Here is a 114,845-nt window from a genome sequence, read left to right as displayed (position 1 = left end):
TGAAGGCGGCTTCCGCCTTCTGGAACGGCACGATCTCGGAATAAACGCCCTCCTCGCGCACGCGGCGGGCGATCAGTTGCGTCACCTGACTGCCGAAATCGACGATCAGAATCTTGTCGTGCGCCGAGGCCACCGAGGGCGTCGACTCTGCTGCGGGCTGTGCTGCTGTCATGGACAGGAATTACGCGACAGGGGCCGTACTCGCAACCGCACAAACGGGGGACTCACATTCTTATGTGGGCGGTGGACGGGAGGTATTTGGGTAGGTATTATTGAACTGATTTGCGCCGCGGGCTCGGTGCACCTCTCCCGCTTGCGGGGGAGGTCGGATCGCATCGCAAGATGCGATCCGGGTGGGGGAACTCTCTCCACTCGGGCAGTACGACTCGCGGAGGCACCCCCACCCCGCCCTCCCCCGCAAGCGGGAGAGGGAGCGCACCGCCAACTTGGACACATCCGATTCTCACCAAGGCTCCCCCCATGAAAATCCCCACCCTGCCCTTCACCGTCACCGACTGGAGCAAGATCGCGCCGACGACGCACAAGGGCGAGACCGGTCAGGCGATTTGGCGGACGCTTGATATCGGCGACCTGCGGGTGCGGATGGTCGAGTACACGCCGGGCTACCTCGCGGACCACTGGTGCGATCGCGGGCATGTGCTCTATGTGCTGGAGGGCGAGCTCGACAGCGAGTTGCGGGATGGGCGGAAGTTCAAGCTGACGGCGGGGATGAGTTATCAGGTGTCGGATTTCGGCGATGCGGCGCACCGGTCGTCGACCAAGACCGGGGTGAAGCTGTTTATTGTGGATTGAGGAATCGTAGGTTTCGTAGCGTGGGTTAGGCGAAGCCGTAACCCACCGCCGACACGAAGAACGAAGATGGTGGGTTACGCTGCGCTAACCCACCCTACGCAGCACCGACACAAAAAACCCGTCCGTCCCCGTCCGCCGCGGCGTCATCAGCCAGCCTTCCGGCGTTTCCAGCGCCGCCTTGGCAAAATCTTCCGCCTTGTCCCACAGCACGCCCGCCGTCTGTTCCGGCGGCACCATTGCAAACTCTGGATGGCGCCCGACAAAGCTCCTCACCTGTGCGCCGTTCTCCGGCGGCAGCACCGAGCACGTGATGTAGGCGATCCGGCCGCCCGGCTTCACCAGAGCGGCCGCGCGATCAAGCACTTCGGCCTGGTCCTTCAGGCGAACTTCGAGCGCGCCGGGGCGCATCCGCCATTTGGCGTCGGGGTTGCGGCGCCAGGTGCCGGTGCCGGTGCAGGGCGCGTCGATCACGACGAGGTCGGCCGAGGCGTGGATGTCGGCCAGCGGGTCGGCGTCGCCCTTCGGCGTGCGGACGTCGGCGTTATGAATGCCGGCGCGCGACAGCCGCTCGTGGATCGGCGCGAGCTGGCGCTTGTCGTGGTCGGTGGCGATCAGGCGGCCCTTGCCCTGCATCATCGCCGCCAGCGCCAGCGTCTTGCCGCCGGCGCCGGCGCAGAGGTCGATCACCTGCTCGCCGGGTTTTGCCGCCGAGAGCAACGCCGCCAGCTGCGAGCCTTCATCCTGCACTTCAACGGCGCCCTTGATAAAGTCCTCCTCGGCATGGATGCCGGGGTTGCGGGCGTCGGCGCCGAGTTCGATGCGCAGGCCGATCGCGGACCATGGCGTCGGCTGCGCGCCGAGATGAGAAAGCCGTGGCAACATCTTCTCGCGGTTGGCTTTTAGGGTGTTAATGCGAAGGTCGAGCGGCGCCCGGCTGGCCATCGCGGTGGCCTCGGCGACGCGGTCGTCGCCGAAAACCTCCATCAGATGCGCATCCAGCCATTCCGGGTAATCGCCGGCGATGTGCGGCGGCGCGCCGTCGAGGGAGCGCGAGGTGAGCGCCGAGCGTTCGCCGTCGCTGAGCGGTTCCGGGGCGAAGCGGCTGCCGTCGCAAAGGGCCGAAATCGCGTCGGCATCGAGCTTGCGCTCCAGCTTCAACATCCCGAGCACACGGGCCCGCGACGTGTCGGCATCCATCAGCCAGGCGCTGGAGGCGCGGCGGCGCAGCACGTCCCAGATCAGGCCCGAGATCGCCGCGCGATCGCCGGAACCGGCATAGCGGTGCGCGGTGCCCCACTCCTTCAGCGCCTTGGCGGCGGGAACGCGCTGGGCGTCGATGGTGTCGATCAGTTCGATGGCTGCGGACAGCCGGGCGGCGGGGGTCATTCAAAGCTTTCGGTTCGAGAAGGGCGCGTAAGGCTCAGATCAGCAAGAGCATCTTCAGCGCGAAGTAGATCCACATCGCCAGCAGCACAAGGACGCCGGCGAACCAGGCCAGCGAGCGGGTCCGGACGTCGTTCGACGTGACAAAGATCCCGGCATGGGCAAAGCGCGTCACGACGAACACCCAGGACATCAGCAGGATGAAGAAATCGGCCTTGCGCAGCGGCAGCGCCAGCGCGATCAGGATGTAGAACAGGACCGGGATTTCGAACTGGTTGCTGTAGCAATTGCCGATCTTGGTGGCCTTTTCGGGCCAGTTCGGCTGGCGCAGCGCGATGTCCTTCAGGCTGGTTTCCCTCGCTTTCAGGGCACCGGTCCGCGCCGTGGCCATCCACAGCAGCAGCGCAAAGGTGAGCCCGACCTGGGCAAAGACAGGCAGCAGGACCAGTTGAATCGACATCAGGACGCCCATGGGAATCTCCCCGCAGGGCGTTAGCCGCCCGCATCAACCAATAGCGGGGGTGTCGCCCTGTGACAAATCGGCAGCCGCGTCCGCTTGAACCGCAATCGGCGCCGCCGTGACCTACTGCTGGAGCGCTCAGGTCATTCCGATCGGAACGGCTCCGCCGCTTCGAGATGGCCCGATGAACATCACCTCACCGCTTCTAACCGGCGCGGCCCGTGTGGCCGAAGTACCCGGCGATTCCGTGACCTCCCTGCTCAGAATGGTTGGCGCCGGAACCGGATGGTTCGACGACAGCGTCGATGGCGGGCTTGGCATCGTGATGTCGACGCTGGCCGGTGTCGCCGCCGCGCTGGCGGTGGCGATCGTGCTGTCGGTCTATTTCCGCAGCGGCACCCGCAGCCCGCGCGACCTTTTCAAGCACGGCCTCGCCGCCGTCGTCGTGATCGCCCTCGTCGCCTTCGTGGTCTACGACGTCAGGCATGCCGCGCTGGCCTATCTCGGCATCAATCCGGCAAAACCCGCGGTGGAGTTCGAAATCCGGCTGCCGAAGGCGGCGCTGACCGCAATTGCCGATACCCAGGTGGAACTACTGACCGACCGGAACCAGAAGCTGGCCAAAGTGCAGGATGCGCTGGCCGCGACATCGGACGGCCGCAGCGTGCTGAAGGGAACCGTCACGCTCGACTACCGCACCACCGAACGCATGGTGGTGCTCAATCTGCCCGGGCGAGCGCAAACCCAGTTCAGGCTGCGGCTGCCGGCCAGCCCGACGCATTCCGACAAGTTCGGGCCGTGGCATCTGGCCGACGGCATCACGCTTGCGAAGGGCGACACCGTGACACCGGAGACGCATAACGCTTTTGCGATCCGCTACCGCGTGCTGTGAGCCGATCTCTTTTCCCTTCTCCCCTTGTGAGAGGGAAGGAAGACGCGGCGTTCTCAATTCGAACATCTTTTCAAACAATCCTTCAAACAACCTTCGGTTGCCTGTCGTCGGACGGGTCGGCTACCATTGGAATTTCATCATTCCGTCGCCGACAAATCTATAATCGGCGACGAAAGGATTTTCGCATGAGCTCATTCCGCCTGACCCAGATTTCCGACACCCACCTCGCCCGCCGCCTGCAAAAGCTCACCGACAATTTTCATCGTGTCGCTGCGCATATCGACGCGACGCGGCCTGATCTCGTCGTCAATAGCGGCGACGTCGCCTTCGACGGGCCGACCAGCCGCGCCGATCTCGAATTCGCAAAAGGCCTGCACGCCGAGCTTCCGGTCGCCTGTCGCTACCTGCCCGGCAATCACGACATCGGCGACAATCCGACCGCGGTCGGACCGGCGCCGTCGCATCCGGCGAACGAACAACACCTGCAAACCTTTCGCGCCGTGATCGGCGAAGACCGCTGGCGGTTCGACGAAGCCGGCTGGTGTTTTGTCGGATTGAACTCGCTGATCATGAACACCGGCCTTGCCAGCGAGGCCGAGCAGTTCGACTGGCTCGCGTCAGAACTGTCACGCACCGGCGGCAAGCCGGTCGCGCTGTTCCTGCACAAGCCGCTCTATCTCGACACGCCAGACGATCCCGAGCTTGAGGCTTCCGCGATCCGCTACGTGCCGCAGCCGGCGCGCAGGCGACTGATCGAGATGTTCGGCGCGGTCGACCTGCGTTTAGTGGCCTCCGGCCATGTCCACCAGCGCCGCGACTTCACCTATGGCCGCGTCCGCCATGTCTGGGCGCCCTCTGTGGGCTTCATCATTCCCGGTCGCATGCAGCCGTTGATCTCGATCAAGGAAACCGGGCTGGTGGAATACCGCTTCACGCCGGACAGTTTTGAAGTCCGCCACATCAGAGCGCCGGGCCAGGTCGATGTCGACCTGGACGAGTTGCTTTATCCGGATCGAAAGGCGGAGGGCGCTTAAGCCCTGTCCGGCCCGACGCGCACCAGCTGCTTGCCGAAATTGGCGCCCTTGAGTAGGCCCATGAACGCAGCGGGCGCGCTGTCGAGGCCTTCGGTGACGAATTCCTTGTGCTTGATCTTGCCTTCGCGGAACCACCCCGACATGTCGCGCAGGAAGTCGCCATGGCGCGCGGCAAAATCGCTGACGATGAAGCCGCGGATGGTGAGGCGCTTGGTCAGCACCGCGCGCATCATCTTGCCGGCCCATTTCGGCGAGGTCTCGCCGAAATTATTGTATTCGGCGATCAAGCCGCAGACCGGCATCCGCGCGAACGCGTTGAGCTGCGGAAACACCGCATCGAACACCGCGCCGCCGACGTTTTCAAAATAGACGTCGATGCCCTTCGGGCAGGCGTCCTTCAGTTTGACGGCGAGATCCGGATCGCGGTGATCGAGGCAATCGTCGAAGCCGAGTTCCTTTTTAACGTAATCGCATTTGTCCTTGCCGCCGGCGATGCCAATCGCCCGTGCGCCCTTGATCTTCGCAATCTGGCCGACGGCCGAACCGACGGCGCCGGATGCCGCGGCCACGACCACGGTCTCGCCCGGCTGCGGCTTGCCGATATCGAGCAGGCCGGTATAGGCGGTCATGCCGGGCATGCCGAGCACACCGACGGCGGTCGAGATCGGCGCGAGCTTCGGATCGATCTTGGCGAGGCCCTTGCCGTCCGAGATCGCATGCGTCTGCCAGCCGGCGCGCGACAGCACGATGTCGCCTTTCGCAAAACCGGGATTGTTCGAGGCGATCACCTCGCTGACCGTGCCGCCTTCCATCACGCCGTCGATCGGCACCGGCGCCGCATAGGACGGGCCGTCGCTCATCCGCCCGCGCATGTAGGGATCGAGCGACAGCCAGATGGTGCGCAGCAGGACCTGGCCTTCGCCCGGCGTCGGCGCGGCATATTCCTCAAGGCGGAAGTCGGATGGCTTCGGTTCGCCCACCGGGCGAGAAGCGAGAACGATACGTTTTGCGGATTGGGACATGGCTGGTTCCTCCGGTTGTTGTTCATTCGTCATCGCGAGCGAAGCGAAGCAATCCATTCCCGTCAAGAGAATGGATTGTTTCGTCGCTAACACTCCTCGCAAAGACGTTCCAAAATGCCGATTATCGCCGGCAGTATACAGGTCAGGCCGCGATTTTCGCCAGCGCCGCCTCAAACGCCGCCGCGGCGCTTGGCAAATCCTTGAACGCAAGTCCGCTATCCGCGGTCTGCTTCTGGTCCGCAGTCGCAGTGGGACGAACCTCCGCGATCGGCTTGCCGCCATCAAGCAGCGCCAGCGGCGCGATCACGTGAAACTCGTGGGTTTCGACCGGCGCATCCTTCAGCAGGAAGACGCTGAGCGAGACGATGTCGGTACCCCGCCGATAGGAAATGTAGCGGTCGACCGCCACCGAACCGTCGCGCTGCATGCCGCCGAGTTTTGCGAAGCCCTTGGAGTCGAGCAGCTTGTGGGCCTTGAAGCCCTTGACGCCCACCGACTTCGCTTTCGCGGTCTCTTCCGACAGATCGAATTTGGCGGCCATCGCCTTGCCGATTTCGGCGAGCTGCTCCGACATCGCGTGCTCGAACTCTTTTGCCTCGGTGCGCGGCTTCGATGCCTTGCCTGGCCTGGCCGCGTTGCGCTTCTGCAGCTCGGCGTTGCACCGCGCGATGATGTCAGCCGCGGCTTTCCGCTCGGCGTTGACGAGCAGATTCTTCAAATCCTGATTAGAAAGCGCGGCAATCCTGTCGTCCGACCAATCGACCATGTTGTTCAATTTCTTTCAATGATAGCCCGCCATCATTCCGGGGCGCGTCGAAGGCGCGAACCCGGAATCTCGAGATTCCGGGTCTGGTCCTTCGGACCATCCCGGAATGACGGGCCTAGAATTACACTCCGCCCGGATAGTTCGGGCTTTCGCGGGTGATGGTGACGTCGTGGACGTGGCTTTCGCGCAGGCCCGCGCCGGTGATGCGCACGAACTGCGCCTTCTCGTGGAATTCGGCGAGGTTGCGCGCGCCGACATAACCCATCGCCGCGCGAAGACCGCCGGCCAGCTGGTGCATGACGTTGCCGACCGGGCCCTTATACGGCACCTGGCCCTCGATGCCCTCGGGCACCAGCTTGAGCGTGTCCTTGATGTCCTGCTGGAAGTAGCGGTCGGCCGAGCCGCGCGCCATCGCGCCGACCGAGCCCATGCCGCGATAGGCCTTGTAGGAACGGCCCTGCCACAGGAACACTTCGCCCGGCGTCTCGTCGGTGCCGGCGAGCAAGGAACCGACCATGGCGATGTCGGCGCCGGCGGCGAGCGCCTTGGCCAGATCGCCGGAATATTTGATGCCGCCGTCGGCGATCACAGGGATGCTGGATTTCTTGGCGGCCTCGACCGCATCCATGATCGCGGTGAGCTGGGGAACGCCGACACCAGCGACGATGCGCGTGGTGCAGATCGAGCCCGGCCCGATGCCGACCTTGATCGCATCCGCACCGGCATCGATCAGCGCCTGCGCGCCTTCCTTGGTGGCGATGTTGCCGGCGATGACTTGTACCGCGTTGGAAAGCCGCTTGATGCGGTTGACGGCTTCCAGCACCCGCGAGGAGTGGCCGTGTGCGGTGTCCACAACGACGAGATCGACGCCGGCGTCGATCAATAGCTCGGTGCGTTCAAAGCCGCCCTCGCCGACCGTGGTCGCCGCCGCGACACGAAGCCGTCCCTGCGCGTCCTTGCAGGCGAGCGGGTGCGCGACCGCCTTTTCCATGTCTTTGACGGTGATCAGGCCGACGCAGCGATATTGCTCGTCGACCACCAGCAGCTTTTCGATGCGATGCTTGTGCAGCATCCGCTTCGCCTCGTCCTGGCTGACGCCCTCGCGCACCGTGACGAGGCCTTCATGCGTCATCAGCTCGGAGATCTTTTGCCTGGGGTCGGTGGCAAACCGCACGTCGCGGTTGGTGAGGATGCCGACCAGCTTGCCCGGAACGCCCTTGGAAGCACCGGTGACAACGGGAATGCCGGAGAAGCCGTGATCGTTCATCAACGTCAGCGCGTCCGACAGCATGGCGTCTGGGCCGATGGTCAGCGGATTGACCACCATGCCGGACTCGTACTTCTTGACCTGCCGCACCTGGGCGGCCTGGCCTTCGGGATCGAAATTGCGGTGAATGACGCCGACGCCGCCGGCCTGCGCCATCGCGATCGCCATGCGCGCTTCGGTCACCGTATCCATTGCGGACGCAATGATCGGGATGTTGAGCGGGATCGCGCGGGTCACGCGGGAGCGGATATCCGCCTCCGAGGGCAGGATGTCGGAAAGACCGGGTTTGAGCAGCACGTCGTCGAACGTATAGGCTTCGCGGATAGCCTGAAGTTCCTGCGCCATTTGCCAACTCCTTTCGGCGGCCTTCCGCCGCGATATTATTTGGGATGAACGTCGCCTTCGGCTGCGCGAGCGGCGCTGCCGTCGAATCGAAGCCCATCGGTGGGGTTGACGGTGGTCGATAGCATGGCAGACGGCCGAATCAAAGCGTTTGGCCGCTATGCACAGGCTTTTCCCGAAAAGCCCTTAGTTAAAGGGCCTTAACGCTGATATCCCGGCGGCGGGCCGTGCTGGCGGATCGCCTCAACCACCTCCCGGTGCCGGCGGTCCTCCCGCTTCATGTGAACCATTACAAGCGCATGCGCCGACGGCACCAGCAGCAGGACGTGGAAAAACAGGCCGAAAACCAGGCAAAACACCAGCAGAACGAGGTTGAAGATCGCCGAAAACGGCTGTCCGTTCAGGAGCAGCCCGAGCGGCGGCAACAGCGCGGCAAGCAGGTAGATCATCGTCAGGTCTCCGGTGGCGCCAGTTGGCGGCGTCACGCAGGATTTAGGTGGTATGCGCGGTTCCGCAATGGCTTGTCCGACAGCCGGGTGATACAGCCCAAAGCGCCCCACCCGCTTCCCCCGCACCCTGATTCCCGATGAACAAACAGCGCATCATCCCGCTCATCGTGGCCACCGCCTTGTTCATGGAAAACATGGACGCGACGGTCATTGCGACGTCGCTGCCGGCGATCGCGGCTGACATCGGCACCAGCCCGCTGACGCTGAAACTGGCGATCACGTCTTACCTGCTCTCGCTCGCGGTGTTCATTCCCGCCAGCGGCTGGACTGCCGACCGCTTCGGCGCGCGGATGGTGTTCGCGATCGCGATCGGGGTGTTCATGCTGGGATCGATCGGCTGCGCATTGTCGCAGAACGTGACCCATTTCGTGATCGCGCGCATCCTGCAGGGCCTCGGCGGCGCGATGATGACGCCGGTGGGCCGACTGGTGCTGCTGCGTTCGATCGACAAGAGCGGGCTGGTGCAGGCGATGACCTGGGTGACGGTGCCGGCGCTGATCGGCCCGGTGATCGGACCGCCGCTTGGCGGCTTCATCACCACCTATTTCTCCTGGCACTGGATCTTCCTGATCAACATCCCGATTGGGCTGCTCGGGATCTTCCTCGCGATGAAATACATCGATCCGATCCGCAGCGAAGATCCGGAGCGCTTCGATCTCTACGGGCTGGTGCTGGCGGGCATTGGCCTTGCCGGCATCGCCTTCGGCCTTTCGGTCGCCGGGCTCAACCTGCTGCCCTGGACGGTCGTCGGCGGCCTCATTGCCGTCGGATCGATCTCGATGACACTTTACGTGGTGCATGCGCGGAAGACGAAATCACCGGTGCTGGATTTCTCGATGCTGCGGCTGCAAACGCTGCGCGCCAGCATCTATGGCGGCTTCCTGTTCCGGCTCGGGATCGGCGCGCTGCCGTTCCTGCTACCGCTATTGATGCAGGAAGGTTTTGGACTGACGCCGTTCCAGTCCGGCCTCGTGACGTTTTCCTCCGCGGTCGGCGCGATGGGCATGAAGACGCTGGCCGGGCGCATCATCCGCACCTTCGGCTTTCGCAACATGATGGCGGTCAACGCCATCATCAGCTCGGTGTTTCTCGCCGCCTGCGCCCTGTTCACGGTGTCGACGCCGCTGACGCTGATCTTCCTCATCCTGGTGGTCGGCGGCTTCTTCCGCTCGCTGCAATTCACCGCGATCAACACGGTCGCTTATGCCGAAGTCGAACCGGCGCAGATGAGCCGCGCCACCACGCTTGTGAGCGTCAACCAGCAGCTGGCGACCTCGGCCGGCGTCGCGGTCGGCGCGTTCTCGGTGGAATCGACCATGCTGTGGCACCACGCCACCGAACTGGATGCAACCATGTTCGGCCCGGCCTTTATCGTGGTCGCGGTCATCTCGGCGATATCAGGCTGGTTCTTCTGGCAGATGCCCGATGACGCCGGCCACGAAATCTCGGGCCGCAAGGCGGTCGAGATTTCCAGCCGCAAGGGCGCGGAAAAGGCCGCGACCAAAGCCGCCAGCGAAGGCCCCGAGGACGCGCGCGATCAGCGGCTGGGATAGATCCGTCACACCCAGTTGATCCCGGCACCGGAAACATATCGGGTCGCAACCGTTTTCCTTTGGTACCTGGAAAGGAAAGACACCATGAAACTCGGAACTATTGGATTGGCCGCAGCACTGACATTCGCGAGCACACTGGCTATCGCACAGACCGGAACCGGCTCCACCGGCGGCAGCACCGCGACCGGCGGATCGACCACGAGCGGCACCACCACGGGACCCTCAGTCAACAGCACGACGACAGGCAGTTCCACCACCGGCTTGAGCAACGATGCCGGCAGCGCCGCCGCCGGCGCGAACAGCACGCGGAATCCGTCAGGAAATCCCGCTATCAATACCTACCCCAGCGGATCGCCGGTGAATCCTCAGGGCGGACGGTAGTTACCTCGCCGCAATGCCGGAATACGGGAAAGCCGCCTCATGGCGGCTTTCTTTTTGCCCGGTCGGTGCCGTTGGCGGCTCCCATTTCGAATTCGCGACGGCCCTGACTTGCTGTGTGACGTCGGTCACGGCAAGGGGCCGGCCCATGCCGTATCCCTGTGATCACGGATGGCGGGAATGGTCTCGCTCAAGGACACACGGGAGACGACAATGGTGAACATTAAGAATTCGGATCAGTCGGTTCGTCTGCTCGACGACGCCGCGCTCGAAGTGGTGGCAGGCGGGGTCAAGGATGGCTGCATTCCGGGGCGCCCGCTGCCCAAGCCCCCGATCAATCCCGACGGCGACTGGACGTTCAATAGCGCCTTCGTGCGCTGGACCATCGGCTAACGATCAACCCCAAACCAACAGGAGACTGACATGATCAAGAATGAATTGAACCTCGATGAACTGAACAAGGTTGCCGGCGGCATGATCAAGACGACTTGCCCGCGGCTTCCGACCGGGACCGGCCCGACCTTCCCGACCGACCCGTTTCCGTTCCCGATTCCGTTTATTCCGCTTGGTCCGTTCCGTTTCTGATCCTTCGCGGCATCAGACCGGCAAGAGGCCGCCCAACTGGCGGCCTCTTTTGCTTTCAGGCCATTCGCTTGAGAGTTTTCCGTCATTGCCTGCGACAAACGCGAAGCGTTTGCGCACGGGAGCGAAGCGACGAAGCAATCCATTCTTGCTTTGCCGCACGATGGATTGCTTCGCTTCGCTCGCAATGACGGCGGAACGTATCGGCTAAACCTTCGCCCCACCGCGAAACCCCATCGCCAGCACGTAGCGCTCGGACGAGTCCTGTCGGCTCGAGGCCGGTTTGACGTGTTTGACGGTGGCAAAATCGCGCTTCAGCTGCGCCAGCAACTCGCCTTCGGCGCCGCTCTGAAACACCTTTGCGACGAAGGTGCCGCCGGGATTGAGCACCTCGGTGGCGAACGCCGCCGCGGTTTCGACCAGCCCGATGATGCGCAGCTGATCGGTCTTGCGATGACCCGTGGTGTTGGCGGCCATGTCTGACAGCACCACGTCGGCGCGGCCGCCCATCATCGCCAGCAGTTTTTCCGGCGCGTCATCGGCGAGAAAGTCGAGCTGCGCGAAGGTGACGCCCGGCACTTCCGGCATTTCCAGCAGATCGATCGCGACCACCTTGCCCTTGCCGTTGGCCGCCCCGATGCGTTTGGCCGCGACCTGGCTCCAGCCGCCGGGGGCAGCGCCGAGATCGACCACGGAGATGCCGTGCTTGAGGAAGCGGTGCTTGTCGTCGATCTCGATCAGCTTGTAGGCCGCGCGGGAGCGCCATCCGTCCTTTTTGGCCTGCGCCACATAGGGATCGTTGAGCTGCCGTTCCAGCCAGAGCTTTGATGACAGCTTGCGCTTGCCACCAGACTTGACCGTGACGTGCAACCGGCCGGTGGTGTCTTTCGCCATATCGATATTCGCCTTGAGGAGTCGGATGTGATCTAGCACACGCTGGCGCGCCTTAGCACGACCTCGGTTTCTTGAGCATGATCTTTTCGGAAAACCGGTGCCCACTTTTCCGGATCATGCTCGCAGCGCGCCGTCCTCCCGCATCATTTCGACCAGCATGCCCTCGCGCAGGCCGCGGTCGGCGACGCGCAGCCGCGGCAGCGGGAACGCGTCGCGGATCGCGTCGAGAATGGCGCAACCGGCCAGCACCAGATCGGCGCGCTCGACGCTGATGCAATTGTTGTTGGCGCGCTCCTGATAGCTCATGCCGAGCAGCCGCTGGATCACCGAGGTGACGTCGGAATTGTTCATCCAGATGCCGTCGATGCGGCGCCGGTCGTAGCGCGGCAGATTGAGAAACACGCCGGCCAGCGTCGTCACGGTGCCCGACGTGCCGAGCAGATGCATGTCACGCAGGTCGCCGCCGTGCTCGGCCGCAAACGGCGCCACATATTGCGCGACCTCGGCGACCATCCGCGCATAAGATTCGGGCGTGACGTCCTTGCCGCCGAAATGCTCGGCGATGGTGACGACGCCGAGCGGGATCGACATCCAGGCCTTGATCCGCGGTACGGCGTTCTCTTCCGCTGGATTGCGCTCGATCCGGACCAGTTCCGTCGATCCGCCGCCGATATCGAACAGGATGGCACCCCGCCCCTTGGGATCGAGCAGCGGCGAGCAGCCGATCACCGCGAGCGTCGCCTCGGTCTCGCGATCGATCACCTCGAGCCGGATGCCGGTGTCTTTTGCCACCCTCTCGCGAAAGCTCTCGGCATTGGCCGCGGCGCGGCAGGCTTCGGTTGCGATCAACCGCAGGCGCCGGGCCTTGCGGTAGCGGATCTTGTCGCTGCAGATACTCAAGGCCGCAATCGCACGATCAATCGCCGCCTCGCTGATGGAACCGGTCGAGGAGATGCCCTCGCCCAGCCGGATGATCCGCGAGAACGAATCGACCACGCGGAAGCCGTCGCCGGCCGGACAGGCGATCAGGAGCCGGCAGTTATTGGTGCCAAGGTCGAGCGCGGCGTAGACGCCGCTTTCCGCCCCTGCCACAGCAGACCCTGACGGGCTTGCGCGGGCCGCAAGGCCATCGGCAAGCCGCGTATCCTCGTTCATCAAAACTGTCTTTCCGCGGCATATGCTGCCGCCGAAGAATGAGCGTTCACGGAAACTTTAGCAGCGCCAAGGGCCTACGCAACATCCCATCACATAGGACCATGCCCAAACAGGCGTTGTCGCTGGAGGATCGGTGCGTTATTTGGTTCCGAGCCCGCGAAAGTCGCGGAAATCCAAGCATTTCAGGTATTTTTCGATGCAAGATCACACGTCGCCGTCGTCGCTGGAAAACGCTATCGCAGTGCAAAAATACGGCGTCGGACAGCCTGTGCGCCGCAAGGAAGACGACACGCTGGTTCGCGGCAAGGGCAAATACACCGATGATTTCAGCCTGCCGGGCCAGGCCTATGCCTGGATTGTGCGCTCCAGCCACGCCCACGGAATCATCCGCGGCATCGATATCAAAGCGGCGCGGACCATGCCGGGCGTGCTCGGCGTCTGGACCGGCCAGGACCTCGTGGCCGCCGGCTACAACCCCTTCACCTGCGGCCTGCCGCTGAAAAGCCGCGACGGCTCGCCGCTGCTGCAGACCAACCGCATGGCGTTGGCGACCGACAAGGTGCGCTTCGTCGGCGATCCCGTGGCCTATGTCGTCGCCGAAACGCTGGCGCAGGCGCGCGACGCGGCGGAAGCCGTCGAGCTCGATATCGAGCCGCTGCCTGCGGTGACCAGTGCCGAGGAAGCCGCAAAGCCCGGCGCGCCGCAACTCTACGATCACATTCCCAACAACACAGCGCTCGACTATCACTATGGCGATGCCGCGAAGATCGATGCGGCGTTCGCCGGCGCCGCGCATGTGACAAAGCTCGATATCGTCAACACCCGCGTCGCCGTGGTGTCGATGGAGCCGCGCGTGGCGCTGGCTTCCTACGACAAGGCCAGCGAGCGCTTCACGATCCAGGTGCCGACCCAGGGCGTTTCCGGCAACAAGGTCACGTTCGCAAAGATCCTGAACGTGCCGAACGACAAGGTTCGCATCCTGACCGCCAATGTCGGCGGCTCGTTCGGCATGAAGAACATGAACTATCCGGAATACACCTGCATCGCGCATGCCTCGAAGGTGCTGGGCCGTCCGGTGAAGTGGACCGACGAGCGCTCGACCAGCTTCCTTTCCGACAGCCACGGCCGCGCGCAGACCATGCATTGCGAACTGGCGCTGGATGCCGAGGGTAAATTCCTCGCCGTGCGCCTGAAAGGCTACGGCAATCTCGGCGCCTACATCACCGGCGTGGCGCCCGGCCCGCTGTCGCTCAACACCGCCAAGAACCTTGCGAGCGTCTATCGCACGCCGCTGCTCGGCGTCGACATCAAGACGGTGCTGACCAACACCACCTTGATGGGCGCCTATCGCGGCGCTGGCCGGCCCGAGGCCAATTACTACATGGAGCGGCTGATCGACCGCGCCGCCGATGAAATGGGCATCAACCGGCTCACCCTGCGCAAGCGCAATTTCATCAAGCCGGCGCAGTTGCCGTTCCCGGCGGCATCCGGCGTCACCTATGACAGCGGCGATTTCCAGGGCGTGTTTGCGAAAGCGCTGGAGCTGTCCGACCACGCCAATTTTGCCAAGCGCAAGAAGGAAAGCAAAAAGCAGGGCAAACTGCGCGGCATTGCGGTCGGCTCCTACCTCGAAGTCACCGCACCGCCAAGCGGCGAACTCGGCAAGATCAATTTCGAGCCTGATGGTTCGGTGAAGCTGACCACAGGCACGCTCGATTACGGCCAAGGGCATGCCACGCCGTTCGCGCAGGTGCTGTCCGCACAGCTCGGCGTCCCCTTCGAGAAGATCACACTCGAACAGGGCGACAGCGATCTCGTGCGCTTCGGCAACGGCACCGGCGGCTCGCGCTCGATCACCGCGACCGGCCAGGCGATCGTCGAAGCCGCGGCCCTCGTGGTCGCCAAGGGCAAGCAGGCGGCGGCGCATCTGCTGGAAGCCAGCGAGGGCGACATCGAATTCGGCAATGGCCGCTTCACCATCGCCGGCACCGACCGCTCGATCGGCATCATGGAGCTGGCGCAGCGCCTGCGCGACGGCAAGGTGCCGGAGGGCGTGCCCGATACGCTCGACGTCGACCACGCCAGCAAGGACACGCCGTCGACCTTCCCCAATGGTTGCCACGTCGCCGAAGTCGAGATCGATCCCGACACCGGCGTGACCCAAATCGTGCGCTACACCGGGATCTCTGACTTCGGCACCATCGTCAATCCGATGATCGTCGACGGCCAGCTGCATGGCGGCGTCGCGCAAGGCATCGGCCAGGCGCTGATGGAGGAAGTGAGCTACGATTCCAGCGGCCAACCGATCACCGGCTCGTTCATGGATTACGCGATGCCGCGCGCCGGCGACATCCCGCTGATGGCAACCGCCGATCATCCCTCGCCCGCCAAAACCAATCCGCTCGGTACCAAGGGCTGCGGCGAAGCCGGCTGCGCCGGCAGCCTCGCCTGCATCGTCAATGCGGTCATCGATGCGCTGTCGGAGTACGGCATTTCGCAGATCGATATGCCATTGACATCGGAACGCGTCTGGCGTGCGATCCAGGAGGCCAAGGCGAGGAAGGCGGCATAGGATGCAACCAGCCATCATCGGTGAACTCCGCGCAGCGTTCGACGCCACAACGGTCCTGACCGGCGCCGATATCGATGCGCGCTATTACACCGACATGGCCGGCATTGCGGTTGCACCGCCGCTCGCAGTGATGCGGCCGCGCTCAACCGAGGACGTCTCGCGATTTCTGGCGATCTGCCACCGCGCGCGCGTTGCGGTCACGACCCAGGGCGGCATGACCGGACTCGTCGGCGCCACCATGCCGATGGCCGGCGAAATCGTGCTGTCGATGGAGCGCATGAACGCGATCGAGGAGGTCGATACCGGCGGCGGGGTCGTCATTGCCCAGGCCGCCGTGCCGCTGCAGCGCGTGCACGAGCGCGTCGCGCAGGACGGCTTCATGTACCCGCTCGATCTCGGCGCCCGCGGCAGTTGCACGATCGGCGGCAACATCTCGACCAATGCCGGCGGCAATCGGGTGATCCGCTATGGCATGACGCGCGATCTCGTGCTCGGGCTCGAAGCGGTGCTCGCTGACGGCACCGTGCTCAAGGGCGTGCGCAAATACATCAAGAACAACACCGGTACCGACCTCAAGCAATTGTTCATCGGCACCGAAGGCACGCTCGGCGTGGTGACGCGCGCGGCATTGCGGATTTTCCCGGCGCCGGCCGAACAGCAGGTGGTGCTGTGCGCGCTGCCGAGCTTCGACAAGGTGCGGGCGATGCTCGACCTGGCGCGCAAGCGGCTTGGCGGCGAACTGACCGCGTTCGAGGTGATGTGGAACAGCTATTACCGCCTTGTGACCCAGCTGGTGCGAGGCGTCGCCGCGCCGCTGCCGACCACCCATCCCTTCTATTTGCTGATGGAATCCTCGGGCAGCAATGCCGAGCGCCTGCGCTCCGACGTTGAAAGTCTGCTCGAAGAGGCGCTGGGTGAAGGCATCATCCTCGATGCGATCATTGCCAATTCAGGTGCTTCTACAGCCGCGATCTGGCGGGTGCGCGATTCCAGCGTCGAACTGAGCCGCGCGACCGCGCCCACCGTCGGCTTCGACATCAGCCTCGCCATCGACCAGATGGAGCCGTTCACGGAAGCCGTCGCAAAGGCGATCAAGGCGGTCGACAAGGACGCCTACACCATCGTGCTCGGGCATGTCGGCGACGGCAATCTGCACGTCAACACAAAATACTCGCCTCCGGCTGACAAGCATGAGGAGATGAAGAAGCTGGTCTTCGGCCTCACCAGCGACTTCGGCGGCTCGATCTCGGCCGAGCACGGTATCGGCATCTCCAGGCGGCCCTATCTCAAGCTCAGCCGCACTGCAGAGGAGATTGAGACCATGCGCACGCTGAAGCGCGCGCTTGATCCGCATCACATCCTCAATCCCGGTCGCGTCTTCGAGATGTGAAGCGCGCCGGTTAGGCGGCGAGCTTCAAAGCGCGCTCCAGGAGCTCCAGCCGGTCCTGGCCCCAGAAGATCTCGCCCGAGGGCAAGACGTAACTGGGCGCGCCGAACACGCCCGCCTTCAGCGCATCCTGCGTATATTTCTCATACAGCGCATCGAGTTCTGCGTCCGATGGACCGCCGGCCCGCAGCGCGGCGGCATCGAGGCCGGCGCGTTGCGCTGATGATGCCATCACCGCGGGGTCCGCAAACGATTCCTCGCGCTCCCAGATGGCGCGCGCCAGCTCCAGCGACAATTTATGAGCATCCTTGCCCTGCAGCTTGGCTGCGATCACCAGGCGCGTCGCCGCCGCGTCATCGCTGGGAAAGAATTTAGGCTCGACATTGAGCGGAAGCCCCCGCACCTCGCGCCAGCGCCTGAGCTCCATCAGCCGGTAAGCCTGCCGCTGCGGCGAGCGCTTTGGCAGCGGCAGTCCGCCGGTCTGCTCGAAAATCGGGCCGAACTTGGCGGGCTTGACGTTGACTTGCGCGCCATAGCGCCGCGCGATCTCGGCGAACGGGCCGCTGCCCATGTAGGTCCAGGGTGAGTTCAGTGACAGGTAATAGTCGATGGTGATGGCCATGATTACGCCGCCACCTGTTCGCGCGGCTGGTAGATCGCGGTGTGGTGGCAATGCGCCAGCGGCGTTTTGCCGTTGGCGACCACCAGCGCGTCGAGTTCGACGAAACGGTGCCCCTTCTTGTCGTAATTGCCGATCACTTTGGCGCGGGCGGTCAATTCATCGCCGATGCGGGCCGCGGACAGGAGCTGCATCCTTGTGCCGACATGAATCCATGGGCCCATGATGGCGTTGTCGACCAGCACCATGTTCATCACCCGCGGCAACAGGCCGGGGTGGCCGAGTCCTTCCTGCGCGTAAATCGCTTCGGTTTCGCGAATATCCGCCAGATATTGTTTTGCCGCGTCCGTCGCCCAGGTGCGCGGCGCCGCGCCGAGCCATTTCCCCAGAGCATAGGACGCCGCATCCACCGGCTTGCGCTCGCCTGCGGCTGCGACCTCGACAAAGTCGGAAAGCGAGAATGATGGCGCTGCCGGTGACAGCGAAGCTGTGCCGGTCGCACAAAGATCCCCCCGGCTCTCGACCTGAAGCTCAAGCACGCCGTTGGTTTCCTCGCCCACGACATCGGCCTGCTCGCCATCATAGACCGGCTTGACGAAGCGCGCCTCGATCAGTCCACGCTCAAGAAAGGCCCGGCCCCATTTTGCGACCGGCAGGTGCATCATGTAGGCCATGACATCGACACCGGGCACCAGACCGCCGCTAAAACCATAGCGCTTCGCCACGGTGTCATCGTGCATCTTGTTCTCGGAATGCTTGGAAGTGTTGTAGGCCGAGACGCGATACGGCCCGATCCGGCTTGTCATGCCCGTTTCCTCTATTTTCTTGTTGTTTCCGGGCGTTATCGTACGCAAAGAAAGTGCCGTGGCAAGCGTGTTCCCCGGCCTGTTTTCCTCGCATTTTTCCGCCCCATGGAGTACCACGCGCGGACGAGACGACGAGACCGAATCCACCCCCAATAAACCGACTGAAGTGCCTGACTTGAATCCTACCCGCATCTATGTCGACGCCGACGCCTGCCCGGTCAAGGACGAGATCTATAAGGTCGCGAGCCGGCACGGCCTGCCCGTCAGCGTGGTCGCGGGCAATTTCATCCGCGTGCCTCAGGATCCGCTGATCGAGCGCATCGCCGCCGGCGCCGGGATGGACGCCGCCGACGACTGGATCGCGGAACGCGCCGGCAGAGGCGATATCGTCATCACCTCGGATATTCCGCTGGCGAGCCGCTGCGTGAAGGCAGGCGCCGAGGTGCTGGCGCCAAATGGCAAACCGTTCACCGAACAATCGATCGGCATGACCCTGGCGGTACGCAACCTGATGACCGACCTGCGCTCATCAGGTGAAGTGACGGGCGGCCCGAGATCCTTTGCGCCGCGGGACCGCTCGGCGTTCCTCTCCGCGCTCGACCAGACTATCCGGCGCATCCAGCGTCAGCGGGCGCAAGCGCCTGCGCCGAACCAGAATTGAGCTGAACGATGCCACCGCCGCTGATCCAGTTGAAAGATATCGCGCTGACCTTTGGCGGCACGCCGCTGTTATCAGGCGTCGAGCTGTCGGTATCGACGGCCGAGCGCGTGTGCCTGATCGGCCGCAACGGCTCCGGCAAATCGACGCTGCTGAAGATCGCCGCAGGGCTGGTCGAGCCCGACAGCGGCAGCCGCTTCGTGCAGCCCGGTGCCACCATCCGCTATCTGCCGCAGGAGCCTGATTTCGGCGCACACAAGACGACGCTGGCCTATGTTGAAGCCGGGCTCAATCCGGGCGACGACCATTATCAGGCGCGCTATCTCATCGAGCAGCTGGGCTTGAGCGGCGATGAAGATCCCGCCCATGTCTCGGGCGGTGAAGCCCGCCGCGCGGCGCTGGCGCGGGTGCTGGCGCCCGCCCCCGACATTTTGCTGCTGGACGAGCCGACCAACCATCTCGATCTCACCACCATTGAATGGCTGGAGGGTGAATTGGAGAGCCGGCGCTGTGCGCTGGTCATCATCAGCCATGACCGCCGCTTCCTCTCGAACCTGTCGCGCTCGACCGCCTGGCTCGACCGCGGCCAGATCAAGCAGATCGACCGCGGCTTTTCCGCATTCGAAGCCTGGCGCGACGAAGTGCTGGCCGAGGAAGAGCGCGACCAGCACAAGCTCGACCGCAAGATCGTCAATGAAGAGCATTGGCTGCGCTATGGCGTCTCCGGCCGTCGCAAGCGCAACGTCAAGCGGCTCGGCAATCTGCATGCCCTGCGCGATCAGCGGCGGACCTATCGCGGCGCGACCGGCAACGCCAGCCTCGCCGCCGCCGAAGCGGACAAGTCGGGCAAGCTCGTGATCGAGGCCAAGAACATCGGCAAATCCTTTGGCGACCGCAAGATCGTCGAGGGCTTCTCGATCCGGGTGCAGCGCGGCGACCGCATCGGCATCGTCGGGCCGAACGGCGCCGGCAAGACCACGCTCATCGATATGCTGACCGGCGGCAGCCCGCCCGACAGCGGCACGATCCGGCTCGGCGCCAATATCGAGATGGCAACGCTGGACCAGCACCGCGAGAGCCTCGACCCCAAATCGACGCTGGCCGACGCCTTGACCGGGGGCGGCAGCGACCACGTCATGATCGGCGGCAAGCCGAAGCATGTCGTCAGCTACATGAAGGACTTTTTGTTCGCGCAGGAGCAGATGCGCACGCCGCTGGAAGTATTGTCCGGTGGCGAACGCGGCCGGCTGATGCTGGCGCGTTCGCTGGCAAAAGCTTCCAACCTCTTGGTGCTGGACGAACCAACCAACGATCTCGACCTCGAAACCCTCGACGTGCTCGAGGAAATGCTCGGCGATTACGAAGGCACCGTGATCCTGATCAGCCATGACCGCGACTTCCTTGATCGCGTCGTGACCTCGGTGATCGCGCCCGAAGGTGATGGAAGCTGGATTGAATATGCCGGCGGCTACACCGACATGCTGGCGCAGCGCGGCGCGGATCTGAAGCGCGAGGCGGTCAAGGTCGCCGAAGAGAAACGGGAAGCGAGGGTTGCCGCTGGATCGCCTTCGACCGGCCCGAAACGGCGCCTGAACTTCAACGAGAAACACGCGTTGGAAACGCTGCCCAAGACCATGGCGAAGCTGCAAGCCGAGATCGCCAAGCAACAGCGCATCCTTGACGATACCGATCTATACAAGAAGAACCGCAAGAAGTTTGATTCCGCCTCCGATGCGCTTACAAAGGCGCAGAAGGAATTGCAGGAAGCCGAGGACAAGTGGCTGGAGCTTGAAGTGCTTCGGGAAGAGATTGAACAGGCTTGAATCGTAGGATGGGTGGAGCGAAGCGATACCCATCCTGCCCAATGGATAGTGTTTGATGGGTTTCGCTTCGCTCTACCCATCCTACGAAAGAGGACTCCCATGACCACACCTCTCGCCGCCAAGATCGCCCGCGAATACGGAACACCCGCCGCCGTGATCGACATGGACCGGGTCGAGCGCAACATCGCGCGGATCCAGGCGGCTTGCGATGCCGCCGGCGTCGCCAACCGGCCGCATATCAAGACCCACAAGAGCCCCTTGCTGGCGACAATGCAGATCAAGGCCGGCGCCAAGGGCATCACCTGCCAGAAGCTCGGAGAAGCCGAAGTGATGGCGGATGCCGGAATCGACGACATCCTGATCAGCTACAATCTGATCGGCGAAGAGAAGATGGCGAGGCTCGGCGCGCTGCAGGGCAAGGCCAACATGACGGTCGCTTGCGATAATTCCGTTGTGGTCGCGGGTCTGCCACAAGCGGCGGCCGCATCGGGACGTCCGCTTTCCGTGGTGGTCGAATGCGATACCGGACGCAAGCGCGCCGGCGTCGAGACGCCTGCCGAAGCCATTGCGCTGGCGCGTGAGATCGCAGCGTCAAAAGGGCTGAAATTCGCCGGCTTCATGCTGTACCCGACCGAGACCGACTGGGCAGAGGCACAGAAGTTTTTCGATGAAGCGCTGGCCGGCGTGCGCGCGCTTGGCCTCGACGCCACGATGGTCTCGACCGGGGGTTCGCCGAACATGAAGAACGTCGGCAAGCTCAAGGGCGCCACCGAGCATCGGCCCGGCACCTACATCTACAACGACCGCATGCAGGTCGCCGCCGGCGTCGCCGGCTGGGACGATTGCGCACTCAACATCTATTCGACGGTCGTCAGCCGCGCCGGCCCGGACCGCGGCATTCTCGACGCCGGCTCCAAGACGCTGACGTCCGACACCGGCGGGCTCGAAGGCCACGGCCTGATCATCGAACATCCCGAGGCCAAGATCGCGCGCTTTGCAGAGGAACATGGTTTTCTCGACCTCACGCGCAGCAATACACGCCCGAACGTCGGCGACGTCGTGCGCATCGTGCCCAACCATGTCTGCGTCGTCGTCAACATGATGGACGAAGTGGTGATGGTCCGCGGCGAGGAGATTTTGGGGACGCTGCCGGTCGCAGCGCGGGGGAAGCTGCGGTGATGCTCGCGTAGGGTGGGCAAAGGCGCCGCCGTGCCCACCATCAGATGGATGTCCAAAGATGGTGGGCACGCTTCGCTTTGCCCACCCTACGAAGCCAGACTGAGCCACTTCAACACACCCCTCCCCGCCGCTGCCCCCGTCGCAAAGGACGCCTGCAGAAGATAACCGCCGGTTGGCGCTTCCCAGTCGAGCATTTCACCGGCCGCGAATACGCCGGGCAAGCGGCGGATCATGAAGTCGCCATCGAGTTCGTCGAAGGCGATGCCGCCTGCGGTCGAGATCGCGCGCCCGATCGGTGCTGTGCCGTTGAGATTAATCGGCACGGCGTTGATCAGACGCGCGAGATCCGCCGGTGGCAACGACGCCAACGAGACGCCGGTTGTCTTCGCCGCCTCCTGCAGCAATCCGATCGCAACCGGCGAGAGATGCGCGGCCTTGCGCAGGAAGTTCGACTGGGATTGCTTGCCCCTTGGCGCCGAGAGCCGCGCGGTCAATTCCTCGATCATCAGATCGGGCCGCAGCGCGACGTGCAGCGTCGCCTGCCCTGCGCTGAGGATGGCCTCGCGCAAATTCGCCGAGAACGCATAGATCGCGCCACCCTCGATGCCCGTGCGGGTGATAATGGCCTCACCGCGAACGCTGTGTCCGCCAAACGTCAGCGCCACGCCTTTTAGCGGTTGGCCTTCGAACCGATCGCGGAAAATGTCGGACCAGGCGACGGTGAAGCCGGAATTGGCCGGGCGCAGCGGGGATAGCTTGACGCCCTTGGCAGCAAGCGTTTCCGCCCATGCGCCGTCGGAGCCGAGCCGTGGCCAGCTGGCGCCGCCGAGCGCCAGCACGGTTGCCGTCGCCTCGATCTCGCGTTGGCCATCGGGTGTTTGAAACGTGAGGCGGCCGTTGTCATCCCACCCGGTCCAGCGATGGCGCAGCGCGAGTTTCACACCCTGCGAGTCCAGCCGCCGCAGCCACGCCCGCAGCAGCGGTGAGGCCTTGAACGCTTTTGGGAACACGCGTCCGCTGGAGCCGACGAAGGTCGGCTGCCCCAGCGCCTCGCTCCAGTCGCGCAACGCCTGTGGCGGAAAGGCATCGATGGCTGCCGTCAGGTTCGGCATTGCTTCGGCATATCGCGCGAGAAACGCGGGTAACGGTTCGCTGTGCGTGAGATTGAGCCCGCCCCGCCCGGCCATCAGCAGCTTGCGGCCGGCGGACGGCATCGCGTCATGGACGGTGACGGCAGTGCCGCCTTGCGCGAGCACTTCGGCGGCCATCAGGCCGGCGGGGCCGGCGCCGATGATGGCGACAAATTGTGCGGTTGTAGGCATCTCAGCAGTGTACGCCGTCGCTACCAATACAACAGCCGTCATGCCCGGGCTTGACCCGGGTATCCACGTCTTACTTTTCGTGCGGGTCCAAAGACGTGGATGGCCGGGTCAAGCCCGGCCATGACGAGGGAATTCAATGTGGCATTCGAGTACTACAACTTGATCCCCGCCCGAGCGGCGGCCTGGGCGACATATTTCTGCGTCTGTTCGAACGCGCCCTGCAGCGCCTTCGCCGTGGACATGTCGTCGATCGCGGCAAAGTTCGCCGCGATCGCATCAGGCGTCCATTCGGACTGCGGCAGGTTGATGCCTTCGGTTTCGACGACCTTGATCACCGCAAACGAGCCGGCGCCGGCGCCCATGATGGTGCGGGTCGGGGCGTCCTCGCTGAGCAAAAATTCCACCGCGGGCGTGATTGCCTCGGGGCGCATCAGCGCCAGCGCCTGCGGCGGCAGCAGTTCCTCAGTCATGCGCGTCGCCGCGGTCGGCGAGATCGTGTTGACGCGGATATTGTTCTTGCGACCCTCCTCGGCCAGCACGTTCATCAGGCCGACCATACCGGCTTTGGCCGCGCCATAATTGGCCTGGCCGAAATTGCCGAACAGGCCCGATGACGAGGTCGTCAGTACGATGCGCCCATAGTTGCGCTCGCGCATGCCATCCCACACTGCCTTGCAGCAGTAGAATGTACCGACGAGATGGACATCGAGGACTTTGGCAAAGTCGGCGACGTCCATTTTTCCAAACGACTTGTCGCGCAGGATGCCGGCGTTGGCGCACAAGAGATCGACGCTGCCCCACTCCTTCGTGGCCCGCTCGACCATCGCCGTGACTTGTCCGAACTTGGAAACGTCGGCGCCGTCGGCCATCGCGGTGCCGCCGGCTTTGCGGATTTCCTCGACCACGGTTTCGGCCGGGGTCAGCGAGCCGCCGGTGCCGTCGCGCGCGCCGCCGAAATCATTGACCACCACCTTGGCGCCGCGGCTGGCCAGCCCCAGCGCATGCGCCCGTCCCAGACCATTGCCCGCCCCGGTGACGATTGCGACGCGTCCGTCAAACCTGATTGTCATGATTAGGATTCCTGTTTCTCTTCCCTTCTCCCCTTGTGGGAGAAGGTGGCGCGAAGCGCCGGATGAGGGGTTGTCTCCAAGAGACGAACTCGCGGAGAGAGACCCCTCACCCGGCTTCATCTCGCTTCGCTCGATTTCGCCACCCTCTCCCACAAGGGGAGAGGGTAAGCAAGCCCGGCAATGACGGCCGAAACCTTAAGCGAAATAGATCAAGCCGAGCCAGTTGGCGACCAAAGCAGGCTTTGCTTCCCCCTCGATCTCGACGGTGACATTGGTGCGCGACTGCAGTTCCTTCGGTTTGCGTAACGTTGCCTCCAACAGCGTGAAACGGCCGCGGACGCGGGAACCCGCGCGCACCGGCGACATGAAGCGCAGCCGATCGAACCCGTAGTTGACTCCCATCGTGGTGCCTTCGATGACCGGCATCACCTCATAGGACATGATCGACAGCAGCGACATCGTCAGAAAACCGTGCGCCACGGTGGTGCCGTAAGCGGTTTCCTTCTTGGCGCGCTCGGGATCGACATGGATGAACTGGTGGTCCTCGATCACGTCGGCATAGACGTTGATCCGGGCCTGATCGACCAGGTGCCATGACGAGATGCCGATCTCCTTGCCCACCATGGCCTGGTAGGCCTCAAACGACACCGGCGGCTTCTTCCAGACTTCATTCATTACTCAGGTCTCCAATCCGGCGGTCCGCACCTTCTGCAGTTCCGGAAACTGTTCTTCGCGGAATTCCGTTCCGCGCAGCGCATCGCTGCGGTTGTCGTCGTGCTCCAGCCGCCGCAATTGCACGCGGCGGATTTTTCCCGAAATCGTCTTCGGCAGTTCGGTCACCAGCTCAATGCGCCGGATGCGCTTGAACGGCGCCAGGCGCGTGTGCAGGTGGTTGAAGATCGACAGCGCGGTCTCCGGCGAGCGTTCCACGCCAGCCACCAGCAGCACATAGGCCTTCGGGATTGCGAGCCGGATCGGATCGGGGCTGGGAACGACGGCGGCTTCCGCCACCGATTCATGCTCCAGCAGCACGCTCTCCAGCTCGAACGGACTGATGCGGTAGTCGGAGGATTTGAACACGTCGTCGGAGCGGCCGACGAAGGTCAGATACCCCTCGTCATCGGCGAACACGACGTCGCCGCTGCGATAGAGATCGCCATCGACGCCGCTCAGTTTGCCGTCCTCGCCCTGATAGCCCTGCATCAGGCCGGCCGGCCGGTCCGCGCCGAGCACGAGCGTGACCTCACCCTCCTTGGTCGCGTGGCCATCATTGTCGGTGATCTGCACGCGGTAGCCGGGCAACGGGCGGCCCATCGATCCGACCTTGACGGTCTGGCCCGGTGAATTACCGGCGAGCGCCGTGGTTTCGGTCTGGCCATAGCCGTCGCGGATGGTCAGGTCCCAGGCGGCGCGGACCTGATCGATCACTTCGGGATTGAGCGGCTCGCCCGCGCCACAGACCTCGCGCAAGGAGACCTTGAAGTCGGCGAGCTTCTCCTGGATGAACAGCCGCCACACCGTCGGAGGCGCGCACAGGGTCGTCACGCCGCAACGGCCGATGGTGGCAAGCAACGCCTTGGCGTCGAAGCGCGGCTGGTTGACCACGAACACGGTGGCCCCGGCATTCCAGGGCGCGAACAAGCAGCTCCAAGCATGCTTGGCCCAGCCCGGTGAGGAAATGTTGAGATGCACATCGCCCGGCTGCAGCCCGAGCCAAAACATCGTCGATAACGCGCCGACGGGATAACTGCGCTGGCTGTGCCGAACCAGCTTTGGCTTTGCCGTGGTGCCCGAGGTGAAATAGAGCAGCATCGGGTCGTCAGCGTGGGTCGGACCATCGGCGGCGAATGTTTCCGAAGCGCCGGCCGCCTCTTCGAACGGCAACCAACCTTCGTGCTTCGATGTCGCGCCGACCACGATGCGCACCAGGCCCTCGGCACCAAGGCTCGCGAACTTCGCGACCTGATCCTGCGAGGCCACCACGACCTTGGCGCGGCCGCGGTCGAGCCGGTCGCGCAATTCGTCTGATGTCAGAAGCGTGGTCGCGGGGATCACGACGACGCCGAGCTTCATCGCCGCCAGCATGGTCTCCCACAGCGGGACCACATTGCCGAGCAGCAGCAGCAAATGGTCACCGCGCTTCAGGCCCTGCGCGCGCAGGAAATTGGCGACCTGGTTGGAGCGGCGCGACAGCGCGGCAAAGGAAAGCTTTGTTTCCTTGTCGCTGCCGGCATCGACGATCCACAGCGCCGCACGGTCTTTGCTGTCGGCATTGCGCGCCAGTTCGGCGTCGAACCAGTCCAGCGCCCAGTTGAACGGAACAGGGTCCGGCCAGCGGAACCCCTCTACCGCGGTGTCGTAGTCGGTGCGGTGCTTGAGCAGAAAGGCGCGCGCTTCCTGGAAACTCGTCATCGGCTCTCCGTTATTTCCCGGCGAGACTCCGAACGTGCTGGATAATCCCGGAAAAATCCACCCCGCCATGGCCGGCGACGTCGAACGCCTTGTAGATCTCCTGCGCGTGCTTGCCCAGAGGGGTCGCGGCGCCCGCGGCGTTGGCGGCGTCCTGCGCCAGCGTCAAATCCTTCACCATCAGATTGGAGGCGAAACCGGGCTTGTAGCCGTTGTTGGCCGGCGAGGTCGGAACCGGGCCCGGCACCGGGCAATAGGTCGTCAGCGACCAGCATTGTCCCGACGAGGTCGAGGCGACGTCGAACAACGCCTGATGCGACAGGCCGAGCTTTTCGGCCAGCGCGAAAGCCTCGCCGACCGCGATCATGGAAATGCCCAAAATCATGTTGTTGCAGATCTTGGCCGCCTGCCCTGCGCCGGCGCCGCCGCAATGCACGATCTTCTTGCCCATGTTCTCCAGCACCGGCTTGGCGGCCCCGAACGCCTTCTCCTCGCCGCCGCACATGAAGGTCAGCGTCGCGCCCTTGGCGCCGCCGGTGCCGCCGGAGACGGGCGCATCGACGGAAGCCATGCCGTGCCTGGCGGCCAGCGCATGCGCCTGTTTTGCACTCTCGACGTCGATGGTCGAGCAATCGATGATCAGCGCACCCTTGGCCATCGCCGGAATCACGTCGGTCCAGACCGAGACCACGTGCTTGCCCGCGGGCAGCATGGTGATGACGGTATCCGCGCCCTTCACCGCCGCGGCGGCGCTGTCCGCGATGGTGGCGCCGTCGCTCTTGGCCTGGTTCTTCGACGCTTCGACCAGATCGAAGGCGATGACCTTGTGGCCGGCCTTGACCAGGTTGGCCGCCATCGGCCCGCCCATATTGCCGAGGCCAATGAATGCGATATTTGCCATTTCGAATCCTCCGCGTGAGCTGTTCTTGTTGTTTCAGTTGAACCTGAGTTCGTCGGCGCCGATCTCGGCGAAATAAGGCGCCTGCATCGCAGGGGTCACGTCCTCGATCCGCAGCGGCGACCATTTTGGACTGCGGTCCTTGTCGATCACGGCGGCACGCACGCCCTCGCGGAAATCGTCGCTGGCAAAGACTTCCAGCGCCGCGCGATATTCCCGCACCAGGCATTCCTCCAGCGAGGACGACGCCCGCGCCAGTCGCAGCAGTTTCAGCGTCACCACCATGCCGCGCGGCGATTTTTCACCGAGCGTCTTCAGGGTTGAAAGCGCCAATTCCGACCCCTCGCGCTGCAGCGCGGCGACGATATCTTCCATCCGGTCATGGGCGAACCAGCCGTCGATTTTTGCCTGCATCGCGGCGACGGGACCGGCAGTCTCGCCGGTCGCAAAGCCATCAATAAGGGTCTTGATTTCGGATGATGTTGCTCCGGGCCGGACCTTGGTGAGCGCCTCGCGCAGCGCGGCCAATTTGGCCGACGGCACCACCGCATCGGCAAAGCGGGCGTTGACAGCGTCGGGGCCGTTCATGGTCTGGCCGGTCAGGCCAAAATAGGTTCCGATCTCGCCCGGCGAATGCGAGAGCAGCCAGGTGCCGCCGACATCCGGGAAAAAGCCGAGGCCGACTTCAGGCATGGCGAGCTTTGTCCGCTCGGTCACCACGCGATGGCTGCCATGGGCGGATAGCCCGACGCCGCCGCCCATCACGATGCCGTCCATGAAGGCGACATAGGGCTTTGGGAATTTCTTGATGCGGGCGTTGAGGATGTATTCCTCGCGCCACAGGATCTTGCCGAGATCGCCGGCAACCTTCGAGCTTTCCCAGAGCGCGCGGATATCGCCGCCGGCGCAGAGACCGCGTTCGCCCGCGCCTTCCAGCAGGATCACGGCGACATCAGGATCGGCCTCGAACTGATCGAGCGCCTTGTCGACGTCGCGAAACATCTCCAGAGTCACGGCATTGATCGCCTTCGGCCGGTTGAGCCGGATCACGCCGCAAGAACCCTCGCGCCGGGCGATCAGGTCGCCCTCCGGCGCCTCGGTAACCGACGTCATCGCGCCCCCTCGATCAGTTTTCGCGACACGATCAGCCGCATGATCTCGTTGGTCCCTTCCAGTATCTGATGCACGCGCAGATCGCGCACGATCTTCTCGATGCCGTATTCGCTGAGGTAACCGTAGCCGCCGTGCAGTTGCAGCGCCTGGTTGGCGACCTCGAAACCGACGTCAGTGCCAAAGCGCTTCGCCATCGCGCACAGCATGGTCGCATCGGCATCCTTGCGGTCGAGCGCGGCGGCCGCGCGCCAGACAAAGGTCCGCGCCGCCTCCAGTTCGGTCGCCATGTCGGCCAGGCGGAACTGCAGCGCCTGGAATTCGTCGAGGCGCTTGCCGAAGGCTTTGCGTTCCTTCATGTAGCCAAGCGATTTGTCGAGCGCATTTTGCGCGCCGCCGAGCGAGCACGCCGCGATGTTGATGCGGCCGCCGTCGAGCCCGGCCATTGCGATCTTGAAGCCGATCCCTTCGTCGCCGAGCCGATTTTCAACGGGAACGCGGGCATTCTCAAAGATCACCGCGCGGGTCGGCTGCGCGTTCCAGCCCATCTTGCGCTCATTGGCGCCGAAAGAGAGCCCGGGCGTATCGCCCTCGATCACCAGCGTCGAGATGCCGCCGGGGCCATCGGCGCCGGTGCGCACCATCACCACATAGAGATCGCCCTTGCCGGCGCCTGAAATGAACTGCTTCTGGCCGTTCAGCACATAATGGTCGCCGTCGCGCACCGCGCGGGTGCGCAGCGCCGCTGCGTCCGATCCGGAGCCCGGCTCGGTCAGGCAATAGCTCGCCAAGAGCTCCATGGTGCAGAGCTTTGGCAGCCATTTCTGGCGCTGGGTGTCGTTGCCATAGGCATCGATCATCCAGGACGCCATGTTGTGGATCGAGATGAACGCCGACACCGTCGGGCAGCCCTGCGCCAGCGCCTCGAAGATCAACGCAGCGTCGAAGCGTGTGAGCGCCGAGCCGCCGACATCGTCGCGGATATAGACCCCGCCGATGCCGAGCGTTGCCGCCTCGCGCATCACGTCGACGGGGAAATGCTTTTCCTCGTCCCAGCGGATCGCATGCGGCGCGATTTTTTCCGCGGCGAATTCCCGCGCCATATCGCGAACCGCAATCTGGTCCTCGTTGAGAGCGAAATGCATCTCGTTGCCCGCGCTTGTCCTCGGAGTATCACCGTCATGGCCGGGCTTGTCCCGGCCATCCACGTCTTCCCTGCTGCAACCTTCAAGTCGTGGACGCCCGGGACACCTGCGCGAAGACGCGCTTCGCGCTTTTGCCCGGGCATGACAAGTTAGGGAGCCACGCCGCGCTAGTTCATCGTCGGAATCGAAAACTCCGCGCCTTCCTTCACACCCGACGGCCAGCGCGAGGTGATGGTTTTGGTCTTGGTGTAGAAGCGGATCGAATCCGGGCCGTGCTGGTTGAGATCGCCGAAGCCGGACTTCTTCCAGCCACCGAACGTGTAATAGGCGATCGGCACCGGGATCGGCACGTTGATGCCGACCATGCCGACTTCGACCTTGGCGGCGAAATCGCGCGCGGCGTCGCCGTCGCGGGTGAAGATCGCAACACCATTGCCATAGTCATGGTCCGACGGCAGCGCCAGCGCTTCCTTGTAGTCGTGCGCCCGGACCACCGACAGCACGGGGCCAAAGATTTCTTCCTTGTAGATCCGCATGTCCTTGGTGACGTTGTCGAACAGCGAACCGCCGAGATAGAACCCGTTCTCGTAGCCCTGCATCTTGAAGCCACGGCCGTCGACAGCGAGCGTCGCGCCTTCCTTGACACCGATATCGATGTAGCCCTTCACCTTCTCGACCGCTTCGCGCGTCACCAGCGGGCCGTAGTCGGCCGAGGGATCGATCGAGGTGCCGATCTTGAGCGACTCCACGCGCGGGATCAGCTTTTCCATCAGGCGATCGGCGGCGGTCTTGCCGACGGGCACCACGACCGAAATCGCCATGCAGCGCTCGCCGGCCGAACCGTAGCCGGCGCCGATCAGGGCATCGACAGCTTGGTCCATATCGGCGTCGGGCATGACGATGGCGTGGTTCTTGGCGCCGCCGAAACACTGGCACCGCTTGCCGGTCTGTGCGGCGCGCTCGTAGATGTACTGCGCAATCGGCGTCGATCCGACAAAGCCGATCGCCTTGATATCGGGATCGTCGAGGATGGCGTCGACGGCCTCCTTGTCGCCGTTGACGACGTTGAGCACGCCGGGCGGCAGGCCGGCCTCGATCATCAGGGCGGCCAGCATCATCGGCACGCCGGGATCGCGCTCCGACGGCTTCAGGATGAAGGCATTGCCGCAGGCGATCGCCGGCGCGAATTTCCACATCGGGATCATCGCCGGGAAATTGAACGGCGTGATGCCGGCGACGACGCCGAGCGGTTGCCGCATCGAATAGATGTCGATGCCGGGGCCGGCGCCTTCGGTGTATTCGCCCTTCATCAGGTGCGGAATGCCGCAGGCGAATTCGGCGACTTCGAGTCCGCGCTGGATATCGCCCTTGGCGTCGGGAACGGTTTTGCCATGCTCACGCGCAAGGCAATCAGCGAGTTTGTCGTAATCACGCTGTACCAGTTCGACGAATTTCATCATCACGCGCGCGCGGCGCTGCGGGTTGGTCGCGGCCCATTCCGGCTGGGCTGCCCTGGCGTTCTCGACGGCGGCGCGAACCTCGGCCTTGGACGCCAGCGCCACCTTGGCCTGGACGTCGCCGGTCATCGGCTCGAATACGTCGGCTGTGCGGCCCGAATTGCCCTTGACCTCTTTGCCGCCGATGAAATGTCCGATTGAACGCATGAATCTTCTCCCTAGACCCGGTTAGATCGCTTTACCGCCCTTTTTGACCTGCATTTCCTAGGATACAAGTGCGATAAATTGCACCATAGATGTGCGGAAATGCTGGATCAAGGCGGCGGTACGATCGATTGGGATGACTTCCGTTTTCTGCTGGCGATTGCGCGCGGCGGAACGGTATCCGCTGCCGCAAAACAGCTTGGGGTCGATCATGCCACAGTGATCCGGCGTGTCGACCGGCTGGAACGGCATCTGTCCGCAAAACTGTTTGATCGGCGCAAGACCGGCTATTTGCTGACCGAGGCCGGCCACCGCGTCGCCGACAGCGCGGAAGCGATGGAATCGACCATCGTCGCCAACCAGGAGGCGGTCGGCGGCTCCCGCGCCCATCTGACCGGCACGGTGCGGATCGGCGCCCCCGACGGTTTCGGCAGCCACTTCCTGGCCTCGCGCCTCGTAAAATTCGTCGAGCGCTACCCGGACCTCGACCTGCAGCTGGTCGCCACCGCGCGGCTGTTCAGCCTGTCCAAGCGCGAGGCCGATATTGCGATCAGCCTGACCATGCCGAAGGAAGGCCGGATCGTCGGGCGCAACCTGCTCGACTACAGCCTCGGGCTTTATGCCGCCCCCGCCTATCTCGACCGCGCGCCCGGGATTACCGGGCGCGGCGACCTCGCCGCACATCGCTTCGTCGGCTACATCGAGGAACTGCTGTTCACGCCGGAACTGGATTATCTGCCGCAGGTTAGCCCAAAGATCTCCGCAAAATTCCGCAGCGCCAATCTGATCGCGCAGCTCAACGCCACCATCGCCGGCTTCGGCATCGCCGTGCTGCCGCATTTCATGGCGACGGCGCATCCCGAGCTGCGCCCGGTGCTGCCGGACGAGATCACGATCTCGCGGACGTTCTGGCTGCTGATGCATGCCGACAGCAAGGATTTGGCGCGGATCCGTGCGGTGGCGGATTACATCTACGAGAGCGGTGGAAGGCGAGCGCGCGCTGTTTAGCGGGCGGTAATTTGTAGGGTGGGCAAAGGCGCACTTGCGCCATGCCCACTATCTATCCGCTCCGTTGATCCTGATGGTGGGCACGCTGCGCTTTGCCCACCCTACGAAGCTAATTCGCCTTCGACTTCGCCACGGGCTTCTTCGCCGCCGCCGCGCGACCGAGCACGGCCTCGCGCCCGGCGGAAAGAATTTCGTCGGAAAACTCGCCATTGCCGGCGATCCGCGACAGCACCAGCGTGCCCATCATGGTCGCGAGCGCCGCGACCGCCTGCTTGCGCGCAACCTTGCGGGGGACGTCGAGGATCTGATCGGCCATCATGTCGATCATCGCTTCCAGCTTGGACGCAAATGCCTTCCGCGTCTTCGCGCTCTCGCGCGCGATCTCGGCGCCGAGCGTCGGCACCGCGCAGCCATGGCCGGGATCGTCGCGATGAACGGGCGTCAGATAATTCTCGACGATGGTTGCGAGACGCTTGTCCGGCGTTGTCTCGTCGGCGACCTTGCGCCAGCGCTCGGTCGAGCGGTCCATCGCATAGGCGAAGGCTTCGATGACAAGCGCCTCGCGGGAATCGAAATGGGCGTAGAAGCCGCCATGGGTCAGGCCGGCCTCCTTCATCAGGTCGGCGACGCCGATGCCATGCGCGCCCTTTTCGCGAAGCCGCACGGACGCCTTCTTCACGATCCGCGCGTGGGTTTCCTGCTTGTGCTCCTTGGAATAACGCATCGTAATCCCGTAACCATTAGATGTTTGCAGTCATATAATAGCAGTTGCGCGTAAAATAGCTGCAACTATTTCGTCTTGGCCTCGCCGCCGATCATCGAGAAGGTGGCGGTCGCGTGCACTGCAAGATTGCCGGCGCCGTCGCGGACAAAGCCCTCGGTATAGCTGGTCTGGCGGCCGAGTTTTATGATCTTGCCTTCGGCCGAGATCTTGCCCGACCTGACCGAGAGCGGCCGCAGGTAGGTCAGCTTGAGATCGAGCGTCACCGCGCCCTGCCCGGCCGGCAGCATGGTCGAGATCGCACAGCCCATGGCGGTATCGAGCAGAGCCGCCGCAGTCGCGCCGTGCAACAGACCGATGGTATTTTCCAGGCTTTCATGCGGCTCGAGTTCCATCACGATCCGGCCCTCCTCGACAACGCGCATCTGGAACCCAATCAGGCGAGCCATCGGCGGCGGCGGCAGGATGCCATCGCGGATCGCGCGCATCGCCTCGATCCCGGACATCCCAAACGCCGCCTTCGCGGCCGGGATCGGCGCTTGCCAGTCCACCACCCTCTCCCGGCGCATCGCAGGCGAAAACAGGTCGGCGGTGTCGAGTACGGTCATGGCGGCTCCCCTTAAATGACAATCATCATATTATACTGGCAGGGTTCGTAGCGCAACGGCTCTTCCCCTGCCCTTGACAAGCCGGCGCATTGTCCGGGAAGTGGGACTAACCGCCTCAACTGAACGAGAGAAATCAGATGGAAATGCTCAATCCCCATTGCGGCATCGACCGCGATTCCCGCGGCGTGGTGCGGCTGTCGATCTGCAATGCCGGTTCGCTCAACATCCTGAGTTCCGCCGTCACATCAGGCGTGCGCGAAGGCTTTGAGAAACTCGCCACCGATCGGACCATTCGCGTGGTGATCCTGGCCGGCCAGAGCGAGAAGAGCATGATCGGCGGCGCCGATATCAAGGAAATGGCCAAACTCGACCAGAAATCTGCCGAAGCTTTCATCACTCGGCTGCGCGACCTCTGCGAAGCCGTGCGCCAATTCCCGGCGCCCGTGATCGCGCGGCTACCCGGCTGGTGCCTCGGCGGCGGGCTTGAGGTTGCGGCCGCCTGCGATTTCCGGATTGCCGCGCACGACGCCCATTTCGGCATGCCGGAGGTCAAGGTCGGCATTCCCTCGGTGATCCACGCCGCGCTCTTGCCGCGGCTGATCGGCTGGGGCCGCGCCCGCTGGCTGGTGATGACCGCGGAGAATATCGATGCCCCGACGGCGCTGGCGTGGGGACTGGTCGATAAGGTCGCGCCGGCCGGCGGCCTCGATGAGGCGGTCGAGCATACGGTCAAGGCGCTGCTCGAATGCGGACCGGAAGCGCTGCGCTCGCAGAAGGCGCTGCTGCGGCAGTGGGAGGAACTGCCGCTCAAGGAGTCCGTCAATCTCAGCGTCGGCGTGTTCGGGCAGTCCTTCCTGACCGGAGAGCCGCAACGGATGATGCAGGGTTTTCTCGACCGCAAGCGGTAAGCGCAGGAGAACAAATGGAAAGGTCGTTCGACGCAATCGTACTGGGTTTGGGAGCAATGGGCTCCGCCGCGACTTACCAACTGGCCAGTCGAGGCGCCGCCGTTCTCGGGATCGATCAGTTCAAGCCGCCTCATGAGCTGGGTTCGACGCACGGCGATACCCGAATTACGCGCATCGCCTGCGGCGAGGGTCCCGAGTACTCGCCTTTTGCCAAGCGCTCGCACGAGATATGGCGCGACATCGAAAGCCGCACCGGTCGGGATCTCTTCACCCAGAATGGACTGCTGGTGATCTCCGGCAAGGGCCAGCGTGCCGCCGGACATGAAAATCCGGAATTCCTCAAGACCACGGTGACGGCAGCCGACGAGGCCAGGATCCACCACGAAATTCTGGATGGCAGAACGATCAGGCAGCGTTTTCCCGCCTTCAATGTCAACGACGACGACGAAGCCTATTTCGACGAGGTCAGCGGCTTTGTTCGACCTGAGTCATGCGTGGAGGCACAGCTTCAACTCGCGGCCACCTCGGGCGCCATGCTGCGCTTTTACGAGAAGGTGCTGAAATTCGAACCCGATGGCGACGGCGTGCAGGTGACGACAGGCGTCAGCACCTATCGCGCCAAGAAACTCATCATAACCGCCGGCCCATGGATCAACCAGGTATTGGGCCTGGATCGGCAATTCAGCATAACGCGGCAGGTGCTTTACTGGTTTGGCCTGAAAAACCAGAACCAATACGCCGAATTTCTTCCAGAGCGATTTCCGGTGTACATCTGGCAACTTCCGGCACCCCAGAGCATCTACGGCTTTCCCTTGATTGGCCACCCCGAGCAAGGGGTGAAGATCGCCACCGAGCAGTATGAAGATACGACGACGCCCGACTCGGCTCGCCGGAGCGTTGATCCAGACGAAATCACTGGGATGTTCAGAACCTATGTCGGGCCGTTCTTCCCTGGCCTCGACGAAAACTGCGTGAAGACCAAGGTGTGTCTCTACACCTGTGTGAAGAACGCCCGGTTTATCATTGATCACCACCCCGACATGAAGAACGTCATCATCGCCTCGCCGTGCTCGGGGCACGGCTTCAAGCATTCCGCCGCTGTCGGAGAAACCCTTGCGCAGATGGCGCTTGGCCAATCACATCTGGACGTCAGCAAGTTCTCGTTTTCAGGTGCGATCTGAAATCCCGGCGCGCTTCGCCGCGAAAAGGCGGCCGCGTGGTAACAATTTATCGCCCGCCTCAGCGGCCTTCGAATTTCGGCTCGCGCTTCTCCATGAAGGCCTTGATGCCTTCCTGCATGTCCTGCGTCTTGAACAGCGGCAGGAGCTGCAGATAGACGTGGTGCACATGGTCCGGGAACGTCTCGTTCAGTCCCATCCGCATCATCCGCTTGGCGGCCTGCACCGCCAAAGGCGCATTGGCGGCAATCTCCCGCGCCACCGCACGCGCCCTCCCCACCAGATCCGCATCCGGCACCACCTCGTTGGCGAGCCCCCATTCGAGGCATTCGCGCGCGCTGAGCGTGCGCCCGGTAAAGATCAGTTCGGAGGCCTTGGCCCAACCAATCATGCGCGGCAGGAACCAGGTGCCGCCGGACTCCGGTACCACCCCGCGCTTGACGAAGGCGGCGGCCAGTTTGGCGGATTCCGCCATGATGCGGATGTCGCAGCCAAGCGCGGTATCCATGCCGTAGCCCGCCGCGCCGCCATTCACCGCACAGATCGTCGGCTTGTCCATCGCCTGCATCACCGTCGGCGGGGTGTTGCGCAGGTCGAGCGAGGTGCTCGAGGATGCCGAGCTGAGCCCATCCCCGCTGCGCTCCTTGCGCAAATCCAGCCCCGCGCAAAAGGCCCGCCCCTTGCCGGTCAGGATCACGCAGCGCACGGCCTTGTCCTCATTGGCCCTGATCAAAAGCCGCGTCAGGTCGTTCAGCATCGGCCCGGAGATGGTGTTCATGCGCTCAGGCGCATTGAGCGTGATGACCGCAATGCCCTCGTCGACCTCGTAGAGAACTTCGTTGGATTCCGTCTGCTCGCTGCGGGTTGGCTGATTCATCGTACGGCCTTCTTTCAATCGTGAAGGTTGTTCGCGTTCGACACATGCTGCCTTGCCATCCCGCTTCTTTCAAGCTGTAGTCGGCGTGAACAAGGAACCGGATGAACAAAGCGGGAAACGCATGAGACCTGCCGGCAAGGGGCCGCTGGATTCGCTCTACTTCAACTATCCGATCTTTCCGGCGCGGCGCGTGCCCGAACTGGACGGCGTGGCCGTTCGCCATCCCGTCGCGATCGTCGGCGCCGGCCCGATCGGGATGACGGCAGCGCTGGTGCTGGCGCGGTACGGCGTTCGCAGTGTGCTGATCGATCGCAAGGACACTTTCAACGACGGCAGCCGCGCGCTCTGCATCGCGCGGCCGAGCATGCATATCCTGGAGCGGATCGGCGCGGTCGCGCCCTTCCTACAGAAATCATTGGGATGGCGCTACGGCCGCAGCTACTACCGCGGCGAGCAGATCTTCCGGCTCGAAATGCCGCATCCGCCGAATGAAAAATACCTGCCGATGTATAATCTGCAGCAGCAGTATATCGAGCAATATCTGCATGACGCGGTCGCGGCGTGCGACCTCATCGACATGCGCTGGCAGAGCGAGCTTTCCGACATCAAGCCGGACGCGGATGGCGTTTCGATCGGCGTCACCTCGCCCGCCGGCAACTACCGCCTCGATGCCGGGTATGTGCTGGCCGCCGACGGCGCGCGTTCGCCGATCCGCTCCCAGCTCGGGTTGCGGATGAAGGGCGACAATTATGAAGGTCGCTACGTGATCGCGGATATCCGCATGGACCACGACTTCCCGACCGAACGCCGCGCCTTCTTCGAGCCGAGCGGCAATCCCGGCGGCACCGTGCTGATCCACAAGCAGCCGGAAAGGATCTGGCGCGTCGATTACCAGCTCCGCGAAGGCGAAAGCGAACAGGAGGCGATGCGCGAGGAAAACATCCGCGCGCGCGTCGGCGCCATCCTTGGTGACATCGGCCACGGCAGACCGTGGGAACTGGAATGGTGGAGCGTCTATTCCGCCAACACGCTCTGCCTCGACGACTACCGGCACGGCCGGGTGTTCTTCATCGGCGACGCCGCGCACATCGTCCCGATTTTTGGCGTGCGCGGGCTGAACAACGGCCTCGCGGATTCCGAAAATCTCGGCTGGAAGCTGGCGCTCGTCCTCAACGGCGAGGCGGATGAAGCCCTGCTCGACAGCTATTCGCCGGAGCGCCGCGGCGCCACGCTCGATGTGTTCGCCAACGCCACCAAGAGCACGCGTTTCATGACGCCGCCGACCCGTGGCTGGCGACTGGCGCGTGAGGCGGCGCTCTCGCTGAGCCTGAAGCACGAATTTCCGCGCGGCCTCGCCAATCCCAGGCAGATGCAGCCCTACACCTATTCTGAAAGCCCGCTGACGCCCTATGCAAGTCGCGATGCCGAGTTTACGGGCGGCCCCGTCTGCGGCAGCGTTGCGCCGAACGCGAAGCTTCCCGACGGGAGTCATTTGCTGGATCAGGCCGGCATTGGCCTGACTGCTATCCTGTTCTGCCGGGGCGGGCCGTCCACCGACGACATCATGCTCCTCGACCGGCTTCGCAACACCGACAAGCGCCTTGCCGCACTCTTGATCGGAACCAGTCACGTCAGCGACGCCGACGGCGAGATTGCTCGCCTGTACGCGGCCGCTCCCGGCACGCTCTATCTGCTGCGTCCCGACCTGCATGTAGCCGGGCGATGGAAAACGATCGCCGCAAATGAGGTGCTGCGGACCGCCGCCTTGTGCCTCGGGAGGGCCAGAGGATGAGCACGATGCCATCAGCGGATTTCGAAACCGCCTATGAGACGCTCGCAACAGCCATCGATTCGGCAGGTCCCGAGCGCGAGGCGCTGTTCCTGACCCGGCTGGCGCTGGTGCTCGGCCATGAACTCGGTGACATCGCCGTGTTCCAGAACGCCATCCGGACGGCGCTCGACGGGCTGGAATAGCGCGACGCGGCTCCACATCAATTCAGTTCATCCGAACGCGAGATTTTCTCATGGAATGATCCACTCATTTTCATGAGATCATCCGTTGCAATTTTTGCAGCGCATCATATGATGTTCATAATCTTATTGTCCGAACATCCCTGGGAGTTCCGCCATGGTCGCCTCCGATTCCGTCGTCATCCTGTCCGCCGCCCGCACGCCGCTCGGCCGCTTCATGGGCGAGTTGTCACCCTTCAGCGCCCACAAGCTCGGCTCGCATGTGATCGGCGCGGCGCTGGAACGCGCAAAACTGGCGCCGGAGCGGATCGACGAAGTGTTCATGGGCAATGTGCTGCCGGCCGGCCAGGGCCAGGCCCCGGCGCGCCAGGCCGCACGCGGCGCCAAGCTGCCGGATGCCACCGGCGCCACCACCGTCAACAAAGTGTGCGGCTCCGGCATGAAGGCCACCATGCTGGCCCACGACATCATCAAGGCCGGCTCGGCCGAGATCGTGCTGTCGGGCGGCATGGAGAGCATGTCGAACGCGCCCTATCTGCTCAGCAAGGCGCGCGCGGGTTATCGCGCCGGCCATGATCGGATCATCGACCACATGATGATGGACGGGCTTGAGGACGCCTACGAGACCGGCCGCTCGATGGGTGATTTCGGCGAGGCCACCGCGGAAGCCTATCAGTTCACCCGCGCCGATCAGGACGCCTACGCGATCGAGACGCTGACGCGCGCCCGCAAGGCGGTGGAAGGCGGCGCGTTCAAGGCCGAGATTGTGCCGATTACGGTCAGCGAGAAGACCGGTCCGCGCGTGATCGCCAATGACGAGCACCCGCTCAAGGTCGATCCCGCCAAAATTCCCGGGCTGAAAGCGGCGTTCCGCGCCAACGGCACGATTACGCCGGCCGCCTCCTCCGCCAACGCCGACGGCGCAGCGGCGCTGATCCTGGCGCGGCGCTCGCTGGCTGATCGCGAAGGCCTGCGGGCGTTCGCCGAGATCAAGGGCCACACCACCCACAGCCAGGAACCGCAATGGTTCACGACGGCACCGATCCCGGCGATCCGCAAGCTGCTCGACAAGGTCGGCTGGAGCGTCGGCGATGTCGACCTGTTCGAGATCAACGAAGCGTTTGCGGTGGTGGCGATGGCGGCGCAGCGCGACCTCGGAATTCCCCGCGAGAAGCTGAACGTGAATGGCGGCGCCTGCGCGCTTGGCCACCCGATCGGCGCCACCGGCGCGCGCCTGATCGTCACGTTGCTGCATGCGCTGGAAGCGCAGAACCTGAAGCGCGGCGTCGCGACGCTCTGTATCGGCGGCGGCGAAGCCACCGCGATCGCGGTCGAGCGCATCGTGCATTAGCAGGATGTCCGAAAACGAGGGAAGTTCAGCATTTATGTCACGAGGCGATTGTGGCAGGATGTGCCCGCTCCGACACATCCTGCCAATCTTCCAATCGAATTTCTCAGAGGCTCAATGATTTCGAACTGGCTGTCCGCCTCCCTCGCCCGCCGCAACATCCATTACGGCTGGGCGATGGTCGGTGTGACCTTCTTCACCGCCCTGATCTCGGCCGGTACCGTCGGCGCGCCCGGCGTCTTCATCGTGCCGCTGCAGAAGGAGTTCGGCTGGAGCGCCGCCGAGATTTCCTCGGCGCTGTCGATCCGCTTCATCCTGTTCGGGCTGATGGCGCCGTTCGCGGCCGCGCTGCTGAACCGTTACGGCCTGCGCAACATGTCCTTGCTATCGCTGACGATCGTGGCCTCCGCGCTGATCGCTTCGCTGTTCATGACGCAGGTCTGGCACCTGATGCTGCTGTGGGGCGTCGTGATCGGCCTCGGCACCGGCATGACCGCGCTGGTGCTGGGCGCCACGATTTCGGCACGCTGGTTCGTGGCGCGGCGTGGCCTCGTCGTCGGCATCCTCACCGCCAGCGTGGCGACGGGCCAACTCGTCTTCCTGCCGCTATTGGCAACGCTGACGGAGCATTATGGCTGGCGCAACGCGCTGGCGCTGATCTGCGTGATGCTGGGCGTCGCGGCCTTTGCCGTGGCGATGATCATGCGCGACCGCCCGAGCGACCTTGGTCTGCGGCCGTACGGCGATGAGGGCACCGAGCCGATCGTATCGCCGCCGCCGAGCAATGCGCCGATCATGGCCGCCGCGCTCGGCACCTTGCGCGACGCCTCGAAGACGAAAGTGTTCTGGATCCTGTTCGGCACCTTCTTCATCTGCGGCGCCAGCACCAACGGCCTGATCCAGGTGCATCTGATTCCGATGTGCTTCGATTACGGTATTCCGCAGGTCCAGGCCGCGAGCCTGCTCGCCGCGATGGGCATCTTCGACTTCGTCGGCACCATCGTCTCCGGCTGGCTGTCGGACCGCTACGACAATCGCTGGCTGCTGTTCTGGTATTACGGCCTGCGCGGGCTGTCCCTGCTGTTCTTGCCGTTTACGGATTTCTCGTTCTACGGCCTGTCGGTATTTGCGATGTTCTATGGGCTGGACTGGATCGCCACGGTGCCGCCGACGGTACGGCTGACCGCGCAACGGTTCGGGCCCGAGCGCGCCAATTTGGTGTTCGGATGGATTTTCGCCGGCCACCAGCTGGGCGCCGGCATCGCCGCCTTCGGCGCGGGGCTATCGCGGACGATCTATGCGACCTATGTGCCCGCCTTCTTCGTCGCCGGCGCGCTCTGCATCGTCGCGGCGCTGATCACGCTGGCGATCGCGAGGCCGGCACCGAAGCCGGCTACCGCAGTAGCAGCAGCGTAGCCTAGTAAGTGATGGTGGTGCGAACGCCCACCATCACCCCGTCCCTGATGCGCGTTGTCTGGGTCGGCGCGCCGCCGCCGGGATGGGCGATACTGCGACGCCGCGAAGCGGCGGCGAGACGGATGAGGGGTCTGTCTCCGCGGATAGAGACCCCTCATCCGCCTTCGGCGTTCCGCGAAGGCACCTTCTCCCACAAGGGGAGAAGGAAGAGGCAACCACCTACGGCCTTATCGCCATGTTCGTCGCTGGCCCGGTCGTGAGCACCCGTTCCGCCAGCCGCGCGAATTCACAGAGCAGCGAGCGCGTCTTGCGAGGATCGATCACTTCCTCGACCCAGAATTTTTCGGCCGAGCGGAACGGCGAGCGCAGCTTGTTGAGACGGTCTTCGATCTCTTTCAGCTTTGCGGCCGGGTCTTCCGCCGCGTCGATGTCGGCGCGATAGGCGGCCTCGATGCCGCCCTCGAGCGGCAGCGAGCCCCAATAGGCCGAGGGCCAAGCGTAGCGCATCGAATATCGGTTAGCCGGCTGATGCACGACGCCGGCGACGCCGAAAGCGTTGCGCACGATGATGGTGCACCAGGGCACGGTGCTCTGGTTGACGGCCGCCATTGCGCGCACGCCGTGCCGGATGGTCGCCGACTTCTCGGCCTCGAGCCCGATCATGAAGCCCGGGCAGTCCATCAGATAGACCACCGGCAGATGGAAGGTTTCGGCAAAGTCGACCCAGCGCACCACCTTCTGGCAGGCCTCCGCGGTCCACGATCCACCGTAATGGAAGGGATCGCTGGCGAGCAGCAGCACCGCGCGGCCTTCGAGACGCGCGAGGCCGGTGATGATCGGACGGCCGAAATTGGCGTTGACCTCGAAGAACGAGCCCTTGTCGACGACGGCGTCGATGATCGGGCGCATCTTGTAGACCTGACGGCGGTTGCGCGGCACCGCCTTCATCAGCGCTTCCTCGGCGCGCTCCGGATCGTCGGTGCAGGGCGTGGTCGGCGGCAGCTCGTAGACCGATGACGGCAGATAGGACAGGAAGCGCCGGGCACGCTCGAACGCCTCTTCCTCGGTGTCGACGGCATCGTCCACACCGCCGGCGCGGGTCTGGATGTCCGCGCCGCCGAGTTCCTGTTTTGTCAGGTCCTGGCCGAGGCGCTTTACGACCGGCGGCCCGGCGACGAACATCGCCGAACTCCGGGTCATGACCGAATAATGGCTCGCCGCCAGCCGTGCGGCGCCGAGGCCCGCGACGGAGCCGAGGCCGAGCGCCACCACCGGCACGCGCGCCATGTTCGCCGTCGTGAACCAGTACCAGCGCGTGCCGCCGACGCCGCCCGGCAGATTGGCGGCGCCTCGCGTCTCGATCGTCTTCACCGAGCCGCCGCCGCCCGAGCCTTCGATCACGCGGATGATCGGCAGGCGGAAGTCATGCGCCATCTCCTCGGCCATCAACGGTTTGGCGGAGATCGAGGCGTCGGCCGAGCCGCCGCGCACGGTGAAATCGTCGCCGACGACGACCACCGGACGGCCCTCGACCTTGGCCCGGCCGAACACGCAGTTCGCGGGCGTCAGGTGCTTGAGTTCGCTGTTCTCGTCATATTCGGCAATGCCGGAGATGGCGCCGATTTCGTGGAAGGACTTCTGGTCAACGATCTTGTCGATGCGCTCCCGAACGGTGAGCCGGCCCTGGTCATGCTGACGCTTGACCTTGTCAACGCCTCCCATCTCGCGCGCGAACGCTTCGCGCCGGGCGAGGTCGTCGAGTTCCGGCTTCCAGTTCATTCGTATCCTCCGCCTTGATGATTTTATTATTGTTATGCACTGACACCGGAAGCGCTTTTCTTTCCAGCCGGTTGGTGAAGATGTCGCCGTCGGCGCCTTCGAGCAGACCGCCGAGCGCAGCCCCCAGTTCGACCATCACCGGCGCCACGTCGCGGTGTACCCGCTTTTCATCGAACATCGCGGACAGCAGACCAATTGTCGCCACGACATAGGTTTGATATTGCGGCGACCACAGCGGCACGGCGCAACCGTTGATGTGCGGGCTCCACGTGCCGCAAGCCACGACATAGCCGTGTTCGCGCAGATGACGGCGATTGTCCTCGATGCGCGACTTCAGCATCCGCGCGCTATCCGGCATCTCGCGCTCCATTTCCACTATCAGCGCATCGCCGACATCGTCGTCGAGCGCCGCGGTGTAGGCGTGCCCCGCCGCCGTGCTTGCCATCGCAATCCGGCTACCGGTGGTCTCGTGCAGGCCGAGCGCATTCGCGGCGCGGGCGAACTCGAGATAGACCAGCTGAAAGCGATCCGGAATCACGAAGCCGACGGTGCCCGGCAATTGCTCGGCGACATCCTGCAGCCGCAACCGGATCAGATTGCGCAGCTGCAATCCCTTCATCATCGACGTGCTCATCGCCACCGCGCTCGGGCCGATGCGATATTTCTGGTCGCGCGGCAGATAGACCAGCTGGCCCATCCGCGTCAGCGTGTGCGTCAACCGCGACACCGTCGATCGCGGCAACCCGCAGCGATTGGAAATTTCGAGATTGCCGAGTCGGGCTTCGTGACCCTCGAAGCAGCGCAGGACATCGAACGCCCGCGACACCACCTGAATCACATCGCCCTCGCCCGCCAGATCGCTGGCAAGCATTCCCTGTTTGCTAAGCCGCTCCGAGCGTCTTCCCATATTTTTTGGCTCCGTTCCGCCCTGCGGAATAAAATTCCACTTGCAGATCAAGCTACCTCAGGCAATCTGCGGCCACAACAAAAAGCCGTTCGCGGGACGAAATTGTCACGTCACACGGTCCCGGAGGGTGGCATGCCAGAGATCAAGATTGTGACTGAAGTCGCCGGACGCGTGTGCGCGCTGGCCGCAGAAGCCGGAGCGAGTGTCGGTGACGGCGACGAGATTGCATTCGTCGAAGCAATGAAAATGGAAATCCCGGTAACCTCGACAATTACCGGGAAAATCAAGGCAATTCTGGTCAAACTCGACGACGTGATCGCTGAAGGACAGGTGGTCGCGATCGTCGAAGCCTAGCCATTTCGCGTCATACTTTTGATGCGTGACGATCTGTCCGCCAGTGCGACTGGCATAATGGTGGACGTGAACGTGCTCGGACGTTGCCATCGCAATGCTGCGATGACATCATCCCAATCAGAAAAAGTTTCATCTAGCGAAACAATTTGGGGGAAACATGAACCGTCGACTGTCGAACTTTGCGCCTGCCGCACTCGCAGGCATCTCGCTCATGGCGTTTGCGCCGGCGCTGGCCCAGGACGTCAAGCTGCCGCCGACCATGACGTTCACCGCCTATGATACCGGTACCGCCGGATTCAACATTGCGGTCGCCGTCGGCAAGATGATGAAGGACAAATACGGCACCGACCTGCGGGTCCTCCCCGCAGGCAATGACGTGGCGCGCCTCGCGCCCTTGCGCGCCGGTCGCGCGATGTCTTCGGCGATGGGGTCCGGCACCTATTTCGCGCAGGAAGGCGTGTTTGAGTTCGGCGCCAAGGAATGGGGGCCGCAAGCCTTGCAACTGGTGCTCTCGTCGGTCGACTGCAACGCGGGTTCGCTCGGCGTCGCCCGCGATACCGGGGTCAAGGAGGTCAAGGATCTCCGCGGAAAGCGAGTCGGTTTCGTCGTCGGCTCCCCGGCGCTGAACCAGAACGCGCTTGCGATCCTGGCGTTCGGCGATCTCAAGCAGAGCGACGTCAAGGCGGTGGAATTCTCCAGCTATGGCGCGATGTGGAAGGGCTTGATCAACAACGACGTCGATGCCGCCTTCGCGACCACCATCACCGCTCCCGCAAAGGAAGCCGAGACCTCGCCGCGCGGCATCGTCTGGCCCCCGCTCCCGCACAGCGACAAGGCAGGTTGGGAACGTGTCAAGAAAGTCGGCTCGTTCTTCTTCCCGCATGTCGCAACCTGCGGCGCCGGCATTTCCAAGGAAAAGCCGATCGAACTCGGAAACTATCCGTATCCCATTTTCGTCGTCTATGGATCGCAGCCGGTTGACCAGGTCTATGCCGTGACCAAGGCAATGATCACGGGCTACGACCTCTACAAGGATGCCGCCGCCGGCGCTGCCGGTCTGGCAGCCGACCGGCAGACCAAAAACTGGGCGGTGCCCCTCCATCCCGGCGCGGTGAAGGCGATGAAGGAAGCCGGCCAATGGAGCGACGACCAGGAGGCGCACAACAATGCGCTCTTCAAGCGGCAGGCCGTTCTGGCCGCGGCGTGGGCCGACTACGGCAAGGCCAGCCCGCCGTCGGACGAAAAGGCATTTCTTGATGGCTGGATGAAGGCTCGCGCCGCAGCGCTTGCCAAAGCCGGCATGCCGAACGGATTCGAATAGAGCATCGCAAACCCGCGCACGACCGATCGCCCGCAACTATTGGAACAGATGAATGACGCTTCCTCCATCCGATAGAGCGCAGCAGCCGCGCGCCGTGTCGTCGCCGACCGGCGGCGCCCCAGCCGAGCCGGCCAAGGTCGAGTTGGCCGATCCGCTGGTCGCGGTGGCCGACCTGCAGGAAGCCGAGGTCTCGCGCATCCGCACGCTGAAAGGCGGCTGGCGCTGGCTGCTGATCGTCCTGACCGCGGTGACGATCCTGCTGTGCGTGAACCAGCAATTCTCATTGCGGTTCTTCATCGACTACACGCAGCTCAACACCGAATATTTCTATCTGCTGATCGCGTTGATGCTGCCTTTCACGTTCCTGATATTTCCAGGTTCGGAGAAGGCAAGCATCGAGCGAATGCCCTGGTATGACATCGCGCTGTTCGTGCTGACATTCGGCGCGGCGATCTACCTGATGATGAACGTCCGCAAGGCGGCATCGGCAGGCTGGGAATTCGGCGGCGCGCCGACACCGGTGATCGCAGCCGGCCTGGTGATGTGGTTCGTGCTGATGGAGGCGCTGCGACGCACCGGCGGCTGGAGTCTCCTGCTCAGCGTGCTTCCCTTCACGCTGTATCCGATGTTCGCCGATTCCAAATGGCTTGGACCGTTCCGCGGCACCCAATCGAACCTGGAACAGACCACCGCCTATCACACGCTGTCCGGCGAAAGCCTGCTCGGCATTCCGGTCCAGGCCTTCGCCGACACGGTGATCGGCTTCCTGGTGTTCGGCACCGCGCTGATGATGACCGGCGCCGGCAAGTTCTTCATCAACATTGCATTCGCGATGTGCGGAACGTTCCGCGGCGGCGCGGCAAAGGTTTGTGTTTTTGCCAGCGGACTGCTCGGCACGGTCGGCGGCAGCATCGTCTCCAACGTGCTGACGGCCGGTACCATGACCATCCCGGCGATGAAGAAAACCGGCTTTACGCCATCCTACTCCGCCGCGATCGAAGCCTGCGCCTCGACCGGCGCCGTGCTGGCGCCGCCGGTGCTCGGCGCCACCGCGTTCGTGATGGCGCAGTTCATGAACACCAGCTATGCCGACGTAGCGCTCGCCGCGACCATCCCCTCGATCCTGTATTATGTCGGCCTGTTCGCGCAGGTCGACGCCTATGCCGCGCGTCACAAGTTGAAGGGGCTGCCGCGGGAGGAACTTCCGCGCTTCATGGATGCCTTCAAGGAAGGCTGGTACTACCTCTTTGTCATCGCGATCCTCGTGGTGATGCTGCTGCACTTCAAGCGCGAGAGCCACGCGCCGTTTTACGCATCCGTGCTGCTGGTGATCCTGCATCAATGGTCGGGACCGGCGCCGTGGAAGCGCGGCAATACGGCGGTGCTCGTCCTCTCGATCGTCGCGACCGGGCTGATGTTCTGGTTCGACGTGCTCAACGCGATCCTCTGGGGCATGTGCCTGCTCGCTGCGCTGAACGAATTCTTCCCGGGCAAGAACTGGGGCGGCGCGCGCTGGCTGCAGTTCCTCGAACTGAACGGTAAGACCTTCGTCGAGCTGATCGCCATTCTTGCCGGCTGCGGCCTCCTGATCGGCGCGTTCTCGCTCACCGGCGTGATTTCAAGCCTCGCCAACGATTTGCTGAACATCGCCGGCGGCGACGCGTTCCTGCTGCTCATCATGTGCGCGTTCACCAGCCTGATCCTCGGGCTCGGGCTGACCACGACGTCCTGCTACATCTTCCTCGCCATCCTGGTGGCGCCCGCGCTGGAAAAGCTCGGGCTCAACAAGATGGCCGTGCACATGTTCATCTTCTACTGGGGCATGCTGTCGGCGATCACGCCACCGGTGGCTATCGCCTCCTTTGCCGCGGCCGGCATCGCCGGTGCGCCCGCGATGAAGACGGGATGGGAGAGCATGTGGGTGGGCAGCATCATCTATTTCATCCCGTTCTTCTTCGTGCTGAACCCTGCATTGCTGCTGCAGGGGAACAACCCCTATCTGGAAGCGCTCGGGCTGACGGGACTGGCCTGTTTCGGCATCATCTTCATATGCGGCGGCATCCAGGGCTATCAGGCCTATGTCGGCGACCTCCGCGGCGCCGGCGCGCTGGAATGGCCGCTGCGCGTGCTGCTGGTGATCGGCGGCTTCGTGATCGCGACGCCCGGCGGCGGCATCATGCCGATCTCGCAATTGCAGATCACCTGCCTGGGCCTCGCCATCCTGATCCCGACGGTGCTGGTCGCCTTCCTGTTGTGCCGGCGCCAAAGTCTGTTGCCGAACCAGTTGCGCGCCCCGTGATTGCGCGGCAAAACGGTAGGCGATGACAGTATCGCCCACCGGCGCCCTAGCCTGGACCAGTTCGAAACCGCCTTTGCTGCGGTTTCTCGACGGCTGTCATGCCGAGTACCTGCCTGAGACCAGCGGGGCGGTCGCCGACTACATCCCTGAGCTCGGGAAGGCCGACCCTGCCCATTTTGGCATCAGCCTCGCGACCCTCGACGGCCATGTCTACGAGGTCGGCGACACGCAGGTCCCCTTCACCATCCAGTCGATGTCAAAGCCCTTTGTGTTCGCGCTGGCGCTGGACACGCTGGGCGCCGCGCGGGTGGAGAGCGTGATCGGCGTCGAGCCCTCGGGCGATCCCTTCAACTCGATCCGCCTCAACGTCGAGAACCACCCGTTCAATCCGATGGTCAATGCCGGCGCTATCGCCTGCTCCGGGCTGATCTATGAGGCCAAGGGCGACGGCGCGTTCGAGTACATCCGCCAGGCCTTGGGACGCTTCGCCGGCCGCGAGCTTGGCGTTGACGACGCCGTATATTCGTCCGAGAGCCTGACCGGCGACCGCAACCGGGCGATCGGATATCTCCTGCGTACCAACGCGGTCATCAGAGACAATGTCAGCTCGGTGCTGGAGGTCTATTTCCGGCAATGCGCGATCCTGGTCAATGCGCGCGACATCGCGGTGATGGCGGCAACATTGGCCAATCGCGGCATCAATCCGGTGACCGGCGAACAGGTGATGACGCCTTACGCGATATCGCGGACGCTGTCGGTCATGACCAGTTCCGGCATGTATGACTACGCCGGCGAATGGATCTACCGCGTCGGCATCCCCGCCAAGAGCGGCGTCGGCGGCGGCATTCTGGCCGCATTGCCGGCGCGGATCGGGCTCGGCAGCTATTCGCCCAAACTCGACAAGCACGGCAACAGCGTCCGTGGCATCAAGGTCTGCGAGGCACTGTCGGCGCATTACGACCTGCACATGCTCAACCGCAGCGACAACGCGCGCAACGCCATCATTGCCGATTACGATATCGGCGAAAACCCGTCGCGGCGCAGCCGCCGCCCGCACGAGCAAACCATCCTCGCCGCGCACTATCAGGACGTCCGCGTCATCGAGCTGATGGGCACGCTGTCGCTATCCAATGTCGACTATATTGCGCGCCGGCTCGTGGCCAAGCCGCGTCCGCAATTCGTCATCTTTGATTTTCGCCGGGTCACGTCGATGACCCCTGCGGGCGCCCGGCTGCTCGCCGAGGAGTTTCGCGAGCTGGCGGCCTACCAGGTCACCGTCATCGTGTCCGGCATCAAGCGGGCCGACGCCGAATGGCAGCCGATCGCGGAGCGGACCGGCACCCTGCCGAACATGCGGTACTATTTCCTGCTCGATGCCGCGATCGAATGGGCGGAAGACCAGGTGGTGTTTCGCCACGGCGGCTCGATCGATTTTTTCGAGACGACGGAACTGTCCGAACAGCCGCTGCTGGTGGGATTGACGGACGAGGAACTGACCGATCTGAGTTCGCTCTGCACCATCAGAACCTATCAGCCCGGCGAAAAGATCATCGCCGCCGGCGATCCTGCCTCCTCGGTGTTTTTCCTCAGGAGTGGCGTGGTGCACGTCACCCTGCCCGACGGCATCCGGCTGGCAACGCTGACGGCGGGAATGCCGTACGGCGAGATGGCGTTGCTGGAGCAACGCCGCTCCGCCGATGTGCTCGCAGACATGTCGGCGACCGCCTTCGAGGTCCCGCTCCGCGATTTCGAACGTTTTCGCGAGCAGCATCCCCGCGCCGGCGAGCGGATCATGCGCAACCTCGCGCAACTGCTCGCCGATCGCCTGATCCTCGCCAATGCCAAGGTGAATTTGCTGACGTCGAACTAGGGCTACGGACTTGAGACTTAGGTCTTGCCCCGCCCGCTCTTCTCCGCGGCGCGGCGCAACGCCTCGGCGAGGGCGCCGCCGCCCCCAGCTTCCTGCGGCTTGCGCGGCGCTGACGACGTCATCGATGCCTTCGAGTATTCGCGCATCTTGGTGTCCGACAGCTTGGGACCCTTGTCGCCGACCTCGTCGTCGAGACGCAATGTCAGTGCGATGCGCTTGCGGGCGACTTCGACCTCCAGCACTTTCACCTTGACGATGTCGCCAGGCTTCACCACCTCGCGCGGATCCTTGATGAAGGTTTTCGACATCGCCGAGATGTGCACCAATCCGTCCTGGTGCACGCCGATATCGACGAAGGCGCCGAACGCCGCGACGTTGGTGACCGTGCCCTCGAGGATCATGCCGCGCTTGAGATCCTTGATCTCCTCGACGCCCTCCTTGAACACCGCGGCCTTGAAGGCCGGGCGCGGATCGCGGCCGGGCTTTTCAAGCTCGCGCAGGATGTCGGTCACCGTCGGCAGACCGAACGTGTCGTCGACGAAATTCTGCGGCTTCAGCTGGCGCACGATCTCGGCATTGCCGATCAGCGCCTTGATGTCGCTCTTGGTCGCGGTCAGAATCTTGCGCACCACCGGATAGGCTTCCGGATGCACGCCGGAGGCATCGAGCGGATCCTCGCCGCCCTGGATACGCAGGAAGCCCGCGCACTGCTCGAACGCCTTCGGGCCGAGCCGCGGCACTTCCTTCAGCCCCTTGCGCGACTTGAACGGGCCGTTGGCGTCGCGATGCTGCACGATGCTTTGCGCCAGACCCGCGCCGATGCCCGACACCCGCGCCAGCAGCGGCGCGGACGCCGTATTGGCATCGACACCGACGGCGTTGACGCAATCCTCGACCACGGCATCGAGCGAACGCGCCAGCTTGGATTCGCCGAGATCGTGCTGGTATTGCCCGACGCCGATCGCCTTGGGATCGATCTTCACCAGTTCAGCCAGCGGATCCTGCAGCCGCCGCGCGATCGAGACCGCGCCGCGCAGGGTGACGTCGAGTTCCGGCAATTCCTCGGACGCAAAGGCCGAGGCCGAATAGACGGATGCGCCCGCCTCCGACACCACGATCTTCGACATGTTCAGGTCCGGGAGCAGCTTGACCAGCTCGGTCGCGAGCTTGTCGGTCTCGCGCGAGGCGGTGCCGTTGCCGATCGCGATCAGATCGACGCGGTGCGCAACCGCAAGCTTGCCAAGCGTCGCCAGCGCCGCGTCCCACTGCCGCTGCGGTTCATGCGGATAGACCGCCGTGGTCGCCACCACCTTGCCGGTGGCATCGACGATGGCGACCTTGACGCCGGAGCGGAAGCCGGGATCAAGCCCCATGGTGACGCGCGCGCCTGCGGGCGCCGCCAGCAACAAATCGCGCAAATTGGAGGCGAACACCCGCACGCCTTCGGTTTCGGCCGTGGTCCACAGCCGCATCCGCAGGTCGATGTTGAGATGCACCTGGATCTTGGTTCGCCACGCCCAGCGCGCGGTCTCGACCAGCCAGCGGTCGCCGGGGCGGCCCTGGTCGGAAATCAGGAAGCGCTGCATGATCTTCAGTTCATAGGCGCTCGGCACGTTGGCGACCGGGACCTGCGCGTCGGGCAGAATCTGCAGCTCGAGGATTTCCTCCTTTTCGCCGCGGAACAGCGCGAGGATGCGGTGCGATGGCAGCTTGTGCAGCGCTCCGTTGTATTCGAAATAATCCTTGAACTTCTCGCCTTCGAGCTTTTTCCCCTTGCGCACGGTCGAGGTCATTACCCCATTCGACCACATTTCCTCGCGCAGTTTTCCGATCAGATCGGCGTCCTCGGCGAACCGCTCCACCAAAATCGCACGCGCGCCCTCGAGCGCGGCGGCGACGTCAGCCACCTGCTTTTCAGCATCGACGAAACTGGCCGCCACCACCTGCGGATCGTTTTGCGGCTGCGTCAGCAGCAGTTCGGATAGCGGCTCAAGCCCGGCTTCCTTGGCAATCTCCGCCTTGGTGCGACGCTTCGGCTTGAACGGCAGATAGATGTCCTCCAGACGCCCCTTGCTGTCGGCGGCCATGATCGCGGCTTCCAGCGCGGCATCGAGCTTGCCTTGTTCGCGGACCGAATTGAGGATCGCGACGCGGCGCTCTTCAAGCTCACGCAGATAGGTCAGGCGCTCTTCCAGGGTGCGCAATTGGGCGTCATCGAGCCCGCCGGTGATCTCCTTGCGGTAGCGCGCCACGAACGGAACCGTGGCGCCACCGTCGAGCAATGTGACCGTCGCCTCGATCTGCTGCTCGCGAACGCCAAGCTCTTCTGCGATCTGTCGATTGATGTTTGCCACGCAACCTCTTTCCAGACTGGCCACGGCGGAATGATGGCCGCGGGACGCCGCTTATGGACTACCACGGATCGATTCATCAACCCGCCCGAGCCGCGAAAACGCAAAGAAATTGATCTGTGGATCAGCATCCCGGAGTGCCGGAATCGTTGGGTCAAGTCCTTATTTGCGGATCAATATATGTGTGGATCGACGGCCCGGTAATGTGTAGACGGACGCTTCCCCTGGGAGCGTCCATGTCCATTTGCGGTCTAGATTTCGGAACGTCGAATACGACGCTCGGCACCATCGAAGGCGAGGCGCCGGTCCTGGCGGAGCTGGAGGCCGGCTACACCACGATTCCCAGCGCGATCTTCTATGAGGTCGACGGCGCGGTCCTGATCGGCCGCAAGGCCATCGCCGCCTATGTCGACGGCGCGCCCGGCCGCCTGATGCGCAGCCTCAAATCGGTGCTCGGAACCTCGCTGATCGACGAAACCACCCGGCTCGGGCGCCAGCGGACCGGCTTTCGCGACGTGATCGCCTATTACCTCGGCGCGGTGAAGCGGCGCGCGGAACAGGCTACCGGCCTCGAACTGCGCGATGTCGTGCACGGCCGCCCCGTGCATTTCGTCGACAATGCGCCGGACGCCGACCGCAAGGCGGAAGAGACGCTGCGCCAGATCGCGCGAGAAGTCGGCTTCGACGACGTCACCTTCCAGTTCGAGCCGATCGCCGCGGCGCTGGACTATGAGCGCCAGATCGAAAGCGAAGAAGTCGCGTTGATCGCAGATATCGGCGGCGGCACGTCGGATTTTTCGATCGTGCGGCTCGGGCCCGAACGCCATGCCAAGGCCAATCGCTCAAGCGACATTCTCGCCAATGACGGCGTGCGGATCGGCGGCACCGATTTCGACCGCCAGCTCAGCCTCGGCGTCGTGATGCCGCTGTTCGGCTTCGGCAGCGCCATGAGCCGCGCCGGGCTCGACGTGCCCTCAAGCTATTTCCACGACCTCGCGACCTGGTCGAGCATCAACCGCATGTATGAGCCGCGCGTGCTCGCGGACATCCGCCAGGTCCGGCGCGAGGCCAGCGAGCCTGAATTGCTCGACCGGCTGGCGCGCGTGGTTGAGGAACAGCGCGGCCACACGCTGTTGATGGAGGTCGAGGAAGCCAAGATCGCCCTGTCGGACAAGCGCCGCGCCGACATTCCGCTGGAATGGGTGATGCCCGGCCTCAACGCTGGCATCAGCCGCCCCGATCTGGTCAGCCATACCGGGCAACTGGCCGAGCGTATCGCCGCCCGCATCAAGAATTGCCTCACGCACGCCGGGCTTGGGCCTGAGGATATCGACGCTGTCTTCCTGACCGGTGGTTCGGTGCAGCTCGCCCATGTCCGCAATGCGATCAGGAAGGCGGTGCCGGCGGCCCGCCTCGTCGAAGGCGACACGTTCGGCGCGGTCGGCAAAGGGCTGACGCTGGAGGCGCTGCGGCGGTACGGGCCGCGGGCCTGAAATCATCGCACCGATGGCCGCTGCCACTCCATCACGACAAACCAGGGCACCCGCCGAGCCCGTTCCTGATGCGCGGGGTCGCCGGACAACGGTCCGGGCTCCGCGAAAAACGTCAGTTGCAGGCCGCTTTCGAGCAAGGCCGTCATGTAGGCGGCAAGCGGCCGGTGCCAGTTCTGGATGCGTATTCCCGCCCATTCGAACCAGAATGGAAACTCTTCGAGATAGCGATCGACGGGAAAGTGAAGATGGCGTCCTTCGGCATCCTTCACCCACCCCCGATCGGCGCTGGCTGATGTGAATCCCGTGAGATTTGCGATCAGCAGCGAGCCGCCGGGTTTCAGAACCCTGGCCATCTCGTTGATCGCCGTTCTGAAATCGACGATATCAATCAGCGTGAGGTAGCTGACAACCAGATCGAAACTGGCCGCCTCGAATTCAAGCTGCTCGGCATTGCCGGACCGGTAGTCGCCGGTTGGATCGCGCTGCCTTGCCACCTCGAGCAATTGACGGGTCGGATCGATCCCGGTCGCAGCCACGCCGGCGGCCTTCAGCATCCTGCAGAAACGGCCCTCGCCGCAGCCCACATCCAGCGCACGCCCGAACCGGCCTGCCGCCACGCGGCTGAGCATGACCGGATCGAGCACGTGCTCGCGGCCCCAATCTCCGCGCTCGCCCATGGAGTCGATCCAGGCTTGCGCTGAAAGCTCCCATCCGTTGCTCATGAGGGTACCCGCATCCGAACACAGTCGTTATTGAATGGAAGCCAACGGCAAACCATCGCCTCAGCGGCCAACTTCGCCAAGTTTGGTGGATGGCTCGTGCTGCGATTCCAGCCGGTTGCCATGGCGGTGAACGAGGCGCCATTCGCCGGCCTCGCGGCAAAAGATATGCGTAACCCGATTGGACCAGCCGGTGATGCCTTCGACGTCGGCGACGCGTTGGTTTTCGAAGGTCTCGATATCGGTCACGTAGAACATCGCAGGGGTGACGACCTTGGAGATATTCTCGTGACGGACGGTTCCACCCTTGAACCTCGCGCCGGCCCAATCCCACCGCCGAGACACCGCTTCCCATCCCTTTTCGTAGCCGCCCCAGCCGTAGAAGCTGGTCGCTTCCGAGGTGTGCGAATAAAGCGCCTTGATCGCGGACACATCACCATTGGCAACTCTGGCCATCGCCTGATGTAGCCGGGCGATGGCCACGCTTACCGAGGCGTCGAGTTCCTCTTCAGTCATACTCTCGCCCACCTATGGAATCACTTCCGTGACCGGCTGCAGGTCGATGGCAAAGGTTTCCAGGAACTTCGACGTCATGATGTAGAAGCCAACCGAAAGCTGCAACTCGACCAGCGCGGCCGGTGTCAGTTTCGAGGCAATGGCGTTGAAGGTCGCATCGGTCGGCTTGTGCAGCTTGACGATCTCGTCGGTGAAAGCGAGCGCCGCGCGCTGCACCTCATTGAAGCATGTGGCCGACTGCCAATTTTCCAGCGCCTCGTTCTGCTCGTCGGTGACGCCGACGTTCTTGCCGATACGCTTGTGCGCGACGATTTCGTAAGGCGCCTCGCACAGGATGCCGGTGCGGGTGATGGCAAGTTCGCGCACGACCGGATCGAGCTCACCCTTGTGCCTGATCGCACCGCCCAGCCGGCAATATTGCTCGAAATAGCTCGGCGAATGCGCCATCATTCTGAAAATATTGGCATTGCGGTTCTTGCCGAGGATTTCGCGGGTACGATCGCTGTGTTTAGCAGGATCGCTGTATTCGATGCGGGCCATTTCTCACCTTGTTCTCTTTGATTTTGCAGGCGGATCATGCCTTGCGGTTCCCTGCGGATCAACCGGGCGATGCTCGGAAATCGCCACCACGCGCGCAAAATCCGGCTGCGCCGGAGCCAAAATGCCGCCGCATTGCTGTTCAAACTTGGCACGGTCGATGTTCGCTGAGTGGGGACTCAATCGAAGCGAATGATCGTCGCGGGGTGTTCCGAGTAAAAAATAATGGACCGTCCAGCGTGCTTGTCACGCAGCGATGAGTCTTGCCCGAGTCTAGGGAGAAAGCATGAAGCAAGCCACCAAAAGGGCGGCCTCGGAGGCGTTTGCGCAAATGCTGGCGGTGACGGCAATGCTCGTCATCGCCAGCGTCATCTTCTACGCGCGGTGAAACCGCGGCTTGTGAGTAAAAGCGTTACGAAGCAATCCAGAAAACATCCGTTCCGCGTCACTCTGGATTGCTTCGGAGCTTTGCATTTTGTTATGACTTCGCTCAATAACGCCTTGGGCTACTTCGCTTTTGCGAAATATGGAATCAGCCGCCCCGCAAAGGGCTGGTAGCGCACGCTGACCTGATCGCCGATGGCGAGATCGTGGTCGCCATGGGCCATCATGCGAAAACCTTCCGGCGTATCGACCAGCAAAATATTGTAGGGAACGTGCGCGCGGGTTTCCGGCGTTGCGGCGCGGCATACCAGCGAGGTCGCGTAGACCGTCCCTGCTCCACTTGCGGATTTCTCCACGGGATCCGGCGCGCCACAGGCCGCGCAAAAGCTGCGACAGAAATATTGCACCTTCCCGCAAGCGACGCAGGATTGGTAGACGATGCCTTCGCCGCCCTTGGTCCAATCCGCGTTCATCGCACCCGCTCCAGGAACATGCTGACATGCGACGACAATACGCCGCCATCGCCGTGCAATAGCGCGATCGAGGCATCGCGGACCTGGCGATTTACAGCGCGCCCGGTCATCTGCAGATGGGTTTCGACCAGATGCGCCATCGCGCCGCCGACGCCGCAATGACCGTAACTCAGCAGACCGCCATGGGTGTTGAGCGGCATCTCGCCGTCGCGGCCAAAGTACCCTGCCCGCACCTTTGCTGCCGCCTCACCGCGTTTGGCAAGGCCGAGGTCCTCCAGCAGCATCGCCAGCGTGATGGTGAAACTGTCGTAGACGGCCGCATAGCGCACGTCGGAAATCGCAAGGCCGGATGCGGCTTTGGCTTTCGCGATCGAAATCTCGGCGCCGAGTTCGCTCAAGGCCGGTGCCGCCGTGACATGCTGATGAGTATGCGCCTGCGCGGCGCCACGCACCTTGACGCCGGCTGAACCCGTGCGCTCGCGGCTGACCACAAACGCCGCGCCGCCATCGGACACCGGGCAGCAATCGAGCAGCTTCAGCGGCATCGCCACCGGCTTCGACGCCATCACGTCGGCGACCGTGATCGCCTCATGGAACTGAGCGCCGGGATGGGTCAGCGCGTGCGCACGCATCAGCACCGCGAATTCGGCGAGGTCCTGCTGGGTGACGCCGTATTCGTGCATGTAGCGCGACGCAACGAGGCCGTAATAGGCCGGGATCGTCGGCCCCAGCGTCACCTCATAGTCGGGGTGGCCGACCTGCGCCAGCGCTTGAATCGAGGCATCGCGGCTCTGCCCGGTGAGGCGGTTTTCACCGCCGACCACCAGCACATGTTTTGCGATTCCCGCATCGACCAGGTGATGCGCCAGCATGGTCATGGCGAGCCCGGTGGCGCCGCCGACCTGCACGGCGTGGGCATAAGATGGCCGGATGCCGAAATGCTCAGCGAACACGGTCGCCAGCATGATGTGCGGCGAAACCGTGCTGTAGCCGCAAAGGATGCCGTCGATCTCGGAGCGCTTCAGCCCGGCGTCGGCAATCGCCATCTCGGCCGCCTTGCTCATCAGATCGAGCGAAGACGAGCCTTCGTGCTTGCCGTATGACGTCAGTCCGACGCCGGTGATGAAGCTCATGACGCCGCCTCCTTACTCGTCGTCATCTCAATACGACTTCGGCAACCCCAGCACCTTCTCGGCAATAAAGCTGAGAATGAGCTGCGGGCTGATCGGGGCGATGCGCGGGATCAGGGATTCCCGCAAGTAACGCTCGACGTGATATTCCTTGGCGTAACCGAAGCCGCCATGGGTCATGACGGCCTGTTCGCAGGCGTGGAAGCCGGCTTCGGCCGCGAGATATTTCGCGGCATTGGCCGCCGGGCCGCACGGCATGCCCTGGTCATATTGCCAGCCGGCGGAAAGCACCATCAGCCATGCGGCTTCCAGCTCCATCCAGTTCTTGGCCAGCGGGTGCTGGATCCCCTGGTTCATGCCGATCGGGCGATTGAACACGATGCGGTTTTTGGCATAGGCCGACGCGCGCGACAGCGCGACCTGGCCGAGCCCGACCGCTTCGGCTGCGATCAGGATGCGCTCGGGATTCATGCCGTGCAGGATATATTCGAAACCGCGGCCTTCCTCGCCGAGGCGATCCTCGACCGGAATTTCAAAGTTCTCGAAGAACAATTCGTTGGAATCGACGGGCTTGCGGCCCATCTTCTCGATCTCGTGCACGGCAACGCGCTGCTTGTCGAAATCCGTATAGAACAGGCTGAGGCCCTGCGTCGGCGTCTTCACCTCTTCCAGCGGCGTGGTGCGAGCCAGCAGCAGGATCTTGTTGGCGACCTGCGCTGTCGAAATCCAGACCTTCTGGCCGTTGACGATGTATTTGTCGCCCTTGCGCACCGCGCGGGTTTTCAGCTGCGTGGTGTTGAGCCCGGTATTGGGCTCGGTCACCGCAAAGCAGGATTTGTCGCGGCCGTCGATGATCGGCGGCAGCATGCGTGTGCATTGCTCCTTGGTGCCGAACACGACCACCGGATTGAGACCGAACACGTTCATGTGCACCGCCGACGCCCCCGACATGCCGGCGCCGGACTCCGAAATCGTCCGCATCATGATCGCGGCATCGGTGATGCCGAGCCCTGAGCCGCCATATTCCTCGGGAATGCAGATGCCGAGCCAGCCGGCATCGGCCAGCGCGCGGTGGAAATCGGCGGGATAGCCGCCTTCCTTGTCCTTCTTCAGCCAATAGGCGTCATCAAAGCGCGAGCAGATTTTCCCGATCGCGTCGCGGATCGATTCCTGGTTGGCCGACAGCGCGAAATCCATGGTCTCAGTCCTTAGCTGTTTGATACGGCCTTGGTGACGCCGTCGCGAACCAGGGCCGCAATCTCGTCTGCCGAAAAACCTGCTTCCTGCAAAATCTCGGCGCTGTGCTCGCTGAGGCGCGGCGCCAGCCGTGTCATTTCCACCGGTGTCTCCGACCACCGCGCCGACGACCGCATGTTGCGAATGCGCCCCTCGGTCGGGTGATCGATCACGGGCGCGAAATCGGTCGCAACGATGTGCGGGTCCTGCAGCAGGCTTTCCAGATCATGCATCGGCATGACCGGCACGTCGGCCTTCTCCAGAATGGCAGTCCATTCGGACGTGCTCTTGGTCTCCAGGATGCGCGCCAGTTCGGCATAGACAGTGTCGATATTGGTGGCGCGGCCGGCAAAGGTCGCGAATTTGGGATTGCTGCGCAGATCGTCGCGGCCGGTGGCGGCGAAGAAATTCGTCCACTGCTTGTCGTTGTAGACGATCACGCAGATGTAGCCGTCGGAGGTCTTGTAGGGCCGCCGGTCCGGCGACAGATGCCGGGCGTACCCGCCCTTGTCGAGCGGCGGCTCATAGGTGAGCCCGCCCATGTGGTCGCCCATGACGAAACTCGCCATGGTCTCGAACATGGGGATGTCGACGCGCTGGCCGCGGCCCGTGCGGTCGCGATCCACAAGACTGGCGCAAATCGCGCCGACCGCGGTGAGACCGACGATGCGGTCGACTAAGGCATTCGGAACATAACGCGGCACGCCGTCGGCGGTCTGCGCCATCAGCGCCGGCAGCGCGGTGGCGCCCTGGATCAGATCGTCGTAAGCGGGTTTGGCGGCATAGGGCCCGTCCTGACCGAAGCCGAACACGCCGGCATAGATCAGGCGCGGGTTGATTTTCGAGACCACGTCGTAGCCGAGCTGCAGCCGCGCCATTGCCTGCGGGCGAACATTGTAGACCAGCACGTCGGCCTTCGCGATCAGGCGCAGCACGGCGTCGCGCCCGGCCGGCTTCTTCAGGTCGAGGCAGATACTGCGCTTGTTGCGGTTGGTGTTGAGGAACACCGGCCCCATGCCGGGATGCCGCGTCGGCCCGATCTGCCGCGTGACGTCGCCATCATGCGATTCCACCTTGATGATGTCGGCGCCGTAATCGCCGAGCGTCTGGGTGGCAAAGGGCCCCATCAGCACGGACGTCATGTCGACGACCTTGATGCCTTTTAGCGGTCCCATGCCCAATTCGCTCCCGGATGTCGTTGTTACCGACTAGTAACGGGAGGTTTTCCGGAAGATCAAGCGCGCCACGCGTATGGGCGTATGCGTGCGGGCCGTCCCGTAGGGTGGGCAAAGCGAAGCGTGCCCACCAGCATTCTATCACGTGAAGGTGGTGGGCACGGCGCAAGTGCGCCTTTGCCCACCCTACGCTTACTTACTTCCCCGGCTCCAGCACCGAGACGTAATTCGCCACCGCGGCGCCACCCATGTTGAAGATGCCGGCGAGTTTCGGATTCTTCAGCTGCATGCCCTCGGGCGCCTGGCCGACCAGCTGCATCGCGCTCATCACATGCATGGAGACGCCGGTGGCGCCGATCGGGTGGCCCTTCGCCTTCAACCCGCCTGACGGATTGACCGGCAGCTTGCCGTCCTTCTGTGTCCAGCCTTCCTTGATGGCACGGGCGCCCTGCCCGCGCGGCGTCAGGCCCATCGCTTCATATTCGATCAGTTCGGCGACGGTGAAGCAGTCATGGGTTTCGACGAACGACAAATCGGAAAGGCTGACGCCGGCCTGCTGCAGCGCGCGCTGCCAGGCGACCGTGCAGCCTTCAAACTGCAGGATGTCGCGCTTGGACATCGGCAGGAAGTCCTGCGCATGCGCGGTGGCGCGGAAATTCACCGCCTTGCCCATGGTCTTGGCGGTCTCCGAATCCGTCAGCACCAAGGCTGCCGCGCCATCCGACACCAGCGAACAATCGGTCCGCTTCAGGGGTCCCGCGACGAACGGGTTCTTCTCACTCTCGGCACGGCAGAACTCATAGCCAAAGTCCTTGCGCATCTGGGCATAGGGGTTAGCGACGCCGTTCTTGTGGTTCTTCGCCGCGATCATCGCCAGCGCGTCGGACTGGTCGCCATATTTCTGGAAGTAGCTCTGCGCGATCTTGCCGAACACCCCGGCGAAGCCGCCGACCGTGTCGCCGTCCTCGGGCAGATAGGAGGCCTTCAGCAGGTACTTGCCGATCTCCGGGCCCGGCGTGCGCGTCATCTGCTCGACGCCAACCACGAGCACGATCTTGGCCGCACCCGCGGCAATTGCCCGGATGCCCTGATGCACCGCGGCCGAGCCGGTGGCGCAGGCATTCTCGACCCGCGTGGTCGGCTTGAAGCGCAATTTGGGGTCGGCCTGCAGCACCAGCGAGGCGGTGAAATCCTGCGGCGAGAAGCCGGCATTGAAATGCCCAAGCACGATTTCATCGACGTCTTCGGCGGAAATGCCGGCATCGGCCATTGCGTCGGTCGCTACCTTCACCACCAGGCTTTCAACGGTCTCCGCGTCGAATTTGCCGAATGGCGTATGCGCCCATCCCACGATGCTGGCTGTCATGGTCGTTCTCCCTGTTCCGGTTCGGCCGGTTTTGTACCCTATCGGTAAAAATACTTCACGCCGGTTTCAGCGATTTCATCGCCCGCGCGCACATGGCTGAAATGCCGGCCCAGTTGCCGGAGCTTATATCCGCCGCCGGGCAGAGCCAGGAACCGCCCACGGCCAGCACGTTCGGCTCGGCCAGCCACGCCGCGGCATTGGCCTCGCCAATGCCGCCGGTCGGACAAACGCGAATGTTCGGAAACGGTCCTGCGAGGGCGCGCAGTGCCTTGATACCGCCGGACTGTTCCGCCGGGAAGAATTTGACGAGGTCGAACCCGTGCGCCAGCGCCTGCATCAGTTCGGACGCGGTCGCGATACCCGGCGCAAACGGCAGGTCGCTCGCCGCAGCAGCCTTCAGCAGTTCGGGCGTCGCACCGGGGCTAATGCCGAATTTGGCGCCGAGCGCCTCGGTTCGCTTGAGATCATCGCCGTTCAGGATGGTGCCGATCCCGACAATGGCGTCCGGCACCTCAGCGATCATGGCCTTGGCGGCCTCGATCGCCACCGGCGTGCGCAGCGTCACTTCCAGCATGCGCACGCCCCCGGCGACCAGCGCCCTGGCCAGCGGCACCGCGTCTTCCAGCCGCTCGATGGTCAGCACCGGTATGACGGTGGCGGACTTCACCAGGCCAGCGAGCTTTTCCTGCCTTGCTGTTACATTCACGCTCATGGGGACGCCTTGCGAGAGGTTACTGGTGTGCCAACGATATCAGGCCGGCATTGCGTTGCGCGGAATAATCGCACCGGGGTGACATACCACGACGCCGGCGAGGCGGTGCCCGGCCCGCGCGGCCTCAACCGGCTTCGCACCCGCAAGCCGTGCGGCGATGTAGGCGGCTGCAAAACTGTCACCCGCCGCGGTGGTATCGACGACGGGTTTCGTCAGCGGTTCGGCCTGGGTCCGATGCAAGACGCCGTCGAGACGGAGGATGCTCGCGGGTTCGGAAAGTTTTAGCACGACCTCCCCGCCCGAAATACGCGCCAGCAGATCCTCGTTGGTCGCTTTGGGATAGAGCGGCAGCAAATCCTCGGTCGAGGCCAATACGATATCGGCGAGATCGAACGCATCCTGATAAACGGTGCGGGCGATCTCCAGATCCGGCCAGCCGCGGGCGCGGAAATTGGTATCGAAGGCAAAACGCGCGCCGCTTTCCCGCGCGCGCTTGATCCCCGCGAACAACCGCCCGCGACCAATGTCATTGTAAAGCGACAGCGTGATCGCCGAGAGATAAACGATGTCGTAACTCGCCAGTGAATTCAGGATATCCGCCGTCTCCGGCAAATCCATCAGGCTGCGCGCGGCGGCACTCTCGCGCCAGTGAAAGAAACGACGCTCGCCTTTGTCGTCGGTCTGGATCATGTAGAGGCCCGGCAATTTGCCTGGCAGCCGGGACACCTGTGCCGTGCCAACGCCCTCCGCGGCCCAGCCCGCGATCATCTCGTCGCTCAGCGTGTCGTCGCCAAGTGCCGTGATGTAATCGGTGCCGGCGCCAAGCCGGGCCAGATAGACGGCGGTATTGAGCGTGTCGCCGCCATAGCCGCGCGAAAACAGGCCGTGTTCGGCCTGTTTCAGCTCGATCATGCATTCGCCGATACAGGCTACCCTGGTCATGACCGCATCTGTACGGGATCGCCGGAACGCACGCTAGAGCAAGATGACTGCGTCATCTCGCTCTATCCTTTTGTTTGAGCATGATCTTTTCGGAAAACCGGTTTCCACTTTTCCGGATCATGCTTTAGCCGGCGAATTTGCCGCCGAGTTCATCTGCGATGTGAATCCGGATCATGTCATCAAAGGTCTTCTCGGCCGTGGTGAAGCCGAGCTTGAGCGCGCGGTCGGTGACGAAATCGCGCGGCCAGCCGCTGACGATGCTGATGATGGTCGGATCGGGCACCCGCTTGATGCGCGCGGTGACGTTCTTGCCGGCGACGCGGTCGAGGGCGGCGATCTGTTCGCCGACGGTCACCGACATCCCGGGCATGCTGAGATTGCGCCGCGCGCCCATGGTGTTGAGGTCCATGGTGCCGGCGTGCATGAGAAAGCCGACCGCCGATTTGGGCGAAGCGTGCCAATGGCGCACGTCTTCTGACACCGGCAGCACCACCTCCTCGCCCGCCAGCGGCTCGCGGATGATGTTGGAGAAGAATCCGGACGCCGCCTTGTTCGGCTTGCCCGGCCGCACGCAGATCGTCGGCAGGCGGATGCTGATGCCGTCGAGCAGGCCCTTGCGGGTGTAGTCGTTGATCAGGAGCTCGCAGATCGACTTCTGGGTGCCGTAGCTCGTCAGCGGCGTATGGAAGAACTCGTCGCCGATCTTTTCGGGGAATGGCGCGCCGAACACCGCGATCGAGGACGTGAACACCAGCCGCGGCTTGTAGCCGCCGCCGATCGCGCGGATCGCGTCGATCAGATACCGCGTGCCGTCGAGATTGATCCGGTAGCCCTTGTCGAATTCGGCCTCCGCCTCGCCCGATACGATGGCGGCGAGATGGAAGATGACGTCTGGCCGTTCGGCGATCAGCGGCGCGGCCGCGCCGGCATCGGCAAAATCGGAGGCGACGACGGTGACCGGGATCGAGGTGGCGGGCTTGGTGGGCGCCACCACATCCTGCAGCGTCATGCGGGTGATGTCCTGCTTGCCGAGGCGCCCGTCGCGCAGCAGTTGCGCGGTCAGCTTGCGCCCGACCATGCCGGCGGCACCCAGAATAAGAATGTGCAAGACCCGTCTCCTTTTTTGTTCGTTTTATCAGATACGGGCCGGCGCGATCACTCTTTCACGGCTCCCGTCATGGCCGACACATAATGCTCGACGAAGAAGGCGTAAAGGATAACCAGCGGCAGCGAACCCGCCAGCGCCCCCGCCATCAGCGATCCCCAGCGATAGACGTCGCCATCGACGAATTCGTTGACGATCGCGACCGGCACCGTCTTGTTCTGCACGGACGTGAGGAAGGTCAGCGCGTAGATGAACTCGTTCCAGCACAGTGTGAAGCAGAAGATGAAGGCCGAGATCAATCCCGGGATCGCCAGCGGCAGCACGATCTTGGTCAGAATCTGCCATCGGCTAGCGCCGTCGATCAGCGCGCACTCTTCCAGCTCGAACGGGATGGTCTTGAAATAGCCCATCAAGAGCCAGGTCGAGAACGGGATCAGGATGGTCGGATAGGTCAGGATCAGCGCGAACGGGGTGTCGAACAGCCCGTACTGGAACACCACGGTCGCGAGCGGAATGAACAGGATCGAGGGCGGCACCAGATAGGACAGGAAGATCAGCCCGCCGACCCATTGCGCGCCGCGATAGCGCAGCCGCACGATGGCGTAGGCCGCCAGCACGCTGGCGAAGATCGACAGCACGGTCGAGCAGATCGCCACATACATCGTGTTCCACAGCCAAAGCGGATAGTAGCTTCCGAACAGAAGCTTGTGGATGTGCTTGAACGTTGGATTCCAGGTCCAGAACGGATTGTACGTGTTGAGGTCGAGCAACTGCTCGTCCGGCTTGATGGCGGTGAGCGCCATCCAGTAGAACGGGAACAGCAGCACGACGACGATGATCCCGAGCGGCAGATAAAGCGTCACCAGGCGCCGCGGCAGCGACTCCAGATAGCTCATGCCGACGGTGTGATCGTCGGCAGCCGCCGTCCGCGCCGATCCCGACAACACCCCTTTGAGGTCGAGCCTCTGTGTGGGCAGATCAGTCATTGTTTTCACCTTGCTGCCACTTGCGGCGCTGCAGTCCGAACCAGGAGACCATGATCGCCGCCAGCAGGAACGGAATCATCGCATTCGAGATCGCGGCCCCCTCACCGAGAACGCCGCCGATGATCGCCCGCTGATAGGACAGCGTCGCCATCAAGTGGGTGGCATTGACCGGACCGCCGCGCGTCATCGCCCAGATCAACTGGAAATCGGTGAACGTGAACAGCACCGAGAAGGTCATCACGACGGCAATGATCGGCGTCAGCAGCGGATAGGTGATGAACCGGAACCGCTGCCAGCTGGTCGCACCATCGAGCGTCGCGGCTTCGTAAAGCGACGGGGACACCGTCTGCAGCCCGGCCAGCAGCGTGATCGCAACGAAGGGAACGCCGCGCCAGATGTTGGCGAAGATCACGCAGATCCGCGCCCAGGTCACATCGCCGAGGAAATTGATATTGTCGGTGATCAATCCCATCTGCTTCAGCGACCAGGAAATGATCGAGAACTGCGAATCGAAGATCCACCAGAACGCCAGCGCCGACAGCACCGTCGGCACGATGAAGGGGATCAGCACCAAGGCTCGCAGCATCGCCTTGAACGGCATGTTCTCGTTCAGCAGCAGCGCGAGATAAAGGCCGATCGCGAACTTGATGACGCTGGCGACGGATGTGTAGAGCAGCGTGTTGAATACCGACAGCCAGAAGATCGAGTCGCCCCACAGCCACTCATAGTTTTCCAGCCCGACGAAAGCGCCGGGCCTGCCGATGCGCGCGTCGGTGAAAGAAATCCAGATGCCCAACCCCAGCGGATAAGCCAGGAAGAGAACCAGGAACACCATCGCGGGCAGCATGAACCAGAAGCCGAGATAGTTGCGGTTGGCCTTGATCAGGTCCCACCTCGACGCCTCGCGAATCGGCCGTCTGGCAGTCCGGGGTTGGAGGGCGACGTCAGCCATTGGCAAAATCCCGCAAGTGTAACGGCCGTGGTGCCGTCTCGTCCTCGATAGCGAAGCATCCGGCAACTACGGGCGACAATTGCGTGCCGCCCGTAGCTGTCATCATCAGCGATAGATGCGCTTCAGCTGTCGTTCGGCGATCGCAATCGCACCGGCGGCGGTTTCACGGCCCGTGCAGTAGTTCGCGAACATATCGACCACCAGGAAGTCGGCGATCGCGGTCGCCGCCTTCTCGCCGGGCGTACCGATGCCGGAAGCCGGAAGCGCGCGCTTGCTGGCCTGGCCAAACACCGCGTTCTTCGGGTCTGCCGTCCACACCGGCGAGTTGTCGTAAGCGTTGAGCGTGTGGGTCAGATAACCGCGCGCGCCGGTCAGCCACTTGTCGTAATTTTCCTTCTCCAGCATGAAGGCGATGAAGGCCTTGGCGGCGTTCGGGTACTTCGTGAACTTGAACGCCAGGATCGGGACGCACAGTTGCAGTTCAGTCGGCTTGCCGATCGGACCGACCGGATACAGCGCGTGATAGGTGTCCTCGGTGAGCTCTTTCTTGGTCGGGTCATCCTTGGCCGCGACATAGATCGAGATGCCGTTGGCGGTGACATAAAGTTCGCCCGAAAGGAACGCCTTGTTGTTGGAACCATCGTTCCACGACGCGGCGCCCGGAATGAACGTGTCGGAAAGCGCCTTGGTGTATTCCAGCGCCTTCAGGGTCTCCGGCGAGTTGATGATCACCTTGTCGCTCTTGTCGACGGTATAGGCGCCATGACCCCAAAGAATCCAGTGCAGCCAGCCGTTGGCGTCGCCGGTAGCATGGCCGAGCGCGAAGCCCGCCGGGGTATTGTTCTTCTTGAGCGCCTTGCACAGTTCAAGGAAGCCGGGGAAGTCCTTGGGAAACTCGCTGAACCCCGCCTTGTCCACGGCAGACTTTCGGTAGGTCATGTAGCCGCCGATGGTGGCGACCGGGATACCCAGCCAGTTGTCGCCCTGCTTACAGGTAATAGCCGCGGCTTCGGTCCATCCGCCGTATTTCTTGCCGAGATAGTCGGCGACGTCGTTCAGCGGCATCACCTGGGTCGGGAACAGCTGCGGCAGCGTGTGCAGGCCCCAGACGACATCCAGTCCGGAGCCGGTATTCGCGGCGACGGACGCCTTCGGCTGCACGTCCTCAAAGGATTCGCTGAACACGTTCATCTCGGTGCCGGTCGCGGCCTTGAAGGCGGCGACCATGGCGTTGAACGCGTCGTCTTCCGCCGGCACGAAACGCTTCCAGCGCATCACCGTCAGCTTGGCGCCCGGCTCCGCTTTCCACGGCGAGGCTTGCGCCCAGGCCTTGGCGAAATCCAGCAGTGCAGGCCCGGTCAGCGCGCCAGCCGCGGCCAGCGCAGTGCCGCCTTGAAGCAGCGAGCGGCGAGTAAAATCGTGCATCGTAGATCCTCCCCTGTGAATTTGATTTTGATTATGTTTTTTAGGCGTTCAGTCGCTTTCCTGTGGCCTCGTCAAACAGGTGAACGAGCGCAGGATCCGGCTTCAACCGGATCTTGTCGCCCGGATTGAATTGATGTCGCTCGCGGAACACGGCGACGACCTGTTCGCCGCCGAGCTTGGCGAAGACCTGAGTTTCCGAGCCGGTCGGTTCGACCACCACGATCTCGGCTTCGGCGCCATCGTCGGCGATCGTGAAATGCTCCGGCCGGACGCCGTAGACCGCCGGCTTGCCTTCCGAGTTGGCGGGCGCCGACATCAGCGGCAGCTTGACACCGTTCGGGCCTTCGAAACCGGCGCTGCCGTTCGACTTCACCTTGCCTTTGAGGAAGTTCATCGCCGGCGAACCGATAAAGCCCGCCACGAACTGGTTGGCCGGCGTATCGTAGAGTTCGAGCGGCGTGCCCATCTGTTCGACGATGCCGTCGTGCATCACCACGATCTTGTCGGCCATGGTCATGGCTTCGATCTGGTCGTGGGTGACGTAGACCGTCGTGGTGCGCAGGCGCTGGTGCAGTTCCTTGATTTCAGTGCGCATCGCAACCCGCAGCTTGGCGTCGAGGTTGGACAGCGGCTCGTCGAACAGAAACACCTGGGGATCGCGCACGATGGCGCGGCCCATCGCGACGCGCTGACGCTGTCCGCCGGACAATTGCCGGGGATAACGCTCGAGCAATGGGGTCAGCGCCAGGATTTCGGCGGCGCGCTTGACGCCGGTGGATATCTCGTCGGCGCTCGCGCCGCGCAGCTTGAGCGAGAAGCCCATATTGTCGGCGACCGTCATATGCGGATAGAGCGCATAATTCTGGAACACCATCGCAATGTCGCGCTCTTTCGGCTGGACATTGTTGACCACCTTGTCGCCGATCGAAATCGTACCTGAGGTGATGTTTTCGAGGCCCGCGAGCATTCTCAGCAAGGTCGACTTGCCGCAACCGGAGGGGCCGACGAGCACGACGAACTCGCCGTCCTCGATCGGAATCGAAACGCCGTGCAAAACCTCAAAATTACCGAACGACTTTCGCACGTCGCGAATCTGTACCGACGACATCGGACTTCTCTCCCCTCAATTTCTGTTTTCTGACGCCATCGGATGTAAGACCGGCGCCACGCTGTCTTGTTCGACTCTAATGCCATCCAGCCGAATTCAGCCAAGCATTATCATCCGCAGTTTGGCGGTTTTTAGCAATGCGATGGTAGCGCTGTCAATAATTGTTCATTTGTCTGGTTTGTTATGGTAAGAGCGCGGAATGGCACGAAAACCGACGAAGTCTGGCAAAATCCGCCTCACCGAGGTCGCCAAGCTGGCTGGCGTGTCGCCAATCACCGCATCCCGCTTCTTCAGAAACCCGGATGCGCTGTCGCTCGCCAAACGCGAACGCGTCGACAGCGCCGTAAAGGAACTGGGCTATGTGCCCAATCTGGCGGCGCGCGCGCTGGCCTCGCATCGCACCGAAGTCATCGGCGTCGTGATTCCGTCTTTGACCAACAGCGTGTTCGCCGACGTCCTGCGTGGCATTTACGATTCGTCCGAGCAGAGCCGCTACAGCATCCAGTTGACCAATACGCGCTACAGCATCCTGCAGGAAGAGAAGATGCTGCGACTGTTCCGGGCGCAGAAGCCGGCCGGATTGATCGTGACCGGCATCAACCAGACCGCGGAATCCCGCGCCATCCTGGAGACCATGGATTGCCCGGTCGCGCAGATCATGGAGATCGGCGACAGCCCGGTCGACATGATGATCGGCTTTTCGCATTACGACGCCGGTTTTGCGGCCATTTCGCATATTCTCGAGCAAGGGCGCCGGCGTATCGGCTTCCTCGGCGCGCGGATGGACCCCCGCGTCCAGCGGCGGTTCGACGGCTATCGCGACGCCATGAAGGCGGCCTCGCTGTTCGATCCAAACCTCGTCGTCACTACGACGGTGCCGACCACCGTGACGCTTGGCGGGACGCTGTTCGCCGATCTCATTGCAAAGACGCCCGATATCGACGCGGTATTCTGCGTCAATGACGACCTTGCGCTCGGCGTGCTGTTCGAATGCCAGCGCCGCCAGATATCGGTTCCCGGCGAGATGGCGATTGTCGGCTTCAACGATCTGGAATTCATGGCTTCCGCCGTCCCTTCCCTCACCAGCGTGCGCACCAATCGCTATGAGATGGGCCGTCACGCCATCACCATGGTGATCGACGCGATCGAGGGCCGCCGACCGCGGGAACCGGTCCTCGACCTTGGTTTTCAACTCATGATCCGCGAAAGTTCGACGCCGCAGACGGTTTGAGCCTTGTTTCGCTGGGCTCATGCGGGGTTGCATAGAAAATGGTAGCGCTGTCTTTTGGCGCGAACTAGGATCGAACAGAAGAGTCATGAAATTGAATGCGCGGCCGCGTTTGCAGCGGATGAAACTTTGAGCATGGTGGAAACCGCTGCCGTGATTTGAGCCGCCCTAAGCAGTTTGCAGTGCGGGAGGAACCAATGAAAAAAAACGACAGTAATGGTGCCAGCAATGGCAAGGGAAGGAAGCTTCGTTCCCTCGAGTGGTTTAACAACCCGCACAATCCGGGGATGACCGCGCTCTATCTGGAGCGCTATCTGAATTACGGCCTGACCCGGGAAGAATTGCAGTCCGGCAAGCCCATCATCGGGATCGCGCAGACCGGCAATGATCTGTCGCCGTGCAACCGTCATCACATCGAACTGGCCCATCGGGTGCGCGAAGGCATCCGCATGGCCGGTGGCATTGCGATGGAATTCCCGGTGCATCCGATCCAGGAGACCGGCAAGCGCCCGACTGCGGCGCTCGATCGCAACCTCGCCTATCTCGGCCTCGTCGAACTCCTGTTCGGCTATCCGCTGGACGGCGTGGTGCTGACCACCGGCTGCGACAAGACCACTCCGGCCTGCCTGATGGCAGCCGCAACCGTCAATCTGCCCGCTATCGTGCTCTCGGGCGGCCCGATGCTGAACGGCTGGTTCAACGGTGAGCGCACCGGATCCGGCACCATCGTCTGGAAGCAACGCGAACGGCTTGCCGCCGGCGAGATCGACTACAACGAATTCATCGAGATCGTGTCCTCCTCCGCGCCGTCGGTCGGCCATTGCAACACCATGGGCACGGCCTCGACGATGAACTCGCTGGCCGAGGCGCTCGGCATGTCGCTGCCGGGCTGCGCGGCGATTCCCGCTCCCTACCGCGAGCGCGGCCAGATCGCCTACGAGACCGGAAAGCGGATCGTCGAGATGGTCTGGGAGGACCTCAAACCGTCCGACATCCTGACCCGTGAGGCGTTCGAGAACTGCATCGTGGTGAACTCGGCGATCGGCGGCTCGACCAACGCGCCAATCCACATCAACGCGCTGGCGCGCCACATCGGCGTCGAGCTCTCGATCGATGACTGGCAGAAACACGGCCACGAGATCCCGATGCTGGTGAACCTGCAGCCGGCCGGCTTCTATCTTGGCGAGGAATTTCACCGCGCTGGCGGCGTGCCGACGGTGGTTCGCGAATTGATGGCGCACAAGAAGATCCATGAAGCCGTCAAAACGGTCAACGGCCGCACCATGGGCGAGAATTGCCGCGAGGCGACAAAGCCCGATGGCGACGTGATCTGGAACTACGACAAGCCGCTGGTCAAGGAGGCCGGCTTCCTGGTGTTGCGCGGCAATCTGTTCGATTCCGCGATCATGAAGACCAGCGTGATCTCCAAGGAATTCCGTGACCGCTATCTCAGCAACGCCAAGGACCTGAACGCGTTCGAGGGCCGCGCCATCGTGTTCGAGGGCCCGGAGGACTATCACGACCGGATCGATGATCCCTCGCTCAATATCGACGAGCACTGCGTGCTGTTCATCCGCGGCGCCGGCCCGATCGGTTATCCCGGCGGCGCCGAAGTCGTGAACATGCAGCCGCCGGCGGCGCTGATCAAACGCGGCATCCTGGCCCTGCCCTGCATCGGCGACGGCCGGCAATCCGGCACCTCGGGCTCGCCATCGATCCTTAACGCCTCGCCGGAAGCCGCCGCCAGTGGCGGACTCGCGATCTTGAAGACCGGCGACAAGGTCCGCATCGACCTCAACAAGGGCTCGGCGAACATCCTCATTTCGGATGCGGAACTGAAGCAGCGTCACGCCGACCTCAAGGCGGGCGGCGGCTTCAAATACCCGGCGCACCAGACGCCGTGGCAGGAACTCTATCGCTCGACCGTCGGCCAGCAGGCCACCGGCGCCTGCATGGAACTCGCCACGCGCTATCAGGATATCGCCGGCACGGTCGGCGTGGCGCGGGATAATCATTAGGCTGCAATGTCATTGCCGGGCTTGACCCGGCAATCCATCCCTCTTGAGAAGATGGATACGCGGGTCAAGCCCGCGTATGACACCGAAGGTAATTCGCTAAGGTTCAAAGGAAGAAGAAGATGTCTGATCGACTGAAGGGAAAGCGCGCGGTCGTCACCGCCGCGGCGGCGGGCATCGGGCGTGCCTGCGCGATAGCATTCGCGCGCGAGGGCGCCACTGTCATCGCTACCGACATCAATGAAAGCGGCATCGCCACGCTCGGCAAGGAAGGCGTCGCCGAGACGGCACGGCTCGACGTTCGCAGCACCGCTGACGTCGACGCCTTCGCCAAGCGCGTTGGAAAGATCGACATCCTGCTCAATGCCGCGGGCTTCGTGCACCACGGAACCATCATGGAGTGTTCGGAAGAAGACTGGGATTTCTCGTTCGACCTCAACGTCAAATCCATGCACCGGACCATCAAGGCGTTTTTGCCAGCCATGATCGCAGGCGGCGGCGGCAGCATCGTCAACATCTCGTCCTGCGCGGCGCTCCGGCCACCGGCAAACCGTTATGTCTATAGTGCGTCCAAGGCGGCGGTTTCGCTGCTCACGCGCGCGGTTGCGCTCGACTTCATCAACCAGGGCATCCGTTGCAACAGCATCTGCCCCGGCACCGTGGAGACGCCTTCGATGCTCGATCGCGCGGCCGCGGCCGGCCCGGATGGACGCGAGAAGTTCGTTGCCCGCCAGAAGATGGGCCGCCTCGGTACCGCAGAGGAAATCGCGGCCATGGCGATCTATCTTGGGAGCGACGAAAGCGCATTCACCACCGGCGTCGACCTCGTCGTCGATGGCGGCTACATGCTCTGACGGCCACGCGATCAAGGGATTCCAGCATGAACAAGATCGATCTGAACGGCCGCTGCGCCGTCGTTACCGGCGGCGCGCAGGGTTTTGGGCGCGCGATCACCGAACGCTTCGTGGCGTCAGGCGCGAAGGTCGCGATCTGGGATCATGATCTGCCGTTTGCGGAACGGACCGCCGCGGAAATCGGCGAGAATGCCCGCGCCTTCAAGGTCGACGTGTCCGATCTCGCCGCCGTCGAAAGCGCGCGCGACGCGACGCTGAAAGCGTTCGGCAAGATCGACATCCTCGTCAACAATGCCGGCATCACCGGTGCCAACAAGACCGTCTGGGAGATGGACCTTGGAGACTGGCGCAAGGTGATGGCCATCAACCTCGACGGTCCCTTCATCTGCTGCAAGGCCGTGGTGCCGGCGATGCTCGCCAACAAATACGGCCGTATCGTCAACATTGCTTCCATCGCCGGCAAGGAAGGTAATCCGAACGCCGCGCATTATTCGGCGTCCAAGGCCGGTGTAATCGCGTTGACGAAATCGCTCGGCAAGGAGCTGGCGGCGCACGATATTCTCGTCAACGCCGTGACGCCGGCGGCCGCCAAGACCGCGATCTTCGATCAGATGACGCAGCAGCACATCGATTTCATGCTGGCGAAAATCCCGAAAGCCCGCTTCCTGCTGGTGCAGGAGCTAGCGTCGATGGTGGCCTGGCTGGCGTCGGAAGACTGCGCGTTCTCGACCGGCGCGGTGTTCGATATTTCCGGCGGGCGCGCGACGTACTAGCAAGCCTCAAGACGGCTGCGTTGCCGCCCTCGCCTGCCGCCCTGACGTCGTCGCGATCCAGATGCCGACGAAAACCGTCACGATGCCGCCGACCAGCTTCCAGCTGAGCGGTTCGTGGAGCAACACCGCGCCGACCAGCGACGCCGCGACCGGATTGACGGTGACCGATATGGCGACACGGGTCGGCGTCGTGCGCGCCAGCGCGAACGCCCAAAGATAGAATGTGAGCGCGCTGCCGAACGCACCAAGATAGATCGCGGCCAGCCATTGCGGCATCGCGAAATCGGCAACCGGCGCGAAACTGCCGCGCCCGCATGAAATCAGGATCAGGCACGCCGCGCCGACGCCCATGGCCATTGTGGTGAACGGAATCGGCCCCGAGCGCGCGATGAATGGCTTGGACCAGATGCTGTAGAACGCCATGCACAAGGCGGCACCCACCATCAGAAGATCGCCGCGCCAGGCGCCAGGCGGCGCAAAGGCCAGGCCCGACAGCAGCGCGATCGCGACGCCGAGCATCGCGATGACCACCCCAAGCGATTTGCGCAACGTCAGCGCTTCGCTGCCGAGCGCCGCACCGACGACCATGGTCAGCAACGGAAGGGTCGACAGAGCGAGCGCCCCCCGCGCCGCCGTCGTGAAGATCAGGGAAGCGTTGAACAGCAGCGGGAATACGGCAAAGAACAGCACGCCCAATCCAGCCACGGCGGGCCAATCCCGGCGTGCGGGCCAACGGCCGCCCTGCCACAGCGCCAACGGCAACAGTAATACGAACCCAATGCCGAACCGGAACGAGCCGATGGCGAGGGGATCAATCGCGCTCACGAGATAGCGGGTGGCACCGATCGAAGTGCCGCCAAGCGCGCTGGATAATACCGCCGCCAGCACACCCCAAACTTCTCCCATCGGGCAAATCCTTCCCTTTCCGGCTTGCGCACGAGGATATGGCAGGGGTACTAATCAACAAATGGAATTTAATTGATCCAAGAAATAACGTATCGTGATGAACAAACCCAACCTTGATCCCGATCTGTTGCGGGCATTCGTCGCGGTGGCGGACCACCGCTCCTTCACCCGTGCCGCCATCATGCTGCACCGGACCCAATCGGCCGTGAGCATGCAGATCAAGCGCCTGGAGGATCGGCTCGGCGCCGAACTGTTCAACCGGACCAAGGCGAATGTCGATTTGAGCGCCGCGGGCGAAGGCCTGCTTGGATACGCGCGGCAAATTCTCACGCTCAACGAGGAAGCTGTCGGCAGGCTCGCCGAGCGCAAGGTCGAAGGCGTGGTTCGGTTAGGGGTGATGGACGATTACGGCACCTGCGTCGTCCCCGCCTTGCTGGCAAGTTTCCTCGCCGGCTATCCGCGCATCCATGTCGAGATGGAAACCGGGCTCACAGCCTCGATGCCCGCAAGGCTGGGCGAGGCCTACGACCTCGTCATCGCAATGCATCCCGAAGGCCGCGGCGAAGGCGAATTCTTGCGCCGCGAACAAGCCGTGTGGGCAACCAGCGCTTCTCACGCGGTCGAACAGCAGGAGCCGCTGCCGCTGGCACTGTATCCGCAAGGCTGCCTGTTCCGGAAATGGGCAATCGACGCGCTGGATGCCGCCAGGCGTCCGTGGCGGCTGGCTTTTGTCAGCCACAGCCTTGCCGCCGTAGAAGCGGTCGCCGGGCTGGGTCTTGCCGTGACCGTCGTGAAGGCCGGCACCATTCCGCCGCGCTTGCGCGTGCTGTCGGATCAAGACGGCCTGCCGAGACTGCCGGCTGCCGACATTTGCCTGCATCGCGCCACTGACCTATCACCGGCAGGCGCGCTTCTGGCGGATCATTTGCGCACCGGCATCTCGAACCGTCGCGATGAGGTGTTATCAAGGCGCGCACCTGACAGCGTTATCCGCGTTGCCTGAACTGAGTGGACAGTCCCTTGTTTTCAAACATCTCATTATACGCCGTATCGGTCTGGGTATTGCCGCTCCTGCTCGCCATCACCCTGCATGAGGCGGCCCACGCCTTTGCCGCCTATCGCCTCGGCGACAACACGGCCTGGCAGCTCGGCCGGGTCAGCCTCAACCCCTTCAAGCATATCGACCCGTTCGGGACCGTCATTCTCCCCGGATTGCTGTTGCTTTCGCATTCGCCGTTCCTGTTCGGCTACGCCAAGCCGGTGCCGGTGAATTTCCGCAATTTGAACCATCCCCGGCTCGACATGGTCTGGGTGGCGCTGGCGGGCCCGGCCACCAACATCGTCCTGGCCGTGCTGGTGGCCCTTGCCTTCCATATCATGCCCCTGGTGCCCGCGAATGCGGCGCAATGGACCGCGGACAACCTCAAAAATGCGTTCCTGATCAATATCGTGCTGGCGATCTTCAACATGCTGCCGATCCCGCCGCTGGACGGCGGGAGGGTCGCAGTGGGGCTGCTGCCACGGGTGCTGGCTTACCCGCTGTCGCGGCTGGAACCCTATGGCATGCTGATCCTGATCGGCCTGCTGATCCTGCTGCCGATCCTGGGCAGTCAGCTCGGCCTAAATCTTGATGTTATTTCGGCAATACTGCGAACACTGACCGGCTATGTGATCCGTGCGCTTCTCTTTATCACGGGCAACGCATAAACCTGAGATAGAGAACACCGGACACGGAGGAGTTGGCTTGGAGCCATGGTGATCAAAGCTGCCGACATGTTGATCGCACGACGCGCCGACACCCGCGCGAGGGCGGATTTTGCCACCTGGAAAATGCTCGCCAAGCTCAACGGCGCTTCCGCCCTGCCCGCCGAGGCGCAAGGTTTTCTCGTCAGCTACAAGCAGCTGCTCGAAAAGATGACGGATACGGATGCTTCCGAGGCTACGATTCAGCTCATGTACAAGAGCTATTATGCGGAGATGGGCGGCGCCGGAACCCCGCCGGAAATTCCCGCGCGATCCAGCGATCCCGCCGCCGACAACGGCAACGTCACCGCCTTTCGCCGGCCGCCTGCCAAGCCAAAGGCCGCGGCATCAGGACCACAGGCAAAACCGCGGCTTCCGGTGGCGCTGATCTTTGCGTGCCTCGTCGTCGTCTATGTCGGCATCCGCTATTACTGGCGGTAGGCGACCCTCGCGCAAGAAAGCGAAATGAGCAACGAAGCAGATCCGCTTGCACAGTTCGGGATCGAGGCGGTCGATCTCAGATGGACGTTGCGGGACATTGCCGGAAGGCGATCGTTCAATAGGGATCATTTGGCGAAGCTGATCGAGCTTGGCCTCGTCGCAATGCGCGGAGACGCTCCGTACCTAACGCCAATTGGGCAGGATGCGGCATGGGGGAAAGAGGGCTGACCCACAGCCATCGACGTCTTTCCTGCTTAAGCTAAGCCGAGACGTGGATGCCTGGCACAAGGCCCGGCATGACGGCGTCCGGTACAAGGCGCTATTTCATTGATCTGCCTCGTCGTCGTCCATGTCGACTTCCGCTACTACTGGCGATGGCCGACGCTCGCGATTCAGTTCCATTACTATTGCGCTTGAATGTCATGCAGCGCCGGCGCGTGCCCGGAATTCACCGCGGCATGGAATATTCCCTGCACGGACGATCCGTCGCAGCAGCTAGGCGGCGAACACGATGCCGGGCATAATGGCGCTGCGAGTTTTGCAAACATTCAAAAATATCCTTGCAAAAATATCCTTGAACGATTCCTTGGAGGGGAAATGAAGCGATCCATTGCGGCTTTGGTGATGACCACGAGCCTGGTATTTGCAGGCGCAGCGTTTGCGCAAACCCTCGACAAGGTCGTCAAGGTCGGAAGCCTCGGAGATCAATCGGGTCTTTATGCCGACATCGGCGGCCCCGGCTCCAGCGTCGCCGCGCAGATGGCGATCGATGATTCCGGCTTGCTGGCGAAAGGCTGGAAGATCGAACTGATCTCGGCGGACCACCAGAACAAGCCGGATGTCGGCGTCAACATCGGCAAGCAGTGGATCGACGTCGAGAAGGTCGACGTGTTCGTCGATCTCGCCAGCTCCGGCGTTGGCCTTGCGATCTCCAACCTTGCCAAGGACAAGAACGTCGTCAATCTGAACTCCGGATCGGCGTCGTCGGATCTGACCGGCGCGCAGTGCTCGCCGAACACGATCCACTGGGTCTACGACACCTGGATGCTGGCCAACGGCACCGGCAAGGCGCTGGTCAAGTCGGGCGGCGACAGCTGGTTCTTCCTGACGGCGGACTACGCCTTCGGTCACGCACTCGAACGCGATACGGCTGCGGTCGTCACCGCCAATGGCGGCAAGGTGCTCGGCGGCGTCAAGCATCCGCTCAACAATGCCGACTTCTCCTCTTTCCTGCTGCAGGCGCAGAGTTCGAAGGCGAAGATCATCGGCCTTGCCAATGCCGGCGGCGACACCACCAACTCGATCAAGCAGGCGGCGGAGTTCGGCATCGTCTCCGGCGGGCAGAAGCTCGCGGGCATGCTGATGTTCATCACCGACGTTCACGCGCTCGGGCTGAAGGTCGCGCAGGGCCTGAACTTCACCGAGACGTTCTATTGGGACACCAACGACAAGACCCGGGCGTTCACCAAGCGCTTCAATGAGAAGCACAAGAAGGGCCCGCCCACCATGGTGCAGGCCGGCGTCTATTCCTCGCTGATCCATTACTTCAAGGCGCTGGAAGCGCTCGGCGGCAACCCGCATGACGGCCGCGCGGTGGTCGCCAAGATGAAGGAAATGCCGACCGACGACGATCTGTTCGGCAAGGGCACGGTCCGTGCCGATGGACGCAAGATCCATCCGGCCTATCTGTTCGAGGTGAAGAAGCCGGCGGATTCGAAATATCCGTGGGACTACTACAACCTCGTCGCCACCATCCCGGCCGAGGAAGCCTTCATTCCGCTGGACAAGAGCGTCTGCCCGTTGCTGAAGAAGACCTGAGCCTTCACACGATGGTTTCAAATGAAAATGCCGGCGAGCGATCGCCGGCATTCTTGTTCGGCGATTGCCGACGCCAGCGATCTCCACGAAGGGCAATCATCAGAAAGATGTGGCCCCGCCACGCGGGAGCGTGACGAGGCCGACCATCATCGTCAACCGGCTCAGAACAGCTGGTGGGCGAACTCGCTCTCGGGCATCCTCAGCGACTCGAACTGCGCCATCAAGGTGGTGTCGAGATGCGGTTCCTGCTGCTGCGGCTGCGAATGCTGCATCATGCCTTCCAGCGTCTCCATCGCGTCGAACGATGCGTCGTGCAGGATATCCTGCAGCAAGGCCTTCAACTCGTGGCCAAGGACGCTGGCCTCGCCCGGGTCTGGCGGCAGCGGTTGCGGGTTCAGCGCCGCCAGGGTGGCGTGACCTGCGAACGTGCTTTCCGTGGATTCCGGATCGCCGAAGGAAGGCACAAGGGGTTGCGCCTGCAGCACCGGGATTTCCGCGTTGGCCACCGCCGAAGCGGCCGTGCCTTGCGTCAGCGCCTGCACCACCGTCGGAGAGTCGAGGCCATGTCCATCGCCTTGACCGGCCTGATCCCAGAAGCTGCTGACCGACGATTCCGCAGCCGGCTCCATGGTGAGGGCCGCATGCGCAGTCCCCGTCGGGGCCGCCTCCGCCGCATGCGCGGCGGCGGCGCCATTGGCATGGTTGCCGTCAGTCATGCCAAGCAGCTTGCCAAGCGCGCCGGCAAATCCCTTGTCGTCGGCATGATCCTTGATCCCGTCGGCGATCTGGGTAAGCAGCCATTGCGGATCATGCATCGTGTTCTGGATGGCATTGTCCACCTTGTCGATCAGGCCATGGGCCGCGTTGTCAACGGCGTGCTGTCCCCGTTCCATCAGCGACTCATCCTTGTGGGGCGCTGTGGACGAGGCCGCGCTTCCAGCGGTGTCGCCCGGCGGCGGACTCGCGTTACCGTTGACGGCATCGAGGCCCTTGCCGGCCGCTGAGCCAGCGAGATCCCGCATCGCGCTCTTGATGCCATCGGCGGCAGCGTCGCCACCGGCCTTGATGGCATCACCGGGGATTCCGCCGAGCTCATTGCCGAGCCAGTTGGTGCCGTCCTGGAGACGGTCGCCAAGCCACTCGCCGCCGAGGCCACCGAGTTCCTTCGCGCCTTCCTTGGCCGCACCCTCAAGATCGCCCTGGACGAGGTCCGAAGCCAATTCCGTTTTCTCGCCAAACCAGTCGCCAGCATCCTCGAGAGCCTCACCCACATCGCCGCCGAGCGTCTCGCCGACCGCCGAGACGAACCCGCCGCCCGCCTTGGCCATGGCTTCGTTCAGACCATTGAGCACGGTCTTGATGCCAGATGCGATCTCGGCCAGCGCCTTGACGCCATCGACCTGGGATTCGCCGAAGTCTTTCAGCGCATCGACCCCGTCTTCAAGGAGTTCACCCAGGTGCTCCGCCGCGGCATCGAAATCGCCACGGGAAATGTCATCGACCACTTGGCCGGCATCATGCCCGAGCGTGTCGGCATTTTCTCCGAGCATGTTGACATACTCGCCGCCCCAGCTGGTGCCCGCGTCGACACCACCGTTGATGGTCTCGCGCATATGATCCAGCGTGCTGGTTACGGCTTCACCGTAATTATGGATGACGTTGCCGTAAAATTCGCCAAGCGGACCTCCAACCGTGTCCGCGGCGATTTCCGCCCCGCCGTACAGGACCTTGACTTCGGCCTCTGCGATCGCGCCCACCACCTCGACGCCGCTGGTCACGATCTTGCCTGCTGCCTGCATGTAATCCTTGCCAACCTCGCCCGCCATACCAGCGGCGGTGCCGGCCATATCGAGCGCGCCCTCGGCCGCGGCAGAACCGGCTTCGACGACACCTTCGGCGGCACCCGCCGCAGCTTCCGCCACGTGTTCTGCGGCGTTGCCGACACCATCCACCAGGTGCTCGCCGGCCTCCAGGACGTCACCATCAAGCAGCGCCCCGCCAGCCTTGCCGACGGTGCTTACACCGTCGCTGAAGACATTGACGAAACCGTTGCCGAGAGCGCTGCCGGCATTACCGAGTCCGCCGCCAATGCCTCTGATCGTGTTGAACCCTTCATCGGCAAGGGTCGAGAAACCATCCGTAACAACCGTGAACGAGTTCGACCCGCGCTGCCACAAGGTCTCGCCGAGGTCGACGCCGATGTCGGCAATTCTTCTCGCGCCCGAGGTAAGTTCATACACCCCGAGATCCACGAACTTGTTTGCGCCATTCCAGACGTCGGTCGGCGCCGATTCCAGGAAACGTCCAACCAGACTTGCTCCCGAGCCGATGCCGCTCCCGATGGTACTGAATGCCGACGTAGCAAAGTTGCCGATCTCGACTACGGCGTCTTCCGCTGCATTCCAGCCCGCACTTGCGCCGCTGCCGACGCCATCGACGCCATCCGAAATGCCGCCTGCGATGGCATCAACCCCATCCGAAATGACCTCACCCGCATCCTCTGCCCGATCTTCCACCCAGTCGACGGCACCCTCGAAAGCATTCCCGATAAAGCCAAACATCCACGCCTCCATGGTTTGAACGACGGCGCAGTGTTTGGCAGATCACACTCGGGCAGAACTGTGCGCCAAATCACAGTGGCGCCGCCTGCAACGAACCAGACGCGAAGATTGCACGACCAAGACTTTCGCATTTGCGACGACGGATAGCGCTTCGCTCATCTGCGTTAGGCGCTGCGTGATGATCCAGCGAATGATCAAACAAAAATGCCGGCGAACGATCGCCGGCATTTCTGTTGGGCGATCGGTTCGCCCCTTCCCTCGCGACGGCGCGAAACAGGATCCGTCGCGAGATGTTGTGATTCAATTTTCAAATAGCTAGCCCTATCGTCGTCCCGGCGAACGCCGGGATCCATACGCCGCGGCGGACATTGTTTGCAGAAGGTCTCTAACGCCAGGGCTCTAACCGATGGGCCGCGGCGTATGGGTCCCCCGATGCGCAATTGCGCATCTGAGCTCAAGGCCGGGACGACAGCGGTGTTTGTCATTGCACCATCATCCAAACGCGACTTTTCTTTCTCGCGACGCATTGCGCCCGAGCTTTGCCAGAAGTTCCTTGCCCTCAAAGTAAGAGGGCGCAGGGAAGACCGGGTGCGCGCTGCACCCGCGGTCCCGTGTGCGGTTTGCACTAAGTAGGCTGCACACGAGCATACAGGGCAGCGGAGAACACCCGGCCTTCCCTGCGCAATGGCTTTACGGCTTATGCCGTGATCTCCCCGGAGACGAGTTCTTGGTTGACTCCGTCACCGCCGGTTCAGCTCTCGCCTACCCGACAGTACACCTGCAACGGGTGCCAGGACCACACGGTTTTGCCGTACGCTCATCCACGCCATCGTCTCAGCGTAAACCAGCGTCCACCGCAACCCGTCCAACGTCCGTGACGACGGCCGACGCCCTCTGAGTGGGACGGGATGGGCAAACACATACTCCTGATTTTGCTTCTGGTAAACAGAAATATTTTTCATTTCGGGGCTTGACATGAATTCCGTAAATCAGAACTGATTTGCCCGTCGGGTTGATTTGTCGCACCCCGGCCGCAAAACAGCGCTTGCCCGCGAAGCAACGCAGCAACGTCGGTCGGGCGGACCTCAGATGATTCCCACTGAGCGGACGTCGACCGTCGAAATCCTCCCGGGTGAATGTCTCTCCCGAAACGATGCGATTAATCGACGCCACAATCCATTCCCTGACTGTATGCATAGCCTACCCCGATACGGCCCGCGTCTTTCCATAGACATCGCAGAGAACGAAAGCCATCTGGTGATGGCCCAGCCTACTAGCAGGAAAATGTCGACCGTCAATTTCGACGCCACTCATGAATTTGACCTCGAAATCTCGCCACCCGTCTCCATGCCATGCCCGGAGAAGGAGCGGCTGGCCGCGATCATCCCGCTCCTTGTATCCAACCGAATAAGGTTCGACGGTGTACCGTTCGCCGCGATGTGTGAACGATACCATCGTCCGCCCTGCTATCGCCTGACAAAGTAAAGTTGTGCTCATGGCCTGAATGAATAGAATTCAAGTCATTAAAGGCCTCCTGAACAGATTAGGAAAACTTGAGGTTTGGCGCAAAGTCGGCGTTTGGCACGAAGCGGAAGAGCCGGGCCGATCTGGCGGTGTCCGTTGACGGGGATAGACCGGACGTGGCTGGCCGATCATCAGACCGAAGCGATTGACCCAAAGCGGCCATTCTGCAAACGCGTAGGATTTTGCAATTGCTCGGTAACTTTCGGGCCGTATTGGTAGTCGCCGCCTGGTATGACAATCCAACCGCGCCCCGCAAAATGAGAACGCATCTCGAATTCGTCTCCACAGCGTTTCCGCCTGAGCCTGGCGAAGATGAACGGGTCAATCCCGGGCTGCATGGGAAACGACTGGCACAGTTGTCGGAGGAGCTACCGCGGCACGGCCTCGCGGTTTCGCGCGTGGGTCCGGAGGACTGGGGGTGGCGGATCGATCTCGAAAATCCTGTTTTTCCCCTCTGGCTCGGATGCGGCAACTACCAGGAGTACGAGAACGGCTTCCTGTGTTTCATCGAACCTTCGCGTCCTTTCGTTCGACGGCTACTGAAGAGGATCCCAACAACCGACACGGTCGAACGTCTTGCCGCTGCTCTGCAGATGATTTTGGAGCAGAGCGGCAAGGCGCAGCAGATGCGTTGATGGAGCGAAGGCGAGATGCCTCGCTGACCGAAACGCCGGCCGAAGCCATTGCAGCCGATAGTCCAAGGTCTGCTCTTGGCAGATTTTGTTGCAAAAGTCAGTTGAGACAGGCCGCGAAGCGTGATTCCGTTGAGGTTACGCGATTCTCGGTGAGGTCGATCCATGATGGGCCGTCTGCAGAGTGACCAAGGTCAACTGTTCTACGAGTTTCGTCTTGGCGATGCGGTCCCCGAAGATCATCTGGTGCGGAAGATCGACACTGCGCTCGATCTGTCGTGGCTTCGCAGCGAGCTTGCGCCTCATTATTCGTCGATGGGTCGTCCATCGATCGACCCGGAACTGATGATCCGGATGCTGGTGGTGGGGTATGTGTTTGCGATCCGCTCGGAGCGATTGATCTGTCGTGAAGTGCAGGTGAACCTGGCCTATCGCTGGTTCTGCAAGCTCGGTATCGAGGATGCTGTCCCGGATCATTCGGCGTTTTCGCGTGCCCGGAACGAGCGTTTTCGCGAGGGGGATATTTTTCGCCGGGTGTTCGAGCGGGTCGTCGAGGCGTGCATTGCGGCCGGTCTGGTTGGCGGCGAAGGCTTCGCCGTCGATGCGAGCCTGATCCAAGCCGATGCCAACAAGCAGCGCTCAATCGCAGGTCAGGATTGGCGCAGGGATCGTGATCCGGCGAGATCAAGCCGCGCTGTGAAGGAGTATCTGGCGACCCTCGACGATACGGCGTGGGGCGCCGCCAGCGACGTTGTGCCAAAGTTCGTCTCGCCGTCCGATCCCGCGGCCCAGTGGACCGGGGCGCACAAGGGGCCGGCATTCTTCGCTTACTCCGACAACTATCTCATCGACGTGAAGTTCGGCGTGATCGTTGACGTCGAGGCCTCCCGCTCCATTCGACAGGCCGAGGTCGGCGCGGCAAAGACCATGATCGAGCGAACAGAGGAACGCTTCGGCCTTAAGCCGGAACGGCTTGTCGGAGATACCGCTTACGGGGCAGCTCCGATGCTGAACTGGCTGGTCGAGGAGAAAGGCATCGCGCCACATATCCCCGTGTTCGACAAGTCGAAGAGAGATGACGGCACCCTCTCGCGCAGCGACTTTCGATATGATCCGACCAGCGACGTCTACCACTGCCCGGGCGGGAAGCAGCTCGGAACGAGCGGCACCGTGCACGAGGGCAAGACACTTCTATATCGCGCCAGCAAACTCGACTGCGATGTATGTCCGCTCAAACCGCAATGCTGTCCGAAAGACCCATCGCGCAAGATCCCGCGCGACATCCATGAACACGCCCGAGACGTTGCCCGTTCGCTTGCGGAGACTGAAGCCTTCGAGCAGTCACGCCGTGAGCGCAAGAAGATCGAGATGCGGTTTGCGCACCTCAAGCGCATCCTGAAGCTCGGCCGCCTTCGACTGCGCGGTCCACGAGGCGCCCAGGATGAGTTCGTTCTGGCTGCCATCGCCCAGAACCTGCGGCGGCTCGCATCGCTGGTTGCGCGACCGCCACCCGCTCGGGCTCTCTGTATTGCGTAAGCGTAATAGTTGCGTAGAGAGTGTCAGGGTCGAGGGACCAAACCCCGTCGCCCGAAGTCAAATGGCCGAACGACATCATCGGTCACAGCCGACTTTTGCAACAAAATCGGCACATTTGAGACGTGACGGTCGGTTCTCACGATGTCTGCTAACTGGGGTAGACCGGAAGATGAACCATTTGTTCTGCGACCCCGACTAAGCAAATGAACGTCCAGAGAATGGCGGTCGGTTGTTCCGGCTGCTCCGACCAACGTGCGGAGACCACGTGCGATGCAGATGCGCTTCTCAACATGCCGGTTGCTGGCATGCATGGCCGTGGTGGTTCTCGCCGGGTTGCCGAGAGTGGCAGCCGCAGACGAGTTGGATTTCTGCGTAAAACTGTCAGATGACCTCGCGGTCACAGAGTGCTCGCGCGCCATCGACTCGCACCAATACACCGGGCGAAACCTCGCGCGGCTGTATACGCGTCGCGGCGGGGCGTACCAGGCACAGGGCGATCCCAACCGCGCAGTGGCTGACTACAACGAGTCGATGCGGATCGATCCGACGTATCCGGCTGCGTACAGCAACCGCGGCAACATTTGGTTCCACAAGGGCGACTTCGACCGGGCCATCGCGGACTATAATCAGGCGATCCAGCTCAATCCGAAATACGGGGTCGCCTACGTCAACCGCGGCAGCGCCTTGGGTTCCAAGGGCAACCTCGACCGGGCCATCGCGGACTTCAACCGGGCGATCGAGATCGATCCGAAAGATGCTGAAGCGTACTACGGCCGCGGCAGCGCCTGGAGCGCCGGGGGCAAATACGACCGGGCCATCGCGGACTATAACCAGGCGATCGAGCTCAATCCGAAATATGGGAGCGCCTACGTCAACCGCGGCAGCGCCTGGGGCAACAAGGGCGACCTCGACCGGGCCATCGCGGATTTTGACCAGGCGATCCGGCTCGATCCGAAAATTGCCAAAGCCTATTACAACCGCGGCATGGCGTGGGAGAAGAAACGCAGTCTGCAAGCGGCATTGGCTGACTTCAAGATGCACTCTCAACTCGCTCCGGCCGATCCAGACGGCCCGAAGGCTGTGAAGCGCGTATCGAAAGAATTGAGCAAGATGACGGGACGGCGCTGAGATGGCTTGACGTCTAGAAGCGGCACTTTCCGGAAGCCGCGGCTGATGCGGACGATGTCCGTTTGCGGGGGGAAGAGCGGACCTCGTCAACGAAGCGCTGACTTCCGAAAATGACCCGTTTCGGACACCCCGAGATGAAACTTACGCCGAATAAGTACTGGCTGAAGAGCATCTCGCATGGTTTGATCCACCGGCGTAGCCCCGGATGCTGGTGATGGCATGAGACGACGGGAGTTCATACTGTTGACGGGCACTGCTGCCCTCGTCTCCACGTCTATGGCTTACGGCCAACGAACAGCGAAAACACCGATTGTCGGTTTCCTCGTGGCAGGAACACAAGCTTCTCATGGGGCGTGGGTGGCGGCATTCGTGGAGCGACTGTCTAAGCTTGGCTGGACGGATGGGCGCAATGTGAAGATCGAGTATCGCTGGGCGGCGGGAGATGTTCGACAAACCACCGAGTTCGCGGCAGAATTCGTTCAGCGGAAGGTTGACGTGATCGTTACGTCGGCATACGGCGTCGTGGCTGCAAAGCAGGCGACGTCAAGCATTCCGATTGTATTCGCTGCGTACGGCGATGCGGTCGCCAACGGAATCGTCGAGAGCTTGGCCCGGCCTGGCGGCAATGTGACGGGACTTTCCATCCAACCCCGTGAACTCAGCAGCAAACGTCTTGAGTTGGTAAGGGACATCATTCCAAGTGTCCGGCACTTCACTGCACTATTTAACACCAATTACTCAGGTGTTACGCAAGAGGTGATTGGCATTCGGGCGGCATGTGCCAAACTGAATATAGAAGCCAACATAGTGGAAATCCAAACAGCCGACGATATTGACGCAGCGATGGCAACACTCATCGGCCAAACTGACGCGCTTTATGTGTACAGTGAGCCGCTTACAAATGCCAATAAGTCTAGAATCATCAAAGCGGCCACCGCCGCAAAGATTCCAACAATCTTTGGTTTTAGAGAATTCGTGGACGCAGGCGGTCTGATTTCGTACGGAGCGAACTTCGTCGACCTTTTCGCACGGGCGGCGGAATTTACCGACAAGATCTTACGCGGAGCAACGCCAGCTGACATGCCTATTCAGCAACCGGTGAAGTTCGATCTCATCATCAACCTCAAATCAGCCAAGGCTCTCGGCCTGAATGTTTCAGAAACTTTCCTTTCCCGCGCCGACGAGGTGATCGAGTAAGGCACTGCGACGCTGCCTGGCCCCTTAGCGGACATGTCCGGCGCTCCGTCGCAAAGTCCGCTTTTTGACCCAAAGCAGAAGTCGACCTCCGGGCGATCGGCAATTCCGGCCGTCCACCCTGTGCCAAATAATGGGCGTTTCATTCGGCGGATCAGATGCCTCGTGGGTCGATGTCTGGGTGCGTGGCCACGTACTCGATATCGCCATGGGCAATGCCGATATCTTCCAGGTCGCGGCCATTCAGGCCGTACAACGCGGCCCGCACCTTCTCGCGTTTGCGTCGCTCCTGAAGCGCATTCCGGCATCGCCTGATGAAGCCGGGGACTTGCCGGGTCGAGGCGGCGGGCTGTCCCGATACTGTTATCGTGCTCATGGCGGTATCTCCTGGATGTTATGTCCCCAGAGGATGCCAAGGCATCGGCGAGCGCGCTTTACTTGCTCCTTACATTTTCGTCACCGGCAGCTTATTCTTTGCCTTGCCGGCGCGCTGGACCCCGGTATCCGGAAGTTGCTCGGGGGAATGGCAGCTTGCGCTACCTCTTCGAAAACTGCTCTTTCGATACCGACCGCCGCGAGCTGCGTCGCGGCGCTGAACCGGTTAATATCCCGCCTCAGGTCTTCGACTTGCTGGACTACTTGATCCGCAACCGGGAGCACGTCGTCAGCAAGGACGACCTGATCGAGGCCATCTGGAGGGGGCGTATCGTGTCTGAAACGGCACTCACGACCCGCCTGAATGCCGCCCGCACTGCGATCGGCGATTCCGGCGAAGAACAGCGCCTGATAAAAACACTACCACGTAAGGGCTTCCGTTTCGTCGGACCGGTTCAGGAAACCCACGGCTCTGCGAGCGCCGCAGTCGCCGGCCCCCCTGAAAGTCCGCCGAAACCGACTCTTGCGCTCCCCGATAAGCCCTCCATCGCCGTGCTACCGTTTGAGAACATGAGCGGCGATGTGGAACAGGAATATCTCGCGGACGGCATCGTCGACGACATCACCACAGCCCTCTCGTGGTTTAGATCGCTGTTCGTCATCGCCCGCCATTCAAGCTTCACCTACAAAGGCCATGCCGTCGATATCAAACAGGTCGGGCGCGAGCTTGGCGTCCGCTACGTGTTGGAAGGTAGCGTGCGCAAGTCCGCGGAAAAAATTCGCATCGCCTGCCAATTGATCGATGCGACCACCGGGGCGCATCTTTGGGCAGATCGATTTGACGGAGATTTGAGCGACATTTTTGCATTGCAGGACGAGATAACGGTGAATGTTATCGCAGCCATTCACCCGAAATTGCTGCAAGCTGAAATCGATCTAGCTGCGCGGCGTCCGAACAGCGTCAGCGCCTACGACCTGTATCTTCGGGCAACAGCCCACTATCATGCGATGAACCGTGAAGAGGTGGCGGAAGCCCTTCGGCTGCTCTATCGTGCATTGGAGATTGATCCGCGTTACAGCCGCGCGGCGTCGTTGGCCACCGTCTGTCACACCATCAACCTCATGCAAAGATGGGCTATTGATCCGCAGTCGGACGTTAAGGAGGCGGCGCGGCTTGCCCAGCTAGTGCTTAGTATCGACGAGCATGATGCCGATACGCTGGCCTGTGTCGGGCTCGCAAAGGCGTATGTATCGGGTGATTTCGACGCTGCGATAGATCTGGTGAACCAAGCTGTGGCGCTTAATCCAAACTCAGCCACGGCGTGGGGTTTTAGAGGCGTGACCTGCGTCTATATAGGGCAGGCCCAAGAGGCGGTAGGGAGCTTTGAACGCAGCATACGGCTGAATCCGCTCGATCCCACGCTTTTCGTAACGTATTCAATGCTCGGTGTAGCATTCATCGATCTTCGCCGCTTCGAGGAGGCGGTCGCCGCGGCCACGAAAGCCCTTCGCAAGAACAAAACTTTCGGGTTGGCCAATCGATGCCTCGCGGCTGCTTTGGCGCACCTTGGGCGAGATGCAGAAGCCAAGAGAATCGTGGTTCAGATACTTGAGATTGAACCCGGGTTTCGAATATCCGATCTCTTATCTCGTAGTGGTAAATGGCCTCAGAGTTATTTCGAGGGCCTACGCAAAGCGGGACTTCCAGAGTGACGCCGTCATGATCGTTCGACGGTTACCTTAGGCCCATCAGCGATTGACCGAGCAGGCGCGACCAACACTTCCGCCGCGGGCACTTTTGTAGGACTAGGAGCAAAGGGGGTTGCACGTGCGACTGTCTGAGTTTGGCACTTTGCGGAAGCCGCGGCATCGTTAGCGCAAGTCCGAGATAGCCGCATTAGCGGACATCGTTGCTTAACAAGCGGTTCGACTATCGCAACAGCGTCAATAGCTCGCGCGCGCCCGCATCGCATCGAGGTCCCGCGCGTCGAAAGCCCGCCGTCACGCCTCGAACAGTTTACGTATCCACCTTGGAACACATGAGTCCGCGTGGCCCAACTTGCTCGTGTCGTCGGCAGCGCTACCCCGCTCAGCCCTTCTTCGATTTGACGCGGAAGATCACCGGCACGGTAAAGCTCAACCCCTCGTCCGCGATCAATGGCGGCGGCGCCGGCACGGGATCGGAGCGCCGCACCATTGAGAGTGCGGCCTCGTCGAACGCGGCGTCGCCGGATCCTTTTTCGATGCTGACCGAAAGCACGCGTCCCATCCGGTCCAGCGTGAAACGAACAGCGATTTCGGCGGCCTGTTGCGAGCGATCCTTTGGATATTTCTTGTGCTTGTCGAGATGCGCGCTCAGTTCCTTCTGCCAGGTCGCACGCACGCGGCGCGCGGTCTCGCCGCTGCCGATGGCCGGTGCGATCGAGCGCGGCCCCTCCGGGATCGCCTCGGAACTGGGGGTGGCGGTCGCTTCCGACGCAACGGACTCCGTCGAGGCTGCGGTCTGCACCGCCGCGATCTTCGGATCGTCTTCCTTCGGCTTTTTCGACTCGGTCTCCGTCACCACCCGGTCCGCTTCTTCGGGTTCGGTTGGCTTGTCCTGCGGCAGTTCGGTTTCCTTGACCTCGGCCTTCTGCTCGGCGAGTTGGGGCGACGCCGTCGACGCATCCGTATCCGGGCCCGGCGGCAGGTCGGTCGCCTCGCGGTGGACCGAGGCCATTTCGAGCCCGATCTCGATCGCGGTCGCGCCGAGCGCGTCGTCGGCCTCTTCGGACTGCAAATGCGAGATCGCCAGCGCCGCGCCGCCGATGTGCAGCGCGAGCGCGCAGACGCCTGCGAAAATCCAGAGCCGCCGGGACGTGTTCTGTTCGTCGAGGTCAGTCATCACAAATCAGCCGTTCAGGGCTTCGTTTCGGTCGGCGCCGGCACCGCCGACGCGTCCGGAACGCCTTCGAGCGTCACCAGCTTGAGCTTGGAATAACCGCCGGCGCGCAGGATCTCCAGCACGTCCATCAACTCGCCATAGGGCACTGCGCGATCGGCGCGCAGGAACACATACTTATCCTTGCTCATATCCGGCATCGCGTCGAGCGAGCGCACCAGATCGACCCGCTTGACCAGGTTCTCGCCGATCGCGACCGCCAGATCCGGCTTGATGCTGACGTAAGTCGGCTTGTCCGGTTTCTTCTGCGGGGTCGCCGTCGATGTCGGCAGGTCGATTGGAAGATCGACGGTCGACAGCGGCGCCGCCACCATGAAGATGATCAGGAGGACGAGCATGACGTCGATGAACGGCGTGACGTTGATTTCGTGCGATTCCGCAAAATCGCCGTCGTCGTCGTCGCTGTCTGCGATCGAAGCGCCCATCGCCTACTCCGCCGCCGCGCGGGAATGCGAACCGCCGACATGGGTACGATCGAGATCGCGCGACAGCAGCCGTCCTGCGGCGCCCGACGCACGGCCGACCAGTTCCAGGTAGCCCTTGGTCACGCGCGAAAAGTGATTGTAGATGATGACGGCGGGGATCGCGGCGACGAGACCGATCGCGGTCGCCAGCAGCGCTTCGGCGATACCGGGCGCCACCACGGCCAGATTGGTCGTCTGCGATTTCGAGATGCCGATGAAGCTGTTCATGATGCCCCAGACCGTGCCGAACAGTCCGACGAAGGGCGATGTTGCACCGATGGTGGCGAGCAGGCCCATGCCGAGCCGGATCCGCCGCGCCTCGGCGCGCACGATCTCGGCAAAGCTCGACGCCGCGCGCTCCTTGATGCCGGCGTCGCTCGAGATACCCGCCGACAGGCGCGCTTCGCGCATCGCGGCCGCGAGCAACGACGACAGCACGTTACCCTTCGCGCCCAGCGCGAATTGCGCTTCTGCAAGCGAGCGGGAGTCGCTGATCTTCTTGAGCGCATTGCGCAGCTTGCGCTGAATGACGGTCATCTCGATCATCTTGGCGATGAAGATGGTCCAGGTCAGCAGCGAAGCAAAGGCGAGACCGATCATGACGGCCTTGACCAGCACGTCCGCCGACTTGAACATCGACCACGGCGACAATTCGCGGAGCTCCGCAGCGGCGGCCTTCAGCAGCTTGTCACGCTCGGCCGGCGCCGCGGTGGCTTCTGCCGCCGGGGATGCCGCAGTCGGCGCTGCGGCCGCCGACGGCGCGGGAGCCTGAACGGCCGGAGGTTGTGCGGCCGACTGCCCCGCCGCGGGAGCTTGCTGAACCACAGGCGCGGGCGACGCTGCAGGCGCCATCTTCTGCTGGGCCGACGAAGGCACGGTCGACGAAAGCATCGCCAACGCCGCGACTACAGCAAGGGTGGTTCGAGCAACTATGGAATTCATACTTCGGCCCAGTAGCGGATTAGGTTGTGATAGATACCGGTCAATTTGACCGTTTCAGGGTCATCCCGCCCAAGTCGCTCTACCAAGGCCTGGATCGCGGTATCGAGATCGAAGATCAGGCTGCGGGCGTGAGCATCCCGTACCATGCTCTGCAGCCAGAAAAAAGATGCGACACGCATACCTCGTGTGACCGGCGTCACCAGATGCAAACTAGAAGCAGGATAAAGAACCATGTCCCCGGCCGGGAGCTTGATTTCCTGGGAGCCATAGCGGTCCTCGACCACCAGTTCGCCGCCATCATACTCGTCCGGTTCCGACAAAAACAACGTAACCGACAGGTCGGTCCGGATCCGCAAGCCGGTCAGGGTGTCGCCCCGCACCGCGTTGTCGACATGGATACCGAAATGATGCCCGTCGGAGGCGGTGTAGCGGTTGAACAGCGGCGGAAAGATCTGCAGCGGGATCGCCGCCGAGATGAATCTCGGGCTCGCCGTCAGCGCCGACAACACGCGATGGCCGAGCTTGCGGGCGACCTCGCTGTCCGGCGGCAATTGCTCGTTGCGCTTGACCAACGCGGACTGCGCGCCGGCGGTGGAACGACCGTCCTCCCACGCGCTCTCATCCATAATGCGGCGGAACTCCGCCACATCAGCCTTATCAAGCACCGCGGGGATGCAGATCAGCATGCCACCTGCATCCTTAGAATTTGTCTAGAACCGTGCCGAAAGTACCAGATAGGCCGCGCGGCCAGGCGCTTCCAGCACGAACGGCGCCGCGCTCTGGTACAGCGCGTCGTAGTAGCGCTTGTCGAAGATGTTGTTGACGAACAGTTTGACCTTCCAGTTCTGGTTGATCTTCGCTTCGGCAAAGGTGTCGAAACGCCAGTAGCTCGGGATCGACGTGCCCTGGTTGGCGGACAGCAAGGTGCCGCCGTAAATCTCCGAGCGGTACACCGCCTGTCCGCCGACCTCCCAGACGTCCGTGAGCTGGTATTTGGTCAGCAGGCTGAAGGACTGGTGCGCGACGTTGGCAAGCTTCAGTCCGACGTTGGTGGGGAACAGCACCGTGTTGGGCGACGGCGCCAGCGACTTCGTGACCTCCGACTGCATCAGCACGAGCCCGCCGAACACACTCCACTTGTCGGTGATCTTGCCGCCCACCCCAAGATCGATGCCGCGGATGCGGTAAGAGGCACCGGCCGTGATACAGGAAATGTTACCCGTCGTACCGGTCGGGTAGACACACCCAAGCGCGGTCGCAGCGCTGGAGCTGCTCACATTCTGCGCTTCGCGAGCGTTTTCCTTCTCGGTCTGGAACAGCGCCGCGGTCACCAGCAGGCGGCGATCGAACAGCTCCCATTTGGTTCCGACTTCGAAGGCCTTGTTCTTTTCCGGCCCGAAGATCTGGGTGTTGCCACCGGGCAGGACCGGATTGATGCCGCCATAGGCCGTGCTGGTGCCGTCGAATTCGGCGCCGACAGGGTTCGCCGAGGTCGCGTAAGCCACATAGACGCTGCCGTTCGGCAACGGCTTCAGCGTGAGACCGAGGTTGAAGTTGGGAATCTGGAAATCCGCCGACTGCTGGCCGAAGGCATTGTTTGCCCCGTATCCTGACGTCTTGATGCTGTAGTCATCGTAGCGGAAACCACCGTTGACGATCACGAGGTCGCGGTAATTGGCGGAATCCATGACATATCCGCTCGTGGTGTCGATTCCGACCTTTGTCGGGAATCCCGAAAGCGACGGGATTCCGTGAGGCAAATTCGTGTTTTGAGGATAGAAGACGCTGGTGTTCGTTGGCGAGCCAGACGGGCTTACAGGAATTCCGTTTGCCTCCGAGGTAAGCCCCAAATACTTGTCGATCGACGTTCTCTCACGAGCGACTTCAATACCCGCCAGCACAGTATGTTTGAACCCGACCGCATCCTGGAATTTGTAGATCGCTTCCGTCTGGTTGGCGAGCACGTCGGTGATCTGAAAACGGCTCTGCGGGTTGGACGTCAGCGTCGAAGCCGAGAGCGGGTTGGCTAGTACTGGCGATTCCGGCAGCGTTCCGATGTAATTCTGGGTCGAGCTAGACGCGCGGAACTTGTTACTGATCATCAGGTCGGGCGTGATCTGAACCTCGGCGTTGATCGTGCCGATGTCCTGGCCGGTCCTGTAGAAGTCGCGGTTGATCGCTCCGTACCAGTTGTTGCGATTGACGCCGAAATCCGTGAACGGACCGCCGGCCGTGGTGGCCGTGCTCGGCCGGTAGTAAGGCACGCCGAAATCGGGGATACCGGTCAGCTCGGTATGGATATAGTTGCCGGTGATCTTCACCGCATCGACCGGCTTCCAGGTTGCCGCGACAAAACCGCCATTGCGGTTATCGGTGACATAGCTGCGGCCGGCGACGTCCGCGTCCTGGAACAGCCCGCCAGCACGAAGGGCCAATGTCGGGCTGATCACCTGGTTGAGGTCGAGCGTCACCCGCTTGGCGTGGTCGGTGCCGAACGTGGTGTCCATGTTGTAGAAGCTTTTCTCAGTGGTCGCCTGCTTGGTCACGATGTTGATCGCGCCGCCGGTCGTACCGCGGCCGGCAAAGGACGAACCGGGTCCGCGGAGAATCTCGACCTGCTCGGTGAAGAAATTCTCGCGGACACTGACGCCGGAGTCGCGCACGCCGTCGATGAATATGTCGTTGCGGGCGTCGAAGCCGCGGATGAAGAAGCGATCGCCGAAGGCGTTGCCGCCCTCGCCCGTGCCCAGCGTCACGCCTGCGGTGCTCAGGATCGCCTGCTTGAGCGTGGTGGCGTTCTTGTCTTCCAGCACTTCCTTTGTCAGCACTGTGATCGTCTTTGGCGTATTGAGGATCGGCTCGGGAAACTTGCCTGACGCCTGCACCCGGGTGGCCATGTAGGGCGCATCCGGATTTGCATAGGGATTGCGGTCCGCGCGCAAGCCACCGGCATTGGGGAACGGCACCGCCGCGGCCGCCGTGGGCTGCGCGCGGCGCGCCGCGCGCCGCAGTGCCGAGCGGGCACGGAGTTGGTCCGCCGAAGGTTTCGCAGCAGCAGGACGCGGGCGAGCGACCGGGGCATCGACCGTCACCGGCGGGAGGCTGGATTGCTGGGCTTCGGCGCCGGAGAACGACGCAACGGCGATCAGACCCGCGACCGCCGTGACCGTCTTGCCGGAATTGTTTTCAATGGCTTGATTGGCCGAGTTGATCGCCGCGCCGAAACGCAGCGATTTCGGTGCTTTTGCTTTGTTCATGACGCGCCCCTGAATGAAACCTTGGATGTCGCGCTTTTTGTCGCGCGACAATCCGTCCCATTGCGGGTGCTATCGAGCGGGGGAACTCGGGTCAATGTGATTGGAGCAACACAGAGAAATGAATCGCACCAGTTAAAAGAGATTCTAAACTACAGTTTGAAAGCGTTCTAAACTTAGATTTGAAACGTTCTAAATTGTTGCAAGAAATAGCTGGGACACAGGGCTTTCTGAGATTCCGGCTTTGATCAATCCGAACTCGGCGGCTTCATCAGCGAAAACAACTCATCGACCTTCGCCTGCGCGACCTGTCGTACCCGCTCGGTGTTTTCCATCCCGGCGATGTTGACGCCCTTGACCACCGCTTTGATTTCGTCGCGGAAGTCGGTGAGAAACCGCAACGGATCGGGCGAGCTGTTGGCGACGCGCGCGATCAATCCCGTGACCAGGATCTCGCAGGCCATCATGCGTCCGTTCAACTCATCCATCACTTGCTCCCGGTGTCGCAACGTTGCTCGCGCGCTATGGACGACATCGAGTCGTGTTTCAACCACTTCGAAAATGACGCGACCAAAAAAGTGCGGGAGCTCGACGGGCCGTCGATCGCGTCGCGCGAGGCGTTGAGGCGATGGTGTCCGGCTTCAACAAAACTCGTCTCGCCACGACGCTCGATGCATTCACCGCGATGCGGCGGGCGAACGCCCGGCGAGTTGCGCAATCGGCAGGCATTGCGAAGCAACATTCTTGATCAAGCTGCATCAAGCTGCGAGGCGATCAAACCTTTCCAATTGTTTAGGATTCTTCAAGTCTTAGTGTGTTTACACCCAAACGGCGCGCATACTACACCGGACTTCGCTGGGAACGCTTTGAATACCCTCCCGAACCCAAGAAGCCTGCATGTCCAAATCGCGCGCGATCCGTCTGTTATTGCTGATCGGTGCAATGGCCGGGCTCGGCTATTTCGGCTGGCAGCGATTCCATGGCGAAGACCACGCCGCGCAGGCTGCCAGTTCCCAACAGCGCGCACCGGCCCGCGTCGCCGTCAAGACCGCCGCCGTCGAGAAGGCCGATTTCCCGGTCTATCTGACCGGCCTTGGCACGGTGCAAGGCTTTAATACTGTCCTGGTCCGCACCCGCGTCGATGGCCAGATCAACCGGATCGCCTTCCAGGAAGGTCAGTTCGTCAAGCAGGGCGATACGCTGGTCGAGATCGATCCGCGGCCGTTCCAGGCGACGCTCGATCAGGCCAAGGCCAAGAAAGCCCAGGACGAAGCCAATCTCGCCAACGCCAGTCTCGATTTGCAGCGCTTTACCAAGCTCGGCGAATTCGCAACCCGGCAGCAAACCGATACCCAGCGCTCCACCGTCGCGCAGCTGACGGCGCAGATCGAGGCCGACGCCGCGGCCATTTTCAATGCGCAAACCCAGCTCGACTACGCCACCATCAAGTCGCCGATCTCCGGGGTCGCGGGCCTGCGCCAGGTCGACGTCGGCAACATCGTCAATGCCGCAACCCAGACCGGCATTGTGACCATCGCGCAGATCGAACCGATCGCCGTGATCTTCACGGCCCCCGAAGATCAACTGCCTGATATCAAGGCTGCACTTGCGGTGGCGCCGCCGGAGACGATCGCGCTGTCGACCGACGGCAAGCGGGTGCTGTCGACGGGAACGCTGGCGCTGATCAACAACCAGGTCGACACCACGAGCGGCACGATCCGGCTCAAGGCGCTGTTCGACAACAAGGACCATGCGCTGTGGCCGGGCCAGTCGGTTTCGACCCGTCTTTTGATTGCGACGCTGAAGGACGCCACCGTGGTGCCCGACGATGCGGTTCAGCACGGGCCCGACGGCCTCTACGCCTTCACGGTCGACCAGGACAACAAGGCCGCACTGCGCAAGATCAAGGTGACGCGGTCGTTCGACGGGCGCTCCGTGATCGATGAGGGATTGTCGCCCGGCGAGCAGGTGATCACGGCGGGCCAATACAAGGTTCAGCCGGGCACGCTGGTTTCGACCGCGGTCGCAAGTTCGGACCCGGTGCCGGCCAAGGTCGGCCGAAAATGAGCGGCGGAATCTCGGCACCCTTCATTCGCTATCCCATCGGCACCTCGCTGATGATGGCCGGCATCCTGTTCATCGGCCTCGTCGCCTATCCGCTGCTGCCGGTGGCCCCGTTGCCGCAGGTCGATTTTCCGACCATCCAGGTCTCCGCCAGCCTGCCGGGCGGCAGTCCGGAGACCATGGCCTCGTCGGTGGCGCAGCCGCTGGAGCGCCAGCTCGCGCAAATTCCCGGCATCGCGCAGATGACCTCGACCAGCTATCTCGGCACGTCGGCGGTCACCATCCAGTTCGATCTCAACCGTTCGATCGACGGCGCCGCCAACGACGTGCAGGCTGCGATCAACGCCGCCGGCGGCCAATTGCCGAAGAACCTCCCCTCGCCGCCGACCTATCGCAAGGTCAACCCGGCGGATTCGCCGATCTTGCTGCTGTCGGCGACGTCGGACACGCTGCCGCTGACATCAGTCAGCGATGCCGTCGACACCCAGCTCGCCCAGCAGATCAGCCAGATTTCCGGTGTTGCGCAGGTCATCATCGGCGGCCAGCAGAAGCCCGCGATCCGCATCCAGATCGATCCCGCCAAGCTCGTCGCCAAGGGCCTGTCGATGGAGGATGTGCGCAGCCAGATCGCGATCACCACCGTCGACAGCCCGAAGGGCAATATCGACGGCGCCACCCGCGCCTACACCATCTACGCCAACGACCAGCTGCTCGATTCCAAGAACTGGAACGACGTCATCATCGCGTTTCGCAATGGCGGTCCGCTGCGGGTTCGCGATATCGGCCAGGCCGTCACCGGCCCGGAAGACGCCAAGCAGGCGGCCTGGGCCAACGGCAAACGCGGCGTGTTCCTCGTCGTGTTCAAACAGCCCGGCGCCAACGTCATCGACACCGTCGACAAGATCAAAGCGACGCTGCCGCGGCTGGTTGCGGCGATCCCGCCTGCGATCAAGATCGAGGTCATCAGCGACCGCACCCAGACCATCCGTGCCGCGGTCGAGGACGTGCAATTCACGCTGCTTTTGACCATCGCGCTGGTGGTGATGGTGATCTTCATCTTCCTGCGCAGCTTCTGGGCCACCGTGATCCCGACCGTCACGGTGCCTCTGGCCTTGCTCGGCGCCTGCGCGCTGATGTGGGTATTCGGCTATTCGCTCGACAATCTGTCGCTGATGGCGCTCACCATCGCCGTCGGCTTCGTCGTCGACGACGCCATCGTGATGCTGGAGAACATCACCCGCTACATCGAGGAAGGCGAGAAACCGATGGCCGCCGCCTTCAAGGGCGCCAAGGAAATCGGCTTCACCATCGTCTCGATCTCGATCTCGCTGGTCGCGGTGCTGATCCCGCTGCTGCTGATGGGCGGCATTATCGGCCGGCTGTTCCGCGAATTCGCGGTCACGCTGGCGATGACGATCTTCGTATCGATGATCGTGTCGCTGACGCTGACACCGATGATGGCTTCGCGCTTCCTCAGGTCGCATCATGAGACCAGGCATGGCCGCTTCTACCAATGGAGCGAAAGCGCGTTTGACGCGATGCTTCGCGCCTATGAGCGCGGGCTCGATCTGGCGCTGCGCTGGAAATTCACGACGCTGATGATCTTCTTCGCGACGCTGGGATTGTCGGTCTATCTGTTCGTGATCATCCCGAAAGGCTTCTTCCCGCAACAGGACGTCGGCCTGATCACCGCGACGTCCGAGGCCAGCCAGGATATTTCGTTCGCCGACATGAAGCGCCACCAGGAGGAACTCGGCAAGATCGTGATGGCCGATCCTGATGTCGCGACCATCGCCATGAACATCGGCGGCAGCGGCAGGGCCGGCAACAACGGCAACATGTTCATCACGCTGAAGCCGCGCAACGAGCGCAAGGCGTCAGCGCAGGAGATCATCGCCCGGCTGCGCCCCAAGCTGGACAAGGTCGAGGGCGCCCGGCTCTATATGCAGGCGGCGCAGGACGTGCGACTGGGCGGCCGGCCGACGCGAACCCAGTTCGAATTCACGCTGCAGGACGCCAATCTGGCCGAACTGAACGAATGGGCGCCGAAGATCCTGGCGAAAATGCAAACGCTGCCCGAACTGCGCGACGTCGCGACCGACCAGCAGACCAACGGCACCACGGTGGAACTGAAGATCAATCGCGACACCGCCTCGCGCTACGGCATCCAGCCGCAATTGATCGACGACACGCTGTATGACGCCTTTGGCCAGCGCCAGGTGACGCAATACTTCACGCAGCTCAACAGCTATCACGTGATCCTCGAAGTGCTGCCGGAATTGCAGGGCAGCATCGACACCCTGAACAAGATCTATGTGAAGTCGCCGACCACCGGCGACCAGGTGCCGCTGTCGACGTTTGCGAAATGGACCAGCGTACCGGTGCGGCCGCTGTCGATCAGCCACCAGGGCCAGTTCCCGGCGATCACGATCAGCTTCAACCTCGGCCAGGGCGTGGCGCTGGGCCAGGCGACCAACGCGGTCCAGAAGGCGATGGTCGAGATCGGCGCGCCGACGACGCTCAACTCGAGTTTCCAGGGCACCGCCCAGGCCTTCCAGCAATCGCTCGGCACCGTGCCGCTGTTGATCCTCGCGGCCCTCGTGGTCGTCTATTTGATCCTCGGCATTCTCTATGAAAGCTACATCCACCCGATCACGATCCTGTCGACGCTGCCGTCGGCCGGCGTCGGTGCACTGGCGATCCTGATGCTGTTCGGATTCGATTTCAGCCTGATCGCGCTGATCGGCATCGTTCTGCTGATCGGCATCGTGAAGAAGAACGGCATCATGATGGTCGATTTTGCGATCTCGGCCGAGCGCGACGACCAGCTGGAGCCGGAGGCCGCGATCCGCAGGGCGGCGCTGCTGCGTTTCCGCCCGATCATGATGACGACGATGGCAGCCCTGCTCGGCGGCGTGCCGCTGATGCTCGGCACCGGCACCGGATCGGAAATCCGCCAGCCGCTCGGCTATGCCATGGTCGGTGGCCTCATCGTCAGCCAGGCGCTGACGCTGTTCACGACGCCGGTGATCTATCTCTATCTCGACCGGCTCTCCAATGCCTTTGCGCGCTGGGGACGACCGGCGCATCCCGATCGCGAAGCCGATCCGGAACAGCAGGGCACAGTCAAGCAAGCCGCCGAGTGAACTGGCTTTGCGCGTGATGGATTGCCAGTGATTTAACCCTGCGGGCGATCCGGCGGGCGAGTTGCTTGACTTTGCGCCCCTGACGGCACATCCGAGAGCGACATATTCCGGAGCCGTATCAGTGAAAATTTCAGCAACGCTCGCATTCGCCGTCGCGGTTACGTTTGCCTCGCCCGGCTTCGCCCAGACGCCGCAGGCACCCAAGGCCAAGGCAGCGCCGCGTTCAGCCCAGGCAACGCCATCGCCGACGCCGACCCCGCAGGCCGATGCAGCGCCGGCCAACACCCCCGCCCCTCCCGGCTGGGTCGCGCGCTGCTCCAGCCCAAGCCGCGACGCGCCGCTCGAATGCGCGGTCGAACAATCAGCGGTTCTGACCAAAACCGGTCAGGTGATCGTGCTGCTCAACATCCGCGTCGCCGGCGACAACCGACAGCCGATGGCCATTATCCAGTTGCCGCTCGGATTAAACCTGCCGGCGGGCGCCAAGCTCCAGGTCGACGACGGCAAGGTTTCGGATCTGCAGATCCAGACCTGCGAGCAACGCGGCTGCTACGCCAACAGCCCGATCCCGGCGGATATGCTGGCGGCGATGAAATCCGGCAAGCAACTGAAAGTGTCGTTCCAGAACATGGCCAAGGAAAGCATCACCATTCCGATGCCGCTCGCCGACTTCGCCCCGGCCTACGACAAGATCAAGTAACGGCGCGTCCATCGCTCAGGCGACGGCCCCCGGCAGCGGCAACTCCGCTTTCACGGTCACATAGACGGTGTTGCTGGCATCGTGATCCCCGCGCCAATTGTCGAAAGTCACGACATGGGTTGTCGAGGTCGCAAAGGCGCCGGCCAGCACGCGCTCGAACGCATCATCAGGTGGATCGTTCGACCACAGCGCGAATACCCCGCCCGGCTGCAGATGGCCGGCAAGCCGCGCCAGCCCTTCCGGCTCGTACAGCGCGGCGTGCCGCGGATGCAGCAGCTTGCGCGGCGAGTGATCGATATCGACCAGCACGGCATCGAAACGGCGCCCCTGTGAACCCGCATCGAACCCTTCGGCCGAGGACGACATCGCAAAGAAATCGCCATGGGCCAGGCGGCAGCGCGGATCGCCGGTGAGTTCCTTGCCGAGCGGCAGCAATCCCTGCTCGTGCCATTCGATCACCTCGGAAAGCGCATCGACCACGATCAGTGAGCGCACGCCGGCGTTTTCGAGCACCGCGCGCGCGGTGTAGCCGAGCCCGAGGCCACCGACCACCACGTCCAGATCCCCGCGATCGAGCGCCGCGAGGCCGAGCCGCGCCAGTTCGATCTCGGCCAACGTGTACTGGCTCGACATCAGAAACTCGTCGCCGAGCTTGATTTCGTAAATATCAACGTCGGACATCGGCCGCCTGCGGCGGCGCAGGCTGAGCACGCCCATCGGCGTCGGGCGGAAGTCGAGTTCTTCGAACGAAAGGCTCATTGGCCAAGGCCTGACTGCGGCCCGGCCGCGTCGTAAAATACCGGCGGATTTGCCGGGCCCCATGCAACAACGCCTTCCCCGCGCGCTTGCCAAGGGCGCAAGGTAGCGAGTAGAAGGGCGCCAGTTCGCTGGATTCTCCGGATCCGGCTGCCAGCAATTGCCGACCAGCCATCAAGCCATTGATATCGCTCGGCAATTCTTGGGGAATGGTGTAACGGTAGCACAACAGACTCTGACTCTGTTTGTCTAGGTTCGAATCCTAGTTCCCCAGCCAGACTTCTCGAAAAAGCCCAGCAGCGCTAACGCCGTAGAATCGAGCCCTCTGGATGCGGCGGCCGATGGTATTGGACCATTCTCCAGGCTGCGCGATAGACGACGTCAAACTTGCCCCATGGCCCCGGCGGTTTCCAACTCGGCTGGCCTGTAGGGCGGGTTCTCTTTAACCCGCCATCTCGCATGGAACGGCGGGTTAAAGAGAACCCGCCCTACCCAACTGAGCTTGCCTGTGCCCCTCACACCGGCGGCGTTCCATGGGTATGAAACGACTCGATCGTCTTCAGCCCCCAGGCCTGGCCCTTCTTGCGCTCTTCCTCGGTCCAGACGATCGGCTTCCAGTCGGGCGCCAGGATGAGACGGGCGCCGGCGTTGGCGACCTCGACGCGGTTGCCGCCGGGCTCATAGACATAGAGGAAGAAGGTTTGCTGGATCGCGTGCTTGTGCGGGCCGGTCTCGATGTGGATGCCGTTCTCCAGGAAGATGTCGGCCGCGCGCAATATCTCCTCGCGGCTGTCGAGCGCGTAGGTGACGTGATGGAAGCGGCCCATCTTGCCGTAGTGATCGCGGGTGTAGGCAAAATCGTAGCTCTTGTTGCACATCGTCATCCACATCGCAGCTTCCGTGCCGTCGTTGAGCACGATCTGCTCGGTGGTGCGCAGGCCGAGATAGTTTTCGAAGAACAGCCGGTTGGCCTTGATGTCGACCGCGAGGCAATTGAGGTGGTCGAGCCGGCGCACATTGACGCCGCGCGCCGGAAACCGCTGCGCCTGGTTCTTCAGCGCCGGCTTCAGTTCGGGCGGCGCCTGGTACCATTCGGTCTCGTAATAGAGCTCGACAATATGGCCGTCCGGATCGCGGCAACGGAACGCCGGCCCCTGCCCCATGTCGCCGTCGACCCAGCCGATGTCGAAGCCGGATCCTTTCAGTGCGGTGACGCGTCGCTCCAGCGCCTGCGGGCTGCGCGCGCGCAGCGCCATGTGCTCCATCCCTGAAGTCTTCGACGCCGTCAGCTTCAGCGAATAGCGCTCGTAGTCGTCCCAGCCGCGCAGGTAAACCGACTCGCCCTTGCGGCCGCTCACCGTCATCCCCATCACGTCGACAAAGAATTTTTCGCTCTCCTCCGGCTTCGGCGTCAGCATTTCCATATGGCCGAGATGGGCGAGATCGAAGATCGGTTCTGATGGCATGGATGATTTCTCCCGTAGGGTGGGCAAAGCGCAGCGTGCCCACCATTCTTGCTGTGTCCAGGATGGTGGGCACGGCGCTGTGCGCCTTTGCCCACCCTACAATTACAGTGCTCTGGTCACATCATCGAACAATTCGTCCACTGCGTAGGCACGCGGAATGAGCCTCTGCTGCGCGCAATAGCCGATGATCAGTTCCAGCGAACGACGCATCTCATCTGCCGAGAAACGTGGCGCGGCGGATGATGCCTTGGCCGACCCCGCCAGCAGCCGATGCACTTCCCGCACTACGGCCGGATTTTTCTCGCACAGCCCTCGGCTTACCACCACCATGTGGTTGATCGGCACCACCTTGTGCTTCGTAGCCCACGCTTTCTCCTCCGCGGCGACATCGGCGAACAGCGGTTTCAAATCCGCATGGTCCGACTTCTCGCCGAGCACCGCGTCGAGTTCACCATCAACAAGCATCTGGATGATTGGCTTGCCGGGCGGCGCCCGTTTGGTCGTGTCCTTGAATTCGGTGACATGGGCGTCCTCGAGGGTCACCCAGTCGATCGAATTAAGGTCGACGCCGTAATCATTGGCGAGGATGCCGCGCAGCCACGCGCCGGTCGTGGTGGTAAAGGAGCGGATACCGACGCGCTTGCCGGTAATATCCTGCGGCTTCAGCGCGCCCCGCTTGGCGTTGTACAACGCATGTCCATGCTGAAAGCGCGCCATCACCACATCGGGCAGCAGCACCATCGGCTTGTCAAAACTCCTGGCCATCAGATAGGTGACGATAGCCATCTCGGAGACGTCGAACGCGGCCTCGCGGACCATCGGCTTGAAGCCCTTGTTGGTCGGCGAATAGTCGACGAAGTCGAACTCGACCAGATCGGACTTCAGCGCGCCGCTCTTCAGCGCCGCGGTGCCGGGATGATCGCCGAGCAAAGTGCGAAGGCGCATTGCCATCTCAGTCGCTCTCCGGCTCGTCGATATAGACGAGGCCGGCCTTCGCCAGCGGCTCGCGCATGTTGTACATGTCGAGGCCGAGCACACCGGCGGCGAGTTGCTTGCGCTTGCCGTCCTCGTCGGCGTGGCGTTTTTCGCCCTTGGCAACGACGTCAGCGGCATCTTTCCGCCTGACGACCACGACGCCGTCGTCATCGGCAACGACAGCGTCGCCCGGCACCACGTTGATTCCGGCGCAGACCACGGGAACGTTGACGGCGCCCAAGGTAGCCTTGACCGTGCCCTTGGCGGAAATCGCCTTCGACCACACCGGAAAGCCCATCTCGCGCAGCGCCTTGGCGTCGCGGACGCCGGCATCGATCACGAGGCCCCTGACGCCGCGCGCCATCAGCGAGGTCGCGAGCAAGTCGCCGAACATGCCGTCGGTATTGTCGGTGGTGCAGCCGACCACCAGAATGTCGCCCGGCTTGCACTGCTCCACCGCGACATGGATCATCCAGTTGTCGCCGGGTTGCGCCAGCACGGTCACCGCCGTGCCCGCCGCCTCGCCGCCGGCCCACACCGGACGCAGATATGGTTTCATCAGGCCGAAGCGGCCATAGGCCTCATGCGCAGTGGCGACGCCGAGCGCGCCGAGGCGATTCACGAGGTCGGCGTCGGTGCGCTTGATATTCCTGACGACGACGGTCTTCATGCCAGTTCCTCCATCGCCATCGGGAACAGCCGCTGATAGGCCTCGCCATAGGTCATGGCCTTGCCGGAATTGCGGCCACCCTGCATGCCCCGCTGCAGCGCGACGCGCTCATAATACGCCCACAGGTGTTTTTGCGCGGCGAGAATTTCAAAGGTCTTGCGCTTCTGCTCCCAGACCTCGTCGATGTTGAGGATCACCTGCGGCTTGAAATTGCACATCTCGGGCTGGTGCGGCTCGAACAGGAACACCGGCGGCGCCGCGTAGGTGTACTTTGCGCCGGGCTTGTGGCCCATCGCCTGCGCGACCACGCGGGTCTCCTGCGCGAAATGCGCGGCGTTGGGATGATCGAAATTATACGGATCCTCCAGCGCGTGGGTGAGCACGAAGGACGGATTGAGTTCGCGGTAGATATCGACCATGCGGTCGAAATGCGCTTCGGTGGTGCGCAGCGGGTAGTCGCCGGCATCGAAGAATTCAATCTCCGCGCCCAGCATCTCGGCGGCGCGCTGCGCCTCGTCGCGCCGTCCCGCCTTGACCTTTTCAAGCGTGGCGCCGGTCTCTTTCCAGGCGAACTGGCTCTCGCCGCGTTCGCCGAACGACAGGCAGGCGATCTTGATGCGGTAGCCCTTTTTGGCATGCAGCGCGATCGCGCCGCCCGCGCGCCAGACGAAATCGCCGGGATGCGCCGTGACCACGAGTCCGGTCTTGTTTGCACTGGTCATTACTGTTTCCTCTTTCGTGTTCCGGCTAGAGCCTTTTTCCGTTCCGATGAAACCGGAACGGGGCTCTAGATTATTGATCTGACGCATTTTCTTGACACGAACCGGTGTCCACTTCGCTGGAAAACGCTTTACTGCTTCTCGATGCCCGCCCGCTCGATCACTTTAGCCCATTTCTCGATATCGTCCTTCAGCCGCTGCGCGATTTCCTCCGGCGTGGAGGCCTTGGCCTCGATGCCCAGCTCGAGCGCGCGCTTCTTCAAGTCGGGCGTGTCGAGCACCTCGCGGAGCGCCGCATTGAGCGTCTTGATCACCTCCGGCGGCGTGCCCTTGGGTGCAAAAATCGCGTTCCAGGACCGCGCCTCGAAATCGCCGCCGCCGGCTTCCTTGACCGTCGGAACGTCAGGCAGGAACGGCGTGCGGACCGAACCTGAAGTCGACACCGCCGTCACCGCCTTATCTGATATGTGCGACTGCACCGCGGTGTAATTCTCGATTCCCATCTGGATATCGCCGCGCAGCAGCGCGATCAGGACGTCTGGCGAGCTGCGGAACGGCACGATGGTGACATCGACGCCGGCAGTGGATTTGAAAAGCTGCGCCGAGAGGTTTTGCGTCGAGCCGACATTGATGGTGCCGACATTGAGCGTACCGGGCTTTTCCCTCGCCGCCTTGATCAGGTCCGCCAATGTCTGGTACGGCGAGCCGGCCTGGGTGACGAGGATGAAGTCGAAATAGCCCATGCTCGAGACCGGAACGAAATCCGTGACCGGATTGAAGCGAAGGTTCTTGAACAGGGATACCGAGATCGCGGTGCCGTTGCTCAGCAGCGCCAGCGTATAGCCGTCGGCGGCCGACGACAGCACCGCGCGGGCGGCGGTGATGCCGCCGGCGCCCGGCATGTTCTCGATGATGAAGCGCTGCCCAAGCTTTTCGCCGAGCTTCTCCGTGACGATCCGCGCGGTGACGTCGGCAACCCCGCCCGGACCGAAGGGCAGGATCAGCCGCACCGGGCGGTTTGGATAGTTCTGGGCGCTGGCGATCTGCGGCATCAGCAGCGATACTGCCAACACAAATGCGCCTGCGATCGATGTGCAGCGGCCGTTCAAACCAAAACCCTCGGGCTTGACCGTCATGGTTGATCCTTCAGAACTCAAACAGCCGCGCGGGATTATCGACCAATATTTTCTGCTGCAGCTCGGGTTCCGGCGCGAACAGTGGAATGAGGTCGACCAAATCGCCGTCGTTCGGCATCGCCTTGACGTTGGGATGCGGCCAGTCGGTTCCCCAGATCACGCGATCCGGCGCGGTCTCGATGATGCGGCGCGCGAACGGCACCGCGTCGTGGAATGGCGGACCGCTGGAGGAAACCCGCTCGCAACCGCACACCTTGACCCAGCACTTCTCGTCACGCTGCATCAGCTCGATCAGGGTCCGGAACGGCAACTGGCCGAGACCGTCGGCGGCCTTCACGCGCCCCATGTGATCGATGGTGTAGCACACCGGCAGTTTTGCCAGCAGGTCGGCATATTCAGGCAGATCGATCGCATCGAAATGCAGGTCGATGTGCCAGTTCAGCGGCGCCACCATCGCGGCAATGCGGTGGAACACCGCCATGTCGGGCACGCCGCCGAGATGGCGCACGAAATTGAAGCGGCAGCCGCGGAAGCCGCCCTCGTGAAGCTCCTGAAGGCCGCGCTCAGTGATGGTATCGTCGATATTGGCGACGGCGCGAAAGGTCCCGTTGCTGACGGCGATGGCGTCGAGCGCAACGCGGTTATCGGTGCCGTGCACGCTGGCATTGACGATGACGGCCCGGCCAATGCCGATCTTCCTGTGCAGCGCCCTGAAATCCTCCAGCGGCGCGTCCGGCGGCGTGTACGGCCGTCCCGGCGCATAAGGATATTTGTCACCGGGGCCGAAAATATGGGTGTGCGCGTCGCACGCCAGCGGCGGCAGGCGGAATTTCGGCGTCCGCGTATTGCGATCCGGGCCGGGAATCGTTGGCTTCGACATCATGCTCTCATGGGGTGCGTGAGCGCGAACCGGCCGGGGCTTTCCTGGCTCCGGCTTTCGCAGCAGTTTCTGCGGCCGCCTGGCCGTTGATGTCAGGCGCCTGCAGCGAGGCGACGGTGGCGGAAACCAGTTGCTCGATCGCCTCGGCCATGTCGGCGCCATCAGCCTCGCCGCGCGACAGCCGCGTCACCCGCTCCGGGTTGACCAGGGTGTAATACAGCGCGCCGAGCAGGAACTGGGAGCGCCAGACCAGCGTCTTGCGCGGCAGATGCGGCAGACTCTGCTCGATCGCTTCGATGAAGGCGTTGGTGGTGTCGTCGAATATCTCCGCAATGATACGGCCGACGACGGCATTACCCTCGGCAGACATCACCGCGCGCAGCCGCGTGAACCGTGCGCCACCGCCCGCCAGATCGCTGCTCGACGAAAACGCCGGCTGCACATAGGCGCGCACGATCGCCTCCAGCCGGTCCTGCACGTCGCGCACGCGCCGCGCCGCCACCAATAGCTCGATGCGGCGCTTGTTCATGGGACCGCAATGCCGCTTGTAGATTTCGAGCAGCAGGCCGTCCTTGCTCTTGAAATGATAGGTGACGCTGCCGGGGTTGGCGCCCGCCTCTAGGGCGATGTCGCGGATCGAGACCGCGTTGAAGCCCCGGGTCGAGAACAGGCTCTCGGCCGCGCTGAGGATGGCTTCCCGCATATTGGGATTGCGCGTCATGAGTTTTCTTTGGGTTCTTCTTTGGGGTTTGCTTTCCACTTTTTCTTTTGTACAGATGTACAAATTATCAGGTCTAGTCAACAAATAAGTGAGTGGCGGCGGGAAACACGACGCTGCTCCGTGGACTGGGCATTGGAGAGCGGTATGACCGGAAGGCGCCAGATTATTATTGCGGTTCTGACGGTTGCGGCAGCCCTTTGCTGCGGCAGGGCCGTTGCGGCCGATCCCGACGTCAAACAAATCCTCGCACCGGGCGGTACGCTCAAGGTCGCGCTGTACACGGGAACGCCGACTTCGATTCTGCCCGATCCAAAGGCTGGCGGACCAAAGGGCGTCGGTTACGATCTCGGCAAGGAACTCGCAACGCGGCTCGGCGTACCCTTTGAGCCCGTCATTTTTTCCAGGAATGCCGAGGTCCTTGAGGCGGTCAAATCAGGCAAAGCCGACATCGCGCTCACCAACGCGACGGCCGCGCGGGCACGGGAGATGGATTTCGGCCCGCCCGTTTTTGAAGTCGAACTCGGCTATCTCGTGCCGAAGGGCTCGGCGCTCACGGCGCTGGCCGAGGTGGATGCAGCGGGCATGCGCGTCGGCGTCACGGCAGGAAGCTCCTCGGACGGCACCCTTACGCGCGACCTGAAGAAGGCCGAGATCGTGCGCGCGGCAAATTTCGATGCCGCGATCGAGATGCTGACGGCCGGCACCCTCCACGCCTATGCCACCAACAAGGCCTCCCTGTACGAAATGTCGGAGAAGCTGCCGGGATCAAAAGTGCTCGACGGCCGCTGGGGCGTCGAGCGTTTCGCAATCGGCGTCCCCAAAGGACGCGACGGCGGGATGGCGTTCATCCGGCAGTTCACCGAAGCCGCGAAGTCGGAAGGCCTGGTCAAGGCCGCGATTGCGCGCGCGGGGCTGCGCGGCGCGGTCACGCCGGAAACACAGAATTAGCGGCGTACGCCGCCCACCTCCAACCATCGATCCGGACAAGAAGGATTTCCTATCATGCTGACGTCACGCAAACTCATCCGTTCTGTTCTGGCCGCGGCGTTATTCTCGTTGGCTGGTACGCAGGCAAACGCCGAGGGTTTCCCAAGCAAGCCGGTGCGCATTCTGGTGCCTTATGCCGCCGGTGGCGCGGTTGATGTCCTCGCGCGCACGGTCGGCCAGTCGCTGTCGAAGATCTGGGGCCAGCAGCCCGTGATCGAAAACCGGCCCGGCGCCGGCGGCACCATCGCTTCTCAGGCGCTGACCCAATCCGCGCCGGACGGACACACCCTGATCCTGGTTGCCAGCGGCCATCCGCTCAATCAATTCTTCTATCCAAAGCTGCCCTACGACACCTTCAAGGATTTTACCGCGATCAGCGAGATCGCCGCGTCGCCGCTCGCCATCGTCGTCTCCAAGAACAGCCCGGTGAAGAATCTCGGGGAGTTGCTGACGATCGCCCGCGAGAAGCCCGACGCCCTGTCCTACGGCATGTCCGGCAACGGCACGTCGGCGCACCTTGCCGGCGTACTGCTCAACTACATGGCCAAGGTGAAGATACTGGCGATTCCCTACAAGGGCGGTGCGCCCGCCCTCACCGCCGTAATATCCGGCGAGATTCCGATCAGCGTCAATCCATTGCCGGAGGTCGTCGGCCAGCTAGAGGGCAGTACGGTGCGCGCGCTTGCGGTGACGACGGCGCAGCGCGCCAAGGCGCTGCCGGATGTCCCGACGGTCGCGGAGTCCGGCTTGCCCGGCTACGACGCGTCGGTGTGGTGGGGCTTTCTCGGACCCGCGGGCATGGCGCCGGAACTGGTGACCAGGATCAACGCCGATCTCAAGGCCGCTCTCAACGACCCGGCGGTTCTGACCGCGCTGGAAAAGATGGGCGCGACGCCGGTCGGAAACACGCCGCAGGAATTCGACGCGTTCATGCGCGCGGAGGCCGCCAAGTGGGAGCCGGTGCTCAAGGAAGCCAACATCAAGATGCAGTGAGGGCCGCCAACGCGACGCCTATCGCGCATTGGCCGGGGCATGCACCGGCCACAAATCGGCGCGCCAGTGCAGCATGATCGCCAGCATCAAGGCGAGACCGACCGCCGCGTACAGCGTTCCCGTCGCGGCGAAGCCGATCTCGTCGATCAGGCTGCCTGCGGCCAGAAGGCCGAACGGCAGGCCATAGATCACCATCATGCGCACGCCCATCACGCGGCCGCGGAAATTCTCGGCTGCCGTGCGCATCAGGATGACGGCGATCGAGATCATGGCGAGGCTCTGCGAGAAACCGGCGATGACCAGGCAGACGATCGCGGTCGGCACCGTCTGCATCTGCACGAACAGCAGCAGCGTCGCATACCACAGCACGGTCGCGGCAATCATGAGCCGCGCCACCCTTATGCCGTGGATCAGGCTCAGCACGATCGAGCCGGCCAGCGAGCCAATCGCAAAACTTGCCGAGAGATAGCCGAGCCCGGTCTGGTTGGTGCCGTAGATCGTCTTGGCCACATAGGGCAGCAATCCGTTGGTCAGCGGATAGGCCGTGAGGTTGGCGAGGAACGCGACCCACAGCGCGGCGCGCATGCGCGGTGTGGTCCAGCAATAGGCCACGCCCTCCATCAGGTCGCGCAATGGCGAGGGCCGCAGCACCTCGCCTTCGGTGTCGCCCGTCGGATGCGGCTTGGCTGAAACTACCACGCACAGCGTCAGCACGGTCGCGATGAGATAGAGACAGACGATCGCCACATAGGCCGGTCCCATCCCGAGCGCGGCGAACAATCCGGCGCCGCTCAGCGCGCCGGCGATGCGCGCGGTATCCATCGTGGTTCGGGAGATGCTGATCGCGCCGATCAATTGATCGCGCGGCATGATGGTCGCAACCAGCGCGCCGCGCACGCCGAGGTCCGACGGACGGACGACCCCCATCAGCGCCGCGACGATAAATACAAAGAGTGGACTGAGATGGCCTGACAGCGCCAGCGTCATCAGCACGGTCGCCAGCACCGCGTAGCACGCACGCATCATGGCCAGGAGATCGCGGTGGCCGATGCGGTCGCCGACCACGCCGAACATCGGCGCAACCAATGTGCCGATATAACCCAAGGAGGCGAACACGGTGAGCAGCAGCACCGAACCGGTCTCGACCAGCACGTACCAGCCGAGGATGATCATCTCCATCTCGAACGCCCACGAGGTGAGCAGATCGGCGGGCCATTGGAAACGATAATTCCGGATCCGGAATGGAGCGAGCGCGGAAGGCCGCGCGAAATCGCTCAAGACGCGCCGTCGCGATTCATCGCGTTCCACCCTGCCCTGTTTCTTGTTCTTTGCTAGAGCTTGGATAGCGTGCAGGGATCGCTTGTGTCAATTGAGACGGGCTTTCGGGCAGTCGTGCGGATTGCACCGCTGCTATGCGCCCGCCTTGTCCCCGGCCTGCCGCGGACGTGACTTTCACTTCGAATCGATTCCGAGCTTGCCCGCGCGTGCCGCCGGGTTTGAACGACGTGTCGCAAGGCAGATTTATCGCGTGGCCGGGAGTCTCAGGACGCACCGAAATCCGACATGACTGCTCGACGTATCGACCGCCTCGGCACTGCGCGCGGCCGGTCGATAGCGCTGGCAATAATTCGGCGCAGACAGATGCGAACCACCCTTGATGACCTTACGGGGAATTTTGACGTTCGGCTTGCGAGGGTCGTAGCTGCCGTCCATGAGTCCGCCGCGCGGATTCCTGGAAATGCAACCTGCCTTTGCGGCATTGGCCCCGTGCCTTGGCGAATACCAGTCGGCCGTCCATTCCCAGACATTGCCGATCATGTCGTAGATCCCGTAGCCGTTGGGCGAGAAAGCCGTCACCGGCGAAGTACGCTCGTAGCCGTCCTGACGCAGATTGCGCAACGGGAATTCGCCCTGCCAGGTATTGGCCAAGTGAACGCCGCCGGGCGCCAGTTCATCGCCCCATGCGAATTCGGCGCCGTCGAGCCCGCCGCGCGCCGCAAACTCCCATTCCGCCTCGAGCGGCAGATCCCTGCCCGCCCATTGCGCATAGGCGAGCGCATCCGCGTAAGACACATGCACCACAGGATGATCGTTCAAGCTATTGATGTCGCTCTTGGGACCATAGGGATGCCGCCAGTCGGCTCCCTGCAAGAAGGTCCACCATCGGTTGCGGTCCCGTAGATCATAAGTCGAGTGCGGCCTGTCGAACACGAGGGAACCTGCGTAGAGCCTGTCCGGCAACCCACCGGGATGGTACTCCGGATCGGGCGGGATTTCGGCGCAGGTCTTGTAGCCGGTCGCGATCACAAATCGCGCAAACTGACGGTTGGTCACCGGCCTGCGGTCGATCCAAAAGCCGTCCACCGTCACAAGGTGGGCCGGCGCTTCTTCCGGATAGTGATTGTCGGAACCCATTTGGAACGTGCCGCCGGGTACCCAGACCATATCGATAGTCCAGTCATCCCTGGATGCCCGATTGCCCGGCAGGATGTCGGGTTGCAGCAACGTCACGGCAAGAACTCCAGCAATGCGCAGTTGGCACAGCGCATTGGCCATTGGCTCGATCCCTGAAAGGCTCACGGGCGCGAAGCATTGGCGCCCACGCAAGCTAGATGAATCTCGAAGCGATGTGATGTGCAGTTTGTGCCAATCTGCAAAGGCGCAACGTCAACCCTGATGGAGAACTTCGCAAATCGATCAGTGCATTGATGCCGTTCTGTTCAAAACTTTAGACAAATATTCTCATCACGACCGCAAGCGTGCGCGAGCCTTCTTGCAACAGCGCAAGACCTGACCGACGAAATTCATTGTGAGCGCGCAAGAGTTGTGGCTAGATCGAGTCGGGATGGGGCATCGAATGGGGATGCCGAAACATGAGCGGGCACCTGGCGGTCAATACCTCCAGTCTGGACAGCTTCGAAGGCCTTCACAACGCGATCAGAGGGTCGCATGTCGAGGTGACGCAACTCGGCCGTGGAAAGTTTCGAGGCTCACTCAGTCACGTCGGCATCGGTGACTTCTCGCTCAGCATCGGTTCGTTCTCGGTGGGAGTTCGAACCCAACGCGTTTCGACCGACGACAAGCTCGTTATCGGGATGCTGCTCAATGCCGACGACCGGGTCACCCACTGGTCGTTCGACATGCGCCCGGCGGACGTCCTGATCATGCCTCCCAGTACCGAGCATGATGGAATTTTCCATGGCGCCGCGGCCTATGCCGCGATCCGTCTCGATCTTGCCGAGGTCCCGTCGCTGTTCAGGGGCGAAGCAAGATTGAGCGACCCCGCCGCGTGGCTCAACAAAAACGTCTATCAGGCAGACCCTTCGATCGGCATGGCGGCGACACGGCGATTGCCGCTGATCATTTCCCGTCTGGCGCGTCAGCAGACCGACTTGTCCGACACCGTCGCCGATTTCTGGAAGCGCTCGATCATCGACGCCGTGGCCGGAACCATCGTGCAATCGCTACCGCCGGACACCAGAGGGCTTTTGCCCTCGGCGACGCAGCTGGTCGGGAAAGTCGACGACTATCTCGAAGCCGCCGGCCTTCGCCCCGTCCACGTTTCCGAAATCTGCGCCCATCTCAACGTGTCGCGACGGACTCTGCATCGCGCATTCTACGACGTTTTCGGTTTGGGACCGATATCGTTCCTGCGTCACAAGCGGCTTTGCGCCATTCATTCCGTTCTGAGGGAAAGCGATCCTGCGGCGGTCACCGTCGCGCAAGTGGCGATCCGGCACGGCTTCATCGAGCTTGGACGCTTTTCTCACTATTATCACTCGCTGTTCGGAGAGTATCCATCGGAAACGCTTGGCGGCCGCGGGTTCCGCGCACGCAAGGCGATCGATAAAAATTTGTCCGAACCGGATCCGGTCGGGATCAACACCAATTAACCGATCGCTTCCGCGAAATTGGCCGGCGTGAAATCCGGCGACTCACGCCGCGGATACCACCTGGCCGCGGTGCGAGAGCAACAGCCGCCGAATGTCCACGGCTGTTATCGCGGGGCTGAACAGAAATCCCTGTATCTCGGTACAGCCGAGAATATACAGCAGGTTTCGCTGCTGCTCGGTCTCGACGCCTTCCGCTGTCGTCGTCATGTCGCTTGCGGCCGCAATGTTCACCACCGCCTGGACGATCGACGACGAGGCGCCTGCGCTGGCCAGATCCCTGATGAAGGAGCGGTCGATCTTGATCTTGTCGAATGGAAACCGCTGCAGATAGCTCAGCGAGGAATAGCCGGTGCCGAAATCGTCCAGCGCGATGCGTACCCCCAGCTTGCGCAACTGATGCAGCATCTGAAGCGCGCCGTCGTCGTCGCGGATCAGCACCGCCTCGGTGATCTCGAGCTCGAGCCTGGATGCGGCGAGGCCCGAGGCAGCAAGGGCCGCCGCCACGTTGAGCGCCAGCGTCTGGCTC

The 114,845-nt window shown here is 62.9% G+C and carries 102 protein-coding genes, 1 tRNA gene and 2 pseudogenes (2 of these 105 cut by a window edge); 44 read left to right on the top strand and 61 right to left on the bottom strand.

The genetic code is table 11. The annotated features are described in order from the left end of the window. Nucleotides 1-172, bottom strand: partial view of a glutamine-hydrolyzing GMP synthase gene (gene guaA, locus ABIE49_RS37650; protein ID WP_192739662.1) — the beginning only. 1,424 nt of this gene lie to the left of the window's left edge; the window shows 172 of its 1,596 coding nt (coding positions 1-172); the start codon lies at nt 170-172; its stop codon lies off the left edge, out of view. A 308-nt stretch (nt 173-480) separates the two neighbouring features. Between guaA and ABIE49_RS37645 the strand changes: the two genes are divergently transcribed. Then, nucleotides 481-813, top strand: coding sequence for a DHCW motif cupin fold protein (locus tag ABIE49_RS37645; protein ID WP_192739663.1), 333 nt, complete (start codon nt 481-483; stop codon nt 811-813). Between the two features lie 84 nt (nt 814-897). On the opposite strand, the gene ABIE49_RS37640 is transcribed toward ABIE49_RS37645, so the two are convergent. Together ABIE49_RS37640 and ABIE49_RS37635 are read right to left on the bottom strand one after the other, a co-directional pair. Further along, nucleotides 898-2,199: an RsmB/NOP family class I SAM-dependent RNA methyltransferase gene (locus ABIE49_RS37640; RefSeq protein WP_192739664.1), complete on the bottom strand. Its 1,302-nt coding sequence runs from the start codon at nt 2,197-2,199 to the stop codon at nt 898-900. Nucleotides 2,200-2,233: 34 nt separating this feature from the next. Further along, a complete protein-coding gene (locus ABIE49_RS37635) occupies nt 2,234-2,656 on the bottom strand; it encodes an MAPEG family protein (protein WP_192739738.1) in 423 nt (140 codons plus the stop codon). Nucleotides 2,657-2,840: 184 nt separating this feature from the next. Here ABIE49_RS37635 and ABIE49_RS37630 point away from each other — a divergent pair, with 184 nt between their 5' ends. Beyond that, a complete protein-coding gene (locus tag ABIE49_RS37630; protein WP_354067183.1) occupies nt 2,841-3,548 on the top strand; it encodes an acriflavin resistance protein in 708 nt (235 codons plus the stop codon). A 185-nt stretch (nt 3,549-3,733) separates the two neighbouring features. Then, on the top strand, nt 3,734-4,582 hold the full coding sequence (locus tag ABIE49_RS37625; RefSeq protein ID WP_192739665.1) for a metallophosphoesterase family protein: 849 nt from the start codon (nt 3,734-3,736) through the stop codon (nt 4,580-4,582). On the opposite strand, the gene curA is transcribed toward ABIE49_RS37625, so the two are convergent. The 4 genes from curA to ABIE49_RS37605 all read right to left on the bottom strand — a co-directional run bounded on the left by curA (nt 4,579) and on the right by ABIE49_RS37605 (nt 8,428). Then, complete coding sequence (gene curA, locus ABIE49_RS37620; protein WP_192739666.1) at nt 4,579-5,604, bottom strand: NADPH-dependent curcumin/dihydrocurcumin reductase; 1,026 nt, start codon at nt 5,602-5,604, stop codon at nt 4,579-4,581. The genes ABIE49_RS37625 and curA overlap by 4 nt on opposite strands. Before the next feature lie 142 nt (nt 5,605-5,746). Beyond that, the gene (locus ABIE49_RS37615; RefSeq protein WP_192739667.1) at nt 5,747-6,370 is read right to left on the bottom strand and encodes a hypothetical protein; all 624 of its coding nucleotides are present in this window, start codon (nt 6,368-6,370) and stop codon (nt 5,747-5,749) included. A 121-nt stretch (nt 6,371-6,491) separates the two neighbouring features. Next, nucleotides 6,492-7,982, bottom strand: a complete 1,491-nt coding sequence (guaB, locus tag ABIE49_RS37610; RefSeq protein WP_192739668.1) for an IMP dehydrogenase — start codon at nt 7,980-7,982, stop codon at nt 6,492-6,494. Nucleotides 7,983-8,179: 197 nt separating this feature from the next. Next, nucleotides 8,180-8,428, bottom strand: a complete 249-nt coding sequence (locus ABIE49_RS37605; RefSeq protein WP_192739669.1) for a hypothetical protein — start codon at nt 8,426-8,428, stop codon at nt 8,180-8,182. 137 nt (nt 8,429-8,565) lie between these two features. Here ABIE49_RS37605 and ABIE49_RS37600 point away from each other — a divergent pair, with 137 nt between their 5' ends. Continuing rightward, nucleotides 8,566-10,041 (top strand): DHA2 family efflux MFS transporter permease subunit, encoded by a 1,476-nt coding sequence (locus ABIE49_RS37600; protein WP_192739670.1) that lies wholly within the window; start codon nt 8,566-8,568, stop codon nt 10,039-10,041. 5 nt (nt 10,042-10,046) lie between these two features. On the opposite strand, the gene ABIE49_RS37595 is transcribed toward ABIE49_RS37600, so the two are convergent. Further along, on the bottom strand, nt 10,047-10,346 hold the full coding sequence (locus tag ABIE49_RS37595) for a hypothetical protein (protein ID WP_192739671.1): 300 nt from the start codon (nt 10,344-10,346) through the stop codon (nt 10,047-10,049). A 253-nt stretch (nt 10,347-10,599) separates the two neighbouring features. On the opposite strand from ABIE49_RS37595, the gene ABIE49_RS37590 reads away from it, so the two are divergent. Continuing rightward, complete coding sequence (locus ABIE49_RS37590) at nt 10,600-10,812, top strand: hypothetical protein (protein ID WP_192739672.1); 213 nt, start codon at nt 10,600-10,602, stop codon at nt 10,810-10,812. A 30-nt stretch (nt 10,813-10,842) separates the two neighbouring features. After that, a complete protein-coding gene (locus ABIE49_RS37585; protein ID WP_192739673.1) occupies nt 10,843-11,004 on the top strand; it encodes a hypothetical protein in 162 nt (53 codons plus the stop codon). A gap of 204 nt (nt 11,005-11,208) precedes the next feature. Here the strand turns inward: ABIE49_RS37585 and ABIE49_RS37580 are convergent, their stop codons facing one another. Then, nucleotides 11,209-11,895 (bottom strand): RlmE family RNA methyltransferase, encoded by a 687-nt coding sequence (locus ABIE49_RS37580; RefSeq protein WP_192739674.1) that lies wholly within the window; start codon nt 11,893-11,895, stop codon nt 11,209-11,211. Between the two features lie 114 nt (nt 11,896-12,009). After that, a complete protein-coding gene (locus tag ABIE49_RS37575) occupies nt 12,010-13,050 on the bottom strand; it encodes a Ppx/GppA phosphatase family protein (protein ID WP_192739675.1) in 1,041 nt (346 codons plus the stop codon). A gap of 196 nt (nt 13,051-13,246) precedes the next feature. Between ABIE49_RS37575 and ABIE49_RS37570 the strand changes: the two genes are divergently transcribed. Both ABIE49_RS37570 and ABIE49_RS37565 read left to right on the top strand, forming a co-directional pair. Continuing rightward, a complete protein-coding gene (locus ABIE49_RS37570) occupies nt 13,247-15,622 on the top strand; it encodes a xanthine dehydrogenase family protein molybdopterin-binding subunit (RefSeq protein WP_192739676.1) in 2,376 nt (791 codons plus the stop codon). Nucleotide 15,623: 1 nt separating this feature from the next. Next, the gene (locus ABIE49_RS37565; protein ID WP_192739677.1) at nt 15,624-17,012 is read left to right on the top strand and encodes an FAD-binding oxidoreductase; all 1,389 of its coding nucleotides are present in this window, start codon (nt 15,624-15,626) and stop codon (nt 17,010-17,012) included. Between the two features lie 10 nt (nt 17,013-17,022). Here ABIE49_RS37565 and ABIE49_RS37560 read toward each other — a convergent pair whose 3' ends face one another. Together ABIE49_RS37560 and ABIE49_RS37555 are read right to left on the bottom strand one after the other, a co-directional pair. Continuing rightward, nucleotides 17,023-17,631, bottom strand: coding sequence for a 2-hydroxychromene-2-carboxylate isomerase (locus ABIE49_RS37560; RefSeq protein WP_192739678.1), 609 nt, complete (start codon nt 17,629-17,631; stop codon nt 17,023-17,025). A 2-nt stretch (nt 17,632-17,633) separates the two neighbouring features. Then, nucleotides 17,634-18,434 (bottom strand): hypothetical protein, encoded by an 801-nt coding sequence (locus ABIE49_RS37555; RefSeq protein WP_192739679.1) that lies wholly within the window; start codon nt 18,432-18,434, stop codon nt 17,634-17,636. Between the two features lie 175 nt (nt 18,435-18,609). Here ABIE49_RS37555 and ABIE49_RS37550 point away from each other — a divergent pair, with 175 nt between their 5' ends. From ABIE49_RS37550 to ABIE49_RS37540, 3 genes are all read left to right on the top strand, one after another. Beyond that, nucleotides 18,610-19,095 (top strand): YaiI/YqxD family protein, encoded by a 486-nt coding sequence (locus tag ABIE49_RS37550; protein ID WP_192739680.1) that lies wholly within the window; start codon nt 18,610-18,612, stop codon nt 19,093-19,095. An 8-nt stretch (nt 19,096-19,103) separates the two neighbouring features. Next, complete coding sequence (locus tag ABIE49_RS37545) at nt 19,104-20,915, top strand: ABC-F family ATP-binding cassette domain-containing protein (RefSeq protein ID WP_192739681.1); 1,812 nt, start codon at nt 19,104-19,106, stop codon at nt 20,913-20,915. 99 nt (nt 20,916-21,014) lie between these two features. Next, nucleotides 21,015-22,094: a D-TA family PLP-dependent enzyme gene (locus tag ABIE49_RS37540; protein ID WP_192739682.1), complete on the top strand. Its 1,080-nt coding sequence runs from the start codon at nt 21,015-21,017 to the stop codon at nt 22,092-22,094. 86 nt (nt 22,095-22,180) lie between these two features. On the opposite strand, the gene ABIE49_RS37535 is transcribed toward ABIE49_RS37540, so the two are convergent. From ABIE49_RS37535 to ABIE49_RS37500, 8 genes are all read right to left on the bottom strand, one after another. After that, nucleotides 22,181-23,416: a BaiN/RdsA family NAD(P)/FAD-dependent oxidoreductase gene (locus ABIE49_RS37535; RefSeq protein WP_192739683.1), complete on the bottom strand. Its 1,236-nt coding sequence runs from the start codon at nt 23,414-23,416 to the stop codon at nt 22,181-22,183. A gap of 152 nt (nt 23,417-23,568) precedes the next feature. After that, the gene (locus ABIE49_RS37530; RefSeq protein WP_192739684.1) at nt 23,569-24,486 is read right to left on the bottom strand and encodes an SDR family NAD(P)-dependent oxidoreductase; all 918 of its coding nucleotides are present in this window, start codon (nt 24,484-24,486) and stop codon (nt 23,569-23,571) included. 195 nt (nt 24,487-24,681) lie between these two features. Continuing rightward, nucleotides 24,682-25,161 carry a MaoC family dehydratase gene (locus ABIE49_RS37525; RefSeq protein ID WP_192739685.1) on the bottom strand — a complete coding sequence of 160 codons (480 nt, stop codon included), beginning with the start codon at nt 25,159-25,161 and terminating at the stop codon, nt 24,682-24,684. Between the two features lie 3 nt (nt 25,162-25,164). Next, a complete protein-coding gene (locus ABIE49_RS37520) occupies nt 25,165-26,898 on the bottom strand; it encodes an AMP-binding protein (RefSeq protein ID WP_192739686.1) in 1,734 nt (577 codons plus the stop codon). Between the two features lie 10 nt (nt 26,899-26,908). Beyond that, on the bottom strand, nt 26,909-27,796 hold the full coding sequence (mmsB, locus tag ABIE49_RS37515) for a 3-hydroxyisobutyrate dehydrogenase (protein WP_192739687.1): 888 nt from the start codon (nt 27,794-27,796) through the stop codon (nt 26,909-26,911). 33 nt (nt 27,797-27,829) lie between these two features. Beyond that, the gene (locus ABIE49_RS37510; RefSeq protein ID WP_192739688.1) at nt 27,830-28,906 is read right to left on the bottom strand and encodes an enoyl-CoA hydratase/isomerase family protein; all 1,077 of its coding nucleotides are present in this window, start codon (nt 28,904-28,906) and stop codon (nt 27,830-27,832) included. After that, a complete protein-coding gene (locus ABIE49_RS37505; protein WP_192739689.1) occupies nt 28,903-30,048 on the bottom strand; it encodes an isobutyryl-CoA dehydrogenase in 1,146 nt (381 codons plus the stop codon). Before ABIE49_RS37505 ends, ABIE49_RS37510 begins: the two co-directional genes overlap by 4 nt. Nucleotides 30,049-30,215: 167 nt before the next feature. Then, a complete protein-coding gene (locus tag ABIE49_RS37500; RefSeq protein ID WP_192739690.1) occupies nt 30,216-31,712 on the bottom strand; it encodes a CoA-acylating methylmalonate-semialdehyde dehydrogenase in 1,497 nt (498 codons plus the stop codon). Nucleotides 31,713-31,811: 99 nt separating this feature from the next. On the opposite strand from ABIE49_RS37500, the pseudogene ABIE49_RS37495 reads away from it, so the two are divergent. Further along, a pseudogene (locus ABIE49_RS37495) lies at nt 31,812-32,727 on the top strand (LysR family transcriptional regulator). 99 nt (nt 32,728-32,826) lie between these two features. Here the strand turns inward: ABIE49_RS37495 and ABIE49_RS37490 are convergent. Beyond that, nucleotides 32,827-33,441, bottom strand: a complete 615-nt coding sequence (locus ABIE49_RS37490) for a TetR/AcrR family transcriptional regulator (protein WP_192739692.1) — start codon at nt 33,439-33,441, stop codon at nt 32,827-32,829. A gap of 65 nt (nt 33,442-33,506) precedes the next feature. Beyond that, complete coding sequence (locus ABIE49_RS37485) at nt 33,507-34,046, bottom strand: PaaI family thioesterase (protein ID WP_192739693.1); 540 nt, start codon at nt 34,044-34,046, stop codon at nt 33,507-33,509. Between the two features lie 137 nt (nt 34,047-34,183). Here ABIE49_RS37485 and ABIE49_RS37480 point away from each other — a divergent pair, with 137 nt between their 5' ends. Together ABIE49_RS37480 and solA are read left to right on the top strand one after the other, a co-directional pair. Further along, nucleotides 34,184-34,954 carry an enoyl-CoA hydratase gene (locus ABIE49_RS37480; protein WP_192739694.1) on the top strand — a complete coding sequence of 257 codons (771 nt, stop codon included), beginning with the start codon at nt 34,184-34,186 and terminating at the stop codon, nt 34,952-34,954. Between the two features lie 14 nt (nt 34,955-34,968). Then, nucleotides 34,969-36,135: an N-methyl-L-tryptophan oxidase gene (gene solA, locus ABIE49_RS37475; RefSeq protein ID WP_192739695.1), complete on the top strand. Its 1,167-nt coding sequence runs from the start codon at nt 34,969-34,971 to the stop codon at nt 36,133-36,135. A 58-nt stretch (nt 36,136-36,193) separates the two neighbouring features. On the opposite strand, the gene ABIE49_RS37470 is transcribed toward solA, so the two are convergent. Next, nucleotides 36,194-37,009 (bottom strand): enoyl-CoA hydratase/isomerase family protein, encoded by an 816-nt coding sequence (locus ABIE49_RS37470; RefSeq protein WP_192739696.1) that lies wholly within the window; start codon nt 37,007-37,009, stop codon nt 36,194-36,196. A 121-nt stretch (nt 37,010-37,130) separates the two neighbouring features. Here ABIE49_RS37470 and ABIE49_RS37465 point away from each other — a divergent pair, with 121 nt between their 5' ends. From ABIE49_RS37465 to ABIE49_RS37450, 4 genes are all read left to right on the top strand, one after another. Beyond that, nucleotides 37,131-38,801, top strand: coding sequence for an FAD-dependent monooxygenase (locus ABIE49_RS37465; protein WP_192739697.1), 1,671 nt, complete (start codon nt 37,131-37,133; stop codon nt 38,799-38,801). After that, nucleotides 38,798-38,983 (top strand): DUF2783 domain-containing protein, encoded by a 186-nt coding sequence (locus ABIE49_RS37460; RefSeq protein WP_192739698.1) that lies wholly within the window; start codon nt 38,798-38,800, stop codon nt 38,981-38,983. The genes ABIE49_RS37465 and ABIE49_RS37460 overlap by 4 nt, the downstream gene beginning before the upstream one ends. 154 nt (nt 38,984-39,137) lie before the next feature. After that, a complete protein-coding gene (locus ABIE49_RS37455) occupies nt 39,138-40,331 on the top strand; it encodes an acetyl-CoA C-acyltransferase (RefSeq protein WP_192739699.1) in 1,194 nt (397 codons plus the stop codon). A 114-nt stretch (nt 40,332-40,445) separates the two neighbouring features. Then, complete coding sequence (locus ABIE49_RS37450; RefSeq protein ID WP_192739700.1) at nt 40,446-41,744, top strand: MFS transporter; 1,299 nt, start codon at nt 40,446-40,448, stop codon at nt 41,742-41,744. A gap of 219 nt (nt 41,745-41,963) precedes the next feature. On the opposite strand, the gene ABIE49_RS37445 is transcribed toward ABIE49_RS37450, so the two are convergent. Beyond that, entirely contained in the window at nt 41,964-43,523 is a 1,560-nt protein-coding gene (locus ABIE49_RS37445) for an acyl-CoA carboxylase subunit beta (RefSeq protein WP_192739701.1), read from the bottom strand. Next, the gene (locus ABIE49_RS37440; protein WP_192739702.1) at nt 43,453-44,430 is read right to left on the bottom strand and encodes an IclR family transcriptional regulator; all 978 of its coding nucleotides are present in this window, start codon (nt 44,428-44,430) and stop codon (nt 43,453-43,455) included. The genes ABIE49_RS37445 and ABIE49_RS37440 overlap by 71 nt, the downstream gene beginning before the upstream one ends. Before the next feature lie 132 nt (nt 44,431-44,562). Here ABIE49_RS37440 and ABIE49_RS37435 point away from each other — a divergent pair, with 132 nt between their 5' ends. From ABIE49_RS37435 to glsA, 4 genes are all read left to right on the top strand, one after another. Beyond that, nucleotides 44,563-44,784, top strand: coding sequence for an acyl-CoA carboxylase biotin carboxyl carrier protein subunit (locus ABIE49_RS37435; protein ID WP_192739703.1), 222 nt, complete (start codon nt 44,563-44,565; stop codon nt 44,782-44,784). A gap of 157 nt (nt 44,785-44,941) precedes the next feature. Further along, nucleotides 44,942-46,105 (top strand): TAXI family TRAP transporter solute-binding subunit, encoded by a 1,164-nt coding sequence (locus tag ABIE49_RS37430; RefSeq protein WP_192739704.1) that lies wholly within the window; start codon nt 44,942-44,944, stop codon nt 46,103-46,105. 52 nt (nt 46,106-46,157) lie between these two features. Continuing rightward, nucleotides 46,158-48,404, top strand: a complete 2,247-nt coding sequence (locus ABIE49_RS37425) for a TRAP transporter permease (RefSeq protein ID WP_192739705.1) — start codon at nt 46,158-46,160, stop codon at nt 48,402-48,404. Nucleotides 48,405-48,426: 22 nt separating this feature from the next. After that, complete coding sequence (gene glsA, locus ABIE49_RS37420) at nt 48,427-50,274, top strand: glutaminase A (RefSeq protein WP_192739706.1); 1,848 nt, start codon at nt 48,427-48,429, stop codon at nt 50,272-50,274. 17 nt (nt 50,275-50,291) lie between these two features. Here the strand turns inward: glsA and ABIE49_RS37415 are convergent, their stop codons facing one another. Continuing rightward, a complete protein-coding gene (locus ABIE49_RS37415; protein ID WP_192739707.1) occupies nt 50,292-52,628 on the bottom strand; it encodes a Tex family protein in 2,337 nt (778 codons plus the stop codon). Between the two features lie 233 nt (nt 52,629-52,861). On the opposite strand from ABIE49_RS37415, the gene ABIE49_RS37410 reads away from it, so the two are divergent. Next, nucleotides 52,862-54,118 (top strand): Hsp70 family protein, encoded by a 1,257-nt coding sequence (locus ABIE49_RS37410; RefSeq protein ID WP_192739708.1) that lies wholly within the window; start codon nt 52,862-52,864, stop codon nt 54,116-54,118. 2 nt (nt 54,119-54,120) lie between these two features. On the opposite strand, the gene ABIE49_RS37405 is transcribed toward ABIE49_RS37410, so the two are convergent. From ABIE49_RS37405 to ABIE49_RS37335, 15 genes are all read right to left on the bottom strand, one after another. After that, a complete protein-coding gene (locus ABIE49_RS37405; protein WP_192739709.1) occupies nt 54,121-54,840 on the bottom strand; it encodes a class I SAM-dependent methyltransferase in 720 nt (239 codons plus the stop codon). A gap of 60 nt (nt 54,841-54,900) precedes the next feature. After that, nucleotides 54,901-55,353: a YybH family protein gene (locus ABIE49_RS37400; protein ID WP_192739710.1), complete on the bottom strand. Its 453-nt coding sequence runs from the start codon at nt 55,351-55,353 to the stop codon at nt 54,901-54,903. Between the two features lie 12 nt (nt 55,354-55,365). Continuing rightward, on the bottom strand, nt 55,366-55,893 hold the full coding sequence (locus tag ABIE49_RS37395; RefSeq protein WP_192739711.1) for a carboxymuconolactone decarboxylase family protein: 528 nt from the start codon (nt 55,891-55,893) through the stop codon (nt 55,366-55,368). Nucleotides 55,894-56,396: 503 nt separating this feature from the next. Beyond that, nucleotides 56,397-56,747 carry a Zn-ribbon domain-containing OB-fold protein gene (locus tag ABIE49_RS37390; RefSeq protein ID WP_192739712.1) on the bottom strand — a complete coding sequence of 117 codons (351 nt, stop codon included), beginning with the start codon at nt 56,745-56,747 and terminating at the stop codon, nt 56,397-56,399. Then, entirely contained in the window at nt 56,744-57,880 is a 1,137-nt protein-coding gene (locus tag ABIE49_RS37385) for a thiolase family protein (RefSeq protein ID WP_192739713.1), read from the bottom strand. Before ABIE49_RS37385 ends, ABIE49_RS37390 begins: the two co-directional genes overlap by 4 nt. 27 nt (nt 57,881-57,907) lie before the next feature. Next, on the bottom strand, nt 57,908-59,074 hold the full coding sequence (locus tag ABIE49_RS37380) for an acyl-CoA dehydrogenase family protein (RefSeq protein WP_192739714.1): 1,167 nt from the start codon (nt 59,072-59,074) through the stop codon (nt 57,908-57,910). Between the two features lie 11 nt (nt 59,075-59,085). Further along, nucleotides 59,086-60,288 (bottom strand): CaiB/BaiF CoA transferase family protein, encoded by a 1,203-nt coding sequence (locus tag ABIE49_RS37375; RefSeq protein ID WP_192739715.1) that lies wholly within the window; start codon nt 60,286-60,288, stop codon nt 59,086-59,088. A 196-nt stretch (nt 60,289-60,484) separates the two neighbouring features. Further along, the gene (locus ABIE49_RS37370) at nt 60,485-61,654 is read right to left on the bottom strand and encodes an acetyl-CoA acetyltransferase (RefSeq protein WP_192739716.1); all 1,170 of its coding nucleotides are present in this window, start codon (nt 61,652-61,654) and stop codon (nt 60,485-60,487) included. 55 nt (nt 61,655-61,709) lie between these two features. Continuing rightward, on the bottom strand, nt 61,710-62,360 hold the full coding sequence (gene eda / locus ABIE49_RS37365) for a bifunctional 4-hydroxy-2-oxoglutarate aldolase/2-dehydro-3-deoxy-phosphogluconate aldolase (protein WP_354067714.1): 651 nt from the start codon (nt 62,358-62,360) through the stop codon (nt 61,710-61,712). Between the two features lie 45 nt (nt 62,361-62,405). After that, complete coding sequence (locus ABIE49_RS37360; RefSeq protein ID WP_192739718.1) at nt 62,406-63,308, bottom strand: sugar kinase; 903 nt, start codon at nt 63,306-63,308, stop codon at nt 62,406-62,408. Between the two features lie 124 nt (nt 63,309-63,432). Continuing rightward, on the bottom strand, nt 63,433-64,416 hold the full coding sequence (gene denD, locus ABIE49_RS37355; RefSeq protein WP_192739719.1) for a D-erythronate dehydrogenase: 984 nt from the start codon (nt 64,414-64,416) through the stop codon (nt 63,433-63,435). 47 nt (nt 64,417-64,463) lie between these two features. Beyond that, nucleotides 64,464-65,399 (bottom strand): carbohydrate ABC transporter permease, encoded by a 936-nt coding sequence (locus tag ABIE49_RS37350; protein ID WP_192739720.1) that lies wholly within the window; start codon nt 65,397-65,399, stop codon nt 64,464-64,466. Then, complete coding sequence (locus ABIE49_RS37345; protein WP_192739721.1) at nt 65,392-66,351, bottom strand: carbohydrate ABC transporter permease; 960 nt, start codon at nt 66,349-66,351, stop codon at nt 65,392-65,394. The genes ABIE49_RS37350 and ABIE49_RS37345 overlap by 8 nt, the downstream gene beginning before the upstream one ends. Before the next feature lie 105 nt (nt 66,352-66,456). Beyond that, complete coding sequence (locus ABIE49_RS37340) at nt 66,457-67,776, bottom strand: ABC transporter substrate-binding protein (protein WP_192739722.1); 1,320 nt, start codon at nt 67,774-67,776, stop codon at nt 66,457-66,459. A 40-nt stretch (nt 67,777-67,816) separates the two neighbouring features. Then, entirely contained in the window at nt 67,817-68,884 is a 1,068-nt protein-coding gene (locus ABIE49_RS37335) for an ABC transporter ATP-binding protein (protein ID WP_192739723.1), read from the bottom strand. Between the two features lie 199 nt (nt 68,885-69,083). On the opposite strand from ABIE49_RS37335, the gene gntR reads away from it, so the two are divergent. The 4 genes from gntR (at nt 69,084) to ABIE49_RS37315 (ending at nt 73,754) form a co-directional block, all read left to right on the top strand. Beyond that, entirely contained in the window at nt 69,084-70,115 is a 1,032-nt protein-coding gene (gntR, locus tag ABIE49_RS37330) for an HTH-type transcriptional regulator GntR (RefSeq protein ID WP_192739724.1), read from the top strand. Nucleotides 70,116-70,309: 194 nt separating this feature from the next. Next, complete coding sequence (locus ABIE49_RS37325) at nt 70,310-72,130, top strand: IlvD/Edd family dehydratase (protein ID WP_192739725.1); 1,821 nt, start codon at nt 70,310-70,312, stop codon at nt 72,128-72,130. A gap of 119 nt (nt 72,131-72,249) precedes the next feature. Continuing rightward, nucleotides 72,250-72,981 (top strand): SDR family oxidoreductase, encoded by a 732-nt coding sequence (locus tag ABIE49_RS37320; RefSeq protein WP_192739726.1) that lies wholly within the window; start codon nt 72,250-72,252, stop codon nt 72,979-72,981. A gap of 26 nt (nt 72,982-73,007) precedes the next feature. After that, nucleotides 73,008-73,754, top strand: coding sequence for an SDR family NAD(P)-dependent oxidoreductase (locus tag ABIE49_RS37315; protein WP_192739727.1), 747 nt, complete (start codon nt 73,008-73,010; stop codon nt 73,752-73,754). 6 nt (nt 73,755-73,760) lie between these two features. Here the strand turns inward: ABIE49_RS37315 and ABIE49_RS37310 are convergent, their stop codons facing one another. Next, nucleotides 73,761-74,660, bottom strand: a complete 900-nt coding sequence (locus ABIE49_RS37310; RefSeq protein ID WP_192739728.1) for a DMT family transporter — start codon at nt 74,658-74,660, stop codon at nt 73,761-73,763. A 97-nt stretch (nt 74,661-74,757) separates the two neighbouring features. On the opposite strand from ABIE49_RS37310, the gene ABIE49_RS37305 reads away from it, so the two are divergent. The 5 genes from ABIE49_RS37305 (at nt 74,758) to ABIE49_RS37285 (ending at nt 78,662) form a co-directional block, all read left to right on the top strand. Beyond that, complete coding sequence (locus ABIE49_RS37305) at nt 74,758-75,663, top strand: LysR family transcriptional regulator (RefSeq protein ID WP_192739729.1); 906 nt, start codon at nt 74,758-74,760, stop codon at nt 75,661-75,663. Between the two features lie 17 nt (nt 75,664-75,680). After that, on the top strand, nt 75,681-76,367 hold the full coding sequence (locus ABIE49_RS37300; RefSeq protein ID WP_192739730.1) for a site-2 protease family protein: 687 nt from the start codon (nt 75,681-75,683) through the stop codon (nt 76,365-76,367). A 66-nt stretch (nt 76,368-76,433) separates the two neighbouring features. Then, nucleotides 76,434-76,844, top strand: a complete 411-nt coding sequence (locus ABIE49_RS37295) for a hypothetical protein (protein WP_192739740.1) — start codon at nt 76,434-76,436, stop codon at nt 76,842-76,844. Between the two features lie 24 nt (nt 76,845-76,868). Further along, nucleotides 76,869-77,072: a hypothetical protein gene (locus ABIE49_RS37290; protein ID WP_192739731.1), complete on the top strand. Its 204-nt coding sequence runs from the start codon at nt 76,869-76,871 to the stop codon at nt 77,070-77,072. Nucleotides 77,073-77,441: 369 nt separating this feature from the next. After that, nucleotides 77,442-78,662 carry an ABC transporter substrate-binding protein gene (locus ABIE49_RS37285; RefSeq protein WP_192739732.1) on the top strand — a complete coding sequence of 407 codons (1,221 nt, stop codon included), beginning with the start codon at nt 77,442-77,444 and terminating at the stop codon, nt 78,660-78,662. Nucleotides 78,663-78,823: 161 nt separating this feature from the next. On the opposite strand, the gene ABIE49_RS37280 is transcribed toward ABIE49_RS37285, so the two are convergent. Beyond that, nucleotides 78,824-81,223: a hypothetical protein gene (locus tag ABIE49_RS37280; protein ID WP_192739733.1), complete on the bottom strand. Its 2,400-nt coding sequence runs from the start codon at nt 81,221-81,223 to the stop codon at nt 78,824-78,826. A 1,712-nt stretch (nt 81,224-82,935) separates the two neighbouring features. On the opposite strand from ABIE49_RS37280, the gene ABIE49_RS37275 reads away from it, so the two are divergent. From ABIE49_RS37275 to ABIE49_RS37260, 4 genes are all read left to right on the top strand, one after another. Further along, nucleotides 82,936-83,382, top strand: coding sequence for a hypothetical protein (locus ABIE49_RS37275; RefSeq protein WP_354067174.1), 447 nt, complete (start codon nt 82,936-82,938; stop codon nt 83,380-83,382). Nucleotides 83,383-83,544: 162 nt separating this feature from the next. Next, a complete protein-coding gene (locus ABIE49_RS37270; RefSeq protein ID WP_354066552.1) occupies nt 83,545-84,915 on the top strand; it encodes a transposase in 1,371 nt (456 codons plus the stop codon). Between the two features lie 270 nt (nt 84,916-85,185). Continuing rightward, on the top strand, nt 85,186-86,043 hold the full coding sequence (locus ABIE49_RS37265) for a tetratricopeptide repeat protein (protein WP_192740392.1): 858 nt from the start codon (nt 85,186-85,188) through the stop codon (nt 86,041-86,043). Nucleotides 86,044-86,286: 243 nt separating this feature from the next. Then, a complete protein-coding gene (locus ABIE49_RS37260) occupies nt 86,287-87,240 on the top strand; it encodes an ABC transporter substrate-binding protein (RefSeq protein WP_192740393.1) in 954 nt (317 codons plus the stop codon). A 151-nt stretch (nt 87,241-87,391) separates the two neighbouring features. Here the strand turns inward: ABIE49_RS37260 and ABIE49_RS37255 are convergent, their stop codons facing one another. After that, nucleotides 87,392-87,613: a DUF1127 domain-containing protein gene (locus tag ABIE49_RS37255; protein WP_192740394.1), complete on the bottom strand. Its 222-nt coding sequence runs from the start codon at nt 87,611-87,613 to the stop codon at nt 87,392-87,394. 155 nt (nt 87,614-87,768) lie between these two features. On the opposite strand from ABIE49_RS37255, the gene ABIE49_RS37250 reads away from it, so the two are divergent. After that, nucleotides 87,769-89,325 (top strand): winged helix-turn-helix domain-containing tetratricopeptide repeat protein, encoded by a 1,557-nt coding sequence (locus ABIE49_RS37250; RefSeq protein WP_192740395.1) that lies wholly within the window; start codon nt 87,769-87,771, stop codon nt 89,323-89,325. 376 nt (nt 89,326-89,701) lie between these two features. Here ABIE49_RS37250 and tolA read toward each other — a convergent pair whose 3' ends face one another. From tolA to ABIE49_RS37220, 6 genes are all read right to left on the bottom strand, one after another. After that, nucleotides 89,702-90,496 carry a cell envelope integrity protein TolA gene (tolA, locus tag ABIE49_RS37245; protein WP_192740396.1) on the bottom strand — a complete coding sequence of 265 codons (795 nt, stop codon included), beginning with the start codon at nt 90,494-90,496 and terminating at the stop codon, nt 89,702-89,704. A 14-nt stretch (nt 90,497-90,510) separates the two neighbouring features. Then, on the bottom strand, nt 90,511-90,978 hold the full coding sequence (exbD, locus tag ABIE49_RS37240) for a TonB system transport protein ExbD (RefSeq protein ID WP_192740397.1): 468 nt from the start codon (nt 90,976-90,978) through the stop codon (nt 90,511-90,513). 3 nt (nt 90,979-90,981) lie between these two features. Further along, a complete protein-coding gene (gene exbB / locus ABIE49_RS37235; RefSeq protein WP_192740398.1) occupies nt 90,982-91,959 on the bottom strand; it encodes a tonB-system energizer ExbB in 978 nt (325 codons plus the stop codon). After that, on the bottom strand, nt 91,956-92,645 hold the full coding sequence (locus ABIE49_RS37230; RefSeq protein WP_192740399.1) for a Fe2+-dependent dioxygenase: 690 nt from the start codon (nt 92,643-92,645) through the stop codon (nt 91,956-91,958). Before ABIE49_RS37230 ends, exbB begins: the two co-directional genes overlap by 4 nt. 24 nt (nt 92,646-92,669) lie before the next feature. Continuing rightward, complete coding sequence (locus ABIE49_RS37225) at nt 92,670-95,216, bottom strand: TonB-dependent receptor (RefSeq protein ID WP_192740400.1); 2,547 nt, start codon at nt 95,214-95,216, stop codon at nt 92,670-92,672. Between the two features lie 245 nt (nt 95,217-95,461). Further along, the gene (locus ABIE49_RS37220) at nt 95,462-95,701 is read right to left on the bottom strand and encodes a hypothetical protein (protein WP_192740401.1); all 240 of its coding nucleotides are present in this window, start codon (nt 95,699-95,701) and stop codon (nt 95,462-95,464) included. Nucleotides 95,702-96,110: 409 nt separating this feature from the next. Between ABIE49_RS37220 and ABIE49_RS37215 the strand changes: the two genes are divergently transcribed. From ABIE49_RS37215 to ABIE49_RS37205, 3 genes are all read left to right on the top strand, one after another. Continuing rightward, nucleotides 96,111-97,280, top strand: a complete 1,170-nt coding sequence (locus ABIE49_RS37215; protein ID WP_192740402.1) for an efflux RND transporter periplasmic adaptor subunit — start codon at nt 96,111-96,113, stop codon at nt 97,278-97,280. Further along, a complete protein-coding gene (locus ABIE49_RS37210) occupies nt 97,277-100,423 on the top strand; it encodes a multidrug efflux RND transporter permease subunit (protein ID WP_192740403.1) in 3,147 nt (1,048 codons plus the stop codon). The genes ABIE49_RS37215 and ABIE49_RS37210 overlap by 4 nt, the downstream gene beginning before the upstream one ends. A gap of 121 nt (nt 100,424-100,544) precedes the next feature. Continuing rightward, on the top strand, nt 100,545-101,123 hold the full coding sequence (locus ABIE49_RS37205) for an invasion associated locus B family protein (RefSeq protein ID WP_354067172.1): 579 nt from the start codon (nt 100,545-100,547) through the stop codon (nt 101,121-101,123). Nucleotides 101,124-101,138: 15 nt separating this feature from the next. On the opposite strand, the gene ABIE49_RS37200 is transcribed toward ABIE49_RS37205, so the two are convergent. After that, a complete protein-coding gene (locus ABIE49_RS37200) occupies nt 101,139-101,882 on the bottom strand; it encodes a polyamine aminopropyltransferase (protein ID WP_192740404.1) in 744 nt (247 codons plus the stop codon). 200 nt (nt 101,883-102,082) lie between these two features. Here ABIE49_RS37200 and ABIE49_RS37195 point away from each other — a divergent pair. Beyond that, nucleotides 102,083-102,156, top strand: a tRNA-Gln gene (locus tag ABIE49_RS37195). A gap of 238 nt (nt 102,157-102,394) precedes the next feature. Here ABIE49_RS37195 and ABIE49_RS37190 read toward each other — a convergent pair. From ABIE49_RS37190 to ABIE49_RS37160, 7 genes are all read right to left on the bottom strand, one after another. Further along, nucleotides 102,395-103,345 carry a catechol 2,3-dioxygenase gene (locus ABIE49_RS37190; RefSeq protein ID WP_192740405.1) on the bottom strand — a complete coding sequence of 317 codons (951 nt, stop codon included), beginning with the start codon at nt 103,343-103,345 and terminating at the stop codon, nt 102,395-102,397. A 102-nt stretch (nt 103,346-103,447) separates the two neighbouring features. Next, nucleotides 103,448-104,290 carry a substrate-binding domain-containing protein gene (locus ABIE49_RS37185; protein WP_354067171.1) on the bottom strand — a complete coding sequence of 281 codons (843 nt, stop codon included), beginning with the start codon at nt 104,288-104,290 and terminating at the stop codon, nt 103,448-103,450. A gap of 7 nt (nt 104,291-104,297) precedes the next feature. Continuing rightward, nucleotides 104,298-104,990, bottom strand: coding sequence for a 4-carboxy-4-hydroxy-2-oxoadipate aldolase/oxaloacetate decarboxylase (locus tag ABIE49_RS37180; RefSeq protein WP_192740407.1), 693 nt, complete (start codon nt 104,988-104,990; stop codon nt 104,298-104,300). Then, entirely contained in the window at nt 104,987-105,712 is a 726-nt protein-coding gene (locus ABIE49_RS37175) for a PIG-L deacetylase family protein (protein WP_192740408.1), read from the bottom strand. Before ABIE49_RS37175 ends, ABIE49_RS37180 begins: the two co-directional genes overlap by 4 nt. Before the next feature lie 128 nt (nt 105,713-105,840). Continuing rightward, on the bottom strand, nt 105,841-106,845 hold the full coding sequence (locus ABIE49_RS37170) for a Bug family tripartite tricarboxylate transporter substrate binding protein (protein ID WP_192740409.1): 1,005 nt from the start codon (nt 106,843-106,845) through the stop codon (nt 105,841-105,843). A 10-nt stretch (nt 106,846-106,855) separates the two neighbouring features. After that, nucleotides 106,856-107,725: an amidohydrolase family protein gene (locus ABIE49_RS37165; RefSeq protein WP_354067170.1), complete on the bottom strand. Its 870-nt coding sequence runs from the start codon at nt 107,723-107,725 to the stop codon at nt 106,856-106,858. A 7-nt stretch (nt 107,726-107,732) separates the two neighbouring features. Continuing rightward, entirely contained in the window at nt 107,733-108,446 is a 714-nt protein-coding gene (locus ABIE49_RS37160) for a TetR/AcrR family transcriptional regulator (RefSeq protein ID WP_192740411.1), read from the bottom strand. A gap of 144 nt (nt 108,447-108,590) precedes the next feature. On the opposite strand from ABIE49_RS37160, the gene ABIE49_RS37155 reads away from it, so the two are divergent. Beyond that, nucleotides 108,591-109,394, top strand: a complete 804-nt coding sequence (locus ABIE49_RS37155; protein ID WP_192740412.1) for a transporter substrate-binding domain-containing protein — start codon at nt 108,591-108,593, stop codon at nt 109,392-109,394. Nucleotides 109,395-109,448: 54 nt separating this feature from the next. Then, nucleotides 109,449-110,426, top strand: coding sequence for a Bug family tripartite tricarboxylate transporter substrate binding protein (locus ABIE49_RS37150; RefSeq protein ID WP_192740413.1), 978 nt, complete (start codon nt 109,449-109,451; stop codon nt 110,424-110,426). 18 nt (nt 110,427-110,444) lie between these two features. Here the strand turns inward: ABIE49_RS37150 and ABIE49_RS37145 are convergent, their stop codons facing one another. Both ABIE49_RS37145 and ABIE49_RS37140 read right to left on the bottom strand, forming a co-directional pair. Continuing rightward, on the bottom strand, nt 110,445-111,704 hold the full coding sequence (locus ABIE49_RS37145) for an MFS transporter (protein ID WP_192740414.1): 1,260 nt from the start codon (nt 111,702-111,704) through the stop codon (nt 110,445-110,447). 243 nt (nt 111,705-111,947) lie between these two features. After that, nucleotides 111,948-112,871 (bottom strand): formylglycine-generating enzyme family protein, encoded by a 924-nt coding sequence (locus ABIE49_RS37140; RefSeq protein WP_192740459.1) that lies wholly within the window; start codon nt 112,869-112,871, stop codon nt 111,948-111,950. A 428-nt stretch (nt 112,872-113,299) separates the two neighbouring features. On the opposite strand from ABIE49_RS37140, the gene ABIE49_RS37135 reads away from it, so the two are divergent. Next, nucleotides 113,300-114,319, top strand: a complete 1,020-nt coding sequence (locus tag ABIE49_RS37135; protein ID WP_192740415.1) for an AraC family transcriptional regulator — start codon at nt 113,300-113,302, stop codon at nt 114,317-114,319. Nucleotides 114,320-114,361: 42 nt separating this feature from the next. Here ABIE49_RS37135 and ABIE49_RS37130 read toward each other — a convergent pair. Next, nucleotides 114,362-114,845, bottom strand: a pseudogene (locus tag ABIE49_RS37130) (putative bifunctional diguanylate cyclase/phosphodiesterase) (its annotated part continues 1,337 nt past the right edge of the window); the annotation flags it as partial.

The sequence above is a fragment of the Bradyrhizobium sp. OAE829 genome, assembly GCF_040546575.1.
Classification (GTDB): Bacteria; Pseudomonadota; Alphaproteobacteria; order Rhizobiales; family Xanthobacteraceae; genus Bradyrhizobium.
This window is presented reverse-complemented; position numbering and strand designations above follow the sequence as displayed.

Bases quoted from the DNA above. Each gene is read 5' to 3' on its own strand.
- ABIE49_RS37170 (WP_192740409.1), bottom strand. From the start codon at position 106,845: ATGACGGTCAAGCCCGAGGGTTTTGGTTTGAACGGCCGCTGCACATCG.
- ABIE49_RS37265 (WP_192740392.1), top strand. From the start codon at position 85,186: ATGCAGATGCGCTTCTCAACATGCCGGTTGCTGGCATGCATGGCCGTG.
- ABIE49_RS37340 (WP_192739722.1), bottom strand. From the start codon at position 67,776: ATGCACGATTTTACTCGCCGCTCGCTGCTTCAAGGCGGCACTGCGCTG.
- ABIE49_RS37605 (WP_192739669.1), bottom strand. From the start codon at position 8,428: ATGATCTACCTGCTTGCCGCGCTGTTGCCGCCGCTCGGGCTGCTCCTG.
- exbB (WP_192740398.1), bottom strand. From the start codon at position 91,959: ATGAATTCCATAGTTGCTCGAACCACCCTTGCTGTAGTCGCGGCGTTG.
- ABIE49_RS37490 (WP_192739692.1), bottom strand. From the start codon at position 33,441: ATGCGTTATTCCAAGGAGCACAAGCAGGAAACCCACGCGCGGATCGTG.
- ABIE49_RS37320 (WP_192739726.1), top strand. From the start codon at position 72,250: ATGTCTGATCGACTGAAGGGAAAGCGCGCGGTCGTCACCGCCGCGGCG.
- ABIE49_RS37375 (WP_192739715.1), bottom strand. From the start codon at position 60,288: ATGGGACCGCTAAAAGGCATCAAGGTCGTCGACATGACGTCCGTGCTG.
- ABIE49_RS37160 (WP_192740411.1), bottom strand. From the start codon at position 108,446: ATGACGCGCAATCCCAATATGCGGGAAGCCATCCTCAGCGCGGCCGAG.
- ABIE49_RS37175 (WP_192740408.1), bottom strand. From the start codon at position 105,712: ATGACCAGTGCAAACAAGACCGGACTCGTGGTCACGGCGCATCCCGGC.
- ABIE49_RS37305 (WP_192739729.1), top strand. From the start codon at position 74,758: ATGAACAAACCCAACCTTGATCCCGATCTGTTGCGGGCATTCGTCGCG.
- solA (WP_192739695.1), top strand. From the start codon at position 34,969: ATGGAAAGGTCGTTCGACGCAATCGTACTGGGTTTGGGAGCAATGGGC.
- ABIE49_RS37580 (WP_192739674.1), bottom strand. From the start codon at position 11,895: ATGGCGAAAGACACCACCGGCCGGTTGCACGTCACGGTCAAGTCTGGT.
- ABIE49_RS37225 (WP_192740400.1), bottom strand. From the start codon at position 95,216: ATGAACAAAGCAAAAGCACCGAAATCGCTGCGTTTCGGCGCGGCGATC.
- ABIE49_RS37295 (WP_192739740.1), top strand. From the start codon at position 76,434: ATGTTGATCGCACGACGCGCCGACACCCGCGCGAGGGCGGATTTTGCC.
- ABIE49_RS37230 (WP_192740399.1), bottom strand. From the start codon at position 92,645: ATGCTGATCTGCATCCCCGCGGTGCTTGATAAGGCTGATGTGGCGGAG.
- ABIE49_RS37435 (WP_192739703.1), top strand. From the start codon at position 44,563: ATGCCAGAGATCAAGATTGTGACTGAAGTCGCCGGACGCGTGTGCGCG.
- ABIE49_RS37560 (WP_192739678.1), bottom strand. From the start codon at position 17,631: ATGGCCATCACCATCGACTATTACCTGTCACTGAACTCACCCTGGACC.
- gntR (WP_192739724.1), top strand. From the start codon at position 69,084: ATGGCACGAAAACCGACGAAGTCTGGCAAAATCCGCCTCACCGAGGTC.
- ABIE49_RS37150 (WP_192740413.1), top strand. From the start codon at position 109,449: ATGCTGACGTCACGCAAACTCATCCGTTCTGTTCTGGCCGCGGCGTTA.
- ABIE49_RS37510 (WP_192739688.1), bottom strand. From the start codon at position 28,906: ATGACGTCGGTTACCGAGGCGCCGGAGGGCGACCTGATCGCCCGGCGC.
- ABIE49_RS37525 (WP_192739685.1), bottom strand. From the start codon at position 25,161: ATGAATGAAGTCTGGAAGAAGCCGCCGGTGTCGTTTGAGGCCTACCAG.
- ABIE49_RS37640 (WP_192739664.1), bottom strand. From the start codon at position 2,199: ATGACCCCCGCCGCCCGGCTGTCCGCAGCCATCGAACTGATCGACACC.
- ABIE49_RS37460 (WP_192739698.1), top strand. From the start codon at position 38,798: ATGAGCACGATGCCATCAGCGGATTTCGAAACCGCCTATGAGACGCTC.
- curA (WP_192739666.1), bottom strand. From the start codon at position 5,604: ATGTCCCAATCCGCAAAACGTATCGTTCTCGCTTCTCGCCCGGTGGGC.
- ABIE49_RS37600 (WP_192739670.1), top strand. From the start codon at position 8,566: ATGAACAAACAGCGCATCATCCCGCTCATCGTGGCCACCGCCTTGTTC.
- ABIE49_RS37500 (WP_192739690.1), bottom strand. From the start codon at position 31,712: ATGCGTTCAATCGGACATTTCATCGGCGGCAAAGAGGTCAAGGGCAAT.
- ABIE49_RS37335 (WP_192739723.1), bottom strand. From the start codon at position 68,884: ATGTCGTCGGTACAGATTCGCGACGTGCGAAAGTCGTTCGGTAATTTT.
- ABIE49_RS37210 (WP_192740403.1), top strand. From the start codon at position 97,277: ATGAGCGGCGGAATCTCGGCACCCTTCATTCGCTATCCCATCGGCACC.
- ABIE49_RS37285 (WP_192739732.1), top strand. From the start codon at position 77,442: ATGAAGCGATCCATTGCGGCTTTGGTGATGACCACGAGCCTGGTATTT.
- ABIE49_RS37135 (WP_192740415.1), top strand. From the start codon at position 113,300: ATGAGCGGGCACCTGGCGGTCAATACCTCCAGTCTGGACAGCTTCGAA.
- ABIE49_RS37455 (WP_192739699.1), top strand. From the start codon at position 39,138: ATGGTCGCCTCCGATTCCGTCGTCATCCTGTCCGCCGCCCGCACGCCG.
- ABIE49_RS37480 (WP_192739694.1), top strand. From the start codon at position 34,184: ATGGAAATGCTCAATCCCCATTGCGGCATCGACCGCGATTCCCGCGGC.
- ABIE49_RS37630 (WP_354067183.1), top strand. From the start codon at position 2,841: ATGAACATCACCTCACCGCTTCTAACCGGCGCGGCCCGTGTGGCCGAA.
- ABIE49_RS37325 (WP_192739725.1), top strand. From the start codon at position 70,310: ATGAAAAAAAACGACAGTAATGGTGCCAGCAATGGCAAGGGAAGGAAG.
- ABIE49_RS37380 (WP_192739714.1), bottom strand. From the start codon at position 59,074: ATGGATTTCGCGCTGTCGGCCAACCAGGAATCGATCCGCGACGCGATC.
- ABIE49_RS37350 (WP_192739720.1), bottom strand. From the start codon at position 65,399: ATGACTGATCTGCCCACACAGAGGCTCGACCTCAAAGGGGTGTTGTCG.
- ABIE49_RS37590 (WP_192739672.1), top strand. From the start codon at position 10,600: ATGGTCTCGCTCAAGGACACACGGGAGACGACAATGGTGAACATTAAG.
- ABIE49_RS37625 (WP_192739665.1), top strand. From the start codon at position 3,734: ATGAGCTCATTCCGCCTGACCCAGATTTCCGACACCCACCTCGCCCGC.
- ABIE49_RS37445 (WP_192739701.1), bottom strand. From the start codon at position 43,523: ATGAACTGGAAGCCGGAACTCGACGACCTCGCCCGGCGCGAAGCGTTC.
- ABIE49_RS37200 (WP_192740404.1), bottom strand. From the start codon at position 101,882: ATGAGCCTTTCGTTCGAAGAACTCGACTTCCGCCCGACGCCGATGGGC.
- ABIE49_RS37215 (WP_192740402.1), top strand. From the start codon at position 96,111: ATGTCCAAATCGCGCGCGATCCGTCTGTTATTGCTGATCGGTGCAATG.
- ABIE49_RS37450 (WP_192739700.1), top strand. From the start codon at position 40,446: ATGATTTCGAACTGGCTGTCCGCCTCCCTCGCCCGCCGCAACATCCAT.
- ABIE49_RS37165 (WP_354067170.1), bottom strand. From the start codon at position 107,725: ATGTCGAAGCCAACGATTCCCGGCCCGGATCGCAATACGCGGACGCCG.
- ABIE49_RS37280 (WP_192739733.1), bottom strand. From the start codon at position 81,223: ATGTTTGGCTTTATCGGGAATGCTTTCGAGGGTGCCGTCGACTGGGTG.
- ABIE49_RS37545 (WP_192739681.1), top strand. From the start codon at position 19,104: ATGCCACCGCCGCTGATCCAGTTGAAAGATATCGCGCTGACCTTTGGC.
- ABIE49_RS37220 (WP_192740401.1), bottom strand. From the start codon at position 95,701: ATGGATGAGTTGAACGGACGCATGATGGCCTGCGAGATCCTGGTCACG.
- ABIE49_RS37430 (WP_192739704.1), top strand. From the start codon at position 44,942: ATGAACCGTCGACTGTCGAACTTTGCGCCTGCCGCACTCGCAGGCATC.
- ABIE49_RS37400 (WP_192739710.1), bottom strand. From the start codon at position 55,353: ATGACTGAAGAGGAACTCGACGCCTCGGTAAGCGTGGCCATCGCCCGG.
- ABIE49_RS37520 (WP_192739686.1), bottom strand. From the start codon at position 26,898: ATGACGAGTTTCCAGGAAGCGCGCGCCTTTCTGCTCAAGCACCGCACC.
- glsA (WP_192739706.1), top strand. From the start codon at position 48,427: ATGACAGTATCGCCCACCGGCGCCCTAGCCTGGACCAGTTCGAAACCG.
- ABIE49_RS37315 (WP_192739727.1), top strand. From the start codon at position 73,008: ATGAACAAGATCGATCTGAACGGCCGCTGCGCCGTCGTTACCGGCGGC.
- ABIE49_RS37290 (WP_192739731.1), top strand. From the start codon at position 76,869: ATGAGCAACGAAGCAGATCCGCTTGCACAGTTCGGGATCGAGGCGGTC.
- guaB (WP_192739668.1), bottom strand. From the start codon at position 7,982: ATGGCGCAGGAACTTCAGGCTATCCGCGAAGCCTATACGTTCGACGAC.
- ABIE49_RS37645 (WP_192739663.1), top strand. From the start codon at position 481: ATGAAAATCCCCACCCTGCCCTTCACCGTCACCGACTGGAGCAAGATC.
- ABIE49_RS37180 (WP_192740407.1), bottom strand. From the start codon at position 104,990: ATGAAGACCGTCGTCGTCAGGAATATCAAGCGCACCGACGCCGACCTC.
- ABIE49_RS37190 (WP_192740405.1), bottom strand. From the start codon at position 103,345: ATGCCATCAGAACCGATCTTCGATCTCGCCCATCTCGGCCATATGGAA.
- ABIE49_RS37395 (WP_192739711.1), bottom strand. From the start codon at position 55,893: ATGGCCCGCATCGAATACAGCGATCCTGCTAAACACAGCGATCGTACC.
- ABIE49_RS37540 (WP_192739682.1), top strand. From the start codon at position 21,015: ATGACCACACCTCTCGCCGCCAAGATCGCCCGCGAATACGGAACACCC.
- ABIE49_RS37310 (WP_192739728.1), bottom strand. From the start codon at position 74,660: ATGGGAGAAGTTTGGGGTGTGCTGGCGGCGGTATTATCCAGCGCGCTT.
- ABIE49_RS37385 (WP_192739713.1), bottom strand. From the start codon at position 57,880: ATGAGCTTCATCACCGGCGTCGGACTGACGTCATACGGCAAGCACGAA.
- ABIE49_RS37255 (WP_192740394.1), bottom strand. From the start codon at position 87,613: ATGAGCACGATAACAGTATCGGGACAGCCCGCCGCCTCGACCCGGCAA.
- ABIE49_RS37585 (WP_192739673.1), top strand. From the start codon at position 10,843: ATGATCAAGAATGAATTGAACCTCGATGAACTGAACAAGGTTGCCGGC.
- ABIE49_RS37270 (WP_354066552.1), top strand. From the start codon at position 83,545: ATGATGGGCCGTCTGCAGAGTGACCAAGGTCAACTGTTCTACGAGTTT.
- ABIE49_RS37390 (WP_192739712.1), bottom strand. From the start codon at position 56,747: ATGAACGCGGATTGGACCAAGGGCGGCGAAGGCATCGTCTACCAATCC.
- ABIE49_RS37345 (WP_192739721.1), bottom strand. From the start codon at position 66,351: ATGGCTGACGTCGCCCTCCAACCCCGGACTGCCAGACGGCCGATTCGC.
- exbD (WP_192740397.1), bottom strand. From the start codon at position 90,978: ATGGGCGCTTCGATCGCAGACAGCGACGACGACGACGGCGATTTTGCG.
- ABIE49_RS37155 (WP_192740412.1), top strand. From the start codon at position 108,591: ATGACCGGAAGGCGCCAGATTATTATTGCGGTTCTGACGGTTGCGGCA.
- ABIE49_RS37425 (WP_192739705.1), top strand. From the start codon at position 46,158: ATGACGCTTCCTCCATCCGATAGAGCGCAGCAGCCGCGCGCCGTGTCG.
- ABIE49_RS37505 (WP_192739689.1), bottom strand. From the start codon at position 30,048: ATGCATTTCGCTCTCAACGAGGACCAGATTGCGGTTCGCGATATGGCG.
- ABIE49_RS37370 (WP_192739716.1), bottom strand. From the start codon at position 61,654: ATGACAGCCAGCATCGTGGGATGGGCGCATACGCCATTCGGCAAATTC.
- ABIE49_RS37570 (WP_192739676.1), top strand. From the start codon at position 13,247: ATGCAAGATCACACGTCGCCGTCGTCGCTGGAAAACGCTATCGCAGTG.
- ABIE49_RS37555 (WP_192739679.1), bottom strand. From the start codon at position 18,434: ATGACAAGCCGGATCGGGCCGTATCGCGTCTCGGCCTACAACACTTCC.
- mmsB (WP_192739687.1), bottom strand. From the start codon at position 27,796: ATGGCAAATATCGCATTCATTGGCCTCGGCAATATGGGCGGGCCGATG.
- ABIE49_RS37470 (WP_192739696.1), bottom strand. From the start codon at position 37,009: ATGAATCAGCCAACCCGCAGCGAGCAGACGGAATCCAACGAAGTTCTC.
- ABIE49_RS37635 (WP_192739738.1), bottom strand. From the start codon at position 2,656: ATGTCGATTCAACTGGTCCTGCTGCCTGTCTTTGCCCAGGTCGGGCTC.
- ABIE49_RS37615 (WP_192739667.1), bottom strand. From the start codon at position 6,370: ATGGTCGATTGGTCGGACGACAGGATTGCCGCGCTTTCTAATCAGGAT.
- ABIE49_RS37575 (WP_192739675.1), bottom strand. From the start codon at position 13,050: ATGAACGAGGATACGCGGCTTGCCGATGGCCTTGCGGCCCGCGCAAGC.
- ABIE49_RS37140 (WP_192740459.1), bottom strand. From the start codon at position 112,871: ATGGTCTGGGTACCCGGCGGCACGTTCCAAATGGGTTCCGACAATCAC.
- ABIE49_RS37485 (WP_192739693.1), bottom strand. From the start codon at position 34,046: ATGACCGTACTCGACACCGCCGACCTGTTTTCGCCTGCGATGCGCCGG.
- ABIE49_RS37405 (WP_192739709.1), bottom strand. From the start codon at position 54,840: ATGAGCAACGGATGGGAGCTTTCAGCGCAAGCCTGGATCGACTCCATG.
- ABIE49_RS37185 (WP_354067171.1), bottom strand. From the start codon at position 104,290: ATGCGCCTTCGCACTTTGCTCGGCGATCATCCCGGCACCGCGGCGCTG.
- ABIE49_RS37360 (WP_192739718.1), bottom strand. From the start codon at position 63,308: ATGACCAGGGTAGCCTGTATCGGCGAATGCATGATCGAGCTGAAACAG.
- tolA (WP_192740396.1), bottom strand. From the start codon at position 90,496: ATGACTGACCTCGACGAACAGAACACGTCCCGGCGGCTCTGGATTTTC.
- ABIE49_RS37465 (WP_192739697.1), top strand. From the start codon at position 37,131: ATGAGACCTGCCGGCAAGGGGCCGCTGGATTCGCTCTACTTCAACTAT.
- ABIE49_RS37530 (WP_192739684.1), bottom strand. From the start codon at position 24,486: ATGACAATCAGGTTTGACGGACGCGTCGCAATCGTCACCGGGGCGGGC.
- ABIE49_RS37440 (WP_192739702.1), bottom strand. From the start codon at position 44,430: ATGGGAAGACGCTCGGAGCGGCTTAGCAAACAGGGAATGCTTGCCAGC.
- ABIE49_RS37565 (WP_192739677.1), top strand. From the start codon at position 15,624: ATGCAACCAGCCATCATCGGTGAACTCCGCGCAGCGTTCGACGCCACA.
- ABIE49_RS37535 (WP_192739683.1), bottom strand. From the start codon at position 23,416: ATGCCTACAACCGCACAATTTGTCGCCATCATCGGCGCCGGCCCCGCC.
- ABIE49_RS37410 (WP_192739708.1), top strand. From the start codon at position 52,862: ATGTCCATTTGCGGTCTAGATTTCGGAACGTCGAATACGACGCTCGGC.